This is a genomic window from Psychrobacter sp. DD43 (assembly GCF_904846555.1).
GTDB classification, from domain to species: Bacteria; Pseudomonadota; Gammaproteobacteria; order Pseudomonadales; family Moraxellaceae; genus Psychrobacter; species Psychrobacter cryohalolentis.
The window spans coordinates 115343-206102 of record NZ_CAJHBE010000004.1; the positions used below are offsets into that span (position 1 = coordinate 115343).

A 90760-nucleotide genomic window follows, 5' to 3' on the forward strand; every position below is an offset into this window, starting at 1 on the left:
TTTCTAAAAATGAGTATGGTTGTCTTAGCTACATTTACCTAATTATAGGGAGAAGCTGATTGTCACCAACGATTGATTCTACAAATCCAGTAATGCCAGATCTATGCCAGCTTGTATATCTGAGCCATATTACGTCTACTGGTCTATCCAACTCTAGTACGCTTAACGATATCGCAGAAGTTGCAAATAAGCTGAATAAAATTGATGATATTACGGGTATTCTTTGCTACGGCAACGGTTACTTTTTTCAATATGTCGAAGGTACTGAGCAAGCACTGACCAACCTTAAAAATCGCTTGTTAATAGACGATCGCCACAAAGATTTAAAAATATTAGATTTTTCAGCGATTGATGAACGCCGCTTTGAAGGATGGTCATTACGCTCTATTACGCTTGAGCGCTGGATGGTTAATGAGCCTAAGCTAAAAGCCTTTATGCCTTTTAGACCTGATAGCTGGAAGTCAAACGAATGGCAGCAGTTTTTAGATATTCTGCAAGGCTATTATGAAGCGCAAGAAGTGACCGGTGATACTGATTCTCAGCCGATAAAATACAGCACGCTAGGTTTAACGTTAGGCAAAGTAGTAGGGCAGCACCAAGCATTTTTCTTGATCCAAACCATATTGGGTGGATTGATTGTGTTAGCGCTACTGTGGCTGATTTTATCCGATAAGATTTTCTAAATATCTATATATGTAATATGTATTCATGAAGTCAGCATAAATTGCTGGCTTTTTTTGTTTTTACAATCAGGTGTTAAGTGGTTGTTAGGATGCACGGACAAGGCGTAATAGATATATTTTATGCTGAAAAGCAGAAACTAATACACATAAAAAAACCCTATCACAGTATGTTGTGATAGGGTTTTAGTGGTACGCTTAATTAGTCTTATCTAACGCTTAACAAGCGTATTTGCTAATAAGTGACGCCAAATAGTGGCGTCCCCAGGGGGATTCGAACCCCCGTTACCGCCGTGAAAGGGCGGTGTCCTAGGCCTCTAGACGATGGGGACTAGTACAACGCTTCAGCTGCTTTCACCTTTATGCTGAAGTGGTGCGTATTTTAATGGGGTCTGCGCTTGCTGTCAAGCCTTTTTCTACGTCTTTTTAAAATTAAATATCTTTTTTTAAGCGCGCGACGTGGATGCAGGTCATTACGCTTCAAATGATATCGAATCCACAACGAAGTACAAGTACTAATCGTTAATGCAAGCAGCATATAGCCGATGATCGTCGCCCATAATTTAAACTGTGGTTCCATCATAAAGTCCCTCATAATAAGCTTTGATCGTCTATAACAGACGCTAAAAGCACAATAGGTAACTTAAACCATCTATAGATCTAATCATCGCTTGAGCAAGATGTACGAAAATGATTAAATCGTCCTGTTAAATTGCAAGGTTAAAGTTAGCAGACCTTACAAATAGCACTATTATGGGTAGCGAGCAACAAGTACTCTGTAATAACTGATTTATTTGCTATTATCAGTCGCAGTTTCTGTGATTTCAGGCTCGCTGTGCATGGCATTAGCGAGCATAGGATAATTATTTAAGATATAACAAAATAGCTCAGCGGTTTTTTGCGTGTCATAGAGTGCAGAATGAGCGTCATTACCATCAAAATCAAGTCCTGCGGCTTTACAGGCGCGTGCTAGCACCGTTTGACCAAAGGCAAGTGCTGATAAAGTCACCGTATCAAAGACTGAGAAGTTATGGAAAGGATTGTGGCTCTTATTATTGGTACGTAATACCGCGGCATTTAAAAATGCCAAATCAAAATGTGCATTATGTCCGATTAACACACATTGACGGCAGTCTTCAGTACGGCGTACTTCTTTTAACCCTTTAAAAATACGACGTAGCGCCGTTTTTTCGTCTTCAGCAATGGCTTTACGCAGCGGATTGTTAGGGTCAATGCCGGTAAAGGCGAGGGCACTTGGCTCAAGATTTGCCCCTTCAAAAGGTTCGATATGAGCATTAAATGCCTCACCAGGATAAAAAACACCCTGCTCATTCAGTAGTACAGGAATACAGGCAATCTCTAACAAGGCATCAGTTTGCGCGTTAAATCCTGCCGTTTCAACATCCACTACTACTGGTAGGAATTTCCGAAAACGCTCTTTTAGTTTCATGGGTGCTAGCGTTTCTGTGGTCGAATCTATAGGAACGGCTACATCTATTTTGGGTAAAGCGGTATCTTTTTTAATGGTCATATCAGGTTAAATCGCTTTTATCAGTCGGGCTATTGTGTTTAATAAAAAATAAACATCCTATGACACTCATACTATTTTTCAATGAAAAGATAGCATTGCTATCATAGGATAAAATACAGATAATTTACTTTATAAAAAAGGGTTTTAATTAAAAAGTATCAAAATTATCCTTTGATCGACCAAGGTAATGTCTCGCCTGCCATCAGTGGAGTCAATGAGCTACCATCAAAGTAAGGATAATTTGCTGGTATTTGCATCGGCGTATTGATAATCGTAATAGTGCTCTCGTTAACGGGCAAACCGTAAAATTGTGCACCAAAACGACTGGTAAACCCTTCTAATCTGTCAATTTTACCAACACTATCAAACGCTGTGGCATATAAAGGTAGTGCAGTCGCCGCGCTATAGCAGCCAGCACAGCCACAAGCCGCTTCTTTTTTATCGGTTGCATGAGGCGCAGAATCAGTACCTAAAAAGAATTTTGGGTTGCCGCTGGTAGCGACATCAAGCAATACTTTTTGATGGCTTTCGCGCTTTAAGATAGGCAAGCAATAGAAGTGCGGCTTAATACCACCAAGCAATAGGTGATTGCGGTTAAACATCAAATGCTGCGGCGTAATAGTGGCAGCAATTTGATTACCTTGTGACAAGACAAAATCAGCCGCATCACTAGTGGTGATGTGCTCCATCACAATTTTCATGGTTGGAAACTTTGCGATGATTTGTACCATCACTTCATCCAAAAAGCGCTTTTCACGATCAAAAATATCAACATGGTCGTGAGTGACTTCTCCATGTAGCAGTAGGGGTAGATTATATTTTTCAAGCGCTTCAAATACATCAACACAGGCATTGATATTGGTAACGCCATCAGCAGAGTTAGTGGTAGCACCAGCAGGATAGAGCTTGACCGCTTGTACGATGCCAGACTTTGCCGCCAGTTCAATATCTTGTGCGGTAGTATGATCGGTGAGATACAAGGTCATGCGCGGGTCAAATGATGCTTTACGCTCAGCGCTCAGATTGCTGATTTCTAAATGTTGCATAATACGCGCGCGATATGCTTGCGCGTCGTCGACGTTTTTGACTGGTGGTACAAGGTTTGGCATACAGATAACGCGATTAAAGCTCTCTGCCGCATGAGGGACTGTGGTTGCTAGCGCCTTATCGTCACGCAAATGAATGTGCCAATCATCGGGTTGTAGGATGGTCAATTCTCTAATTGAATCAGTCATAGTATCGTCGCGCTCTATATCGTCATATCTGGGAGTAAAAGGGAGTCTTGCTGTGCGGCTATCATAACAGATTTGCTTACCTGACTAAATATGTGGCTGAATATCTATACATAATATCTCTACAGAAATGGTAGGTAATTTATTCATCTGTAGAAGTAAGATCCCATGTTCACTCTATTATTGGCGAGAAAATTATTGCTTTAGTGGCAACTAAACTTGGGCAAAAACCTCATGCCTAACGGCAGTGCCACTTTTGCCAATGGTAAATATGATGTACACTGAGCGAGCAATCTATCTTCCTCGTGATATAGTCGATTTACCTATCATTAAATTCCTCATACTAGGAGTGTTTCATGGCTCAGCTTGATCCAAAAACTATTAATAAAATCGTATTGGCATATTCAGGGGGTCTTGACACCTCAATCATCGCTCGATGGCTACAAGAAACCTATGATGCAGAAGTGATCACTTTCACTGCGGATATTGGTCAAGGTGAAGAAGTTGAGCCTGCGCGTGCCAAAGCTGAAGCCATGGGTATCAAACATATCCATATTGAAGACTTGCGCGAAGAATTTGCTCGTGATTACGTGTTCCCAATGTTCCGTGCCAATGCCATCTACGAAGGTGAGTATCTGCTTGGTACTTCTATCGCGCGTCCACTCATCGCTAAGCGTTTGGTTGAAATCGCTAAAGAACATAATGCTGATGCGATCAGCCATGGTGCAACCGGGAAAGGTAATGACCAAGTACGCTTTGAGCTTGGTGCTGTCGCTTTATCTCCAGACGTCGTGACTATCGCGCCTTGGCGTGAGTGGGATCTATCGAGCCGTGAAAGCTTGATGGAATATGCTAAAGAGCATAATATTGCCATCGACTATGCGGGCAATAAGAAAAAATCCCCATACTCAATGGACGCCAACTTATTACATATCTCTTATGAAGGCGGTATTTTAGAAGATCCGTATGCTGAAGCAGAAGATGATATGTGGCGCTGGTCAGTAAGCCCAGAAGAAGCACCAGATGAAGCCCAATATCTGGAATTAGAGTATGAAAAAGGCGACATCGTTGCCATCGATGGTGAAGTGCTTAAGCCATATGAAGTAATGATTAAGCTTAATGAGATTGGCGGCAAGCATGGTATCGGACGTTTGGATATCGTTGAAAATCGTTACGTCGGTATGAAGTCGCGCGGCTGCTACGAGACGCCAGCGGGTACCATTATGTTAAAAGCGCATCGCGGTATTGAGTCATTGACACTTGACCGTGAAGCGGCGCATCTAAAAGATGAGCTAATGCCACGTTATGCTAAGACTATCTACAACGGCTATTGGTTCAGCCCTGAGCGTATGATGCTACAGGCGCTGATTGATAAGTCACAAGAATATGTGAATGGTACGGTACGTGTCAAATTATACAAAGGTGCTGTGAGCGTGGTTGGTCGTAAATCAGATGATTCGTTATTTGATGAAAAAATTGCGACTTTTGAAGATGATGCAGGTGCGTATGATCAAAAAGATGCAGAAGGTTTTATTCGTCTGAATGGTCTACGTTTGGCAATTGAAGCCAGCCGTGGTCGTGATTTGTCAAAATAAGTATTTTTGACTAAAGGCTTTTTTTAAATCATTTTGTTAAATGACTGATCAAAAAAGAGGTGCTATATAAATAGCGCCTCTTTTTTTTGCTGATCGATTTCTACGATACTATTTTAAACATAGCTATGTTTTACTCAGCTTTTGATTTTTTATCATCAGCAGTGGTATCTTCGTTCACCATAACGATAGCCACATCTTGCTGCTGTCGCTCTTCTAACACTTCCTCTGTAGCAAGTATGACACCGTTAGATTTTTGCGTTTGATATTTGATGGTTGCCAATATTCCAAGCCCACCAATCACGAGAATAATCAGCAGAATGACGGGATTTTTCCATAGGGGGACTGATGCCTCGTATTCAATCGGCTTTTCGCTAAGGGTGCTTGGTGTATTATCATTGTTGCTATTACTGCTCAGCAATCCTGAGCTAACCAACGGTGGCTTTGGTGGGTTGATAGGTTCAGAAGTAATGCGTAATCGATTACGCTGCAAATATATCTCTGATATTTTAGCCAGTTGTACTAGCCAGCGTTGATGTGGCAAGCCAATAGCCGTCATCGGTGCAAACATCAATAAGTCATTGTGTTTACCTTGTTGAATGTTTTCAGCTGAGCGTCCAATGGCTTTTAAGTAGTTGCCAGTTGCCAGTTGCACGTCTTTTACTGGCTCAAATTGTTCGGGTATGAATGCTGTCAGCTCATACCAGTAAGGATCAAAAGCTGGCGGGTTATCTGTCAATTGCTCAGCGATTAATAAGTAACGCTCATCGCTAGCTACTGACTCTATTTTTACCGCTTCTACTGCCGACAATGTGGTTTGTGCCTCATCGCTATCATCAGCTGATTCGTTAACAGCTAAATTTGAGACAGGGGTAGCAAAACGCGCTTTGGACAAAAATTGTGGCTGTAAGGCGAACCATTTATTCACCTCATCATGATCAAGTTGACTATACTCAACCAAAATAGCAAGCTCACGTAGCACAATGACGCATAAGGTAGTAAGCAAGATTTGTACTTGTGGCGCCTTCGCGTCAATCTGTGCTGCAATATACTCACTGGCTTTGCTCACCCGTGCATTATCATGGAATATCGCATCGGCGGCATCATGGCGATGGTACAACGTCGTATTTAGAGTGGCAAAATTCATAGAATTGTACTGGCGCATTTCTTTGACGGCACTGCGACCAAATAGCTTTTTGCTTAGAGCTTGTCCTTGATGGCGCTGCTGATACGCGAGAAGGGCGCTGATAATCGCCTGCAAGCTGGCATCCATTGCCAAACGCGCTTGTGGCAATGACAGCGCTGCTGCATCTGCTAATAATGACACCAATGGCTTGGTATCTTGATATAGAAAATCATACATCGACACCCGTGTCGGTGAAATAGTCGTCATAATCTGCTAGCATCAAAAAGTGTGCCCCTATATTACGGTGTCAAATGTCTTGATACAATCCCTTGATAATAGAAAGACTCACTCATTTTTATGCTGCTATGGTGAGTTCAATATAAAAAAGTTACGTTCAGAATAGCATTATGCTGGGATAAATTTCTCTCGCTTGCTGTGCGCTTTGCACTCCAGAGGCTTCGCAAAATTTATCCCAGCAGTACTGTATTGTTTTTAAATTGAATCGACTATAACAACCATAATCGAAATAACTGCCGGAAAATTGCTATGACAGATAACGAAAATCTTACGACCCAGATAGTGATTAGCATTGCTCAGCAAACTTTGACCGTTTATAGGCGGCAAAAAGTTATTGCTGAATATCCTATATCAACAGCCAAAAATGGAATAGGCAGTCAACAAGACAGTGGTTGTACACCACTTGGTCAGCATATCATTGCAGAAAAAATAGGCGGCAATGCGCCAAGTCATACGGTATTTATTGGACGTATAGCGACGGGAGAAATATATAATGCTGAGCTTGGGGCATTGAACCCTAAACGCGATTGGATACTAAGCCGCATTCTTTGGCTAAGTGGTATTGAGGAAGGCTTTAATAAAGGCAGTAATAGTCAAGGTGGCTGCGATACTTATCAGCGTTATATCTATATTCATGGTACACCAGACAGTGAGCCGATGAGCGTGCCACTCTCACATGGCTGCGTACGTATGCGCAATCAAGATATTATCGAATTGTTTGAGCAGATTGAGGAAGGGACAGCAGTGAATATTATCGCCCAATAAAAGTAGTATTAAGTAGCTGTAGTAGTAATGTATGGATTATAAATTGAGTCGACGATATAAAAAAGACAACCCTTATTCAGTGGGCTGTCTTTTTCTCTAATATTGATAAACATAAAATGACAATATACTCAATTACCAAAATACAGAGCACTCATGAAATCTATCCAAATGTTTTTCTGTGGCTTTTTCTATTGGTATCGAAGCAGCATTTAACCAGCCTGCCGCATATAAAGCAGCAGAGTCAGAGCTGGCTTTACTTTGATAGTACTGCTGACAGTCAATCATATCGAGCTGTTGACCCAGTGCTTTCTGTGCTTTTACGGCACGTTTTAGCCAGCGCTTGGTTTTCTTTTTGCTATACAAAGGTGCTACTAATTCGCTGATAGAACATAGGTTTTTTAGATGAGCATGTAGGTTATGCAATGCTTTTATCATGGATTCTTTCTCTAACTCACTATCTGAATCATCATGGCTGTCCTCTAAATATTGCTCAGCTTCAAGTAATTTGTCATAGTATTTAATAAGTACTTTTTCAAGCTTATTGATAGCCAGCTTATCTGCTTGAGGCTCAAGGCTAGGGTCGCTCATAGTAAAGGCGATGAGCTCAAGCAACATGATCTGGAAGTCGTTAGCACTGATTGCAGTCATTGGTGTAATTTTGATAGCATCAATATCCGCTGTCCAATCAACGATAGGTGCACCGTGCTGTTGTAACATTGGTTCAATCTGAGTACTGAGATGAGCAAGCTTACGATAATCAGCGAGTAAAGTAGCAGTTTGTTGCAGTATGGCTGACCAATCCGGATGGATCTCATCTGAGAAGCTATCAAAGGCTTGTAGTACAGTGTGCAAGCGCTCTATACCGATAGATAGCTGTAAAAGGTGACTATCGTCTTTACTGCCTGCTACGATGGCGCTGCTATTTGGGAGTATTTGCAATAAGCAGTTATGCACGACAGCACGTAAAAAAGCAGGCATAGTGATTTTTTTATTGATACTAAGGGTGCTCAAGTCAGCAGCAGTGGCTGAGCTATAATTTTGTCCCTTAATAAGCAAGCCGCCACGCTCTGCTTTGGTCACGGTAGAAAGGCACAGTTTATGACGTTGACACCACGTTTTAGCCGTCGTAAATAAAAAATCTAACTCACCGGATGTGAGCTCAAATTCAACTTCTTGAATGGCGTCTCTTTGAGTGTCATCGGTGCCATGGATAATTTCTCCATAGTCGTAAGCCATCTCAATACTGTTAACGACTTCATCGCTCGTATCTTCTATCAATAAGCGGGTAGTACGCTCTACATCAGTCACATATAAACGGGTCAGTTTTTTAGCCAATTTTTTGAGCTTAAAATCTGTCAATGCTGGGGCAATAAGGCTATCTTTATAAATCGTTAAATCAGGCATCAGCGCGTTATTGTCGAGCATGGCTTGTACCTGCTCATTATCTAAGGTGGCATTGTGCTCTAGGCGCGCTGCGATACCATCGCCGCCCGCTTTGATAGTCTGCACCCAAGCATCACCCTCCTGACGAATACGCAGGCCAATACCAGCCTGTGCAAGCTGCTGGTCAGGGGTGTCATAATAATGCGCAGCCAATTGTGTTACTTGTGATGATTTGACTTTCGCTTGGCGCATAAGCGCTTTTAATCGCGACTCTGGTACCAAGAATTTCAGCTCTATTTCTTGCATGATGGCTCCTGATTGTTTTAATAAATTTATATTATTACCATCGTATGAAAGCTATCAGTGAATAACAAGTAAAACTTTCGTTTTGGTTGGCTAAATCGAGCCAAATAATTATTGAGTAAATGAACATCAGTTAATTAAAAAAGTGATTGAATAGCTCTGTTATTTTGGTAGATATCGTTACTTATAGCGCACAAAAAAGCCGCCCTACCATGTAGGACGGCTTTTCTTAAAACTTTTACTTATAAAATGTACTTATAAGTGGTCAGACATTAGAACTGGTTCATCGTGTTCTTGCCGCCACCAGCTTTAAGGGCGTTTTCACCAGAGAAGATCTCTTTATGATCATCGCCAAGGTCAGAACCCGCCATTGCTTGGTGTTTAACACAAGCGATGCCTTCACGGATTTCTTTACGTTGTACGCCAGCTGCATAAGCAAGCATACCATCTTCACCGAAGTAGCCTTTAGCAAGTTCATGAACGCTAAGAGCCGTGGTGTGATAAGTAGGTAGCGTGATTAAGTGATGGAATACACCTGCTTCACGTGCTGCATCGCGTTGGAAGTTTCTAGCCGCTTCGTCAGCTGCTGTATCAAGCTCAGTACCATCGTAATCAGCACTCATCAAGTCAGCTTTATTATAGGCAGATAGGTCTTTACCTTCTTCTTCCCACTGAGCGATGATTTGCTTACGGAAGTTCAGCGTCCAGTTGAATGATGGGCTGTTGTTGTATACAAGCTTGGCTTTTGGCTGTTGCTCTTTAATACGGTCAACCATCATTTTGATGTGTGCGACGTCTGGAGTCGGTGTTTCGATCCATAGTAGATCAGCGCCGTTTTCTAGAGCCGTTACACAGTCAAGGACAACGCGGTCGATGTTCGTGTCTTCACGGAACTGATAGAGACCATTAGGCAAACGAACTGGACGTACTAATTTGCCGTTATGCTTAAGTAAGCTGTCGTTCTCTTTGGCGTTTTCTAGCGTAACTTCTTCCATCTCGATAAAATCGATGTACTGAGAAGCAAGATCGCCTGGCTCATTTGATACTGGGATTTTTTGCGTTAATGACGCGCCTTCAGAGTCAGTACGAGCAACGATAACACCGTCTTCAACACCAAGCTCTAAGAATGCATAACGGATTGCATTGATTTTTGCGATATAGTCTTCATGCGGTACAGTTACTTTACCCGCTTGGTGACCACATTGCTTGGCATCAGATACTTGGTTTTCGATTTGCAGTGCACAAGCACCTGCTTCGATGATCTGTTTCGCTAGTAGGTAAGTCGCTTCTTCGTTACCGAAACCTGCATCGATATCTGCAATGATTGGCACAACATGTGAATCAAAGTTTTCGATTTTTTCTAAGATAGCTGAGGTATCTTGACCCGCTTCTTCAGCAGCGTTTAGCTCACGGAAATAGTCGTTCAATACTTTTGCATCTGCTTGACGCAAGAAAGTGTAGATCTCTGCAATCAGCTTAGGTACAGACGTTTTTTCGTGCATAGATTGGTCAGGCAGAGGACCAAACTCAGAACGTAGAGCTGCTACCATCCAACCAGATAGGTAGATGTAAGTTTTAGATGTTGTGCCAAAATATTTTTTCTTCGCATACATGGTTTGCTGTGCAACAAAACCATGCCATGCACCTAGAGACTGGGTGTATTGAGACGTGTCATTGTCATACTCTTCCATGTCTTGACGCATAATTTTTGCGGTGTACTTAGCAATATCTAAACCTGTTTTGAAGCGGTTTTGTGCCATCATACGTGCCGCATCAGTTTCGCTGATGTTCTGCCAGTTACCGTGTTTCTGTTTTAGTTCACGTACTAAATCGATCGCTGATTTATATGCAGTTGACATCTATAGTCTCCTTGGTGGTGAATAAATAAGTAAATTAAAATAATTTTGGTCTATATAGAAAGATGCTGGCAGAAGTAAAAATTTGAAATATAAGCTTCTTCCGTGAGCAGTCTCTACTAAACTATAAGAAAATGGTGATAAAAGCAATTAAAACCTGTCTCTTTGGTCAGCTTTTATTTTTAAGTCTCTTTTTTGAACAATTATTTCAGAGTTAATTGGTTGTTTTATAAGTATATTTTGCTACTGAAGTAACTATTATCCTAAAGCGTATAAGATATTTTTCCAAGCCTGAAAAATAAACACAAAAAACTAAGTTTCTATAAGATGCTGTTATAAATTTTATGTCCGTATTTCAGCATGAAAATACGATAAAATGCACTTAGTAACTCATTCATTGATATATGTATTAACAGTCTAATGTTGAATAGTCCCTAATGAGCGCTTGCTAGCCACTATAGCTAGGTTACCTTGATTTATCTAGTTTATGATTGTTATCTTGGGTATTTCGTTTAATTATAGTATATATAAAACAATGGCTTGTGGTGGGTAGATTCAGTTATAATAAGCATATTCCAAAATAATTAACATAAAAATATCCTTATATCATGCTGTTAGGGATGAATTGCAATAAATGATAGGATAGGAAATATCACGTTTATGATGGTATTTATTCTAAGATAAAGAGACACATATATGAATTTGCAGCGGGTTGATTTAAATTTATTGGTACATTTGGATGTGTTGTTGCGAGAAAAAAACGTAACGCGCGCCGCTGAGCAGCTAGGCATTACTCAACCGGCGATGAGTAATATTTTGCGCCGCTTGCGTAAGTTATTTAACGACCCTTTATTGGTGCGTTCATCAGAAGGGATGACACCGACCGAGCGCGCTCTTGAGTTACAGCCTCGTATCCGTGAGATACTTGCCGATTTGACACAAGTGTTAGAGCCACGTACCGAGTTTCGCCCTTATAGTACCTCACGCGTTTTTCGTATTATGACCTCAGATTATGCTGAGGCGACCTTGGTACCAAAATTGGTGAAAGCGCTACGCTCAGAGGCACCCAATGTCATTTTGGATTTCTTAACGCCATCGGATGTGTCTTATCGTGATATGGAGCAGGGGCGTGTAGATTTGGCAATCAACCGCTTTAACGAGATCCCGCAAAGCTTCCATCAAGTGTTGGTATGGCGTGATACCTTTAGCTGCCTATTATCTTCTGAAAGTCCTTATGCTCATCGCTTTAATCTTAAAAATTATCTTAAAGCGCAGCACGTTTGGGTATCAAAAACTGGTATGGGCGTGGGCTTCGGTGTCAATCCAGAAAAATCAGGTGGCTTAGGTTCTATCGATCAAGCATTGCAACGTTTAGGTCAAAAGCGCCAAATCAGCGTTTTTACCCGTCACTATCAAATGCCTGCTATGCTAGCAGCAAACAAAGATTTGATTGCAACCTTGCCGACTCGTGTCGCAAAAATGCAGGCTAATAACGACAGCATTATTATGGAAGAGCCACCGTTTTTTATACCAGAATTTGAGCTAACGATGGCGTGGTCGCCGTTATTGCAGCATCATCCGGCGCATCGCTGGTTACGTCAGCTGATTATGCATGTGGCACGTCAAATCGTTAATGATGAAGAAAATCCACCACAAGAAATCCCTGTGATCAATCACTTGTTTTAGGTTGTTTATTGTACAACTGTATATGGTCTTCTAAAGCTCAATTATGTATAGTTAAAATATCTCAAAAACGCTACAGTGCTGCTGGTATAAATTTTTTGCAGCCTCTGTCTGCATAGGCACAGCAAGCAAGAAAAATTAATATCAGCAGTACTTGATGTATCGATATTACTTTTCTCTGACAATATCAAACCAGCCATCGTGCTGGTTTTTTATTTGTCTAAAGTTGTCAAAACTCTCTGCATGAGAGGCTCTATACAAGATTTAGGTTTGCTTAATAACACCGTCACATTCTTAACATCTTACGCACAATTCTTTATAACTTGTAAACCTACTCACCAAGCACTTTGTTATGATAGTCGAACATTAAGAAAAATGATGAATAAAATATCTATTGTTAAGTTGTTCTATAAAGTTGAGCTGTTAGGAATAGGTTGTTTTATAGACTCAAGACATTCTAATAAATAAGGATAATAATCATGGCAGATATTACTACTGTAAACCCAGCAACAGGCGAAGACATTAAAGAATATAATTATATGAGTAATGATGAGGTCAACAACATTGTTGAAGCCTCGCACCAAGCGTTTCTAGAATGGCGTAAAACTAGCCATGAAGAGCGTGCGAAGGTTATTAACTCTATCGGCGAGACTTTGATGAAGTACAAAGAGGAGCTGTCCCGTATTATGACTGAGGAGCGCGGTAAACTATATAGTCAGAGTCTACAAGAAATTGATCTGTGTAAAGCGATTTGTGATTACACCGCAGAGAAGGGTGTGGCCGCGCTTGCTGATGATGAACGTGACATCGAAGGTCTCAAAAAAGGTATTGTCACTTATCAGCCCATTGGCGTTATCTACGGTATGCAGCCTTGGAACTTTCCAGCTTATCAAGTGTTCCGTTATACCATCGCCAATTTGATGGCAGGTAACAGTATTTTGCTTAAGCACGCAGCAAATGTGACTGGTTCTGGCTTATTAATTGAAAAAATCTTCCATGAGTCTGACTTACCGAACGATTTGTTCCGTACGATTCTCATTGATCATGATCAGTCAGAAGAGTTAATTGGTAATGATAAAGTACGCGGTGTCACGCTTACTGGTAGTGATGGTGCAGGTAGCATCGTCGGTCAGCAAGCAGCAAAAGCAATCAAAAAAGCAGTCTTAGAGTTGGGTTCAAATGATGCATTTATCGTTTTAGAGGATGCTGACCTAGAGCTTGCAGTACAAACTTGTACTTTAGCGCGTCTTATCAATAATGGCGAAACTTGTGTTGCTGCAAAACGCTTTATCGTTGTCGACAGTTTATATGACGAGTTCCGTAAGCGCATCGTTGAAGAGTTTGCAAGTAAAAAAGCCGGCGATCCTATGGATGACAGCTCTGATCTTGGTCCACTAGCGCGTAAAGATCTACAAGAAAAATTGCATGCGCAAGTAGAGGAGAGCGTAAGCAAAGGCGCTACTATCTCTGTTGGTGGTAAATTACCAGAAGGTAAAGGTAGCTTCTATCCAGCGACTATCTTGGAAAATGTTGAAAAAGGTCAACCAGCTTATGATGATGAGCTATTTGGTCCAGTAGCATCACTAATACGTGCTAAAGATCAAGACGATGCTTTACGTATTGCTAACGACAGCCGTTATGGCTTAGGGGGTGCTATCTTCTCTAAAGACGAAGACAAAGCTATTCGTCTAGCTAATGAAGAGTTTGATACGGGTATGGTCTATATCAATGGTTATGGCCTTGCAAATCCAGCATTACCCTTTGGTGGCGTGAAAAACTCGGGTCATGGTCGCGAGCATGGTGGTTTCGGTATTAAAGAATTTGTAAACATCAAAGGTGTACATGTTCATAACAGTTAAGAACACGTACAAATGCTGAAGTTAAAACGCTCTAAATGTTAGATATTGAAAAGCCCAGTCATTCATAAATTGAGTGACTGGGCTTTTTTGTGGTCGATAGTTTGAAATGAGTGCTATCTTTCTGTGCTTGTTGCCATTGTTTTAACTGTTTAAATATAGCTTAAAAGGTAGCATCGGCATACAGGTGCGTTGCTGATTTAATAATTGCTCGTTGTTCAACGATAATACACCTTTGGCTAGTAGCAAAATTGTCCAAGGTAACAGCTGATGCTCAAGCTTTTGCACGCGCGTTTGCAAACTGCCAGCAGTATCTTTTTGATGCACTGCTAGCCATGCTTGGGTTAGTACAGCACCTGCGTCGAGCTCAGCGGTAACGACATGAATGCTACAGCCGTGCTGACGCTCACCTGCTTGAATAACACGCTGATGAGTATCCAAACCTTTATAAGCAGGCAAGAGCGCAGGATGCAGATTAATCATTGGTGCTGGCGTGTTATCAATAAAACCAGCACTTAAAACACGCATAAAACCAGCTAACACAATTAGGTCAGGTTGCCATGTGGTTAGTTGGGCGCTGGCATGACTCTCAAAAGTTTTGATTCCCATGCGTTTGCCACTAGCAACGTGAGATAAGACCGCCACTGGAATGTCAGCATCTTTAGCGCGTGCGATGGCATAAGCGTCTTCACGGTTACTAATAACGCCGACAATCTCAATTGGTAGCGCACCAGCTTGCATAGCATCAATCAATACTTGTAAGTTGCTACCACTACCAGATACCAAAACGGCAATGCGTAACGGCTTGTTATGAATTTTTGTATGGCTGTCTGACATTAACGGTACACCACAGCATCCGCTTCGCGACTAACCATTTCACCTAATTTCCATGCTTTTTCGCCAGCATCATTCAAGGTTTGGATAGCAGCTTCTGCTTTATCTTTTGGTACGACGATAACAAACCCAACGCCGCAGTTAAAGGTACGATACATCTCGCTTTGCTCGATATTACCTTGGGTTTGTAACCAAGTGAACAGCTCTGAGAACTGCCAGCTATTCGTATCGATGCTAGCGGCTAGCGTTTCAGGTAATACACGTGGCAGGTTATCGGTTAAGCCGCCGCCAGTGATATGTGACATCGCATGTAGGGATGAGCTACCAAGTGTATCTTGCAATGCTTTGATCGCTTTAACATAAATACGTGTCGGTGCCATTAAGGCATCTTGGATAGACTGACCATCTAGCTGCTCATTGCTACTAGTCACATCCACACCGCTGACTTCAATGACTTTACGTACCAATGAGTAGCCATTAGAATGCGCGCCACTTGAAGCAAGGGCAATCAGTACATCGCCTTCAGCCACATTTTCGCCAGTGATAACTTCCGCTTCTTCAACCACACCGACGCAGAATCCCGCTAGGTCATAATCGTCGTCCTGATACATGCCTGGCATCTCAGCCGTTTCGCCGCCGATAAGCGCGCAATTTGATAATTTACAGCCTTCACCTATACCCGTAACAACAGTAGCTGCAACATCGACGTCAAGCTTACCAGTTGCATAGTAGTCTAAGAAAAACAAAGGCTCAGCACCGCAAACCAATAAGTCGTTGACGCACATGGCGACCAAGTCGATACCAATGGTGTCATGTCGGTTCAATTGTAATGCCAGTTTAAGCTTAGTGCCCACACCGTCAGTACCCGAAACTAGTAAAGGTGAGGTATAACCAGTCGGGATGCGACAAAGCGCCCCAAAGCCGCCAAGTCCGCCCACCACTTCAGGACGTGAGGTGGCTTTTGCCACGGATTTAATACGTTGCACCAACGCATCGCCAGCATCAATATCAACGCCAGCATCTTTGTAGCTTAAAGAAGGCTTGTTACTCATGGTCATCTCACAAATTTTATAGGGAATGAAGGTCAGTCAGTAAAAACGCGTGTCGGTCATATGAATTTTGCAGATTGTGCGCGCATTATACCCAAAAATCACCCTTACTCGCAAAACAACTTGCTTTTATTTGACCTAAATTTGATTGATATCTATCTAATATTTCAGAAAGACGGCAATAAAGATGACATGAAAATTAAGAAACAAAAAATGACGGCTTTTTTATAGGACTCTGCGATAATAGAAGGCTAAAATTATGGTCAATAACTGTTTGCTATTGGAATGTTGTCGTTCAATAAGATCTATCATCAACTTTAAATCAAATCACTCTTTTAAATAAGCCCATTCGTAGGACTAGCCTTCATGACAAACCAATCAATAGATCCCTTTTTTCGACGCCTATTTATCGTCGTTGCTATTGTTGTGGCTATGGTTTTATTGTATTTAATGATGCCGGTCATTGTGCCGTTTGTCTTTGCTTTTGTATTGGCTTATTTGTTTAATCCGTTGGTCAAACGCTTATCAAAATATATCAAACGTTGGATTGCCATTATTATTGTGTATTCGACGATTACGTTGAGTATGGTGCTACTACTGTGGTGGTTGATACCGACATTGTGGCATCAGCTGCAAGCAGCATGGGATTATCTGCCACAGCTTTTAACTTGGTATAACGAAGTCGTCCGTGAATGGTTTGCTAGTAATAGCCGTATTCGTCTACCAGAACTTGAGTCTAAGGGCTTCTCTGAGACCTTGGTTGAATACATGCAAACCAATTATAAGTTTGAAGATGCCGGTACCATGATGAGCCAAATACTGGCGTCTAGCATGAACTTTATCAATAATGCTGGGCTGATTGTACTGGTGCCGATTTTGACCTTTTATTTCTTATTTAATTGGGATCAACGCTTACATACATGGAAAATGGCGATACCTGCGCCATACTGTAAAAAAGTGATTCAAATTGCGCAAGAGTGTGACCGTGCGTTGATGGCTTTCATTAAAGGTCAGCTATTGGTGATGGTCTTACTAGGTGCTATTTATGCTGTGCAATTGCAGCTTATTGGGCTTGAGCTTGGGCTGATTATTGGTATGGTTGCAGGTATTGCTAGCTTTGTACCGTATTTGGGCTTTGGGATTGGCTTCGTTGCCGCGATTATCGCCTGTCTGTTCCAGTTTGGCCTAGATTGGACGTATTTATCCTTGATTGCTGGCGCATTCTTGATTGGACAAGCTGCTGAAGGCTATATCTTGCAACCGCTACTATTGGGCGACAAAATTGGTCTATCGCCATTATGGGTAATATTTTCGGTACTGGCAGGTGCAAGTTTGCTCGGTTTCGTTGGTATGCTGATTGCGCTGCCAGTGTCTGCTGTCTTGAACGTGTTATTCCGTCATTTTTATACTCATTATCAAACGACTGACTTTTATAAAGGTCGTAAGCAGTTGGCATTGTTTGAAAAAAAATAATGTTGTTGTATGTATAGCTGCCATGAAGTCCTTCAGGTGACAGGGCATATTATAGTCATTTGCCGGCGTGATAAAACAGGATTGATTGGGTGTTATGGGTAAAAGACTTGTCAGTCATTTTGCAAATATGTTATATATAGGCGCAGTAGTAACGGTATTGACCTTTACTAGGTTGGCTTTGGCTAAAATGAATTTTACCAAAGTCAGTTTATAAGCATACTAGTCGTTTAGCCTTTTTATTGATTGTGCTACGCAAACCGAGTTGATGATTCATGGCAGAAGCACAGCTAAGTCTCAATCTGGACATAAAGCATGATGCAAGTCTCAGCGACTTCGCCGGTCCGGGTTGGATGTCTATTATCGATGCAGTACGGCAGCTCCATGTCGGCCTGATAGGTCAGCTGTACCTATTTGGCAGTCCTGCTACTGGCAAATCGCACTTATTATCCGCTATTTGTGAGTCTTTTATTGAGATGGACAAGTCAGCGATTTGTCTGTCGTTAAACGAGCTGATTCATACCGATGTCAATGTATTATCATCGCTAGAAAATTTTTCTTTGATTGCGATCGATGATTTGGAAGTCATTGAACAAAACAGCCAATGGCAAGAAGCTTTATTTCATCTGATCAATCGTAGCCGCGAAGGGCAGCGCCAACTTTTATTTGCCGCTAATAAGCCTGCATCCGAGCTGCCGTTTCAATTGAGAGATTTGCTCACCCGTTTGGCACAAGCGCCCTCATTCAAAGTACCGACAGGACATGATTTTGCAGACCGCGAAGCATTATTACAGTCGATATTGCGCAGACGTGGTTGGCAGTTTGATGAACGTATTACCAATTATCTGCTCACTGAAGGACCGCATCGTATTGGCGCAATGATGGAGGTGCTCAATTACATTCAACCCATGTTCTCCAACTTGGGTCGTAGTAATATATCAAAAGCGGTCATTGCTGACGCGCTGCGTACGATTGATGAGCAGACGCTTGCTGCTGAGCTTGCTGATATCGCACAGGAGTCGCAAGTAGACAATGATGCCGCTGATCAAGACCAGCATACTCAGCATACGATGCCACTTGATTTTTAGCAGTCAGAACACAAATTTTCTATCCGAAATGCTTTTTACTACTATTGGAAAACTTATGAAATCAAATGCGTCTTTGCTAAAAAAACTGTCTATCAGCGCTGTGTTTGTTGGGGCAGCTTCTGTCTCTATGCTGTCGCAAGCGGCAGTGACTTTAGTGGTCGATGATCATATCAAAGTGACGGCAATTAATGGTCAAGAGCTGACACAGAGTGTTCTTCAGCCACTGACCAAGTCATTTACCTTGCAGCCAGGTAAGCATGTGATTACCGCTAAATATGATCGTCTTTATGATCTGCGCCGTGATGAGCATGATTATTTGCGTTCAGGTAACGTCAGTGTTGCCGCTGAATTGGCAGACAATCAGACCTATCGCTTAACCATGCCAAATCAGCCAGAAGACTATGCGGCTGCCAAGAAGTATGCTGAACGTCCAACGCTTGCGATACAAAGTAATAACACCATCATTGCCAGTCAAGAAAGTGTCGGTGGTAATAGCAATAGCTTATTCTCAGGTCTTGGTAAAGCATTAGGTGGCGTATTCGGTGGTAGCGGTGATGCTGAGCTACAAAACCAACGTGCGATAGCTGCACTCGATCAGCCATCCGTAAGTACTAACAAGTCAGTAACTACAGGTGCTACCGTGACGCAAACGACAAGTGTCAACGCATCTACCAATTCACTTGATCAGTTTATGCAAATTTGGCTACAAGCCACACCTGCTGAGCGTGAAAAAATGCGTCAATGGATGCAAAAGTAAGCTTTGAGATAAAAAAGTAAAAAGATTGCACATAAAAAAAGCACCTATTTAGGTGCTTTTTTCTACTTTTGATTTCATGGCTATATAGCCTAATATACTAAATATGCATGAAGCGGTTAACCCAAAAAGGCATTATACATCCATATTAATTTTTCTTGCTCTTGTACATAAGCATCAACAAGATCCGCTGAACCCTGATCTTCTGCTTCTGCTGCTAGAGTCGATACTTGACGTTGTTCTTCAATTAGCTCTTGTAAACCTGTCACAACGCCTTTAACACAAGTAGTGCCGTCTTTAACGTTCTTATCTTCTTGAATGCTGGTATGCTGAGCAAAATCGCTATAAGCATGTAACGGTGTGCCGCCTAGGGTCAAAATACGTTCAGCGATTTCATCGATTTGGATTTGCAGCGCGGTATATAGCTCTTCAAACTTTGGATGTAAAGTGAAGAAATGCTCACCTTTGACGTTCCAATGATAACCACGAACATTGATATAAAACATATGATAGCTAGATAGCAGACCATTTAACTTGCTGATGACTTCGCTCATATCTGCTTTTTCTAGACCGATCTGGTTAGTGTCGTTATTATTGTTACTCATTATATTATCCTTTTCATTGAGTGTAGGGTTCAAACATCAAGTTGTTAAACCTTTAAACTTAAGCAATTTATAGCGAGCGATTATTAGACTAAAGCCTAAATAACCGCTTACTATGCGTTACTCAACCTTTGATGCTTACTATTGTAGCAAGCATGCAAAAATAAGTTAAATTAATCAAATTAAAATTTGTAATATATTTTATAAAACAACTAAATCCTTGATCTAACAGAAAGCGCTAAGCCTATTTAGCAGGTATCTGTAAGCTTTCAGAGTTTAGACCTTTTACTGCGACTACTTCTAATAAATGCTGGCGTACCGTATCGATAGGGAATTTTTGCGCTTGCAAGCGTTTAGGAATAATCTGACTGCCTTGCTGACCTTTCATCTCAAACATCATAAAGATATAGTCGTCGGTCTCATCCCAGCTCTTCACAGCGCTCCAAGGAATCACCGCTTGTTGGGTGCTACCTGCACGCATCTGCATACCGCGCATCTGATTGCTACTAAACATATCTGACTGATTAACAGGCACTGCCATTACCAGACCATGCTTCTGTACACCCAGTTTCATTTGGCGCATCTCATCAGGCATCTCTTGCTCAGCGACTTGCTTTTCAAACTCTCTTTTCACATACCATTTAAAACCAAGCGTACGAACCAGTAGGTAAATAACAACGGCTGCTAGCATCAGCCAGAAAATAATGGTCGAATAACCGGTCAAAAAAACCAGTCCAGCAACGGCTAAAACCACAGCGACTGCCATGATAATCCATTCTTTAAGCTTGATACTCGACAGACCAAATGACGGGCTGGCACTAGAAAATAGCTCATACTGTGCTTGATGGAATTCTGCCTCGGTTAGGTTTAAGGCAACAGGTTGCAGCGTGTAGGGGTACAGAGCCATAAAGGTTTCTCAAAGACTTATAGTGAAAACGTTAAATTAAAAGCGCCAAACGTCGACAGCAAGGTAATATTTGGCTGGAAATAGAATAAAGATATGCGCTTATCTTACCGAAAATCGCCCTTAAATGAAACATATAAGCCACTCTGTTCGCTAATAGACACCATATTTAGGCCATTAGTAAAGGTAAGTCACATTTATAGAGAGCTTGCGACCTTAAATTATATTATTAGCACGTTAATATGAATAACTATTTCCTATTTAAAGATTAAGAGAATAGAAGCTCAAAACTCAGTCAAGAGATGGGTAAAAAACTGCCAAAACATGGTCAAAACAGCCGCAGCTTGGTATTATAGCGGCTACCACCTAATTTTAAGCAAAATCAGGCTATAGAGCCCAGATTTTCATTATTTTCACATCTTTTATCCACTTTTAGCGCGACAGGCACCTATTATGATAGACCCAAAACTCTTACGCGGCGATTTGACAGATTTACAGCAGCAATTGGCCACCCGTGGTTATACGCTTGATATAGCGTTCTGGCAAAATATTGAGAACGAACGTAAATCGCTACAAGTAAAGACCGAAGAGTTGCAGGCGCGTCGTAATGCTGGCGCACATGGAATAGGTGTTTTGAAAAAGTCGGGCGAAGATGCCAGTGAATTGATGGCTGATATGCAAAGTCTGAACGGAGAGCTGAAAAAAGCCGAAGATGCGCTGCGTACTTTGCAAGAGCGTATCACTCAAGCGGCTTTGCAGATTCCTAATATTCCTGCTGCAGATGTGCCAGTCGGTACGTCAGAAGACGATAACGTAGAAGTGCGCAAGTGGGGCACGCCGCGTGAGTTTGATTTTGAGATTAAAGATCATACGCATATTGGTGAGACACTCGGTATGCTCGATTTTGAAGCAGCGACCAAATTGACTGGCAGCCGTTTTAACGTCTTAAAAGGACAATTGGCGCAGATGCATCGCGCATTGATTCAATTCATGCTCAATACCCATACAATGAAGTATGGCTATACTGAAACTTATGTGCCGTATATCGTCAATTCTGAAAGCTTAAAGGGCACGGGTCAGCTGCCAAAGTTTGAAGATGATTTATTTAAATTGACCAATCATACGAATAATGATGACATGGATTTTTATCTGATTCCAACCGCAGAAGTACCGATGACCAACTTGGTACGGGGTGAGCGCTTGGATATCAAAGAGCTGCCATTAAAGTTCACCGCTCATACGCCGTGTTTCCGTAGTGAAGCTGGCTCGCATGGTCGTGATACCCGTGGTCTGATTCGTCAGCATCAGTTTGAAAAAGTCGAGATGGTTAATATTGCCACAGCTGAACAATCAGATGAGTTGCTTGAAGCGATGACTGGACAAGCAGAATTTATCTTACAGCAGCTTAATTTGCCATACCGCACCGTCAAATTGTGCACCGGCGATATGGGTTTTGCCGCCCAAAAAACTTATGATATCGAAGTCTGGTTGCCAAGCCAAGAGACCTATCGTGAAATCTCAAGCTGCTCAAACTGTGGCGATTTCCAAGCACGCCGTATGGGTACACGTGTTAAAGACGGTAAACAAACCAGTCTTGTACATACTTTAAACGGTTCGGGTTTGGCAGTCGGTCGTACATTATTGGCAGTGATGGAAAACCATCAAAACGCTGATGGCAGCATCACGATTCCAGAAGTATTGCGTCCGTTTATGGGCGGTGCTGACACCATTTTATTATAGTTTTTTGATATGCGGGTTTTTGACATATAGTTATTTGATGAGTGATGCAATTAGTGAGTTGGTATTCAGGCTCGCCGATTGTGTTTTATTGCAGTAAGTATCGGTCAAATTGATAAAACTGATACAAATTATTATTAAATACGAACGGTTCTGTCAGCGCATTTTTGCGCTAGATAGAGTGCAAATATGTTAATATTACCCCTGTATTTACAGATTATTCGTTAAGGGCGCCCATTGCGTCCTTATTTTATGACCCTCTGAGTAAACTCTCCTCTTATCCTCCATACTTCTATCCGAATATTAGGACACTCTATGCCAGCTCCAATTAGCGAACGTAAATTAGCCAATGCCATCCGTGTACTGTCGTTCGATGCGGTTCAAAAAGCCAATTCTGGGCACCCGGGTGCACCAATGGGCATGGCTGATATTGCCGAAGTTTTGTGGCGCAAGTTTTTGAAGCATAATCCTGCTGACCCAAGCTGGCACAACCGTGACCGTTTTGTCTTATCAAACGGTCATGGCTCGATGCTGATCTACTCATTGCTACATTTATCAGGCTATGACGTTAGCGTTGATGACCTAAAAGGTTTCCGTCAATTACATTCGAAAACACCAGGTCATCCAGAGCTTGGCTATACGCCAGGTGTTGAAACCACCACTGGTCCATTAGGTCAGGGTATTGCCAATGCGGTTGGTTTTGCAATTGCAGAAAAAACGTTGGCAGCGCAATTTAATCGTGATGGTCATAATATTGTCGATCATCATACCTATGCGTTTTTAGGCGATGGCTGCTTGATGGAAGGTATTAGCCATGAAGTCTGCTCATTGGCTGGCACGTTAGAGCTTGGCAAATTGGTATTTTTCTATGATGACAATGGCATCTCAATTGATGGTGACGTCGACGGCTGGTTCACTGATGATACGCAAGCGCGCTTTGAATCTTATGGCTGGCAAGTTATCAAGGTCAATGGTCATGATACCGATGACATTACGCAAGCGACTGAGCAAGCGATTAAAGAGACGACTAAGCCAAGCTTAATCATTTGCAAAACGACTATTGGCGCTGGTAGCCCAAACAAACAAGGCTTAGCAGCCAGTCATGGCGCGCCACTTGGCGATGATGAAATCGTTTTAACCCGTGATGCATTATCTTGGACGCATGCACCTTTCGAGCTAGATGATGAAATCTATCAAGCATGGGATGGTAAAGCCAAAGGCGACGTCTTACAGAAAAACTGGAACGCGAACTTTGACGCTTATAAGAAGGCTTATCCAGAGTTAGCAACTGAGTTACTTCGTCGTTTAGAGGGTGACTTACCAGCTGATTTTGAGCAAAAAGCGCAAGAGTATATCCAGCAAACTCAAGAGCAGGGCGGTGATGTTGCCAGTCGTAAGGCCAGCCAAAATGCCATCAATACCTTACAGCCATTATTGCCAGAATTACTTGGTGGCTCGGCGGATTTAGCAGGCTCAAACCTCACACTATTTAAAGATGCCAAAGGTATCCAAGACGATGACGCTGGCAACTATATCTATTATGGCGTGCGTGAATTTGGTATGACGGCGATTGCTAATGGTATCGCACTACATGGCGGATTTATCCCTTACGTAGCGACGTTCCTCATGTTTATGGAATACGCGCGTAACGCGGTACGCATGGGCGCACTAATGAAGCAGCGCGTCATCCATGTGTATACGCATGACTCAATCGGTCTGGGTGAAGATGGTCCAACGCATCAGCCAGTTGAGCAGTTAACTAGCCTACGTACCACGCCAAATCTACGTACATGGCGTCCTTGTGATGCGACCGAATCTGCAAGTGCTTGGGTAGAAGCAATCAAATCAGAACACAATCCATCAGCATTGATCTTTAGCCGTCAAAGCTTGCCACACCAAGCGCGTGACAGCGAACAAGTAGCGAACATCACTAAAGGTGGTTATGTACTTGCGAAAGAGCAAGGCGAGCTACAAGCGATTATTATCGCGACTGGTTCAGAAGTCGGTCTTGCCATGCAAGCTTACGCGACCTTGAGCGAAAATGGCGTCGGTGTACGTGTGGTCTCTATGCCGTGTGCTGAGATTTTCGTCGAGCAAGATGCTAGCTATCGTGAAGCGGTATTGCCTGCCAATACTCGCGCCCGCGTCGCAGTAGAAGCAGCACACGTCGATTACTGGTATAAGTTCGTTGGTCTAGATGGCAAAGTCATCGGTATGACTACTTATGGCGAATCTGCACCTGCAGATCAGTTATACAAAGAGTTTGGTATCACGACTGAAGCCGTGGTTGATGCGGTGAATAGCTTGGTGTAAGTATTTAAAACTGCTCAAACAAAAAAGAGTTGCTAGGATTTCTAGCAACTCTTTTTTTTATGTTCTTTTAAGTCTTTCAGAGCTTAATTAGCAGCAATCAGTTTCCCTGATATCTCAAGTGGGATGATATTGCTAATCACTTTTGGAAAAGCGGTAACCCCATAGTTGTAACGATCTACCAAACCCGTCGCGCGAAATTTTAAGGTAGGTCTAGAGGTGACAGGATCATTCTCTACATCTGATAACGTTACTCTCACCGTCAAAGGTTTAGTTTGACCTAATACCGTAAAATCACCGGTCACATTGGCTTCTTTAGCATTTATCATGCTGACTTTTTTAGAAACAAAAGTCATCGTCGGATATTGTTTCGTATTCAAAAGCTCCTTTCGGCGCAAAAATGAATCTCTCAAGCTGCGATCAGTATCGATACTATTGGTAAAAACGGTAAAATTAATGGTCGTGCTTGCAGGTTTATTGACGTCATAATTGATGGCGCCATTGACCTTATTGAACCTGCCGTCAGTCGTGGCTTTACCCAAATAATTGACTTCAAATTCTACATTGGTCTTTGGGACGTCCAGTTTCCATTTTTGCGGAACGGTCGCCGCCAATCCCATGACTGGTAATGATAATAGTAGGCAGCTGCTGAGTGTGATTTTCAGCAAAGAGGTGACAGGTGTGGTCATATGTCTGATCCAAAGAGAGATAGGAGGTATATCAGTAGTTAAAATAATTTAATTCAAGTGGTTCTATAGTAATTAATCCGTGCTCTATTCTTTTCAAAATCAATCGACTATAGTAAGGCGATATCCTACTACAATTAAGCGATTTCAATGTACTATTAAAGTTATAAGCGCTTGAGGCGTGTTAGGTAAATGGTTTAAGACAGACAGCATACTATTTTAATTATAAGTGTTTTTATCTTTTTTATTGGAAGACGATTATGTCCCTCATGTCCAGCTTCAAAGGTGTTTTAGGTGAAACAGTCATTAATGTTGCCATGTGGTTAAAGCTAGAAAAAGACCTCTATCATCGTTTAAATAATATCACTTTGCCATTAGCCAATGGTGGTAGTACCCAAATCGACCATGTCATTGTCTCTAAATACGGCATCTTTGTCATCGAAACCAAAAACTATAAAGGCTGGATATTTGGTAATGAGGCGCAAAGACAGTGGACGCAAGTCATTATGGGTCGTAAGTATAAATTCCAAAACCCATTACGCCAGAATTATTTGCATATTAAAACGCTCGCGGATTTATTAGCATTAGAGATAAGCTACTTTCATTCGATGATTGCGTTCATCGGTGAATGTGAGCTAAAAACTCGCGATGAGTTGCCGGAGCACGTATTGACGAGTGGAATGGTGTCGTATATCAAAAGAAAGCAGGATGAGATATTAAGCGAAGATGAGGTTCAATTTATCGTTGCTCAGATTGAAAGCAATAGATTTAGTAAGTCGTGGCGCACCAATCAAGCCCATAAAGCGTACTTAAAGAATAGGCATAGCAATCCAAGCAAGTCGTCTAGCAATGACCCTAATGGTAATTCAGTTGCTACAACTACTGATAAGTCTACATCTGAGCCGATAGTAAAAGAAACCGCTAAACGAGCCAGGCTGAAAAGCAGAGAAGTGCATCGATGGTCTGGTCAAACTGAGATTGAATCTAGCGATTTACCAATTGATAGTTTGAGTACTCAGCAGATAAGTTCGCCGCATGATATTACTGATAAGGTTTTTCTCACACCCTTTGAGGTTATAGAGACTGAGCCACAAGTGCATTACCCTGCGACACTTGTGGCGATAGACAATATAGCTAATTTCATCCAAGCACCAACTTGCCCGAGATGTAATAGTGAGATGGTCAAACGCGTTGCAAAAAAAGGCGCACATCTTGGGCAGACCTTTTTTGGTTGTAGCCAATTTCCAAAATGTCGCGGAGTAGTCAATACAAATTGAGCCCAAATGAAACTTGATTTTGGGCTCGATTAATCATCTTAAACTATGTTAAGCAGGGACTGACTCAGCATGCACGTGATTCGCCTTGATAAGGTCTGCTATTTTTTCAGCAATCATAATCGTCGGTGCATTGGTATTGGCACTGATTAAGGTTGGCATCACTGAAGCATCGATGACCCTTAGTCCACTCACGCCGCGTACTTTTACTTCTAAATCAACGACTGAATCGCTGTCTGAGCCCATACGGCAAGTGCCTACAGGGTGGTAGATAGTGTCTGATTTATTACGGATATAGCCAAGCATACCATCTTTTTCGATATAGGGAGCAGGATAGTCCTCAGTGATGTATTCAGCCATTGGCGACTCTTGCATAATGGCGCGCGTACGCTCTGCACCAGCGACCATATACTCTACATCTTTCGGATGCGAAAGATAGTTTGGATCAATTAATACGGCATCAGAGGGATTGGCAGAATCGAGTCTGACCGTACCACGGCTTTCAGGGCGTAAATAGCAGGTATGACAAGAAACGGCAAAACCCCGTCTAAGATCACGTCCGTGTTCAATCACGCGAGATATCACAAAATGCAGCTGGGTATTTGGCCATTCTTGTGGGTCGTCACCGACACTAAAGAACGCGCCTGCTTCTGCATAATTGGTAGATAACAGACCTGTGCCATCTTTTCGCCATTGCCGAATACTTTTGGTCAAGGTTGAAATAGTTGCTATACCAAGACCGATGACATCGGTAGTATTGACCTCGTAATCAAAGACGACATCTAAATGATCTTGTAAGTTACCGCCAACGTCGGGTGCATCTACCAATACATCGATGCCATGAGACTGCAAATGTTCAGCAGGACCAATGCCTGATAGCATCAACACTTTAGGCGAGCCGAAAGCGCCGCCTGATAGGATGACTTCACGATGTGCCATGACAGTATGTTTGACACCATCCTTTTCATAAACCACACCAGTCGCTTGTTTGTCTTCAATGATGACTTGGTTGGCTTGTGCATGGGTAATAACGGTCAGATTTGAGCGGCTTTGGACAGGATGTAGATAGGCTGCAGCGGCAGAGCAACGTTGACCTTGCTTTTCACCATGAAAATGGGTGACTTGATATAATCCTGCACCGTCTTGTTTTTTGCCGTTAAAGTCATCATTTTGATCTAAACCATTGGCAATGGCAGCTTCTACAAAGGCTTTTGAGATATCACGTGGACTTAGTAAATCACTGACATGCAGTGGTCCACTATCACCATGCAGCTCGTCCGCGCCGTGGATATTGTTTTCTGATTTGATAAAGTAGGGCAGTACATCATCAAAACCCCAGCCTTCGCAACCTTGCTCCACCCAGCGCTCATAATCTAGCGCACTGCCGCGGGTATAAATCATGGCGTTGATAGCGGATGATCCACCTAAGCATTGCCCACGTGGTTGGAAGCCGCGTCGATTATTGAGATGAGTTTGAGGGGTAGTGTGAAAGCACCAGTTATTTAACTTTAATGGCTTACCTGGTACCATCAAAATCAGCCCAGCAGGCACACGAACTGCGAGGTCCTTGCCTTCACCACCATATTCTAATAAACAGACACTGATGTCTGGATTTTCTGTCAGCCGACTGGCAAGCACACAGCCTGCAGAGCCACCGCCCACGATGACGTAATCAAACGTTTTATCAAGTTCCATTTTATCTTCCTTATAGCATCCATGCCAATCAAAACGAGCTTTTCAAAGTAAGCTATGCTTTACAGTATCTATTATTTTGCCAGAATAATAAAATAAAAATGACTAGAGCGTGTAGATAGAGAAAATAGACTATCACTAGGAGCCTATTGATAAGTTCTGTGATGTTACCTAGGGCGTGTTATCGATTAGCATATTTATATTGAGCAAACTTTTGAACGTACGATAAAGCGCTTACCTTCTGGTATTTCTAACGAAAAACTGGCGCCACGCCCGTCCACCACGTCAATGGTCAAATCCGTATTTTGCCATAATTTGTGCTGCGCTTTGCCCATATAAAATGGACAACCAGCAATCTCACCGACCAATACATCTTGGCCGCCTACCTTAAACTCACCTAGCGGGTAACACATAGGCGAGCTACCATCGCAGCAGCCACCAGACTGATGAAACATCAGTTCACCGTGCTTGGATTTAAGTAGCTCAATCAAGTCTACGCAGGATTCTGTCGCTGTAACGTTCATAATGATTTCCTTATCATTAAAATATGATTGTAGAAGACGTCTCATTAAGTACGAGTGTCTTATTAAGTATAGGAGTCTTATTAAGCATAAACCTCATACCCATATTGGGCGAGAATATAAAAAGCCGTATCGTTTTCACTCACATCACTTATAGCATGTGAATGAAAACGATACGACTGATGGTTTGTGATTAAATGTGTGAAGCATTAAGACAATATCAAAATCTCACAAGCAATATAGTCAATCCTCTATAAAAGAGTTACAGCGTTAACCTCACTTGAGGTATCACATATACATCTGCGCTCGGTTGCCTTGTCTCTCTTTTAAACTGAATAAACTATAACTACATACTGTAGTCAATCACAATGCGACCTTCGATTTTGCCGTTACGCATACGCTCAAAGATATCGTTGATGTTCTCTAACGGCTCCGCGGTAACGGTGGCTTTTACCTTGCCTGCTGCTGCCATGTCCAGCGACTCTTGTAAGTCGAGTCGCGTACCAACGATGGAGCCACGAATGGTAATACCGTTGAGCACCGTATCAAAAATAGAGACAGGGAAGTCACCGGTTGGTAAGCCGTTAAAGACCACCGTGCCACCACGTCGAACCATGCTTAACGCTTGATCGAACGCGATAGCAGATACGGCTGTTACTAGCACACCATGGGCACCGCCAATTTCTTCTTTTAGATACTCGCCAGGATCGGTATTTTTTGCATTAACGGTAATGGTCGCGCCTAGTTTTTTGGCAAATGCGAGCTTTTCGTCATCGATATCGACTGCCGCAACGTTGAGTCCCATGGCAATGGCGTATTGTACTGCCATATGACCAAGACCACCGATACCAGAAATAACGACCCAATCACCAGGCTTGGTATCGGTCATTTTTAGACCTTTGTACACGGTGACGCCTGCGCATAAAACGGGTGCAATTTCTATCGAGTCAACACTTTCAGGGATGATACCGACGTAGTTGGCATTGGCCAGTACGTATTCTGAAAAGCTACCATTGACTGAATAGCCTGCGTTTTGTTGACGCTCGCATAAGGTTTCCCAGCCGCCTAAACAATGGGTACAGTGACCACAAGCAGAGTAGAGCCAAGGCACACCAACGCGGTCGCCTTCTTTTACATGGGTCACACCTGCGCCAACGGCAGTAATCAGGCCAACGCCTTCATGTCCAGGGATAAATGGCGGACTTGGTTTGACGGGCCAATCGCCTTCAATGGCATGCAAGTCGGTATGACAGACACCGGAGGCTTGCATCTTGACAACGATTTCACCCGCGCCTGGCGTTGGAATATCAACTTCTTCGATCTGTAATGGTTGATTAAACTCATGTAATACGGCGGCTTTCATCTTATTGCTCATATAGTTCTTCCTTGTTAGATTTTCTGCATAAAAATAATCTGTGAATGTACCTAACACACTTTGCAACCTCGATTGCAAAGTGCTTCGAACTGGGGCTTAAAAGAACCCCATTTTTTTAGGATCGTAAGACACCAGCATGTTCTTGGTTTGTTGATAATGATCAAGCATCATCAAATGGTTTTCACGGCCGATACCAGACTGTTTATAACCACCGAATGCAGAATGCGACGGATAGATGTGATAGCAGTTCGTCCATACGCGACCCGCCTGAATACCACGTCCGAAGCGATATGCCTTATGTACACTACGCGTCCAAATACCAGCACCCAGACCATATAACGTATCGTTGGCAATTCTCATCGCATCTTCGTCATCTTTAAAAGTCGTTACCGCAAGCACCGGTCCAAAGATTTCCTCTTGGAACACGCGCATGTCATTAGTGCCCTCAAAGATAGTCGGCTGCACGTAATAGCCATCACCCAGATCACCGTCGTGTGTGGCTCTCTCGCCACCGACCAATACTTTAGCGCCTTCTTGTTTACCGATATCTAGATAAGATAGGATCTTCTCTAATTGATCTGAGCTTGCTTGTGCCCCAATCATCGTCTCCGTATCTAATGGATTGCCCATTTTGATGGCTTCAACACGGGCGATACAGCGTTTGATAAATTCATCATAGATACTCTCATGTACCAGTGCACGTGATGGGCAGGTACAGACTTCACCTTGGTTCAGCGCAAACATCACTAGGCCTTCAACCGCTTTGTCCAAGAAGTCATCGTCTTCATCCATGATATCAGCGAAGAAGATGTTTGGACTCTTACCGCCCAGCTCCAAGGTCACAGGAATGATGTTTTCACTGGCATACTGCATGATGAGGCGACCGGTTGTGGTCTCACCCGTAAAGGCCACTTTATTGATACGAGGGTTAGAAGCTAACGGCTTACCAGCTTCGACACCAAAGCCATTGACGACGTTTAATACGCCTTTAGGTAACAGGTCAGCCGCACCGATAATCTCTAACATATAGAGAATAGAGGCAGGGGTTTGCTCAGCAGGTTTGAGAACCACACAGTTACCCGCAGCAAGCGCAGGAGCCAGTTTCCACACGGCCATTAGGATAGGGAAGTTCCAAGGGATAATCTGACCAACAACGCCTAGTGGCTCATGGAAATGATAGGCAACGGTATCGTCATCGATTTGGCTGATGCCGCCTTCTTGAGCGCGAATGGCACTGGCGAAATAACGGAAATGGTCAACGGCTAGCGGGATGTCTGCTGCGAGTGTCTCACGCACCGGTTTGCCGTTTTCATAACATTCAGCAATGGCGATAGACTCAAGATTGGCTTCCATTTTGTCAGCGATTTTGAGGAGGATATTGGCGCGTTCTGTCACGCTGGTTTTGCCCCACGCATCTTTGGCAGCGTGAGCCGCATCTAGGGCTTTTTCGATGTCAGCTTCTTTTGAGCGGGCAACTTGGCAAATGACTTTGCCATCTATGGGACTGGTGTTGTCAAAGTATTCCCCATCAACAGGTGCAACCCATTCACCATTGATAAAGTTGTCATATTTTTCGCGGAATTGGACTTGGCTTTTTTCTGTGTTTGGATAGGGATATAACATTAACTGCTCCTTGTTGTTTTATGTATGAGGCAAGTCATATATAAGCAATTATTTATTACATCATCGTGTAAAATAAATGCTTATCTCATCGCCACCGAATCTTCCTGATCAAGTTCTCACTTCATACTACTCAAATTTTGAGCAGATTTATACTCACATTTAATAATAGCTAATGAATTAACTCATAAAATTTAGTTATGGAAAATGTGTCAGTTAAAAGGGTTCGTAAAGTGGATGTAGCTGTTATAATTATTGCCAATATTTTAGGCTACGGCATTTATAAAATTGCTGATGGCTGCTCTCTTTTCTTTTTCTTCTAAGTTATTGGTTGGTTTGGATATATGCGTCAATCTTCTGCTCTTGATATTTTAAAAACAGGTCAAAACGTCTTTTTGACGGGCTCAGCAGGTTCAGGTAAGACTTATACACTTAACCAATATATCGATTATCTACGCGCGCGCCGTGTACCTGTTGCTGTGACTGCGAGTACAGGCATTGCCGCCACTCATATGAATGGCACGACCATTCATAGTTGGTCGGGCATTGGTATTAAGGATGAACTGTCTGACCGCGACTTGACCAATTTATCACGTAAGCAGTTTTTGGCAGATAGATTAAAAGACACCGCGGTACTTATCATCGATGAGATATCCATGCTGCATGCCAAGCAGATTAATTTGGTCAGCCAAGTGCTTAAGCATGTACGCAAAAATGACAAAGCTTTCGGTGGTATCCAAGTCGTTGTTGCAGGAGACTTTTTTCAGTTACCACCGATTGGCAGTAAGGGTGAGAGTAATCGTGAAAAATTTGCCTTTATGTCGGAAGCTTGGCTCGATGCCAAGTTTCACATCTGCTACTTATCTGAGCAACATCGACAGGTCAGTGAAGCGGCGAATGGTGGGCTTGATTTGGACGATATTCTCAATCAAATCCGTCGTCAAGAAGTGACTTTTGAGGCGATTGCTGCCTTAGAAGCTACCTTTGATCAAAATGTCGATATTAAGCGTACGCGTCTTTATACGCACAATCTCAACGTCAATAAAATCAATGACAAAGAGTTGGCTGATTTATCTGGCGAGATGATGCGCTTTGAAGCCACGTCTGTTGGCGATAGTAAACTGGTTGAGACTCTAAAGAAGACGGTTCGTACTCAAGATGACTTGGTATTAAAAGTTGGCTCAAAAGTGATGTTTATCAAAAACAATACCGAGCTTGGCGTGTCTAACGGTACGATGGGTGAGCTGATTGGCTTTGCTGCTGTGAAAATTGATGATAGCAAAGACGATAATGACGATTTAATCGAAGACGATGATATTGGTAGCGATAAAGACAGTAATGTTGGTAATGAGAAAAAGACTGCAAAAAGCGCAAAAGAAAAAGCCAAAAAAGATAAAGCAAAAGTTAAGAAGCCGACGACACAAAAAATGCCAGTGGTTAGGTTAAATACTGGGCGTGAGGTTATCGCTGAGCCAGAAGAATGGATTATCGAGGACGAGACGGGCGATGTGCTGGCAAGCTATGAGCAAGTGCCATTATGTCTAGCTTGGGCGATTACCATTCATAAGTCGCAAGGTATGACGCTTGAAGCTGCTGAGATTGACTTGTCACGTACCTTTGAGCTTGGGCAAGGATATGTGGCATTATCACGGTTAAAATCGCTGGCAGGTCTTCAGTTGCTCGGTATGAATGAAATGAGCTTGCAGCTTGACCCACTGGCACGCGGTGCAGATAAGCGCTTTTTAGTGCTGTCTGATGAAGCGGATGCCAATTATGCAATGCTTGATGAAGAAAGTATGACACAGGCACATGAGAAGTTTATTCTTAAATCAGGCGGTACATTAAGCAAGTCAGTGATTGATGCCTATGCCACTCTACAAACAAAGCGCCGTGAACAGCAGCAAGCGCAAATAGGAAAAAAACAGAAACTTGGCAATCAAGTGTCTGATAAGTCAGACAGTACCTTACTCGCCACACGAATACTTCTTGAAGAAAGTTTATCTATCGCGGAAATATCGCAAGCACGTCAGCTGTCACAGTCTACCATTATGCGCCATATTGCTGAGCTGAAATCTCAAGACCCTAGCCTCGCTTGTGATCATTTGCGTCCAGAAGATGAGGTTATGACGGCAGTGGGCAATGCCTATGTGGCGATTAAAGTTGCTAATAACCCAAATGATTTTAATGATGATGGTAGTATTAAGCTGCGTCCGATATTTGAGCATTTAAAACAAAGCGCTGATTACAATACCATTCGTTTGGCATTGATATTTATTACTCCGTAGTCATTCTTAAGTCATAAGTACATTTTTTAAAAGATAACTCTTTTGTCTGCAACTGTTTTATTCGCGACTGCCTATATAGTTAATTCACTTTTAAAAGGGTGCAGAGCTACTGGGGTTAATTATTCGCAGCCTCTGTCTGCGTAGGCACAGCAAGCAAGAAAAGTTAACCCCAGTAGTACCTTATAACATTTGTATTTCTTTTATTCGCGAACGACTATAGTCAGATGAAAATAAAAATGTTATGAAAATTTGAACGCGCTATTGGTATAAATTTTACTGGCGTGCTGCGTTCCCAGAGGCTGCGTAAAATTCATACCAATAGCGCTATAACACTTTTGTAGTAAACTCACTATATATTCTGCGTGGCGCTTTTTTGATCAGCCGATGGCATTCAATTTTAGCCTTCATTTTTTATTTCTATTACAGCGATAACTTGTTATGCCTGATTTTTCTAGTGCTACCTACCGTTTGACGTCTAATCCTGCTACAGCAGGGTTTCATACGACCAGTGACCAGACTCAGCCTTTGAGAGTGGCTATCAATGGTTTTGGTCGTATTGGTCGCAATGTATTGCGTGCGTTATTAGAGCGCTTTGAGGTGCTAGGACGTGCTATTCATGTGGTCGCGATTAATGATTTGGCCCCTGCCGAAACCTTATTACATTTACTGAGGTTCGATAGCACACATGGGCGTTTGAGCCAGCTTGGCGTGACAGCGGATATCGTACAAGATGGCTTCACTGATCATCAGCAAAAGCCCTGTGCGACAGCAAAAAATGATATTCAGCTGTGCTTGACCAAAAATAATCTTACTTACTGCATTCGTTTATTATCAAGAGAAAACCCAGAGACACTGCCATGGAAAGAGTTGCAGGTCGATGTGGTGCTTGAGTGCACCGGACACTATCGCTCATATGAGCAGGCAAGCTTGCACATAGAGGCGGGTGCCAAACAAGTGATTATCGGTGCCGCACCCTTTGACCATGTCGATGCTTGTATCGTGATGGGCGTCAATAGCGATGCTTTGACGCGTGATCTGCCTATTATCTCTAGCGTCTCTTGTACCACTCAGGCGCTCGTACCGCTTATTGATACCCTTGATAAGGCGTTTGGCGTTGAGTCGGCGATGATGACTGAGATTCATGCAGTGACGGCTGATCAAACCGTACTTGACCAAGCGCACCGTGACCTAAGGCGTGCGCGCGCCTCTGGTTATAATATCATTCCGACGACTTCCAGCAGTATCGCTGCTACGGAACGCGTGTTACCAAATATGGTGGGCAAGATAAATGGTCATTCAATAAGAGTGCCAACTATTGATGTCGCCGCTATTGATGTGACGTTTGTATTTGAGACGCCAAATGTCAGTATTGAAGCAATACGTGACGTTTTAAAATCAGCGAGTCAGGCGCATTTAGCGACGATCATGGACTATACGGACGAACCGCTAGTCTCAAGTGACTTTATCCATCAGACTGAATCATTGATTATAGATGGGCAACAACTGATGCAAGTCGGCAATCAATACAAGGTTTTTGCTTGGTACGACAATGAATGGGGCTATGCCAATCGCATGCTTGATATGTGCTTGCATCTTGCTTCAAACAAGCTTTAGACTCATGATTATAAGCCGTTTAAAAAATAATTTAATTTTTTTGACATAACTGCTTGCATTCTCATTTCAGATCGCTATAATGATGCACAAATGGAGACGTGGCAGAGCGGTTGAATGCACCGGTCTTGAAAACCGACAAGGGTTAATAGCCCTTCGAGAGTTCGAATCTCTCCGTCTCCGCCAAATTCGAAAATCCCCAATCATTGCTGATTGGGGATTTTTTTATGTTGCTGTTTTATATTGCTATAGATTTTAAAACCTTTGTTTTATTTGGCTAGTAACTCGTCAAATTTGATTTCCTGCCCATCCGCTAATATCATTTTACCTTCAGTGATTTCAATGCTCACTCCTGTGTTATTTTTAATAGCACGCATAACATTGATGTCTTCAATACTGCTCTCAATGATTATCTTGCCAGATTGTTCTGGAGCGATAGGCGGCTCAAACTGGGTTAATGGCACGTTGAAGCGTTTATTTTTGGTCAAACGTTTCTCTTTCATCGTGAGAGTACCTTGAAAACTTTCGATAGCTACTTTGCCATGATTTGACAGCATAAACTGTAGCTTGACTTGGTTTAAGCTATCACTATCGCTGGTTTTGACTGGTAATAGGGCAACAGGATAGTTGAGGTGATTGGCAGTTTCGAGCTTTTGACTGGTTACAATGGGACTTTTCTTACCCGTTGGGTTGTTTGGATGTAGGCGCTCATATTCGCGCTGCTGGATCAAAGCTTGTTTAATAGTAATACGCGGCATCGCGCCTGATTCATAGGCGCTACTAAGCTTCATACGTAGCATATAACGGCTGAGAAGCTTTCTATCTGCTTCAGGTAGACGCTCAAAGGTATCGCCCAGTGTCTTTTGCCACTGATCAGAGTTGGTCGGTATTGTTTGCTGGCTAGGATCTACTTGCGGCTGCGAGCAACCGTACAGGGCAGGAAACAGCCCCAAGCTCACAGTCAATAACACAACTTTGTTTAAACGTTTGTATAAACCCATTATCTGATACCTCCATATGAGCCGTGATAGTTGTTATCTTAATGTATTGTATCTCACAGTTGTGTATGTTTATTTATCGCTAAATAAAGGTGAGTACAGTATTATCAATCGCAAAAAAAGACCAAGCACCGTTAGGGTAACTTAGTCTTTATTAAGGCTTCGAATATTAGCTACTCAAGCGGTTAAATACTCAAATGCTACTGCTATTTATTTTCTTGCAGATCAGACAATGAATGGGTGATATTGTTATTGTGAGTCACCACAATCGCCTCATCAATAATACGCTGGCTCACGCCTTTTTTGCGTAATGTCTCAATAAAAACTTCATCATGGGCAAGCGTATAGTCTTGATGGTCACGATCAAGACCTTGACGGATATATAGGCGAATCAAGCCTTGAATACGCTTAAATCCAAGCTCTGATGCGGTCGCCGTTAAAAGCTCAATCATCTCTTCAGAGAGGCGAATACTGATAGGGCGCATGATTTTTTGCGGATGATCAGAAAACTTATTTTTTATACGTGCAGGTATCATAATAAACCATTACTATTAGTGAGTAGGAATAAAGCACTCAGGCAAAACTGACTTAGTCATATGTACTCTTACCATACAACAAAAGTCCCCAAAAGAACACCGAAGCTGCATTAATAGCCATATTAATAAAGCACTAATAAATACAAGCCAAAAAAAACCTCCATCAAATAAGTGATGAAGGTCTTTTCGTATATGGCTCTCCAACCTGGGCTCGAACCAGGGACACACGGATTAACAGTCCGTTGCTCTACCAACTGAGCTATTGGAGAATAATTGGTAATAACATCAAGTTTTACAAAGGCTTTAATATGCCCAATTGCTTGTCTTGTTTGCGTTATGTGGGGCACATTTTAGCCAAGTAGTCATGAGCTGTCAACCTTATTATGAGATTAATTATAAATCTAATCATAATTGTCTAAATATCGACCATAACACTATTATTTTATCTACTTTAATAACATGTTGATGACTCAATAATAGAACAACCACTATCTATTTGAGCAAACTATAGTGAATTCAGTATTAAAACGATACAGTAAGACTGAGATGAATTTTACGCAGCCTCTGTCAGCGTAGTCACAGCATGCCAGAAAAATTTATACCAGTACTGCGTTGGAATATAACGTATCTGTTTTATTTAGAATTGACTATATTAAAGCAAAAAAATATCCTTACCGTATAATTGATATAGATAAATATCGCGCATCAAGATAAAGGACAAAAGCAGTGACCACCTTAAAATATATTGCTCATTATTCTGAGAACATCCAAAATCAAGCTGCCATGTTAATTAGTAGTGGCAAATTGGGCGATTATTTGGATAAAAACTATCCCGAGAGACACCAAATCCAAAACGACAAGGCGTTATATCACTATATTAATGACATAAAAAATCAGTATATGCGCAAAAGCAATCCATTGTCTCAAGTGACTTATAACAGTAAGCTCACCGTACTCAAACATGCGCTGGGTATTCATACTTACCAGTCTCGCGTGCAAGGCAGCAAGCTTAAAGCGCATAATAGCATTACGGTCGCAAGCTTATTCAAAGAGGCGCCGCCTGAGTTTTTGCGGATGATTGTCGTCCATGAATTGGCGCACTTTAAGGAGCAGGAGCATAACAAAGCGTTCTATCAGCTTTGCTGTCATATGGAGCCTGATTATCATCAGTTGGAGCTGGATACGCGTTTGTGGTTGCAATGGCGTGAATGCTAATCTATCGTGGTTGGCATAATAAGGTGGATGAATAGGATAAGCTATGGTGTCGTCAGCGCAACAAGGGACTTTAGGCCATAAGCAAACATGGCTCCTTCCTCTGCTTTGTCTGCTCGCTGGCGGCGCTTTAATCGGTATTTCTACCAATTTGGCAAAATATGCAGGCGAGATTGGTCTGACGTCACTGGCATTTCTGTTTTGGTCCATTACAGGTGCTGCGGTTATTTTATTTGTTTATGCACTGTGGCGTCGTGAGCTACCGCCTTTAAACAAACCTATCCTCAGCTATTATTTTGTTGCAGCATTGGTCAGTGTTGCAGGTTCCAATTTAATATTTTTCTCAGCAATTCCCCATGTTGGCGCAAGTTTTGTCGCCTTGATTATCTCCTTGCCGCCGCTGCTTACTTACCTTGCTGCAATCGTGTTGCGTATAGAGCCATTTACTAAGCTTCGTGCACTTGGCGTGATCGCGGCACTTGCGGGCGCGGGCATATTGGCAGCACGTAAGTTTTCTGCGCCAGATGCCAGTGTATTTTGGATCGTCTTGACGCTTTGTGGTCCTGTTCTGCTCGCCATTGGTAATATTTATCGGACGCTATATTGGCCAGCCAATCTCTCTGCTAGTGCGCTTGCGCCTGGTATGCTGATTGCTGCATCAGGATTGCTAGCTCTGGTCAGTATTGTTCCTCATTACTCTTTAGCGGTTCCGATGACAGGGCTTTTACCGCTTGGTGTAATTGTGCTACAAGCATTTGTATTTGCTGCGCAGTTTTTACTGTTGTTTTTACTGCAAAAAACGGGCGGTCCTGTGCTGCTGAGCTTATTAGGGGCAGTAGGGGCGGTAGTCGGTGTGCCAATTGCTATTTTTTTACAAAATGAAAGCCCACCAGAAGGGCTAATCCTAGGCGCTTCATTAATCGCGCTGGGGGTAATATTGGTCACTTATGGTGGTGTAAAGATGATGAGAGCAGAGAAAGGGTCAGTAAGTGAATGATATGCCAACCTGCCAGCATTGTTATCTGAATGTCATGTTTTGTTAAAGTCACTGTGTTAAACGCCTGACTGTCTTGATTGAGCCTAAGGGTTATTTGGTATAATGCAAAAAATACATGAGATCGCATTATGAACGCCTTTATATCCGATTCTAGCCCTACCTTCAAACGTCATTCTTATAAACTCTTGCAAAGTACCGTGTGGTTAGTTGCTGCATCCGCCTTATTCGCCTGTAGCCAACCTGACAGTAGCGCGTCCAATTCAAGCTCCTTACAAAATGACAATGGCGCAGCAGTCACCGCAAATGTTGCTGAATCAAACGCTCAAACGGAATCGGCAATAACAACGCCAGCCAGCAATCCAGATTTATTAAAAAACGTCTCAGCAACGGTCTACAAAGATGCCAATTGCGGCTGCTGTAAAGACTGGATAAGTCATGCAGAAGATAATGGTCTGAGCGCCACTGCGCACGATGTTACGGATTTGGCAGTATTTAAAGAGCGCTACGGCGTACCAACTGAGATGCGCTCTTGCCATACTGCTGTCACAACCGATGGTTACGTCTTTGAAGGTCATGTACCAGCCAAATATGTGGCGCAGTTTTTAGAAAACCCACCAGTACAAGCCCTAGGTCTTGCGGTACCTGGTATGCCAGTTGGTAGTCCAGGTATGGAGTATCAAAATAAATTTGCGCCTTATCAGATTATGCAGCTTAATAAAGATGGTACCACTGAGGTCTATGCTGATATTGTCTCAACCGAGCAACAGCTATAAGCTAGCGCTTTTTTACTTTGTAATACCTAAATTAAATCGTTATTAGCCAAGGCGGTACCATGAATAATAAATTAAGCACCTTTGCTCTCGCTACTAGTGTCCTATTGGCAGTAAGTGCCTGTCAACCAGCCAATGATAAGGTTGACGTGACTGCCCCAGAGGATGCTGCATCGCAAGAAACCGTACAAGAAAATACTGCTGCAGCGGACCCGCATGCAGTTCATGACATGAGTGCAGGCGCTATGGTAGCAGACGGAACACCAATGACGGCTATGCTCAAAGAATACACTGACTCAATGACCAAAATGAATGAAGATATGATTGGTATGGATTATAACGATCCAGACGCGGCATTTGCTCAAGGCATGCTTGCTCATCATATTGGCGCGGTAGATATGGCAGAGATTGAACTAAAATACGGCACCGATGCAGAGATGCGTAAGCTTGCACAAGAAATCATCGACGCCCAGCAGTCTGAGATTGAGCAGATGAAAACATGGCTTGCCAACAATCCTGATGCCAAAATGCCAACAGCGGATACTAAAGCCATGCAGCAAGCTTATGCTAAGGGTATGGATGCGATGCATGGTGACATGATGAAAGGTATTGCTGACCCAGTACCAGATATGGCATTTGCTCGTGGCATGTTACTTCATCATACTGGGGCAGTCGATATGGCAGAAACGCAGCTTAAATATGGTAAAAATCCTGAGATGCGTAAGCTGGCGCAAGAAATAATCGATGCACAACAGCCTGAAATTGAGCAGATGCAAAGCTGGATTGCAGCAAATAAAAGTTAAATTTAACACCTAAACTTTAATACTTAAACCTTACTATAATGAAATGTAGACCCTTTATTTACTAAGTATTTTGCAATTTGAAGTATAAAAAAGCAGCCTCTAAAGGCTGCTTTTTCGATGTCAGTAGCTCAAAAGGCTATGGTAAGAATAACTACTTTTCACCACACTCACAGCATTTCGAACAGCGATCACATTTATCACAAGTTGATGCCGCGCTACAGCCGCACTTTGGGCAGGTACAGCCAGTATTATAGTGGATGGTCGGTATCAATGAGTGTACGTTATCTTTAGAAGTCATTTTCATAACAAATCCTCTTCCTTGATCGTTTATTCAGTCTGGCAATAATCGCTACCGCAATCAGTGGTTTTATTGTTAATACATTATAATAAATAGTGCTCGTTAACATAAGTTCTCTGCTGATAAAACGGTGGAGATAATTTTGTTAAAGTAACCACTAGATAAGTAACTATGACGAATATTGTAGTGGCTGATGTTAGAGCACATAACTGGTTACGATTATCTAAAACCACGCTTAGTATATGACAGAAAAAAGGAGTATAAGTATTCTGGTTATTCCTTTTCTGGACCTAAGCTATGTATGTGGGCATACCGTATCGGTTATTAAATAAATTTATCGTTGTAATAAGCCTTATTGGTGTCGGTGTTGCCTTAATTGACAGTGGTTTTACATTGTCCGCATGGTTACAACAAGTGTTTCACCTGTTTTATATGAGTATCATTTTACTCAGTTTTGTCACTACGCTAAGACGTTATATACGTCCAAAAACACGCCTGACGGTCAATAAAGTAGCTGTCTTTGATTTGCTGACCAGCATTGCCATTTTAATCTTGCTCGTCCTACATTTTACTGAATTGTTTCAATCTGGATTGTCTACGCCCGCTGATGGTTTTATTGCCATCAAGATTGCCGTACTAGTCACTTTCATTCGTGAAATATCAGATAATAATTTTAGTCTTAACCGAGCCTTTTTAAACCCCGGTCAATTTTTCATCTTAAGTTTTTTATCAGTGATACTGGTCGGATCATTATTGCTGATGATGCCAAATGCTACAAATCAACCCATCTCCTTTATAGATGCCTTATTTACCGCGACCAGTGCCGTCTGTGTAACTGGATTGATTGTCGTCGATACCGCAACCCATTTCACTACCTTTGGACAAGTGATTATCCTAGGTCTTATACAAATTGGTGGTCTTGGCATTCTAACTTTTGTGACTTATTTTAGTTACTTCTTTAAGGGTGGTATCAGTTACGAGACCCAGCTCAGTATCAGTGAGATGACATATTCGCCACGTATGGGCGATATGGTGACAACCTTAAAGTCTATTTTATATGTCACCTTTGGTATTGAGGCACTGGCAGCAATACTGATTTATATAAGTGTTTATGATTTGGCAGGCATGAGCATATTTGAGCGTTTATTCTTCTCTGTATTCCATGCCGTTTCGGCATTCTGTAATGCTGGATTCTCTACTTTTAGTGCGGGGTTATACGATGAATCACTGCGCTTTAATTATCCTTTACAGCTGATTATCAGTATTACCTTTTTATTTGGCGGTATGGGCTTTTTGATTGTCGTTAACTTGCTCCGTTATCTGCGTCACCGTATGCAAAGAGCGCTGTGTCGTGATGGACAGCGCTATGCCTACCAGCCGTGGCTGTTGAGTATCAATAGTCGGATCACTTTAATCACCTCTGGCGCTTTGCTGTTAGTAGGGCTGATTGGGGTGATGATGTTTGAATATCATGGTGTGTTGGCTGAGCACAGCAGTTGGTATGGCAAGCTGGTAGCGGGGCTTTTTACTGCTGCGACACCGCGAACCGCAGGCTTTAACAATATCGATATGAATGCCTTGGCTTTTCCAACCATCATGCTGACCATTTTTTTGATGTGGATTGGGGCATCTCCAAACTCTACTGGTGGTGGTATTAAAACCAGCACCTTTGCCATTGCTTTCCTAAATACCTTGAGTTTGGCGCGTGGACAGACCAAAGTCGAAGTGTTCAAACGCGAAATTGCAGATAACTCAATTCGCCGTGCGTTTTCTGTTATGTGGTTGTCCTTATTGGTCATTGGGCTGGGCGTGACTTTGATCAGTTATGATCAGCCTGAGCTTGATTTGATTAAAGTGATATTTGAGTGTTTTTCAGCCTATAGCACGGTGGGATTAAGCTTAAATCTGACGACGGAGCTGTCTACTTTTAGCAAGCTTGTGGTGTCATTCATTATGTTTGTTGGGCGTGTCAGTATGCTGACGATTTTTATTGCCTTACTCAAAAATAGACATGAGCGTAACTACCGTTATCCAACGGAAGAGATTACTATTAACTAACCCGTCCCATCACTACCACTATAGTATAGAAGTGAGTGACAAGGAGTATTATGAAATTCATTATCGCAGGTTTGGGCAGTTTTGGGTCTTCGCTTGGTATGGCGCTGACCAGTCAAGGTCATGAGGTCATTGCTATCGATAGCAGTATGCAAAAGGTTGAAACCTATAAAGAAGTGATTACTCATACCATCTGTATGGATGCGACCGATGAATATACGGTCAATGGTCTACCGATTAAAGATACTGATATTGTCGTGGTAGCTATTGGTGAAGACCAAGGTGCCAATGTCATGGCGACAGCGCTATTTAAAACGCTAAAAGCGCGGCGTTTGATCAGTCGTAGTATCAATCCACTACACGAAAAAGTCCTACAAGCGATTGGGGTTGATGATATTTTTCATCCTGAGAAAGAGGCGGCAATGCGCTGGGCAAAACGGCTGTCCTTGCGTTATTTTGTAGACTCGTTCGAGTTAAGTGACAACTTTAGTATTGTCGAGATTAGCATTCCTACTGATTTGATTGGTAGAACCATCGGCGAGCTACAGCTTGAACACCGATTTAGTATCAAATTGCTCAGCACCATGCGTTATGAACACTATGAAGACAGCTTCGGTCGTATGCAAACCAAACCAAATATACAAGGCTTGGCAGCACCTGAACAAGTACTACAAGATAATGATGTACTGGTCATTTATGGTGCTAATGAACATATTAATAAGTTTTTACGTAGTGTTGGGGTTAAAGCCCGTTAAATAAGGAAAGAGGCCATGAGAAAATATCGAGTATCTATGCTATGTCTGACTGCCCTGATATTGTTTTCAGGCTGTGATCGGTCTATACAAGATCCAAATGTGATGTTTTCAGAGAAGCATAAGGACCCAATTCAAGAGTTGGAAAAAACGTCAAAAGAAACGGATCACAGCCAGTTTGGCTACAAACAAACGTTTTATGTGCCCATATATTCAGACATTTATACTGATAGAGACAATCGCAAAGTATTGCTTTCTGCAACACTCAGCGTGCGTAATACCACGTTAAAAAAATCATTGTATATCAATAAAATTGATTATTATGATACTGATGGTGCCTTAGTAAAGTCCTACTTAAGAGCTCCTATTGAGCTACCAGCGATGGCAACTCTAAATTATATTGTCGAAAAAGAAGAGGATAAAGGGGGTTCTGGTGCCAACTTTATCATTGAAGTAGAAGGGGTGGACGACACCGTTACGCCTGTCATTGAGGCAGTCATGATTGGTAATTTTAGCAATAAAGGTTTTGCTTTTAGTACAGAGGGTACGCCTGTTGTGCATTGATAAATGTATGCCTCAGTGTGAATAATCATCAAGAGTTTCATATCTATTAAGATTTGAGTGTCGAGAATCTACTGATGAACGTATTAGATCTAAGTAAAGGTAGATCAGTTTTGTGAAAAGACTTATCTTCAGTCTTGCTGTTTTATTTTATAAGGTTATTAATAATACACGGTCACAGTCACCCTATCAGAATAGCTATCAGGGGTGACATCAGTGTTCGGTACAGTAACGTACACTGTATGGGCTTTCGCCGCACCATCTCCTGTACCTGTTACACCATTGGTGAGGGCGGCATAAGTATTTCCGTTATTGCCCCATTCTGTACCGCTTGCATCAGATTGCAGCTGATAAGGTAAGGTAGACTTGCCATTGGTTCCTGCCATAATGCCCTTACCAGTCGTATTGTCATTAGAAGGCGTTAAGCCAATCTTATAGGAAGTAGCATTGGTGCAGGTGACAGCGATGTTATTGTTACTAGTAATATTAGTTGCGCCTGCTGAATGTATGCCTAAATTAATATCGGATGTCGCATTGATAAGACAGCTGGAAAGGACCGTTGCTTGGACAGTGAAAGTGAATTGAGTGCTACCCTGATCTACTGTTGCACAATCGGGCACCTGTAAGTCTGTTCCTATATCTACCGTCAGAGTTGTATGAATACCATCAAAATTATTAGCATGAACACCTTGTAGCGCGTTGACATTACCTTTTCCTGAAAGTAGAGAGGTATTAATAACTTCGCTACCTTGAATCTTGGAGTTTCCAGCGATAGTAAGGACGCTTGATTTATATTCTTTACCGAAGTTCCGATCGCCCCAAATTTCGCCATCTGACAATGTCATATTGAATGCTAATCTGGAGCTATTGGGTCCAGTCATATACCGTGCAGGAACAATTTGGCTCTCATTACTTCCGCTACCTGCAGCAAGACAAACTGATACTTTTGCGACCGTGTCGCTTGTATTCTCACATTCGTAGCTCAAGAGAGCAGTAATGTTGGCAGTGTCAGCATTAACAGGCGTGATAGAGCCGAGGTTAATAGAGCCACTATTCACGTTTGCTGTGCAGGTGACGTTGAGAGGTGTCTGAGCGTTATTAGGCGTCGACCAAACTGCAACGCAGAGAATAAAGAGTAAAGATAATAGGCGATAGCCGTAGTGAAGTATAGTAAATAGCTTTATCATTTCTGTGCCTTTTTACAGATAAAAGGTCCGAGGAGCGGAATCTCATCGCCTTGCTTGGTGTACTCAAAGCGCACGGTACAAATGCCATCAGCAGGGGTAGTGACCTCAAGTGTATTGTGGGCATCCAATGTATCCAAATATACCTCACCATCAAAACCCACTACAGTGGTTGGCGTATCTTCGTTGGAGATCAAGGTGACTTGACTGCCAAGGGCAATCGGTTGCTCATCGCTATCGATTAATACAATGGTTGCTGAGCGCACAGGGGTAATATCAAAAGCAACCATCACCCCTGCACGGTCGGTTGGGGTTGCGTCCAGACTGACTTTATTAATACGTAAGTCAGCAGGCAACTGCATGGGGTCGATACCAATCTTATTCTCTTGATAGGCATTGAGCGGTGTCACCAAAAGTAGCCCGCGGCGGTTGGTCGTGCCAATAGGATTGTTTTGCAATAGGACGGGCACATCAGCGATACCGCCGGTCGATACCACCGCAAATCCGCTATTAATTTGGCGCGCAGGAAACATGCCGCCGCCCATCATCACAAGTGACCCTGTGCCACTGGCGTAAGTGGCATAGCTGTCATCATTACTACTGATACCAGCCTGAACCCGTCCGTAGCGCCCAAGATAGCTTAGCTCAGCCAACGCGCCTGTACTGTCTTTAGCATTACTATTTAAGCTGTCGTCTGATTGGCTAGCCGCGCTGTGGCGTACCTGCGCGCGCCAATCAATGCCACCTGCGCTTGGCGCTGATTTTGAGATATCTGCTGTGATGATGTCTTGCGCTGCGGTGTGTTGCAAGCTACTTCGCATTGACATATTGCGATCTAGTGATAGCGATGCGCCTATCGACAGGCTACTTTTTGCTGATTGGTCAAAGTCATGGTTATAATTGAGGTTCATACTTACTCGTCTGCCAAAGGATTTGGACCAAGAGACACGGGCAAATCGCGTGTCCTCTTTTTCAGCTTGCGCAACCTGATGGTAACTTAGCCCAAAATTACCGAGCGTAGGTATGCTGTAACCCGTAGATATTTGCTCACTTCGATGTACAGGGGCATTGCCATATTGCGAGCCTACATCGCGATATACACCAGAAGTTCCCAGCGCATTAAAACCTATGTTAAAGCGGCGATTGTTCCATGAATAATTGGTGCTGTACTGCATGCCGCTTTGTCCCTCACTATGGCTTGCGGCTAGCGAGGCAAACAAAATACCACCAGCGCCCCCCAATAGCCAAGTCCCACCAACCCCTGCATTGGAGAGACCGTGCGTCACTTCGGCATGGGTTTCAGCGGTAAAACGGTTGGACACCCCATGGCGCCAAGTAGCACTGGCGGCAAGCGCATCTCCATAATCAAAAGATTCTGTACCATAATTTTCACGCACTGCGCCAAGCTCAACTGACCAATCAGACAGTCCGGGTTGGAGCAAACGATGGGTGTCATATAACGAAAAAGTTAGCGTCTTGCTTTGACCTAAGGCATCGGTGACTACCAGCTGCGCCGTTCCTGCACCACTAATGCTGGGCGCGGTGTCCAGCTCAAAGGGACCGGCGGGCACCTCACCGCTATAGTGTTTAAGACCATCAACAAACAGCTCTACCTTTGAGGGTAGGGTTGCTGAGCCAAAAAACGATGGCAACGGTGTGGTCGAGCGATAAGGCTGCAGATTAAAATTAGTACCGATTTGTAGACCGCCCAATCGTGTCGACCGCGTCCATGATAATGCACCGGTCAGAATATCGCCTGCCCGAACCGTCAGCAGTTTATCAGGGAAGGACTGACTCCAGCTGGTATCAAGGCGCACAGTTTGTCCATCCCATTGACTGTGACGACTGTCATTAGTAGCTGGTTTTGCAGTCGTTAAAGCGGTAGAGCTGACCACGCCAAGCGCATTAAAGGCGCGCAGCTCCGTATAGGCGCTCAGACTTTTAGTGCTATTCTGGTTTTGACTGCCATACAGGTTGTAGTTTAATAACAGACCGGGCGAAGCGCTCGCTTTTGGGCGCTTATTGGTACGCGTACTATGGGTAGTCGTATCTAGCTTAAGCATACTTAGGGGTGCGATAAGGGTCAATGTTTGCTGGCGCGCATCGTAGTCGATTTTTAGCTCAGACAGGCTGTCAAGGGCGATAGGGTCACGGCTTGCCTGTAGCGATGGAGGCAACACAAAGCTCAGCTGTTGCAAGATAGCTGCTGTTGCCCAAAGGCGCTCATCACGGTAGTCGAAGTGTACTAGACCCTTACTGGCACCATTCAGCGTGACGTCCAGATATAAATCCAGCCCTGCATCGTCATCATCACTATAACGGTCCAAATCAAGCTGAGCCAAATCCGCATCTATATTAGCCTGAGCAATGGTATCCGTTTGAGCCTGAATGGTAGGCGCTACCGCTGTCGCAGCAGGCAAAAAAGCAGCGCTGGTATCAACGCTGCTCGTAGAGATATCTTTATTCGGTACCGCAGCGTGGCTAATAGAGACGGCCACACCTTGTAAAAAAGCGGCATTAGCGAGTGTTTGTGTCCAGCGTGACGTCAGGTGTCGTCTGTGTACCATTTAGCATAACCTTGAATTTACCCCCAGAAGTTAAAACAGAAGGCAGTATTTTCAGTGTCCAGTTCATAGTCGCACCGGGTAACACATAACCAAGTAAACCTTGATGAATATCCGTACTCGTACCGGCCGCATCAGTAAAGCTCAGCCCTACTAATTTGGCATGACCATTACCAGTGTTCTTGACACGGAGTTTCACCTCTTTACCATCCGGTTGCAGATGAGTACTCCACTGCAATTGTGGACTGGTCTTAGCCACGTCAACCGGCTGAACAAAAACCGGTAGCGAGTAGCTCATCGCAAACTGTAGCCCGCTGGTGTTTTCAGGCAGCTTAACTGGCACCTCATTGACCAACAGTCGGTACGCGTCCTCAACTGCGCCTGCGCCTTGCGGCGGCGCTTTGGCGCGGATGATACGTACCAGCTGCCGCTCACCCGGCTGTAGCTCAATCATCGGCGGACTGGCAAGCAGTCCGCGCGACGGGGCAAGCGTGTCACCTGAATCATCCTGCGTCCACTGCTGCACCCGCACCTGCGCCTGCACCACAGTATTACTGGTATTACTGAGTGTCAGACCACTCGCCGTCTCGCGAGCTTGTAAGCTTAGCGAGATAGGTGATACCTGTAGGCCGGCTGCCACTGCCAAACTAGAGGACAGTAGCAAGCTAGAGATCAGCACAGGTCTAGCAATACGGCGTAACCAGAGACTTAACATGGCGATTAGTAGTTTACACCGATCGTAACAGTGTCGCTATAAACGTCCGGTAGAACGAGGTTCTTGTCGCCTGTCACTTTTGCATATACTGTAAAGGATTTGTTTTTCGCTTCCGTTGTACCTGTACCTGTACCACCTGTTGTTGCGTTACCTGTAGCTCCAGCAGCCCAAGGAGTAGCACCAGCTGCATCGGTAGCCAGCTGATAATCTAATGTAGCTAGATTACCAGAAGTTCCTTTTAAGGTGCCCTTACTTTCACCCGTATTGGTGGAGCCAGTTGTTGGTGTCATTGAAACACTGTAAGGGGTATCTAGAGAACAGGCTACCTTGACAATACTGCTTCCAATTGGAGCAGTCGCGTCAGTCTTAGCGGTTAGGGCAATGTTGTCGCCTGCTGTTACGACGCAGCTTTTTGCAACTGTCATTGCGACAGTAAAAGATCCTGAATCAGCAGCATTCGCAGACATAACAGCAAAACTACCAACGGCAAATACGGCCGCGGTCATAACCGATTTTTTAAATAACATGGTAAATCTCCAAAGGATTAGGTTTTTTTAGCAATTTCAATAATATAAAATTTGGGACTTAGCTGAAGACTAAAATTCACCGTACTAAGATCAGATATCTCAGTAATTTGGAACCTATCGGCACAGCGCAATTACCTGATAATAACAATATATATACAGTTTCTATATAAAATGAAACTATATGCAGATATTTGTATATACATTGTAACACAATATGTGTGCAACTGTACACTCAAATATTGCTTAAAACTCATATATAAGGCAATCATAGAGCTCGATATATTTTTAATATCCAGCTCTAAGTCGCTGATGTATAGCGGAAATTGGATAATTGGGGCGTTAGATAGGTTATATCTTTCTTGCAGTGAGGATGAGTGAAATATGCCCGTTGTTTTTGACAAGTTTTATGATTGGTGATAGCTATTCTTTAGCGAATAGAATGTAGTGTTATCTAAAAATTAAAGTTTAGATTTTATAGTGATGGAAAGCTTGTTAAAAAGGTCGGCTAGCCTTAATTAGCCGATCTTTTTGATAGTGCTAGACAGATTAACTATCGCTTTGAGATATCGCTAAATCACTAGCATAAGCAAATAAAGCGGGCGCGCCGCCAGTATGCCAAAACAACACACTGTCCGTTTTTTTGATTTTACCGGTACGAATCATATCAAGTAATCCGCCCATCGCACGCCCTGTATAAACAGGATCTAATAATATCCCTTCCATTTGCGCGGTCATAGCAATGGCTTCATTTTCTAGTGCACCAATCACTCCATAACCGTCTCCCACATAATCAGAATTAAGCACTAAATCTGACTCTGAAAAGGTGTAATCTGCCCCAATCAATGCAGCCGTGCTATTGGCGAGGGAGATAATATACTGATCAAACGGCACTTTATCGGTTTCACCTTTATCAATATTGATACCTACTATCTGATAGGGTGAATCAAAGATTTTATTACCCAGCATCAAGCCCGCTTGTGTGCCACCGGAGCTGGAGGCAAAGAAGATATGCGTGAATGAGATATCCCTCTCTTGACGTTGTAATTCAAGCTCTTTAAAGGCTTCAACAAAGGCAAAAGCACCAAGCTCGCTTGAGCCGCCATAAGGGACAATATAGGGTTTCTTACCTTGTTTTTTGAGCTGCTCTACAATCTCAGGAATGTCTTCCCCTTTACGGTTGCTGCCAGCCCAGTGGATATGGCAGCCAAAAATCTTATCTAACAATAGATTGCCCTGCAACTGTTCTGGCTCGTGTCCGCCCAAAACCAGATGACATTCAAGTCCCAAACTGGCTGCGGCAGCTGCGGTCTGGCGACAATGGTTTGACTGCGCGGCACCTGCTGTCACGATTGTATCCGCACCTTTAGCAAGGGCGTCTCCAATGATAAATTCAAGCTTTCTGGTTTTATTACCGCCTAATGCCAGTCCCGTATTGTCATCGCGTTTCATATAAATTTTAGGACCATTGAGTGCTTTGCTTAATCTGGTCAGCTCAATCAACGGCGTTGGGAAAAACCCTAAAGGTTGCCGATTCATACTCGGCAGGCTTGGTATAGATTTATTTTGCATCATTCATCCTCTTTGAGATAAGGCAAGCTACAGATACTTTTGAATAATATCCGACCATAATAACAATTTGAGTCATACGGACTTCTTACAATTATAAGCTATCAATGCGAATGACTCAGTCTTGGCGAGCTACTGCTATTTACTTTTATATTGGTATAAAACCTACTTCGGAAAATTTTGGGGTATTTCAGTAATACGACCTAAAAAAATGGTGGTCATACATAGAGTATAACCACCACCGGAGAAGTATTTCGAGAACAGAGTAACTAAAATTTAAATAGCAGGCTTAAATTTTCTACGGTAGATACTACGTATGACTGGCATGAATACCATCAAAATAGCCAACAACCATAGAACTACTGTGATAGGGCTGCTCCATAAGATACTAAGCTCGCCTTGAGAGATAGACAGGGCACGTCTTAAGTTAGACTCCATGAGCTCACCCAATACATAGCCCAAAATAAGCGCTGATAAGGGGAAGTTTAGTTTACGTAAGAAATATCCGAAGACACCAAGTGCCACCATAAATACCAAGTCAAAGGTCGTGCTATGGATAGAATATACGCCAACGAAACTGACCGCAGCAATGGCTGGTATCAAGATATAGTTCGGCACATCAAGCAGTTTGGCGAACAAACCCACCAAAGGGATGTTCATGATTAGCAAAATCACGTTACAGATAAATAATGAGGCAATCAGACCCCATACGATATCTGGCTGCTCAGTAAATAACTGCGGACCCGGTGTGATGTTATATAACGTCAATGCGCCCATCATGACTGCTGTCGTACCAGAACCCGGCACACCTAGCGTCAACATTGGCACAAATGAGCCACAAGCTGAGGCATTATTTGCCGCTTCTGGCGAAGCAACACCGCGAAGATCACCATCACCAAAAGTACCAGTATCACCAGCAATTTTGCGTTCACTAGCATAAGTCATGGCACTGGCAATCGTTGCGCCTGCACCTGGTAAGATACCAACGACAAAGCCCATGAGACCACTGCGTAGCATGGCTCCAAAAGCAAAAGTAAACTCTTTAAAGTTTAAGAGACTGCGTTTACCTTGTTCAATAACCTTGTGTCCAGTCGTGGTTTTTTCGAGCAAGATTAGAATTTCACTCACACTAAAGAAACCAATAACAATGGTAGTAAATTGAATACCATCAGATAGGTTGACGCATTGCGAAGAATCTAGAAGGCGATCCTATCGAATATAGAGAATCCTATGGGCTGGCAGAGAAGTTCAGCTATGAGATTAATATTATTTAGGCGTTTATTAAACCTATATCGATAATTAAGTGACCGTTTGAGATAAACAGATTAAAAGACAGTACCTTTAGGAAATACTAAAAGTACTGTCTTTTTTGCCTATATTTTTCTGTTTTATCAATTACCCTGTATTGCGTAGACCCGCTGCCAAAGCATTAATACTACGGATTAATGGATCTTCAACGTCGAGGTCACCAAGATTGGTATCGCTTGTAGCGTCTTTTTGTCTGGCACGCTTTAATAGCTCAATTTGGATATAGTTGGTTGGATCTAAATACGCATTCCGCCATTCAAGAGAAGCGGCAAGATTCTGCTGATGCTCTAATAACGACTCTTGGTTAAGCAAAGAGTTTAAACCTGAATAGGTCAGCTCGTGCTCATCCGTCACCGCTGTCATAATCTGTTCACGTAATATCTCATCGTTACATAATTGGCTATAAGCATGAGCAATACTCATATCAGACTTGGTAAACGCCATTTCAATATTGCTAATAAACACGTTAAAAAATGGCCAGCAGTCAATCATTTCTTTCATCAGTGCTTCATCATCGATGACGCTATGCAACGCACTGCCGACACCATACCAAGCGGGCAGTGTAAAGCGCGCTAATGACCAACCAAATACCCAAGGAATTGCGCGCAAAGTCGTCTTACTTGGTAGACCTTTATTACGATGTGCTGGGCGTGAGCCAATATTTAATAAGGAGATTTCTGCTACTGGCGTCGCTTGGGAGTAGAACTGATAAAACCCTTCGGTATGATCAGTTAGCTTGCGATAACGCTGCTCACCTGCATCTGCTAAACGCGCAAAGAGCGCTTCATAATGTGGCAGTTCAGGCGGTTGCACCACGAATCTTGAGGAGCAAGCTTTAAGCGTGCCAGTGATGCCCATGGTTAGCTCAAATACAGCGGTATCGGTGTTGGCATATTTGGCATAAAGGACTTCGCCTTGTTCGGTCACTTTGATTTGCCCATGCAGTGTACCTGCAGGTTGCGCGGCAATAGCTTTATGCGTTGAGCCGCCACCACGACTTACTGAGCCACCACGACCATGAAATAGGCGGGTTTTGATGCCATATTCTTCTGCGATACGGTTAATGGTCTGCTGCGCGCTATAAAGCTGCCATGCAGAAGTAATGATGCCTCCGTCTTTTGAAGAGTCCGAATAGCCCAGCATGATTTCTTGGGTATTATCTGAGTGTCGTAGCAACCCTCGATATAATGGATTGTCTAAAACTTCAGGTAGAATTTTATCGATGTTTTTAAGATCTTCTATCGTCTCAAATAAGGGGGCTACTGGCAAGTCGGCAGACAGTCGCGCTTCGTCATCCACTCTACATAAGCCTGCAAAGCGCATGAGTAGCAATACTTCTAATAATTGACTGGCGTTATTGGTCATTGAGATAACATAACTGCCAAAAGTATCTTGCCCAACCAGTTTGCGTAAAGTCGCTACTGAGTGCATCAAGGCCAATTGTTCACGGGTTTTATCCGTTAAATTATCGGTATAAATAAGCGGTGTGCCTGGTTTCTTAAGCAAGCGCGTCAACCACTCTTGGCGCTCGGTTTCATTGAGGCTTTGGTAGTCAGGCAAGTTAGAAGCATTGGCAAAAATATCAGCTATCACTTCGCTATGATAAGACGACTCTTGGCGAATATCGAGCGCTGCCAAATGGAAGCCACAGGTTTTGACCAAACGTATTATATCGAGTAATAAGCCTTCGCCATGTGCTGTGTCATGAGTATTCACACTTTGACGGATGATGCGTAAGTCTTCTAATAGTTCTTGTGGATTGGCGTAGGCATCTTTTTTAGCCTCAGTATCATTCCCTTTGCTTTGGATTAAAAGGTTGGTGGCTTTGACTTTATTTAGGATTAAGGAGAGGAATCTGCGATAAGGTTCATTGCCGTAATCATCAAGATTGTAATCAAAGACTCGTCTGTCGAGCTCACTATAACTTTCAATTTTTGCATATACTTCAGGTTCGATAGTAACAATCGTATCACTATGAATAAGCTGACGACGTAGTTTCTTAAGCAACACTTGATAGTGACGCAGCACGGTATCTGCATGCATCAATACGGCCATTTCTGTGGTGTCATGAGTGACAAAGGGATTGCCATCTCTATCGCCACCAATCCAAGAGCCAAAGCTTATGAAAGCAGGTAGAGGGTAGTCTGTTAGCTCAGGATAAATATCAATAATAGCGTTTTTAATATTACGGTAAACCTTAGGAATGGCGTTGAATAAACTGGCATTGAAATAATGCAGGCCATTATTTATTTCGTCATAGACTAAAGGCTTACGCGTCCGCACTTCATCAGACGACCATAGCAGATCAATCGATTGCGCCGTTTTTTCTCTGGCTTGCTCGTAGGCAAAACTGTTTTGTGCAACGTTATTTAAGGCATCGCTATGCGTAAATAAACCTTGTAATAAGTTCATCGTTGTACGTCGACGCGCTTCAGTAGGATGCGCGGTAAATACAGGCATGAATTTTAGTTGCTCAATGAGCTCTTGCATCTGTGCTGGCTCAATATTGCGCTCACGACACTCTAGTAAAGTACGGCGAAACGATCCTTCCCAGCTCTGCTCTGATTGCATACGTAATGCATGGCGCTCTTCACGTAGATAATTCTCTTCACTTAGATTGGCTAAGAAAAAATAGATAGAGAAGCTGCGGATGACATTTTTTAAGGATTGATTGTCCAAAGAGGCAATAAAATCGATGAGCTTCTGCTTATGAGCTTCATGAGGCTCACGGCGCTGTTGAATAAAACCTTTGCGCAGCGTTTCAATCGTATGCAGCGTTTGTTCGCCCGTCTGGCGAGAAATTGCATCCCCTAGGAAGGAACCTAATAAACTAATGCGTTCACGTAATATGTCATTATCTATTATCATCCTTGACCTTCTCCTTAAATTAATTAAAAAATAGTGAAGCAGTAAATCTGTAATTTTGTATAAAGAAAAATACTGCTTAATATAATGTTTAGTAATGAGCAGTGAATAGGACTAATATTCAATTTTATCAAAGACTTAGTATCTTTGATAAAAGCGAATCAGCACAATAATGAGACGATAAAGGCTGGTAAGCTATCTTCTAAAGTGTAGCATGGGTGACTTCGCATATTAAAGAAGTTAGCGGATTAAGTTAACGGCAATGCCGAGGCGGTTAAAAGCGTGTGAGATTGAAAGTTATAGGATAGGTCAGAAATATGGGCAAAATTATTGGAATACCTTTTATACGTGAATTGGTAGCGTTTGCTAAAAAAGATATATAATTATGATATCTAAAATATAGGCACTGAAAACATGAATATCGAAAGCGACACCGCCAATCAAATCGCCAATCAAGTAGAAATAATCTATGAAGATGAATTTCTGGTGGCGATTAATAAAGAGGCTGGGCTGTTGGTGCATCGCAGTTGGCTGGATAAAGGCGAGACACGCTTTGCCATGCAGCTCACCCGTGATGCGGTAGGTTGCCATGTATTTCCGGTGCATAGGTTAGACAAGCCTACGTCAGGCGTGTTGTTATTTGCCAAGAGCTCAGCCGTGGCGCGCAGCCTTACTGAGGCTTTTACTGAACACAAAATGACCAAGCAATATTTAGCTGTGGTGCGCGGCTATATGTCAGAACAAGGCACCGTTGATTATGCGTTGAGCTTTCAGCCCGATGCTATTGCCGATAAGTTCGCTAATTTGGATAAACCGGCTCAAGAGGCAGTGACCCATTGGCAAAGTTTGGCACAAATTGAGTTGCCATTTGCGGTGTCAAAAAAGCATGACACGAGCCGCTATAGTCTAATGCGCTTAACCCCCGAGACCGGACGTAAGCATCAACTGCGTCGGCATATGAGACATTTATTCCATCATATCGTGGGTGATACCAGCCACGGCGATATACGTCACACACGATTTTTTCGTAATCACTATGATTGTACTCGCATGCTGCTACATGCTCAGAGTTTAGCGCTCAGCCATCCGGTCACCGGTGAGCCGTTATTGCTAAAAGCGGGACTAGACGATCAATGGATGCGCATTTTGGAAGAGTTTGCTTGGGTAGAGAGCGCTAAAGTTTAAGCAGTGTAAAGTTTAGGGTTTATCTTCAAAAGTCATATCAAAGAAGTCGACATACAGGTCTTAGTGTAGTTAGCGGGTTTTAAAATAATAAAGACAGAACATACGGGTGCTGCAATCGAAGGTTCAGGTTCAGGTTCAGGTTCAGGTTCAGGTTCATAGTGAGGAATTGAACTGACATTTGCTGTCAAATTCGTAGGCAGTAACCTGGAAGATTACCATTTCAAAAAATACTCATTTGTAGTAATAACTTCACCAGTTTTTCAACCCCTTAACTCAAATCGCTATTTGGACTGTTTCCAAATAATCGTTTATATTCTCGGCTAAATTGGCTGGGGCTTTCATAGCCTACTTGCATGGCAATCTGTGATATTTGAGAGTCATTGGATATGATCAGACGCCTCGCTTCCATTAATCGTAATTTTTTTTGATACTGTAGCGGACTCAACTGTGTAATCTCTTTAAAGTGTTGGTGAAAACCTGAGATACTCATACCACATCGGCTCGCCAAGTCTCCAATCACCACAGGTTCGTCTAAATGCGTTTTTAGCCAATCGGTTGCTTGTGAAATACGGTGAGTATGACTGCCATTGATGACCAGTTGTCGCAACTTATTCCCTTGTTGTGCCGAGAGCATGCGATAATAAATTTCTTGCTGTATTAAAGAAGATAAAAAATCAGTATCATTTGGACAATCAAGTAAGTTTACCAATCGCTCAAACGCTTGCATTATAGCGTCATCTAATTGCCATTTTATTCCCAAATTACCTTCTTTTACTTGTTGTTGAGGCGGTATTCTAGCGAGTACTTCTTGAATCATCACAAGATTTAATTTCATTGATAAAACGATGACAGGATGGTCTGACGAAGCATGCTTAATGTGCATACTTAAAGGAATATCGACAGGGCAAAACATCAGGCTGCTATTGTCAAATTTTTGGCAATCTTTTCCTAAGTAAATCTCGCGCTCGCCTTGCAGGACGATACATATGCTAGGCTCTTGAATGTAGCTGACGGTTTTACTTGGCCTGTCAGCGCAATAGAAAAATAAGTTTGGAATAGTAGATTCGATCGTTTTATTTTTGGGTAATAGTCTAAGTAATTGTTCAATGGTTTTTGTCTGCATGATGTTTTTCTTATTTTTAGGTTTGCTTGATAATATAAATTTTTGGATAATTAGGCAAGAGTTTCGTAGGACTGTTCTAACGGATTGTTGGTTGCGCATCTATAATAATCCCATCACGACGCATCAAGTCTGATTTTAATCATATTCAATAAATCTAAATAAGGAACGCATAATGAAAATATTTTATAAAACTCGTGCTACAGCAACTGGTGGTCGTTCTGGACATACAGGTCTTGACGATGGTTCGCTCGGTTTTGACTTGGTATCCTTTCAAGAAAAAGATAAAGAGGGGGTGAATCCAGAGCAGCTGTTTGCGATGGGTTACGCTGCGTGTTTTGATAGTGCGCTAAATATGACTGCACAACAAATGAAACTACCGGTAACCGCTTCGAAAACATCTGCTCAAGTTGGTATTGGTATGAAAGCGGATAATAGCTATAACTTAGATATAGAGCTGTCTGTCGAAGTATCTGGTATTGATGAAGCCCAAGCACAAACTCTAATCGAGACCGCTCATCAAGTTTGCCCATACTCTAATGCCACTCGTGGCAATGTTGATGTGCGCTTGCATGTTACGGTTGTTTAAATAGCGTTTGTCATTAAAAGCCAATAACTATAAAAAATAATACAACAATAATAAAATGTAAAATTGCTTGGTTACTCTAGGTAGCCAAGCAATTTTTTATGGTACTAAGCAATATAAATACTGCAATATAAATACTAAAATTCTTACACAAGCTCCAGTTTATTGTCTTCCGCTGACTAAGTTACAATGGCTAGCAGCAAATGATAAATCGATTGTATAAGCACTGGGCACATAAGCTGCCAATTGCTTTTAGCTCAGATTAAACTGTTTATGGGCGTCTGTTAGATGCATTGTACTGACACTTAAAAGGCAGATAATGACTTTTGATGAAGTAGCGCAGACCAGTAAGGTTAGCAACTAAGGTAAGTAATGATATAATGCCCCGACAATCGATATTTTATGAAGGGTTTACCTTATGGCTCGTACAGCTAGCGCATTACACATTTTAGTAAAAGACAAAGAACAAGCTGAAGATATCCTTGCCAAGCTTAAAAAAGGCAACATGTTTGATGTGTTGGCTAAGAAATACTCAACCTGCCCATCAGCTAAAAAAGGCGGCAGCTTAGGTGAGTTTAAGCAAGGCGATATGGTACCGCCGTTTGATAAAATTTGCTTCAGCGGCGAACTCCTCACCCCACACTTAGTGAAAACCAAATTTGGCTGGCATGTGGTTAAAGTGCTTTACAGAACGGAAGGGTTAGATTCTGAGCTTTGATTGATATCAATCTAGGATTTTCCGGTACATTCCATATTTTACCGATAAAAAAAGCCTCAGTCGTTAGACTGGGGCTTTCTAAATATTTGGTAGGCATAAGCAGACTCGAACTGCTGACAACACCCTATATCGTTCAAGATAGATCAACCAAATATCATAATACGACAATATCTTATATGTATTGATTTTATTAGCTTACAGAATCGATTCTATAGGCTGTTTTTTATGTGTCATCGATATTGTACATGGCTATGCACTATAAGGTTTAAAAGTGATGGCGATATTTACTTTTCACCACACTCACAGCATTTCGACCACCTATCACATTTATCACAAATAGATGCCGCGCTGCAGCCACACTTCGGGCAGTTACAACTAGCGCTATAACGTATCGCTGGTATCAATGAGTTCACTCTATCTTTAGAAGTCACTTTCATGATAAATCTTCGTCTGTGATGACTCATTCAGTCTGTCACTACTCACTAATTAAGACAACAATCCCGCAATCAGTAGCTTTATTATTGGATGCATCACAATAGATAGTGCTCTTGAACATAGGTCACACATAGCTCATAAAAAGCTTGAGCGGGCGGGGAAATAGATTTGTCAGCCAGTTTAAAGATGCCGATTTGTCTGTTTAAAGAAGGGTCAAGTAAGTTTATCCAAACCAGCTCGGGTTCATTAGAAGGAAAGGCGAGTTTCGGTAAGGTAGTAATGCCAAGATCGTTTCTTAACAATGAGAACAGTGAGGTGATATTTTCTACCGTATAGCGAGCTTTGCGGTTGAGCACTTCTGCAGGTGTGTTCTCAAGTAGTCGACAGGTACCATTATAAATAAAAGGCTCTGCCATGAGTTGTTGCCATTTTAGCCCTTGAGAGTGACGTGATTCATGATTCAGCGTATTACTTTTAAGACAAACCACGCCGATAGGGTCTGATATAAGTGCGGTAAAATCAATATCTGTTTGATTGATACTCGTACAATTACCTAATGCCAAATCCACCTCGCCCGTGAGCAGCCGGTTTGCAACGCCAACCGCGTTATCATCTATCAAAACAATTTCAATATCAGGATATTTCTTTGAATAGGCGACCAATACGCTAGGTAGTAGCTTAGTCACCAGTGATGGTACGCTAGCAATTCTTATCTTCCCTTTATCGCCTGCTGCGGTCGCTCTTAAGCCCTCTTCAAACGCTTGGTAAACACTAATGAACTGCTGAATCTTTGGCAAGCAACTTTCCCCAAACGGCGTCAGTGTTGCTTTATTGCCACTTTCAAATAAACGCTGATCCAGTGTTTTTTCCAGCTCTTTTATAGAGGCGGATAATGCGGCCTGTGTTCTATTAGCGCGGTTAGCTGCCACACGAAAACCCCCTTCTTCTACCACAAACAAAAAATGTCGTAACTGTTGTAGTTTCATAATCGTTAGTGCCTTTGTGCTTGCTGCCGTTGATCAGATACTATCTATTATAGCGATAGATTAAATCTATCATATTTAATATTTAATTAGTTAGATTTGTCATTATTTATTGCGTAGGATAACCAATAACACAGAAATTGCCAAACCATTCATTCAAAGGATATGACGATATGACGACTCCCTCAACCAAACAAGCGGTTCAGACTTCACTTTATGCCTCAAAAGCACCTCTTGAATGGGCAGTCACGAGTAATGGCACATTATACACCGCGCAAATTCCTATTGATGAAAACGGTGATGTGGTCGCAGGTGGTATCGAAGCCCAAACCCGCCAAACCCTTGATAATTTAAAGCATACTTTAGAATGTGCCAATGTAGGCATGGACTCAGTCTTACAGGTACTCATTTATGTCACTGATCGTGAATATCTAAAAACGGTCAATCAAGTCTATGCTGAATATTTTACAGCACCCTATCCAAATCGCGCGGCTTTGGTCATATCTGGATTGGCACGAGAAGAGATGTTGGTTGAGCTAGTCGTTTATGCGACCGTACCATAGTTTTTCCACTATATTTATACGACTCTTTCAATCATTTGAATTTTAATAAACTGAGGACGCCACTATGTCAGCTCAAAACACACAAAAAGTATCACAGCAAGACCCGCAGCAATCCCTTTATATCAATGGTGAGTGGCAAGCGGGTAGCGATACCATTGCTAATATTAACCCATCTGATATCACCGAAACTATCGGCGAGTTCGCCCAAGCCAGTAGCGATCAAGTCAAGGATGCTATTGCTGCTGCCCGTCAAGCCCAACCAAAGTGGGAGGCAACGCCGTTAGAGAAGAAGCAATCTATTCTGCAGGCGATTGGCGATGAGATGATTGCCCGTTGCGATGAATTAGGTACTTTATTGTCACGTGAAGAAGGCAAGCCATTTCTTGAGGGTCGCGGCGAGATTTATCGTGCCGGTCAGTTCTTCCATTATTATGCCGCTGAGGTGTTGCGTCAAATGGGCGATACTGCGGATTCAGTACGTCCAGGGGTTAAAGTGGAAGTAACGCGTGAGGCAGTCGGTGTCGTCGCCATTATCTCTCCTTGGAACTTCCCAACCGCAACCGCTGTATGGAAAATCGCCCCAGCCTTAGCATTCGGCAATAGCGTCATTTGGAAGCCTGCCAATTTAACACCAGCCAGTGCGGTAGCTTTAGCTGAAATCATTCATCGTCAAGGGTTGCCTGAAGGTACGTTTAACTTGGTATTGGGGGGAGGCTCATCAGTTGGTGATGCACTCATTAATTCAAAAGATATCGATGCAGTTAGCTTCACAGGTTCTGTGCCAACCGGTCGTAAAGTGGCTGCGGCAACCGCGCCTAACTTTGTGCGCTGCCAGCTGGAGATGGGTAGTAAGAATGCTTTAGTTATCGCCGATGATGCTGATTTACAAGTCGCTATTGATGCAGCGGTTGCTGGTGCGTTTGGCGGTTCAGGACAAAAATGTACGGCATCTTCACGCTTGATCGTCATGGATGGCATTCATGATGCTTTCGTCGATGGTGTCATTGCAAAAATGAAAACCCTAAAAGTTGGTCATGCGCTTGATGACGGTATCTTTATGGGTCCTGTGGTTGATGATAAGCAACTTGCATCCAACCTACACTGGATTGAAAAGGCCAAGCAAGCCGGTGCCAATTTAGCCTTTGGTGGCGAGCGTTTAGATATGCCGCATGATGGCTATTATATGTCGCCTACCTTGTTTACTGAGACTGATAACAGCTGGGATATCAATCAAGAAGAAGTATTCGCGCCGCTCGCTTGTGTCATGCGCGTCAAAAATTTGGAAGAGGCGATTGCGATGACCAACGATACCCGCTTTGGTCTAACTGGCGGTATCATTACCCAAAGCTTGCGTAATAGCGCGATGTTTAAAGAGCAAGTCCAAGCAGGTTGCGTCATGGTCAATCTAGCCACTGCTGGTACGGACTATCATGTACCGTTTGGTGGTCGTAAAGAGTCTAGCTTTGGCCCGCGTGAACAAGGTCAGTATGCTAAAGAGTTTTATACTATTGTTAAAACGGCTTATCAAAAGGCTTATTAATAGTCAGTTAATGACAGGTGCTAATAGTGATGTGTGGCTGGTAAAGATTCTCCTGCCACAATGCATTCGTAAAAGTATAAAAGGAATTAACCATGTATCAAGACCATATCGTCATTGACGGCTTACAGTATAGCCATTGGGACCGTAACTATTTCAAAATGCTGCAAGCCAGCGGTATCAATGCGGTACATGCTACCTTGGTTTATCACGAGGATTCGCGGCAGACAATGACACGCTTTGCAGAATGGCATGCACGCTTTGAGCAAAACTCAGATCTTATCTTACCAGTGTATTCAGTTACTGATATTGAGATGGCAAAGCAGCAAGGTAAAGTCGGTATCCTTTTTGGCGCGCAAAATTGTTCACCGATTGATGATGAAATTGGGCTTATCAGCGTGATGCGCCGCTTAGGACTACTGATCATGCAGCTGACGTATAACAACCAAAGCCTACTAGCAACCGGTTGTTATGAGAAGAATGACAGTGGCATTACGCGCTTTGGTCAGCAGGCGATAGCAGAGATGAATCGAGTTGGGATGATTATCGATATGTCGCATAGCGCAGAGCGTTCAACGCTTGAAGCGATTGAGCATTCTACGCGCCCGATATGTATCAGTCATGCCAATCCAACGGCTGCACACGATGCGCTGCGTAATAAATCTGATACCGTTATTAGTGCGTTAACCAAAGCGGGCGGGCTGTTGGGTTTTAGCTTATATCCGTTTCATTTGCCGAATGGTAGTGATTGTACGCTCAATGATTTTTGTAGCATGGTTGCTGATTGTGCTGATAAATATGGGGTTGAGCATTTAGCAATTGGTAGTGATTTGTGCCTGAACCAACCACAAGCGGTACTTGAATGGATGCGCAATGGACGCTGGTCAAAGGCAATGGATTATGGCGAAGGTAATGCTAACAATTCAGGTTGGCCGGATACTTTGCCATGGTTTGCAGGCAAGGACGGAATGGAAAATATTTATAACGGTCTGCTCAAACATGGTTTTAATGATGCTGATGCTGGAAAAATCATCGGACAAAACTGGTTTAATTTTCTTGAGAGTGGCATTAAGCCTTTAGTATAAATGCTAGGCACAGATGTAGCTTTCTAAAATGCTGGCTAAACTCAAATTCACGAGCATGAAAGTCACAAGCATTAAAGTATAGATGGGTAAGACGGTTTAGATAAAACGCCAATTTAAATGACGCAACATTATCATATGGAATTACATCATGGCTGATTTAAAAGGATTTAACAGTAAGCAACATGAGCAAGGACGCTCTCACAAAACCGATAAGATAGCGGATAATTTAATGCATGTAGAGACTCCATCAGATACTTTAGGGCTAAAAAACCCAGCATTTTGGTACAGTGGCGGCTTTATCATTGTGTTTGTTCTTATGGCCATCTTTGCTGAAGAGCGCTTGGCAAAATTAATCAATATCGGATTTTCTTGGTCGGCAACGGTCTTTGGTCCTTTTTGGCAAATATTATTGTTAGCGACCTTTGTGATTGCACTAGCAGTCGGCGCAGGTCGCACAGGACGCGTCATTTTAGGTAATCTAGCGAAGCCTGAGATGGACGGTTTTAAATGGATGGCGATTTTATTCTGTACGCTGCTCGCTGGCGGCGGCGTCTTTTGGGCAGCCGCTGAACCTATCGCTCATTTCGTTAGCGCACCGCCTGTTTATGCTGAAACCGCTGATATCCAACAACGCGCTTTCAATGCGCTATCTCAATCCTTTATGCATTGGGGATTTCTAGCTTGGTCAATTGTCGGTAGCTTGACTGCTATTGTAGTGATGCATCTACATTATGATAAAGGCTTACCGCTTAAACCGCGTACACTTTTATATCCTATGTTTGGTGAACGCGTGCTGACAGGTCAAACGGGTGCAATTATCGACGCTTGCTGTATTGTCGCGGTTGCTGCCGGTACGATCGGTCCTATTGGATTTTTGGGATTACAAACCAGCTATGCGTTGAATACGCTGTTTGGTATTCCTGATACCTTTACTACCCAACTTATCATTATCATCTTTGCTATTGCACTTTATACGCTCTCAGCCATTAGTGGTCTTGCTCGAGGTATGCAGCTGCTCAGTCGCTTTAATGTCATATTGGCCTTTGGTCTGATGGTCTTTATTTTGATGTTTGGTCCTACCAAATTTATTGTTAATGGGTATATTCAAGGTGTTGGTACCATGGTGCAAAACTTTATCCCGATGGCAACCTATCGCGGTGATGAAGCTTGGCTTGGTGGTTGGACGGTTTTCTTTTGGGGTTGGTTTTTGGGTTATAGCCCGATGATGGCGATATTTATCGCTCGTATCTCACGCGGTCGCACGATTCGTGAATTGATTACGACCGTGTGCATTTTGGCGCCATTGGTTACCTGCTTTTGGTTCACAGTCATCGGCGGTTCAGGTCTTGCGTTTGAGATTGCCAATCCTGGTAGTGTGAGTACAGCATTTGAAGGCTTTAATCTTCCAGGTGCACTGCTTGCCATTACTCAGCAGCTGCCATTTCCTTTGATAACCTCCTTATTGTTTATCATTCTAACCATGGTTTTCATTGTTACTACTGGTGATTCGATGACCTATACCATCAGTGTCGTTATCAGTGGTGAGAGAGAGCCAAATGCTATCATTCGTACCTTTTGGGGCATCATGATGGGGGTCACGGCGATTGTTCTTATCTCACTTGGTGCAGGCGGGGTGACGGCGTTACAATCCTTTATTGTTATTACGGCGGTGCCTGTCTCCTTTGTTTTGCTGCCATCATTGTGGAATGGACCAAAAATTGCCAAGCAGATGGCAAGAGATCAAGATCTTTATCGCCCTAATAGGGTGGAGACTGCCCATCAGCTTATCGAAGAGCAACTTGTCGAAAAAAGTATTGGTAAAGAAGTTGATTAGGTAGCGCTTTGTTATCGCTGATAGTTTATTTGCTCATAAAAACCGCAAATCTACAGTATTAAAAGGTGGTTGGTTCAACACATTATTGAAGGTGATAGTTATATGGAACATACTTTGCCAAACAACGATAAGCTAGATGCAGTCAGCTTCCGTACACCCGAGGTGGTGATGCATTCTGAACGACTCGGCGCTATGCACCAAACGCGTATTAGCTTCGTCCGTACGTTATTGCGCAAAATCGACAAAGAGCATTGGACATTAAGCAAGCATCTGTGGGATTTAGATAACGACGGCTATGGACAGGTCATCTATCGTTTGCAAACCCCTGAGCACGTTTATCATCTGGTGGTGTTTTGCAATCAGATTGCTGATGAAGAACGTAATGATCGCGTCATTGCGCAAAAATGGGATGTTACATTTGCCCTGGTTTACGGGGAAATAGGGGACGAGCTGCTGGCAAACCTAAAAGCCAATGTGCCATTACAAGAAGCGGGTCGTAACTCTAACATGGTGATGGTGCTGGCACGTGCCAACAAAAGCGTACGGGTCTTTGATCATATTGTCAGCTCACTTGCTGAAGGTCAGCAGCCTGATTTGGACGTACTTGCGCAAGTAGGTTATATACTGCGTACCACGGCAGTTTATGGCAATGGCAAATTTGGTATTTATGACTTTAAACCACTAGATCACAGCGAGGATTTTAATCAATCTTTTCGCGCCCAGATGTGTGCCGTGTATCTCATTCGAGAGTTTAGCCTTGACTGGGTCGATTATTTGGCTCAGAAAAAGGGTGGTGCTAAAGCAGTCAGCTTGCATCCGGAGATTAAGCAGTATCTGGGCATAGGTAATGCGACTGGTCTTGGAATGGCACCTTATCTTATTAACCATCCTTGTGTCGTTGATCAATGGCTGAGTGCGCGTGAAGGCGCGCTACAAGCAGTGTTGGTCTGTGATATTGAAGATGACAATAACAACAACAACAATAACAATAACAATAACAATAACAATAACAATAACAATACCAATAGTAAAATCCAGCAGCTTTCACATTTAATGAAGCGCGCTATCCAGCATTTCTCTGAAGTGGTCACTATCAATGAGCCGCAAATTCTACTGAATAGTACCGTCGTTGATGAGCTGAATAAGCTACAAAATAACTTTATGAGCGAGATTGAAGGATGTGTTACGTGGGCTGATTTTTTACAGCGTCAGGCGTACCTTAGTTTTGAGAGCCAAGAGGTCATTACCTCTTGTCTGATGGAGCTGTATCCTGAGCTTGTTGATGCGTTTGCAGGGCAAGCCAATGCTGATGAAACCATGTCGCTGCCCGGTGGCAAAGTCGTACAAGATTTGATTGACGTATTAGAAGCGCGTTATCAATGGGCGATAAGTATTGATTTTGAGGCAGAAGATAATGTCTATTGGTTCTGGTATCGCTCAGAAGATAAAGAAGAGCCAAGAATGGGTGTGCGTGGACAAGAGCGTGGCGATGATAAGGAATTCCTGTTAGATATTGGTAGGCAGGCGAACACTTTATATCTGGCATTACAACAAGCGGATCCACAGCAATTGTTATCAGAATTTATCTTAAAGCAACCAAAGTATCGTTCTATTGCTCGACGCGTCTGGACAATGGGGCATAAAAAGATGGGCGATATTCAGATTAATGTGCTGCAAAAAACGGCATTACCAATGCATTTGTTACGCTGTAAATTGTCTATGTTTGGCGCGACTAAGTTCGATCCAAGATCAGATCGCTGGGTGCGTGTTACGCTATTCCAAGGTGCGCCTTTGTTTGCTGAAGTACACAGCAATGAGTGGCTATTTCCTTTGTTACCAAATTTATCTGTACCGAAAAGAGGGCTAACCCATGATCGTATCGCATAACGAAATAGTGACCATGGTGAATAAAGCTTTTTTGGGCATGCAACGTGAAGTAGGCGAAGCTGACCTTATTGCTTCCATGGTAGCTGAGCTACAGATGGCTGGTCTAAATGGTATTTTGCATTTCAATAATGCCAGTCCTTTTATTTTGTCTGAACGTGATGTTGCGATTGATATCATCTATCAAGGCGAGGGTGAAGTCAGATTAGACTTGCATGGGAGCAGTCTGGTCTGTCATTTACCGGCAGTGATGGATTATGTGATTGAAAAGATGGGCAGTCGAAATCATTTTAAAGTGTATTTGCAAAATTGTCATAACCGCTGGCTGGCTTATAGTGAGCTTGCAAAACTGGCGGCAAAAGGCATTGCTTGTTTGGCGAAGTGGGACAATGGTAGCGCACCCAAGCATACGATATTTACTTTAGATAAAAGATTTGTTTATCCTGATCTATATTTTTTTAATGAAGCGCAGGCAAATTATAATACCAATGACATGGTCATTGAGCTATCAACAACCAACTTTGATATTGAACAGGATATTCAGTACTTTGATCGTAAAGTATCAACAGATGAGTTGTATGCAACCCATCAAAGGGCATGGAAAGAAGGTATTTATGTTGATGATGGGCAGTGGGCAACTCTGAAAAAAAGCGCTGCAGCAATATTGGTCGAAAACAGTGAGGCATCAAGTAAAGGGGCAGGAGGTATATAGGTTATAGAGCAAGCACGCGTTGCTGCTCAAACGACCATAGATGAAATTACAACCTATAACACAATAAAAAATAGCTCCTAACTAGGAGCTATTTTTTCATCAAATAATACCATTAAATGTATGCTAATTAACGACGGTTCTGAACATATACGACTTTAGGTGCAGGTTTATGGTGTTGAGCCACAACTCTCTTATGTGCAACCTTCTTATGTGCAACTTTTTTAACCATTACTGTCTGAGGAGCTTTATGTTGCTTTGTATGGGTAACATGATGTTTTGCAACATGCGGCGCGGGTGCAGCACTTGCTTGACCAATCATAGCAAAACAAACGGTAGCAGCTACAATAGCGCTTATCATTGTGTTTTTCATTATCATTTCCTTCCAAATTCGTATTCAAACATGAATTATTGATTAAGAAGCAAGACTTACCATCAAACAAAATGTCTTGATGAAGCCTTACTCTGTCGACAAAGGAAATGATAAAGGATTATGACGTTGCGTAGCTTTATGAAACTTGACGAAAGGTTACGACTGTTACTAACTGCTCCAATCTTCTTTAGAGATACGACATTCTTGTATTTTGACTGGTACTGATAAAGCTAACTAGGTGATTGTAATGTTCTTGTTGACACTGGCAGTACGGTTATTATGGTTGAGCACGATATGCAGGTTGCCATAAGTAGCGAGTGGATTATTGATATCAGTCAGGGCGCTGGTGATGAAGGTGGAAAAATTGTAGCGCAAGGATCACCTGAACAAGTAGCGCAGTCGGAAATTAATCGAACTGCGCCCATTATGGGTTCGTAGTTCAAATTACCAAAATCTCATGGTCCCGAAAAACACAACAGCAATAACTGAATGTAGTTAACAGTTAACATTTAATCTATAGACTAGTTACAAGACCTAATCTAATATTTTATTATCCTTTGCCAGCGAGAAGCCAGCATGTCTAATTTAATGTTAACGATTAATCAGCAGGATTATGATTTTGATAATCTTGACCCGCGAACGACATTGCTGGATGTATGTCGTCACCATCTACATATCACAGGACCAAAAAAAGGCTGTGATCATGGGCAATGCGGCGCTTGTACTATGATTATTAATGGGCGACGAATCAATTCTTGTTTGACATTAGCGGTCATGCACGATGGTGATGAGATTACCACCATTGAAGGTATCGGACTACCTGAATCGCTATCAGAATTGCAACAGGCTTTTAAAGACCATGATGCCTTTCAATGTGGCTATTGCACGCCGGGACAAATTTGTTCTGCAACGGCATTGATAGAGGAAATCAAACAACAGTGGCCAAGTCATGTGACTACTGATCTGCAAAATCCTAATGGACTGCTAGTACAAGAAATTGCTGAGCGCATGAGTGGCAATATCTGTCGCTGTTCAGCCTATCCTAATATTATCAGAGCCATCTCACAGGTACTTGAAAAGCAAGTATCAAACTCTTCTTCAGTGACCGACGATGCGCCTAATAATAGCCCAGCTGATGTAGCTATTAGTGGTATTTGGTCGCCGCCGCCTAGCGAGGCACAAATTGGCGGTCATTCAATGGTAAAGCAAACTGCTAATGTTCCCAATGCTGCCAGTGCTAAGGGAGAACGTTCATGAAACGCTTTGAATATATCCGTGCCCTTGAACCGCAACAAGCCGTGATGTTTGCCACGCCTGAGGATGCATCTTTTATTGCCGGTGGCACCAATTTACTAGATTTAATGAAGATTGAGATTGAGACTCCTCAAAAATTGGTTGATATTACGCGCTTGGAGCTGCAACAAATAGAGACTACCGCTGATGGTGGATTACGCATCGGCACGCTGGTGACGAACAGTGATTTAGCGGCGTATCCCACTGTGATTGCAAACTATCCTGTACTCTCTCGAGCAATTTTAGCCGGAGCGACAGGTCAATTGCGCAACAGAGCCACTACAGGCGGCAACCTATTACAACGCACCCGTTGTTACTACTTTTATCAGCCCGATAGTCCTTGTAATAAACGCAATCCTGGTTCTGGTTGTCCCGCTATTAAAGGTGAAAATCGTCCGCTTGCTGTCTTAGGAACAAGTGATGATTGTATTGCTCAGCACCCATCAGATATGGCGGTAGCGATGCGCTTACTCGATGCCACTATTGAGACGCTCAAAGCAGACGGCACCTCGCGCCAGATTCCGATTAAAGACTTCTATTGCTTGCCAAAAGACACGCCAAATATCGAAACTGTCTTAGAGACAGGGGAGCTGATTACTCATATTGTTCTCCCAGCTCCAGTGAAAGGCATGCACACTTATGACAAAGTTCGTGATCGCGCCTCTTACGCCTTTGCTTTAGTGTCATGCGCGGCAGTAATCAATATTAATAATCAAAAAAAATTAGAAACGGTACGTTTGGCATTTGGTGGTATCGGCACTAAACCTTGGCGTAATGAAGCGGTTGAAGCATTACTCATAGGTACAGACGGTAATGTCGACATTATTTCGCAAGCGGCAGATTTACTATTAAAAGATGCCAAGGGTAATGGTCAGAACGACTTTAAGATACCGCTGACGCGTCGCTTGTTAAAGCAAGTTATTGAGCGCGCACTAACGGGTAAGGGAGCATAATCATGTCACTATTGGACGCAGTACTGCCATCAGAACCCACAAAAAAACTGACCATGGATAACCCAGTTGATACTCTTTTTGATAAAACTGCCAGTCAATTGGTTGGTAAACCTATCAACCGTGTAGACGGTTCCTTGAAAGTCAGTGGACAAGCGACTTATAGCGCAGAATTTTATATTGAAGGACAGGTTTACGGCGTCTTAGTTGGTGCGACCATTGCTAAAGGCAAGGTGAAGCACATCGATAGCCATGCAGTGGAGGCGATTCCAGGTATTATTAAAGTGGTTACTGATCCCGAGCATTTTTTGCGTAACGCTCAGCAAGGCGGGGAGAAAAAAGCACCCACTCAAGGCGTCGTTGAGATTTTTTACCATGGTCAGCCCATAGCTGCCGTAATCGCTGAAACCTTTGAAGCGGCTACTGAAGGCGCAAAAGCCCTCAAGGTGACTTATGAAGATGAAACAGCAAATGCTGTGATAGATTTCAGCTCAGCATTGGGAAATGCGCATTCGGTTGATGAAAAAAAAGGCTCGGACAAGAATTATAAGCAGGGCTACCCAGAGCAAGGACTTAAAGAGTCTGAGGTTTCGTTTGATCAGATTTATCATACGCCAAGCCAGAGTAGTTCGCCCATGGAGCCACATGCTACATTGGCTTATTGGGAGGATGAAAAGTTAGTCTTGTATACGGCCAATCAGATGTTGTCCTCTTGCAAACAACAAGTGGCGGATGCCTTAAATTTGGATCCAGATAATGTGCAACTGATTGCTCATTACGTTGGTGGCGGTTTTGGCAGTAAACTTGGTATTGCACCTGAATCGATTGCCGCGGCCATTTCTGCAAAAGAGCTTAAGCGTCCGGTATTGATTGTGATGACTCGCCCGCAAGTCATGGAAACCACCATAAGGCGCTCAGATACGCGTCAACGGATTGGCATCGGCTGTAATAAAAACGGTATTATTAATACTTTTATCCATAATACCATCACTAGTAACTTACCCGGTGAGAGCTTCTTTGAGCCTGCAGCGCTGTCTACTCACTATCTATACCGTGGTGAAAATCGTCAGGTCGACTATCAGATGGTTGATGTCAATAAAGTATTATCAGGTTCAATGCGCGCCCCTGGGGAAGCGGTGGGGTTAATTGCTGTTGAATGTGCAATGGACGAGTTGGCCATTCAATTAGATATGGATCCTATAGAGCTACGCCGCCGTAATGAGCCTCATCAGGATCCTAGTAAAGAAATACCTTTTTCAACTCGGCAGCTGATCGCCTGTATGGAAAAAGGGGCTGAGCAGTTTGGTTGGGAGAAACGCAATAAGATGCCCGCCAAGTGCTTAGAAGGAGACTGGTGGTTGGGTATCGGTATGGCTGCCGCTGCCCGTGGTAATCAGTTAAAGCTTTCTGAAGCAAGAGCAACCCTACAAATCGATGACTCAAAAATGCTTGGGATTAAAGCCATTATTGAAACAGATATGACCGATATTGGTACGGGCTCTTATACCGTATTTACCCAAATTGCTGCTGATCTACTTGGTCTACCGGTTGACCATATTGAGATGAAACTTGGCGATACTAGTATGCCGCCAGCCGTTGGTTCAGGCGGTAGCATGGGTGCGGCAAGCTCAGGTAGCAGTATTTATCTGGCGTGTCAGCAATTGCGTGAAATGCTGGCAGACAAAGTTGGACTATACTCCGACACTATCCAGCTAAATGACGGTCAGATCAGCGAAATAGGAGAGCATGAAGTTACAGTAACAGAGACTATCATTGAATCTGGTAAGGATGTCGCCACTGAACTTGTAGAGAAGTTAGCAGAAAAAACGAGCGTGCCTCTCCCTGAATCTGTATTGGAACGCTTGCCGGAGAAGCAGGAGGCTAAACAAAGTAGATATGATTTTAGTGGCCATAATAGTTATTCACTAGCCGATATTATCGCGCAATATGACGACCAAAAGTTAAGTGCTAAAGGCAAGATTAAACCGGGTAAAAATGAAAAAACCCATCGCCAATCTTCATTCGGTGCCAATTTTGCAGAAGTCGCTGTGCACCGAGTGACGGGTGAGATTCGAGTCAAGCGTATGACGGGCGTATTTGCCTCAGGGCGTATCCTCAATCAAAAAACCGCTACTTCACAGTGTTATGGTGGTATGGTTTTTGGTATAGGTTCAGCTTTGATGGAAGAGGTTATCCATGATAAACATGACGGGCGCTTGTGTAATCATGACCTCTCTGAATACCATATTCCTGTTAATGCTGACGTACCGCAACTGGATGTTATTTTGCTAGAAGAAGATGATCGTTATACCAACCCAATGCATATCAAAGGGATTGGCGAAACAGCAATTTCAGGCGCTGCAGCAGCGATTGCAAATGCTATCTATAATGCGGTCGGTATCCGGGTTCGAGACTTCCCCATTACTCTAGATAAGCTTATTGACCAACTGCCAGATTGATTCTTATCAAATACTGTTTTGCTTAAAAAAATCCGATTAAACAGCGGGTTTTTTTAGCTTATTCTCTAAGCTTATTGATAAGTCTATAAGGAACGTTATGAATCAAGCTGCTGATATCCTTGACCTTGCTGAGCAAGCAACACAACAAAACATCGATGCTGTATTAGCCACCGTGGTTCGTACAGAAGGCTCGGCGTACCGTCAGCCGGGTGCGATGATGCTTATCTGCGCCGATGGACGTTCGGTTGGGATGATTAGCGGCGGCTGCCTTGAGCCGCATATTATCAAACGTGCCTTTTGGCTGACTCGAAACGGTGCGAATATACAAGTTTACCAGACAGGTGATGATATTGGATATCATAAAAATGGTGACTCTGATTTGTCTATTGTAGACGATGATAGTGCTAGCATTAAAGATGCAGATATGTCTGAAGACGATTTTTTATACGGCGAGCTCAATTTTGGCTTGGGTTGTAATGGACGAATACATGTCTTATTTGAGCGTTTATCGACAGCGATATCATTACTTGATCTCATCCGTCAGGTTCGTCATACTCAACAGCCAGCAACCATTGCTACGCTTATTAGGTTGGATAGTGCAAAGATTAAAGGAATGGGGATGCAATTTGGTAGCCGCATTTATTTAGATACGTATTTAAAGACAGGAAGTCTGACCGATTTATATTTGAACCGCAACATGATAAGCGATTCGAATACGTTTATAGATGATATGTTGTTAAATGCCATTCAAAAACTATCAAAGCATAAGTTTCATAAAAAAAATGCTGAATACATTAAGTTAACGAGCGACCTAGAGCTACAAGCCACAGGTGATCGGCAACATGAGAGTGAGTGGTTATTGCAGCAGATTTACCCACAGACACGATTAGTGATTTGCGGGGCAGGTAACGATGTTCTACCGCTGGTGACAATGGCAAAGCTACAAGATTGGTATGTCACCGTCATAGACAGTCGACCCCAATATGCAACACGTCTGCGCTTTAGCCAAGCAGACTCAGTACTGTGCGTGGCTTTGGATGATAGTGAAACATTGCTCAATCTCAGTGCTGGCGCCGCCGTTGCTGTGATGTCTCATAGTCTGGCCCAAGACCGCGCCCGACTAGCCGTACTACTAGAGCATTCTGCTCAATATCGTTATCTTGGACAACTGGGACCTCGCTATCGTACTGAGCGTTTAATCAAAGAAATTAGTGAGACAAGTGCTAACCCACATATTTTAGCGGATGGTATTCGTAAACTGCATTATCCTATTGGTTATAAGTTGGGTGGGGATGGACCTGAAGCATTGGCACTCAGTATCATGGCACAAATGAGCGCGGTGATTCATGGACACGCGCCGCAAGCATTACTGCCAAATAGCCAATATACTATTCAAACCTCAGAGCAATCAGTCTTCAATAATTATAAAAATGATTACGCCCATGACTAGCGATGTTGATACTAATCATTCTATTTTACCAACCAAAAATCCATTGCCCAGCAGTACAGAAAATGATGAAAAAGACCACGCTGTTATTATCTTGGCAAGTGGTCTGAGCGAGCGTCTTGGTCAATCTAAGCAACTGCTCAGCAAGCATTGCGAACCTCTCATCTGTTATATGACTAAAATAGCATTAGCCACAAAGCCTCTTGCCGTTATTGTTATCATTCCTCAAGATCAACCAGCAATCACCAATGCGATTAATGGGTTGGTCCGTCAAAATCCAATAATCTATACCGTGATTAATTTAATACCTAAAACGGGTATGGCGCATAGCTTGTCTCTTGGTATTGAAGCTCTGACTAACTTGAAAGTCTCGTTGATTAATCGAGTGTTAATCATGGGGGTAGATCAAGTATTATTAGATAGTGAGCATTTGAAAAAATTATTAGCGTTCAAAAGCACAGTGGTCGCTAGTCGTTATCAATGTGTAGATAAAGCGTATTCTACTGATACAAGTAAAAATAATATCACCGGTCTTCCGATAGTCATTAATGTTGAGCGTCTCAAACAGTGGCAACCAGCACTGATAGGGGATAAAGGTTTGCGCTATTTGATTAGAGCCTTACCGCCCAATCAGTTAAGTACGGTCATAAACCATCAACTTAGCTATGATATCGATACGCCCAAACAGCTTTTTTATGCCAGACAACAGCATTGGCTTGATGTTTAGTCATTTATAAAAAATGGGTAGTTATAAGCACAGGAGCATATAGTTTGAGGGTTGCGATGAAAGAAAATGATAAGAGTAGCGTAGAATCAAGGGACGAACTGATTAAAAAATATGGGGCTGTAGTTTGGGATTATTCGAATTACGCTCAAAAATCAAGTTGCATGCTTTGGGTAAGTATGAGGATCTATCATTAAATAATCTCAAGTTAATTACAAATTGTTTAATGCTATTGGAAGATTTTACTTATCAAAACAGCTTAGAGGATAAAGAGAAAGTAGCCTATTACAAAAGCTGAAAGTTACAAATGAGCGCACTACGCGAAAAGCTAAGCGCCATTGAATTACATACAATGTATAGCGACCTGCTATAAATGGCAACCGTGTTTAATGAGTTACAGAACTCACGTCAAACAGCACACTCTGGTCACTAGATTTTTACTGGAGCTATGGCACACTTCTTATTAGATTTAGTTGCTTAATAGTGGCCTTCCTATAAATCCATATTTAAAACGCCAGTAACTTTTAGCAGCTAAATTATTTCAAACTTAGGTGGTGTTAGAGCGAAAAATGTTCTCATATTAAAAGGGAATAAACGTGACTTCAGGAAGAAATCCCAGCATAAATAGGCGACCTATCTATATTCTACCAAAAAACTTTGCTGACTATTTATGCCCTCAGCAAAATTATTATTTGTTTCTAGATATAGATGGTACGTTAGCTGATTTCACACTGAATCCAAAAGACAGCGTTATCCCAACATCAACCTTGATTCTTCTACAAAAAATACAAAGCCATGGTGTAAAACTTGCTGTCGTAACAGGACGCAGTTTGGCTGAAGCAAGGCAAATGCTGTCTCCTTTAACATTACCGATTGCCGCAACGCATGGACTAGAAATAGCGTTTGATGATATCAGTGATCATAATGAGACACATGTTGTATCTGTTGACATCATGGAACTTGCTGTAATAAGAAAGTCTATTATCCAATCTTGCATTCCCTTTGATGACTTCACCGTAGAAGATAAACCCTATTCTGTCGCCCTCCATTTCCGAAAGAACCCTGTTTTGGCTGATGCGGCTTATACCATCATGGTAAAAGCCTTAAAAACTCATGCTAACTGGACATTGAAATCCGGTAAATGTGTTTGGGAGGTAGTGCCAAAAGGAGTGGATAAAGGTAGCGCAATTCTGACTTTATTAAAAAGAATGCAGAGTAGTAATAGTATTTTACCTATTTTTATCGGTGATGATATTACGGATGAAGCAGGGTTTATCGCTGTACAAGGTGAAAATCAAATAATAGTCAGTCAACCACAGCCATTAAAAGGAATGGGGATTAAGGTTGGTAGTGAGGCTACGCATGCCAATTACTATGTACGTAATACTCATGAGGTCACCATGTTACTGAATAGCTTTTTAGGCTTTTGCCAAGAGCATTCAATGCTAGCAAAAGAAACAGTGAGGCACGTGATATGAGCCGCTTAATCGTCTTGTCTAATCGGGTTAAAATGCCTGATAAAAATCCAATGGCAGGCGGACTGGCGATAGCACTGCAAGACGTATTGATGGAAAAATCAGTCGTTTGGATGGGCTGGAATGGTGAAATCGTTAATAGATTTGATGATGATTTCTCTAATGAATTTAGTATTACCAAACAAGCCGTCTTATCAGGCATAGATATATCACAGGGTAAGACCTCTATTACTTATATGACCACTGCTTTTACGACTAAGCAATATCAGCAGTTTTACTGTGGATTTGCCAATAATGTATTGTGGCCATTATTGCACGAGCGACCTGATTTAATTCATGAAACACCAGAGGATTACGCAGGCTATCAAGAGGTAAACCGTCTTTTTGCTAAGCAATTAAAGAAGATTATTAAGCCTGATGATGTGATTTGGGTTCATGATTATCACTTTTTAAGTGTGGCATATCATTGTAGGCAGTTGGGTATTCACAATCGTATCGGATTTTTTTTACACATCCCATTTGTCTCATTGCCATTTTGGCAATCGCTTGATAAAAGCGATGAGCTCATTAGGCAGCTTGCTCATTATGACGTAATTGGTACACAAACTCATCAAGGTAGAGCCAACTGTCTTGCGGTTTGCAGATATTATTTAACAGATAAGATTTTAGCAGTATGTTCTTCAGAGCTCTCACCAATAAATGTTTTACACGACAAACATGCTGCTAGTCTATATAAATCATCTGATGTGCAGTTACTGCTCAATTTAGATTTAAAATCCCAGCATTCTTTAGTGGTTAAGGCTTATCCAATCGGTGTGAATGTGGAGAGAATCCAACAACAGGTCAGTCACTTGTCTTCGCATTGCTCAGTACAATACGTCAAAGCCCATCAGAACAAAAAAAGCATAAAGTCTAACGCCCAGCAGATTATTGCAGTAGATAGAATTGATTACTCAAAAGGTTTGTTAAGGCGTTTTTCGGCATATCACAATTTTTTACATCAAAATCCGTCTTATCAGAATCAACTGAAATTATTACAAATCGCCTGTCCTAGTCGCTTAGATGTGCCTGCTTATCAACAACTTCATCATGATGTTAAAACTGCTGTTAATGATATTAATCAGCAGTTTTTGCCTAGTAAATATACAAAAGATGCTTCTACAGATACTTGGCAAGCTATCAACTATGACGAAAGCGTAATAAGCCACGAGACACTAATGACGATGTTTTGGCAGAGTGATATCGGCTGGGTCAATTCGCTTAAAGATGGTATGAATCTGGTTGCCAAAGAGTATATTGCCGCTCAAAATCCTGATAATCCTGGCGTGCTATTGCTCTCACGTTACGCTGGGGCAGCGGCGCAAATGCAAGCCGCAGTCATTATCGACCCACATCAACCAAAAAGTATGACAGACGGTTTAGGGATTGCTTTGACAATGCCATTAGGTGAGCGGCAGTCACGCTATCAATCGCTACTGCAAGGACTGCAAAAAGATAACTTGCAAGCTTGGCAGCAGAGTTTTTTAGATGATCTGTATGATGTTAAAAGGCGACAAACAGATATTTTGAAACCTGCCACAGTCCAAATGTCTGACTCATAAGAACGATTAGGAGACCCTTATGCTACCGTTAGATGCAACAAATCCTTTATTGTCAGAGATTAAAGCCAGTATAGACAATATCATACGTACTGATAATCAAACCATTAGGACGCTTGGCTTAACTGATGCATTACGTCATGACATTCTAAAAGCCTTAATCACCTATAGCGAGAAAGTCCCGCATCCGGCAAGTGGTGCTACCAATGTAAATGGTGGAATATCAAGTACATTGATCCGTTGGCAAATTTTGGCTTATGTAGCAGGTGTTGATTTAACGATTGCAAAATGGTTTGAGTCGCACTTGGATGCGCTAAGTATTTTACATGAGGTGGGCTATGCTAAAGCTGATCAAGGGTTGTGGGCTGTTTGGGCAGCAGAGGGTCATTCCGATCCTATTCATTATCAGCAGGGTAAAATCAGCGGTACAAAAGAGTGGTGTTCTGGCGCTAACATTGTTGATCGCGCGCTAATGACCTATCGTGATAAGAACGGTCAATCGCAATTACTTATTGTAGATATGCAGCAAACTGGCATTGAGATTGATAACGAGGGATGGCGGGCGATAGGGATGCAAGGCACTGATACAGCAACTTTACAGTTTTGTAAGGTGACAGCCTGTCAAGTTGGGACAGCCAATGCTTATCTAGAACGTGTGGGATTTTGGCATGGAGCGGCAGGTGTTGCTGCTTGCTGGTACGGGGCAAGCGCTTACCTAGCAGACTACTTAATCAGTGCCTATGAGCAGAAACCAAACAATTATAAAGCCATGTATTTGGGTCAAATTAGTACGGCATTGGCAGTCACTCAGCAGTATTTTTATTATGTTGCTGATTTAATAGATAGCCAGCCACAGCTGAGTCATGAACTTGCCATACGCCAGCTAAGATTACAAGTTGAGAAAGTTGCTCGCCAAGTAATGGAGGTTGTCGGGCAGGCATTGGGAGCAGCACCATTTTGTCGCAATGCCCATTTTGCAAGATTGTCAACAGATTTGCCCGTGTTTACCCGCCAAAGTCATGGCGCTTTTGACTTACAGAAAATCGGCGAATTAACTGGTATTTTAGCCAATGACTTAACTGATGGGCAGGACAATATATGGCAACTGTAATATCTAATAAGGCTGTAGAACCTGCCACCAAAGATAATGCTGCTACCCATGTTGCTTTTCCTGAAGGCAACCATCCGATTGTAGGTGACCGTGTTATTGAAGGTGATGGCACCAGTCAAGATGCCTGGAAAAACTGGTCAGGCCTGCAAGACATGCCTCGATTTGATATTGCAAAAAGCTTTGCCCCGCATCAGCGTGTCTGTATCTTCGCCCCGCATCCTGATGATGAAGTGCTAGGCTGTGGCGGTCTGTTGCAACAACTGGCGGCGAATGGCAATCCTATCGTTCTTATTCACGTGACTAATGGCACACAAAGTCATCCAAACTCGCACGTTTATTCTCAAGAAAAGCTTAATATCATCCGTCCACAAGAAAGTATTAGAGCGCTAGAAGTATTGAGTGTGGCCCATCAAGTTATGACTATTGCTTTAGACTTAACAGATGGCAATGTCTTTGCCCAACAAGATCAGTTTCACCAGAAACTATCCACCATTATTCAACCTAACGATATTTTAATAACGCCTTTTATGCACGACGGGCATCCTGACCATGAAGCAACTGGACAAGTGGTGGTCTCATTTGCCAAGCAGCATCATTTAGTCTGTTATCAAGTGTTGATTTGGGCATGGCATTGGGCAAAACCTGCGGATAGCCGTATTCCTTGGCACTGTGCCATGAGAGTTGACTTAACCACTGAGCAGCTACAGCGTAAAATAGAGGCCATTGCCTGCTTTGAAAGTCAAATCACTGCTGATGACAGCACGGGCAATCCGCCTATTTTATCCGCGCAAACGATCGCTAGAATCAGCCAACCTTGGGAGGTTTATTTATATGAATCACACCTCTGAACCTAAGCCATTAATGAATGCCGATAACTTAGTCGACAGTTTAGATTATGCTAAAACTGTCTTAGACGATAATTCTGCTACTAAGTGCCAATCACCTGCTTATTCAGAATCGTATTTTGACGCATTATATAATGACAACACAGACCCATGGCAGTATCAAACTCGCTGGTATGAAAAACGAAAACGTGATATTTGTCTAGCGATACTACCCCAATCTCAATATAACAATGCCATTGAACTGGGCTGCGGAAACGGCGTGCTTAGTGAGTTATTATCTCAACGTTGTCGGGCATTAGTGAGTATCGATGGTAATGAACGGGCAGTGCAACTTGCCAAAGAGCGCTTGGCAGAATTGTCTCATGTTAAGGTCATTCAAGGTGTAGTTCCTAATAGATTATTAAATTTAAGAGAGGCAATTATAGAGGCTTCTCCTTTATCAAACGATACACCTACTATAGAGCCAGCCTTTGATTTAATTGTCATTAGTGAGATTTTATATTATTTATCACCCAATGATATTGACACGGTGATCGCTTGGACTCAGCAAAACCTTGCTATAGGCGGTACATTGCTATGCTGTCATTGGCGCTATGCTATTGATGGCTTTGCTATGACAGGTGAAACTGTACATCAGCGCCTGCACCATGCCTTTAATTTTGCAAATAATGAGAAGCATCAGGTTGCATTCAATCATCAAAGCCAAGTGATAGACAATGATTTCTTATTAGATATTTGGCAACGTTCTCCAAGCTCGGTAGCCATGCAAGAAAACTTGATATAACAGGGTATAAGTTTTAAAAAACTGAGTAGAGAGGTGAATAGGCTATGAAAATTGGCATTGTGATTCCCGCTCATAATGAGGCAATGACCATCGCTAAATGCTTGGCATCAGTACGGACCGCTATCGAGCAATTGCCCTCAACGATTAAAGCGTATCCGCTAGTGGTGTTGGATAGCTGTACTGATAATACGCAGTCCATCGTCAAAGCCGCTGGCATTGATTACTTATGCTGTGACTATCAATGTGTGGGAAGGGTGAGAGATATTGGTATTCGTCATGCGATCACAAATGGTGGCACATGGATTGCCTGTACAGACGCTGACTCTGTGGTAACTATGGATTGGTTGGCACAGCAGATTGAACATATTAGCCACCAGCCGACAGATATGATTTGCGGCGTAGTGCAAGTTGACAGTTGGTCACGGTTAACACCGCAAACTCGAAAGGATTATATCGCTCATTACCAAGATAAAATGGGACACCATCATATTCATGGAGCAAATTTAAGTTTTAGTAGTGAGGCTTATCTGGCTGTTGGCGGCTTTGCATCTATACCTTGTCATGAGGATGTGGACTTGGTTAGTAGATTTGAAGCTCAAAGCTATGGCATCACTTGGAGCAATCGTGTCCGTGTAATGACCAGTAGCCGACTACAGGCTCGAGCAACTGAAGGTTTTGCAGCATTTCTAACCCGTTTAGAACAAAACAATCTACATTAAGATATGCAATATGAGACTGTACTGTAGTGGTCAGGTGTCCTAAATTAGTTGACCACTACAGTTGATCTACCAATACCAAGTGAGTTTGCTACATCGGGTATTTTACGTTGGTGATCAACCACTAAGCTGATAGCTTCAAGTTTGAATTCTTGGATATATTGGTCGCGTTTATTGGTTATGCTATTTTCCTTCTTTGGGTTCATCTAACCTCTTAGAAGCGGTCCAGTTTTATTATGCCACTACATCAAACCATTGATACCCTTAGCCTATAGCCTAAGATTCAAGTCCTCACTAGGGAATTGAACATTAGGCTGCGCTGAACATATTTTTCTGAGTATAGTTATATTACAAACTCGAAAGCAGAACACTGGTTTCGCTATTAAGAATGCCATCAATCTCTCTGACTTGACGCAGCACTTCATCAAATTCTCTCAAGCTTGTGGTGTGTATTTCTGCTACCAAATCCCACGCTCCATTGGTCGTATGTAGCTTAATCAGTTGCGGTATACCTCGTAACTTCCTAATCACTTGTGACGTAGATTTTCCGGTCACTTCAATCATCATCATCGCTTTGACGGTTTCTTTATCTAGTGCCTCATGCACTCGAATCGTAAATCCTAAAATAGCGCCGTTATGCATCAGTCTATCCAATCTGTTTTGGATAGTGGCACGAGAGACTTTGAGTTTTTTGGCAAGGTTTGAGATGGTTGCTCGACCATCTTGTCGAAGTTCAGATATCAGTTCGCTATCTAAAGAATCATAAGTGTAATACGCCATAAAAATGCTTCCTTCATTGAATTTTGACATTATGCTAAGTAGTACTTAACAATATGTCAAAAATACGTCCATATTTAATAACTTATTGACATTTTAACTGACAATTATAGTTGGTAGGATATTAATTGTCGGTTCAACAAACAACATTCATGAAAAGGAACAGCATTAATGTCTAAATTTATCGTATCACCCAAGGAAGGCGTGCCATTCGTTAGTGTACAAGCGATGGCTAAAATGATTCATGATTATGGTGTTGAGCAATGTATTACAGATCTAGTAGATGCCTTAGAACAAGATTTTCTTCGTTGGGATCAATTTGAAAAATCTTCTCGCTTTGCTTCACATTCCAAAAACGGTGTCATCGAGTTGATGCCAGTCAGCGATGGAGAGATGTTTGCCTGCAAATATGTCAATGGTCATCCAATCAATACCAAACGAAACTTGCAGACCGTGGCGGCGATGGGTATCTTGTCTGACGTCGAAACTGGCTATCCTATTTTGCTGACAGAGATGTGTATCCTGACGGCATTACGTACGGCTGCCACATCAGCCATGCTGGCCAAACATTGCGCGCCAAAAGGCGTTACAAAACTGGCGTTAATAGGAAACGGCGCTCAGTCTGAATTTCAAGCCTTGGGTATGAAAGCCATCATGGGTATCTTAGAAGTTCGTTTGTATGATATTGATCCAGCAGCATCGCAGAAAACGGCTGATAATCTTGCAGACTCAGGTCTGAAGGTTATTGTTTGTCGTACGTTAGAGGAAGCTGTTTTAGGTGCAGAGATTATTACTACCTGTACGGCTGATAAAACCAATGCCACTATTTTACGAGACGATATAATCACAAAAGGTGTTTATATTAATGCGATAGGCGGTGATTGTCCTGGTAAGACAGAGCTGGATAAAAATATATTAATGCGAGCAGATCATGTGATTGTGGAGTTTGAGCCTCAGACACGCATTGAGGGGGAAATCCAAAATCTATCAAGCGACTTCCCTGTTACTGAGTTTCATCGCATCCTCAAAGGTGAAGTGCAAGCTCGAACGTCAGATGATGATCTAGTCGTGTTCGATGGCGTTGGGTTTGCATCAGAAGACTTTACAGCGTTAGTGTTTTTACGCGACTTGATCAGAGAGCAGGGAGGATATGAGATTTTAGATCTAATCCCGCAACAAGCTGATCCTAAAAATCTATATTCGGTAGTGAAAAATCATAGCAAAGATCTTAGCACAGAGACAAATGAAGCTGAATCTGTGGCTATGTCGTAAGTGATTAATACAATCGCTATTGATACAACGGTAATTAATACTACAAAACGATAAGTACTTTTTATCTTGTATAACGTTTAAAATCAACGTTTTTTTTGAATTTTATTTATATTTAGTATGGCTCTTGAATAGTTGTGGATGTGTTTTTTATTTAAATATACCTGCTAATTTTCAAGAGCTTTAATATATAAAAATAAATTTAATGTAAATGATATAAAAAATTATTTTATTTAATAGAGACAAAATCATGACTGATATGATGAAAAATATAAGAATAGTAGAAGTTTATTCAGATATTGCAGGATATAAAAAAGGCGCCTCTCTAGGCATTGATGCATTAAAAGCGTCATCAAAAGAGCTTAATGCAGATTATTTTGAAAAATTGCAATTCGACAGTATTGAAGATGATAGTAACAGTGAGGGGGAATCACAATTTGCGCATGCAAAATATGCTGATGTGATTGAACCGATTATCTCTAAGTTAGCACATAAAATAAAAGATATAAGAAATGAGAATAAATTCCCAATTGTCTTAGCCGGAGATCATTCTAGCTGCGCAGGAACGATGCATGGCCTAAAAATGGCGCATCCTGATGCTGAAATTGGTGTGGTCTATATAGACGCACACGCTGATTTTCATTCACCATATACCAGTGGATCAGGAAACATGCATGGCATGCCTTTAGCGATGGCGTGTGCCATTGACAATCTGGAATGTCAGCGTAACGAACTCTCTGAAAAAGAAACAGAGTATTGGGAAAAATTGAAATTTATGGCATCAAGCGAACCATCAATCAAGCCAGAAAATGTGGTTTTTTGTGCCGTTAGAGATTATCAAGAAGAAGAAATGGATTTAATTAGAAGGCATAAAATTCCTTTATATAGTGTTGCTGAAATCACTCAAAAAGGCATCAGTTCCACAGTAGAGGAAATCTTCAAAAAATTAGAATATTGTGATCACATTTATGTCTCATTTGATGTTGATAGCGTTGACCCTTTGTATGTGCCAGGAACCGGTACGCCTGCAATGAATGGTCTGTCGTATGAACAAGCCATGCAACTTAACATAGAGTTAATCAAGAATAAGAAAGTATGCTGTTGGGAAATGGCAGAAATAAATCCTTTGTATAACAATTCAAAAGATGACTCAACCAGAATATTTAAGATTTTAGAAAAAGTTACACAGTCTCTTTTAAAGAATTACTAATATTAAATATTTAAAATAAGTTAAAGCATCTAGCCTAAATATATTTATTTAAAATATTTTTTAGGCTAGTTAAAAAATGGACTGCGAGTAACAATAATATGGATATTATTAAATCTAGTTCTTCAAGTCAAGATGTTAGCAATATCAGTATCAGACAGTTTTTAAAATTCTTTATACCCTCTATAATAGGTCTGTTGCTCTTCGTATTTCCAATTCCCTATGTAGATGGTAAGTTTGTATCATATGCAGAAGGATTTACCATTCCTATCTCTGTGCTAAAGGATTATATACAAGGTTACATGGGTGACCTTTTGCCACTGTTTGTTGTAATCTCCATTATGATTACATTATGTTGTACTTTATACACTAAAATCATGAAGCCTTCATTTATTCTAAATAATGCATTTTTAAATAATTTACTGAACGTGACGACCCCTTGGCTTGTTATTAGAATGCTTGGTGCGTTTTTTGTTGTCGTTACTTATTTTAAATATGGTTACGAATTTATATATTCAGATAATATTGGTGGGTTAATATTATATGAATTAATGCCAATACTTTTCATCGTATTTTTCTTAGCTGGATTATTGCTACCATTATTACTTGATTTTGGCTTATTAGAGTTTTTTGGTGTCTTATTAAGTAAAGTAATGAGACCTCTATTTGGTTTACCCGGTAGGTCCTCTGTAGATTGTCTAACATCATGGTTGGGTGATGGCACTATTGGCGTATTATTAACTGATAAACAACTGGAAGGCGGATTTTATACTAAAAAAGAAGCGGCAGTTATTGCGACAAGCTTTTCAGCAGTCTCGATTACATTCTGTTTGGTCGTCATCTCTCAAGTTAAGCTAGAAAGCTACTTTCTCAATATGATTGGGGTGGTTGCCTTATGCGGTATTGTTTGTGCCTTAATCGTACCAAGGTTATTTCCCTTATCTAAAATTGACGATACGTATGTAGTAGAAAATAGTGATAGAGATCATGAAACCATTCCTGAAGGAAAAACGTTATTTACCCATAGTTTACATAAAGCCGTTCACAAAGCAGAAAAGAGTCCAAGCTTTTTTACTTTCTTGAACGATGGGTTAAAAAATATTTTGGATATGTGGATCGGCATATTACCTGTCGTTATGGCAATCGGGACGATGGGCTTAATCGTTGCAGAAGAGACACCCGTATTTGATTATTTAGGTATGCCGTTTATTCCATTCTTAGAATTAATGAACATACCCTTTGCAGCAGAAATGTCAAAAACCATTATGGTGGGTTTTGCAGATATGTTTTTGCCTGCTATTATCGGTTCTTCAATAGAATCAGAGTTAACTCGATTTGTCATCGCTTGTTTGTCAGTTTCTCAATTGATCTATATGTCGGAAGTAGGTGGGTTGATTTTAGGAACCAAAATTCCAGTAAGCTTTTTTCAGTTATTAATAATTTTTCTATTAAGAACCATTATTTCATTACCAATTATTGCATTATGTGCGCATATGATTTTTTAAATGGGATTTTCTGAAAACTGGATGCATTACGTCTGAACAAAAAAAATCAGCAGCAAAAACCACCTATCAAGGCGGTTTTTTGCTATTAACATCAAGCTACTCACAAGATTGTCGTTTTGTAAAGCCAGTTGACCAACTACAACTGCATAAGTTTGGTCGCTATTATCCGCGCCAAGACACCGATTTGACCCATAGAGCAGCCTGTAATGTATAAGACGCTATATGGCAAAATAACTTGGACAGCTTTAGCATTATCAGCACAAAAAGAATGGGCAACCATAGGCGCAAGGATGCGGGCGCTAAGAACATCAATATTACCTCACAGACGAGTATCAAGAAAAAACAGTTTAGGGAGGTTGGAGATATGAATGAGGATAAAACAGTTTTAGAAATTATGAGCCGAAATAAGAATACTATAGAGGCTAGCCTGGCTTTCCATAATAATGTTGAAAAAATGAAAAAAGAATTTGTCGGAAAGCTTAAATTAGATTTATACCTAAATGCTAAAAGCTATCCTCAAAAAATTATTCTAAGAAATATGAAAGTAGATAATAAGTATGAAAAATTTAGCTTCGGAAGTATAGAAAATATTGGAATTATTTGTTTTGAATTTCAAGATTATTATAATAAACCAAGCTTGGGCGTAAGATTTTTAGGAAAATTCAGACATTCTGAATTTGCAAGTGAACATAAAAGTAAAATAAACAGATTGCTAAACGAGAATATTAAAAATAAGCAGTTTGAAAGTTCTAGCTGGTGGCCAGCTAAGGACAAGTTTGAGCCTTTCGATTGGAGAAGCTCTAGTAAGCCGTGGCAAATGATGAAAGATGACACGATGGCTATAAAGATTCTAGATGAGGTTTTAGAAATCTATAAAGTATTAATTGGAAATGGTTATGAAATTACATAAGGGAATACCATGACATGGCTCGTGAACCGCACTTCTTGCCATAAGAAATGTTATGGCAAATAACTTTGAATAGAAGAAGTCGGTTTACACTGGTTTCATTGAGGTATACTTGTCTAAAATAAGACAAACGTACCTTTTCGAGATTATTACATGAAATCTGATCCAGCCTTTTTATTGATAGGGGCATTGGCAAAACAAGCCAATACGACTAAAGATACTATTCGCCATTACGATGAATTGGGATTGCTGAGATCTCGTAAGCGTCAGGCAGGGTCACGATTATATACAGAGTTTCATCCTGAATGTATTGAGCGTATTGAAATAATTAAAAATATAAAAGCTGTCGGTTTTAGTCTCAATGAAATTAAGAATGGTCTTAATGATTATTACGATGGCAATTTCAGTATCGATAAACGAATGCTTGCCGTTTCTGAAAAGCTTGCTCAAGCGAAAAGCGAACAAGCGGCTCTTACTAATGTCATTAATCAGCTTACTACTCGTTATAGGGTATTAGAAGAAATGAAATCAAATAATAATACGCTTCTTTCTAAGGAGGAATGGCAAAAACGAATAGCGGAGCTACTGCCAAATGATACGCCGTCTTAATTCAAGTTTGCCGAACTTCACAAACTTGAAGACTGACTGTTTTTTTCGTGAATACCTGCAGATGTATGTCAAACCTATAGAAACTAATTAAGTGAAGCAGTTGCTTAGCTAAAAGAGACAGCGACTGCGCTACATAAGTAATGTGTCACTTTCAACGTATAGCGCTTCCGTTATAGAATGCATGAAATATCATATTTTTAGTGGGCTATAAATATTGTCGAATAGTTATAGTGAGTTCAGTATTAAAGCGATACAGTAGGACTGGGATGAATTTTACGCAGCCTCTGTCAGCGTAGTCACAGCACGCCAGAAAAATTTATACCAGTACTGCGTTGGAACATAACGTATCTGTTTTATTTGGAATTGACTATACATTGATTATAAATAAGGAAATTAAGATGCAAGTAAAATTAGGTTTGTTAGTAGCTACCGTGTTGGCGTCAGGATCATGCTTTGCTGCTGATGCTTATAAAGTTTCTACCTCTGTATTTAAAGATGGTGAGTTAATTGCTTCACCTGTCATGCTTGTAAATGCTGAAGAGATGGCATCGATCGCTGTTGACACTGAGTTTCAGTATAACCTGACAGTAAAGCCCTATAATAAACATACGGCTAAAGTCGTTACAGCTCTTAAAGTTGGTGATGATGTTGCGGAACATGAAACGACCGTCGCCTATGATAAGGAAGCTACAGTTGATAATGGCAAAGACAAACTTACTTTATTGGTTCGTAAAATTACCAGTTGAAGATTATGGCATTCACAGCTATGAAGTCTATATATAAAAAGAGTAAAACCTCTGATCAGTATCCATTCAATTCACCAATTAATTGAATGGATACTCTTGGTTTATAGCGATTAGATTCAGACAATAGGCAAAATATCTACCCGACTATAATTTCTGCTGAACCGAGTCGATATCTGCGTAGACTTATGTGGTGCTATCCTTATTACGCTGCATAATCTGATACGGTTCAAACTTATCTTGATACTCCATACTGGGGCTACCGACAGGCATACCCGTTACAACAAGACTCATTGCTTGTACGGGTGGATTTTCTGAAAACTGTGCCATATATTATGTCACTACACTTTGTACTGAAAGATTTTTTAGTGCTTTTTGGTATCGCCGACAATCTTATCCATCAAAGCAAACAACAAGCCAGATAATACAAACGTCATATGGATAATCACTTTCCACATCAATACATCAGCATCAGCATCGCTCATCTCTTTGGGTATATCCATAAATGATTTGAGAAGATCAATGGCAGAAATGGCAACGATGGCACCGATTACTTTAAGTTTCAGACCAGAGAAATCAATTTTTCCCATCCATTCAGGACGATCTTCATGATCACCTGTATCAATTTTTGAGACAAAGATCTCATAGCCACTAAATATGATGATGAGTAATAAGCTTGCGACCAGTGACATGTCAATAAGAGCCAACGTGCCGACGATGACATCGGCTTCAGAAGCAGTAAACACATGGGTAATCATGTGCCATAGTTCTTGGAAAAACTTGATAAATAGTAAAACAATACCGATCACTAGCCCCAAATAAAATGGGGCTAGTAGCCAACGACTATTAAATATGGTTTTCTCTAATGTTTGTTCAGCTTTCTTTAGCATGTATATCTCTTGTTTTTGGGAATATGCGTTATAAAGTAAGATGCTTATCTTAGGCAATAGAAAGTGATCCGTGACAGAAGACAGGTCATACCAATCGCTTGATATAACCTGTCATGACTACGATTTTCTACCAAAGCGCTTTTTCTTAATTTGAACTTAGCGTTTAAACTTAAGACAAAATCAACACTAAGTAATCGCCTTTGCTTGTTGCTTGCGATGCTTAAGTGAAGCAAGCAATGCCCAACCAATAAAGGCAATGCCAATCAAACCAGTAATAATCTCTGGTACATGGAATTTCACTGATAGCAGCATAATAATTGCCAAAGCACCAATGGCATAATGCGCACCATGTTCTAGATAGATGAACTCATCAAGTGTGCCTTTGTCTACCAAGAAAATAGTCATCGAACGCACAAACATAGCACCAATCGCCAGACCTAACATAATCACAATAACGTCATTGGTGATTGCAAATGCGCCAATCACACCATCGAAACTGAATGAAGCATCAAGAACTTCTAAGTATAAGAAACCAATAATACCGCCCTTCATAATCGCGCTGGTCGCTGCGGCACCTGAACCCTTCTCTTCATTTTCTAAGTCTTCCTCAAG

At 42.1% G+C, this 90760-nt stretch carries 78 protein-coding genes, 3 tRNA genes and 3 pseudogenes; 51 read left to right on the plus strand and 33 right to left on the minus strand.

Annotation, left to right across the window (positions count from 1 at the left end):
• The first annotated feature begins 59 nt into the window (after positions 1-59).
• Positions 60-683 carry a BLUF domain-containing protein gene (locus JMX89_RS03370; RefSeq protein ID WP_041753194.1) on the plus strand — a complete coding sequence of 208 codons (624 nt, stop codon included), beginning with the start codon at positions 60-62 and terminating at the stop codon, positions 681-683.
• Between the two features lie 253 nt (positions 684-936).
• On the opposite strand, the gene JMX89_RS03375 is transcribed toward JMX89_RS03370, so the two are convergent.
• The 3 genes from JMX89_RS03375 to pyrC all read right to left on the minus strand — a co-directional run bounded on the left by JMX89_RS03375 (position 937) and on the right by pyrC (position 3446).
• A tRNA-Glu gene (locus JMX89_RS03375) sits at positions 937-1012 on the minus strand.
• Positions 1013-1470: 458 nt separating this feature from the next.
• Complete coding sequence (gene rnt / locus JMX89_RS03380; protein ID WP_020444050.1) at positions 1471-2211, minus strand: ribonuclease T; 741 nt, start codon at positions 2209-2211, stop codon at positions 1471-1473.
• Positions 2212-2375: 164 nt separating this feature from the next.
• On the minus strand, positions 2376-3446 hold the full coding sequence (gene pyrC / locus JMX89_RS03385; protein WP_201532201.1) for a dihydroorotase: 1071 nt from the start codon (positions 3444-3446) through the stop codon (positions 2376-2378).
• A 353-nt stretch (positions 3447-3799) separates the two neighbouring features.
• On the opposite strand from pyrC, the gene JMX89_RS03390 reads away from it, so the two are divergent.
• A complete protein-coding gene (locus tag JMX89_RS03390) occupies positions 3800-5038 on the plus strand; it encodes an argininosuccinate synthase (protein WP_133105055.1) in 1239 nt (412 codons plus the stop codon).
• 130 nt (positions 5039-5168) lie between these two features.
• Here JMX89_RS03390 and JMX89_RS03395 read toward each other — a convergent pair whose 3' ends face one another.
• A complete protein-coding gene (locus JMX89_RS03395) occupies positions 5169-6428 on the minus strand; it encodes a hypothetical protein (protein ID WP_201532202.1) in 1260 nt (419 codons plus the stop codon).
• Positions 6429-6707: 279 nt separating this feature from the next.
• On the opposite strand from JMX89_RS03395, the gene JMX89_RS03400 reads away from it, so the two are divergent.
• Positions 6708-7223 carry a L,D-transpeptidase gene (locus tag JMX89_RS03400; RefSeq protein ID WP_201532203.1) on the plus strand — a complete coding sequence of 172 codons (516 nt, stop codon included), beginning with the start codon at positions 6708-6710 and terminating at the stop codon, positions 7221-7223.
• Between the two features lie 132 nt (positions 7224-7355).
• Here JMX89_RS03400 and JMX89_RS03405 read toward each other — a convergent pair whose 3' ends face one another.
• Together JMX89_RS03405 and JMX89_RS03410 are read right to left on the minus strand one after the other, a co-directional pair.
• Positions 7356-8912: a CYTH and CHAD domain-containing protein gene (locus tag JMX89_RS03405; protein WP_201532204.1), complete on the minus strand. Its 1557-nt coding sequence runs from the start codon at positions 8910-8912 to the stop codon at positions 7356-7358.
• A 269-nt stretch (positions 8913-9181) separates the two neighbouring features.
• Positions 9182-10768: an isocitrate lyase gene (locus tag JMX89_RS03410; RefSeq protein WP_181209815.1), complete on the minus strand. Its 1587-nt coding sequence runs from the start codon at positions 10766-10768 to the stop codon at positions 9182-9184.
• A 693-nt stretch (positions 10769-11461) separates the two neighbouring features.
• On the opposite strand from JMX89_RS03410, the gene JMX89_RS03415 reads away from it, so the two are divergent.
• Together JMX89_RS03415 and JMX89_RS03420 are read left to right on the plus strand one after the other, a co-directional pair.
• Positions 11462-12451: a LysR family transcriptional regulator gene (locus tag JMX89_RS03415; RefSeq protein WP_011514179.1), complete on the plus strand. Its 990-nt coding sequence runs from the start codon at positions 11462-11464 to the stop codon at positions 12449-12451.
• Between the two features lie 476 nt (positions 12452-12927).
• A complete protein-coding gene (locus JMX89_RS03420) occupies positions 12928-14307 on the plus strand; it encodes an NAD-dependent succinate-semialdehyde dehydrogenase (protein WP_201532206.1) in 1380 nt (459 codons plus the stop codon).
• Between the two features lie 141 nt (positions 14308-14448).
• On the opposite strand, the gene purN is transcribed toward JMX89_RS03420, so the two are convergent.
• Both purN and purM read right to left on the minus strand, forming a co-directional pair.
• A complete protein-coding gene (gene purN / locus JMX89_RS03425) occupies positions 14449-15141 on the minus strand; it encodes a phosphoribosylglycinamide formyltransferase (protein ID WP_201532207.1) in 693 nt (230 codons plus the stop codon).
• Positions 15141-16190 carry a phosphoribosylformylglycinamidine cyclo-ligase gene (gene purM / locus JMX89_RS03430; protein WP_201532208.1) on the minus strand — a complete coding sequence of 350 codons (1050 nt, stop codon included), beginning with the start codon at positions 16188-16190 and terminating at the stop codon, positions 15141-15143. The genes purN and purM overlap by 1 nt, the downstream gene beginning before the upstream one ends.
• Before the next feature lie 363 nt (positions 16191-16553).
• On the opposite strand from purM, the gene JMX89_RS03435 reads away from it, so the two are divergent.
• The 3 genes from JMX89_RS03435 to JMX89_RS03445 all read left to right on the plus strand — a co-directional run bounded on the left by JMX89_RS03435 (position 16554) and on the right by JMX89_RS03445 (position 19502).
• Positions 16554-17660: an AI-2E family transporter gene (locus tag JMX89_RS03435; protein ID WP_020444042.1), complete on the plus strand. Its 1107-nt coding sequence runs from the start codon at positions 16554-16556 to the stop codon at positions 17658-17660.
• Between the two features lie 272 nt (positions 17661-17932).
• On the plus strand, positions 17933-18745 hold the full coding sequence (hda, locus tag JMX89_RS03440) for a DnaA regulatory inactivator Hda (RefSeq protein ID WP_201550852.1): 813 nt from the start codon (positions 17933-17935) through the stop codon (positions 18743-18745).
• A gap of 55 nt (positions 18746-18800) precedes the next feature.
• A complete protein-coding gene (locus JMX89_RS03445) occupies positions 18801-19502 on the plus strand; it encodes a DUF2057 family protein (RefSeq protein WP_201550853.1) in 702 nt (233 codons plus the stop codon).
• A gap of 116 nt (positions 19503-19618) precedes the next feature.
• Here the strand turns inward: JMX89_RS03445 and JMX89_RS03450 are convergent, their stop codons facing one another.
• Positions 19619-20104 carry a Dps family protein gene (locus tag JMX89_RS03450; RefSeq protein ID WP_011514172.1) on the minus strand — a complete coding sequence of 162 codons (486 nt, stop codon included), beginning with the start codon at positions 20102-20104 and terminating at the stop codon, positions 19619-19621.
• 241 nt (positions 20105-20345) lie between these two features.
• Positions 20346-21008: a YcxB family protein gene (locus tag JMX89_RS03455; RefSeq protein WP_011514171.1), complete on the minus strand. Its 663-nt coding sequence runs from the start codon at positions 21006-21008 to the stop codon at positions 20346-20348.
• Positions 21009-21458: 450 nt separating this feature from the next.
• Between JMX89_RS03455 and serS the strand changes: the two genes are divergently transcribed.
• On the plus strand, positions 21459-22745 hold the full coding sequence (serS, locus tag JMX89_RS03460; RefSeq protein WP_201550855.1) for a serine--tRNA ligase: 1287 nt from the start codon (positions 21459-21461) through the stop codon (positions 22743-22745).
• 312 nt (positions 22746-23057) lie between these two features.
• Positions 23058-25055, plus strand: a complete 1998-nt coding sequence (gene tkt / locus JMX89_RS03465; RefSeq protein WP_201550857.1) for a transketolase — start codon at positions 23058-23060, stop codon at positions 25053-25055.
• Between the two features lie 83 nt (positions 25056-25138).
• Here the strand turns inward: tkt and JMX89_RS03470 are convergent, their stop codons facing one another.
• A complete protein-coding gene (locus JMX89_RS03470) occupies positions 25139-25741 on the minus strand; it encodes a YceI family protein (RefSeq protein WP_149409200.1) in 603 nt (200 codons plus the stop codon).
• A gap of 257 nt (positions 25742-25998) precedes the next feature.
• Between JMX89_RS03470 and JMX89_RS03475 the strand changes: the two genes are divergently transcribed.
• On the plus strand, positions 25999-27015 hold the full coding sequence (locus tag JMX89_RS03475) for an NERD domain-containing protein (RefSeq protein WP_201550859.1): 1017 nt from the start codon (positions 25999-26001) through the stop codon (positions 27013-27015).
• 48 nt (positions 27016-27063) lie between these two features.
• Here the strand turns inward: JMX89_RS03475 and JMX89_RS03480 are convergent, their stop codons facing one another.
• The 4 genes from JMX89_RS03480 to JMX89_RS03495 form a co-directional block, all read right to left on the minus strand.
• Positions 27064-28707, minus strand: a complete 1644-nt coding sequence (locus tag JMX89_RS03480; protein WP_201550861.1) for a GMC family oxidoreductase — start codon at positions 28705-28707, stop codon at positions 27064-27066.
• A gap of 194 nt (positions 28708-28901) precedes the next feature.
• Positions 28902-29228: a DUF779 domain-containing protein gene (locus JMX89_RS03485; protein WP_025650612.1), complete on the minus strand. Its 327-nt coding sequence runs from the start codon at positions 29226-29228 to the stop codon at positions 28902-28904.
• A gap of 343 nt (positions 29229-29571) precedes the next feature.
• Positions 29572-30600: an alcohol dehydrogenase AdhP gene (gene adhP, locus JMX89_RS03490; RefSeq protein WP_025650611.1), complete on the minus strand. Its 1029-nt coding sequence runs from the start codon at positions 30598-30600 to the stop codon at positions 29572-29574.
• Between the two features lie 96 nt (positions 30601-30696).
• On the minus strand, positions 30697-32223 hold the full coding sequence (locus tag JMX89_RS03495; RefSeq protein WP_025650610.1) for an aldehyde dehydrogenase family protein: 1527 nt from the start codon (positions 32221-32223) through the stop codon (positions 30697-30699).
• A 341-nt stretch (positions 32224-32564) separates the two neighbouring features.
• Here JMX89_RS03495 and JMX89_RS03500 point away from each other — a divergent pair, with 341 nt between their 5' ends.
• The 3 genes from JMX89_RS03500 (at position 32565) to JMX89_RS03510 (ending at position 36302) form a co-directional block, all read left to right on the plus strand.
• Positions 32565-34505: an AAA family ATPase gene (locus JMX89_RS03500; protein ID WP_201550863.1), complete on the plus strand. Its 1941-nt coding sequence runs from the start codon at positions 32565-32567 to the stop codon at positions 34503-34505.
• Positions 34506-34943: 438 nt separating this feature from the next.
• Positions 34944-36119 (plus strand): type I glyceraldehyde-3-phosphate dehydrogenase, encoded by a 1176-nt coding sequence (locus JMX89_RS03505; RefSeq protein WP_227672992.1) that lies wholly within the window; start codon positions 34944-34946, stop codon positions 36117-36119.
• Between the two features lie 92 nt (positions 36120-36211).
• Positions 36212-36302: transfer RNA gene (locus JMX89_RS03510), tRNA-Ser, on the plus strand.
• A gap of 83 nt (positions 36303-36385) precedes the next feature.
• On the opposite strand, the gene JMX89_RS03515 is transcribed toward JMX89_RS03510, so the two are convergent.
• From JMX89_RS03515 to JMX89_RS03525, 3 genes are all read right to left on the minus strand, one after another.
• The gene (locus JMX89_RS03515) at positions 36386-37117 is read right to left on the minus strand and encodes a hypothetical protein (RefSeq protein WP_201532214.1); all 732 of its coding nucleotides are present in this window, start codon (positions 37115-37117) and stop codon (positions 36386-36388) included.
• A gap of 203 nt (positions 37118-37320) precedes the next feature.
• Entirely contained in the window at positions 37321-37650 is a 330-nt protein-coding gene (locus JMX89_RS03520; protein WP_011514160.1) for a hypothetical protein, read from the minus strand.
• 193 nt (positions 37651-37843) lie between these two features.
• A tRNA-Asn gene (locus tag JMX89_RS03525) sits at positions 37844-37919 on the minus strand.
• 457 nt (positions 37920-38376) lie between these two features.
• Between JMX89_RS03525 and JMX89_RS03530 the strand changes: the two genes are divergently transcribed.
• The 8 genes from JMX89_RS03530 (at position 38377) to JMX89_RS03565 (ending at position 45101) form a co-directional block, all read left to right on the plus strand.
• Positions 38377-38865: a M48 family metallopeptidase gene (locus tag JMX89_RS03530; RefSeq protein WP_201532215.1), complete on the plus strand. Its 489-nt coding sequence runs from the start codon at positions 38377-38379 to the stop codon at positions 38863-38865.
• A 43-nt stretch (positions 38866-38908) separates the two neighbouring features.
• Entirely contained in the window at positions 38909-39859 is a 951-nt protein-coding gene (locus JMX89_RS03535) for a DMT family transporter (RefSeq protein WP_201550865.1), read from the plus strand.
• 128 nt (positions 39860-39987) lie between these two features.
• Positions 39988-40632 carry a DUF411 domain-containing protein gene (locus JMX89_RS03540; RefSeq protein WP_201550867.1) on the plus strand — a complete coding sequence of 215 codons (645 nt, stop codon included), beginning with the start codon at positions 39988-39990 and terminating at the stop codon, positions 40630-40632.
• A gap of 59 nt (positions 40633-40691) precedes the next feature.
• Positions 40692-41432: a DUF305 domain-containing protein gene (locus tag JMX89_RS03545; protein WP_181209829.1), complete on the plus strand. Its 741-nt coding sequence runs from the start codon at positions 40692-40694 to the stop codon at positions 41430-41432.
• Between the two features lie 77 nt (positions 41433-41509).
• On the plus strand, positions 41510-41686 hold the full coding sequence (locus JMX89_RS03550) for a hypothetical protein (RefSeq protein WP_181209830.1): 177 nt from the start codon (positions 41510-41512) through the stop codon (positions 41684-41686).
• A gap of 341 nt (positions 41687-42027) precedes the next feature.
• The gene (locus JMX89_RS03555; RefSeq protein WP_201550869.1) at positions 42028-43788 is read left to right on the plus strand and encodes a TrkH family potassium uptake protein; all 1761 of its coding nucleotides are present in this window, start codon (positions 42028-42030) and stop codon (positions 43786-43788) included.
• Positions 43789-43838: 50 nt separating this feature from the next.
• Positions 43839-44540, plus strand: coding sequence for a potassium channel family protein (locus tag JMX89_RS03560; RefSeq protein WP_011514154.1), 702 nt, complete (start codon positions 43839-43841; stop codon positions 44538-44540).
• Between the two features lie 15 nt (positions 44541-44555).
• The gene (locus JMX89_RS03565) at positions 44556-45101 is read left to right on the plus strand and encodes a DUF3124 domain-containing protein (protein ID WP_149409190.1); all 546 of its coding nucleotides are present in this window, start codon (positions 44556-44558) and stop codon (positions 45099-45101) included.
• 158 nt (positions 45102-45259) lie between these two features.
• On the opposite strand, the gene JMX89_RS03570 is transcribed toward JMX89_RS03565, so the two are convergent.
• The 6 genes and pseudogenes from JMX89_RS03570 to JMX89_RS03595 form a co-directional block, all read right to left on the minus strand.
• A complete protein-coding gene (locus tag JMX89_RS03570) occupies positions 45260-46156 on the minus strand; it encodes a spore coat U domain-containing protein (RefSeq protein ID WP_201550871.1) in 897 nt (298 codons plus the stop codon).
• A 125-nt stretch (positions 46157-46281) separates the two neighbouring features.
• The gene (locus JMX89_RS03575; protein WP_201550873.1) at positions 46282-48849 is read right to left on the minus strand and encodes a fimbria/pilus outer membrane usher protein; all 2568 of its coding nucleotides are present in this window, start codon (positions 48847-48849) and stop codon (positions 46282-46284) included.
• Positions 48800-49561 carry a molecular chaperone gene (locus JMX89_RS03580; protein WP_201550875.1) on the minus strand — a complete coding sequence of 254 codons (762 nt, stop codon included), beginning with the start codon at positions 49559-49561 and terminating at the stop codon, positions 48800-48802. Before JMX89_RS03580 ends, JMX89_RS03575 begins: the two co-directional genes overlap by 50 nt.
• Before the next feature lie 5 nt (positions 49562-49566).
• Positions 49567-50088, minus strand: coding sequence for a spore coat protein U domain-containing protein (locus JMX89_RS03585; protein WP_201532222.1), 522 nt, complete (start codon positions 50086-50088; stop codon positions 49567-49569).
• Positions 50089-50634: 546 nt separating this feature from the next.
• Positions 50635-51660, minus strand: coding sequence for a D-cysteine desulfhydrase family protein (locus JMX89_RS03590; RefSeq protein ID WP_265088673.1), 1026 nt, complete (start codon positions 51658-51660; stop codon positions 50635-50637).
• 270 nt (positions 51661-51930) lie between these two features.
• Positions 51931-52836, minus strand: a pseudogene (locus JMX89_RS03595) (tripartite tricarboxylate transporter permease); the annotation flags it as partial.
• On the opposite strand from JMX89_RS03595, the pseudogene JMX89_RS03600 reads away from it, so the two are divergent.
• Positions 52836-52928, plus strand: a pseudogene (locus JMX89_RS03600) (GntR family transcriptional regulator); the annotation flags it as partial. The pseudogenes JMX89_RS03595 and JMX89_RS03600 overlap by 1 nt on opposite strands.
• A 121-nt stretch (positions 52929-53049) precedes the next feature.
• Here the strand turns inward: JMX89_RS03600 and ppc are convergent.
• On the minus strand, positions 53050-55830 hold the full coding sequence (gene ppc / locus JMX89_RS03605) for a phosphoenolpyruvate carboxylase (RefSeq protein WP_201532223.1): 2781 nt from the start codon (positions 55828-55830) through the stop codon (positions 53050-53052).
• Between the two features lie 411 nt (positions 55831-56241).
• On the opposite strand from ppc, the gene truC reads away from it, so the two are divergent.
• Positions 56242-57012 carry a tRNA pseudouridine(65) synthase TruC gene (gene truC / locus JMX89_RS03610; protein WP_133105023.1) on the plus strand — a complete coding sequence of 257 codons (771 nt, stop codon included), beginning with the start codon at positions 56242-56244 and terminating at the stop codon, positions 57010-57012.
• Between the two features lie 268 nt (positions 57013-57280).
• On the opposite strand, the gene JMX89_RS03615 is transcribed toward truC, so the two are convergent.
• Positions 57281-58234 carry an AraC family transcriptional regulator gene (locus JMX89_RS03615; RefSeq protein WP_259275399.1) on the minus strand — a complete coding sequence of 318 codons (954 nt, stop codon included), beginning with the start codon at positions 58232-58234 and terminating at the stop codon, positions 57281-57283.
• Positions 58235-58307: 73 nt separating this feature from the next.
• On the opposite strand from JMX89_RS03615, the gene JMX89_RS03620 reads away from it, so the two are divergent.
• Positions 58308-58721: an organic hydroperoxide resistance protein gene (locus JMX89_RS03620; protein WP_181209837.1), complete on the plus strand. Its 414-nt coding sequence runs from the start codon at positions 58308-58310 to the stop codon at positions 58719-58721.
• A 415-nt stretch (positions 58722-59136) separates the two neighbouring features.
• Positions 59137-59436, plus strand: a complete 300-nt coding sequence (locus JMX89_RS03625; RefSeq protein ID WP_201532224.1) for a peptidylprolyl isomerase — start codon at positions 59137-59139, stop codon at positions 59434-59436.
• Positions 59437-59966: 530 nt separating this feature from the next.
• Here JMX89_RS03625 and JMX89_RS03630 read toward each other — a convergent pair.
• Positions 59967-60857: a LysR family transcriptional regulator gene (locus tag JMX89_RS03630; RefSeq protein WP_201532225.1), complete on the minus strand. Its 891-nt coding sequence runs from the start codon at positions 60855-60857 to the stop codon at positions 59967-59969.
• A gap of 170 nt (positions 60858-61027) precedes the next feature.
• On the opposite strand from JMX89_RS03630, the gene JMX89_RS03635 reads away from it, so the two are divergent.
• From JMX89_RS03635 to JMX89_RS03660, 6 genes are all read left to right on the plus strand, one after another.
• Entirely contained in the window at positions 61028-61417 is a 390-nt protein-coding gene (locus JMX89_RS03635) for a RidA family protein (RefSeq protein ID WP_201532226.1), read from the plus strand.
• A gap of 64 nt (positions 61418-61481) precedes the next feature.
• Positions 61482-62957 carry an aldehyde dehydrogenase family protein gene (locus tag JMX89_RS03640; RefSeq protein ID WP_201532227.1) on the plus strand — a complete coding sequence of 492 codons (1476 nt, stop codon included), beginning with the start codon at positions 61482-61484 and terminating at the stop codon, positions 62955-62957.
• 92 nt (positions 62958-63049) lie between these two features.
• Positions 63050-64039, plus strand: coding sequence for a membrane dipeptidase (locus JMX89_RS03645; protein WP_201532228.1), 990 nt, complete (start codon positions 63050-63052; stop codon positions 64037-64039).
• A gap of 148 nt (positions 64040-64187) precedes the next feature.
• Positions 64188-65873, plus strand: a complete 1686-nt coding sequence (locus tag JMX89_RS03650; protein WP_201532229.1) for a BCCT family transporter — start codon at positions 64188-64190, stop codon at positions 65871-65873.
• Positions 65874-65975: 102 nt separating this feature from the next.
• Entirely contained in the window at positions 65976-67760 is a 1785-nt protein-coding gene (locus JMX89_RS03655; protein WP_201550877.1) for a hypothetical protein, read from the plus strand.
• Complete coding sequence (locus JMX89_RS03660) at positions 67744-68469, plus strand: DUF3726 domain-containing protein (protein ID WP_201532231.1); 726 nt, start codon at positions 67744-67746, stop codon at positions 68467-68469. Before JMX89_RS03655 ends, JMX89_RS03660 begins: the two co-directional genes overlap by 17 nt.
• 127 nt (positions 68470-68596) lie before the next feature.
• Here the strand turns inward: JMX89_RS03660 and JMX89_RS03665 are convergent, their stop codons facing one another.
• The gene (locus JMX89_RS03665) at positions 68597-68839 is read right to left on the minus strand and encodes a hypothetical protein (RefSeq protein WP_201532232.1); all 243 of its coding nucleotides are present in this window, start codon (positions 68837-68839) and stop codon (positions 68597-68599) included.
• Between the two features lie 294 nt (positions 68840-69133).
• On the opposite strand from JMX89_RS03665, the gene JMX89_RS03670 reads away from it, so the two are divergent.
• From JMX89_RS03670 to JMX89_RS03725, 12 genes are all read left to right on the plus strand, one after another.
• Positions 69134-69277 (plus strand): hypothetical protein, encoded by a 144-nt coding sequence (locus JMX89_RS03670; RefSeq protein ID WP_201532233.1) that lies wholly within the window; start codon positions 69134-69136, stop codon positions 69275-69277.
• 138 nt (positions 69278-69415) lie between these two features.
• Positions 69416-70096 carry a 2Fe-2S iron-sulfur cluster-binding protein gene (locus JMX89_RS03675; RefSeq protein ID WP_181209843.1) on the plus strand — a complete coding sequence of 227 codons (681 nt, stop codon included), beginning with the start codon at positions 69416-69418 and terminating at the stop codon, positions 70094-70096.
• Complete coding sequence (locus JMX89_RS03680) at positions 70093-71085, plus strand: FAD binding domain-containing protein (protein ID WP_181209844.1); 993 nt, start codon at positions 70093-70095, stop codon at positions 71083-71085. The genes JMX89_RS03675 and JMX89_RS03680 overlap by 4 nt, the downstream gene beginning before the upstream one ends.
• A gap of 2 nt (positions 71086-71087) precedes the next feature.
• Positions 71088-73541: a xanthine dehydrogenase family protein molybdopterin-binding subunit gene (locus JMX89_RS03685; protein ID WP_201532234.1), complete on the plus strand. Its 2454-nt coding sequence runs from the start codon at positions 71088-71090 to the stop codon at positions 73539-73541.
• Between the two features lie 97 nt (positions 73542-73638).
• Positions 73639-74991: an XdhC family protein gene (locus JMX89_RS03690; protein WP_201532235.1), complete on the plus strand. Its 1353-nt coding sequence runs from the start codon at positions 73639-73641 to the stop codon at positions 74989-74991.
• A complete protein-coding gene (locus JMX89_RS03695) occupies positions 74984-75715 on the plus strand; it encodes a nucleotidyltransferase family protein (RefSeq protein WP_201532236.1) in 732 nt (243 codons plus the stop codon). The genes JMX89_RS03690 and JMX89_RS03695 overlap by 8 nt, the downstream gene beginning before the upstream one ends.
• Positions 75716-76404: 689 nt before the next feature.
• On the plus strand, positions 76405-77190 hold the full coding sequence (gene otsB, locus JMX89_RS03700; protein WP_265088674.1) for a trehalose-phosphatase: 786 nt from the start codon (positions 76405-76407) through the stop codon (positions 77188-77190).
• A complete protein-coding gene (locus tag JMX89_RS03705) occupies positions 77187-78788 on the plus strand; it encodes a trehalose-6-phosphate synthase (protein WP_201532238.1) in 1602 nt (533 codons plus the stop codon). Before otsB ends, JMX89_RS03705 begins: the two co-directional genes overlap by 4 nt.
• Before the next feature lie 19 nt (positions 78789-78807).
• Positions 78808-79896 (plus strand): acyl-CoA dehydrogenase, encoded by a 1089-nt coding sequence (locus JMX89_RS03710; RefSeq protein WP_201532239.1) that lies wholly within the window; start codon positions 78808-78810, stop codon positions 79894-79896.
• On the plus strand, positions 79884-80744 hold the full coding sequence (locus JMX89_RS03715; RefSeq protein WP_227672993.1) for a PIG-L deacetylase family protein: 861 nt from the start codon (positions 79884-79886) through the stop codon (positions 80742-80744). The genes JMX89_RS03710 and JMX89_RS03715 overlap by 13 nt, the downstream gene beginning before the upstream one ends.
• The gene (locus JMX89_RS03720) at positions 80728-81525 is read left to right on the plus strand and encodes a class I SAM-dependent DNA methyltransferase (protein ID WP_201550879.1); all 798 of its coding nucleotides are present in this window, start codon (positions 80728-80730) and stop codon (positions 81523-81525) included. Before JMX89_RS03715 ends, JMX89_RS03720 begins: the two co-directional genes overlap by 17 nt.
• 44 nt (positions 81526-81569) lie before the next feature.
• Entirely contained in the window at positions 81570-82244 is a 675-nt protein-coding gene (locus tag JMX89_RS03725; protein ID WP_201550881.1) for a glycosyltransferase, read from the plus strand.
• 44 nt (positions 82245-82288) lie between these two features.
• Here the strand turns inward: JMX89_RS03725 and JMX89_RS03730 are convergent, their stop codons facing one another.
• Positions 82289-82447 (minus strand): hypothetical protein, encoded by a 159-nt coding sequence (locus JMX89_RS03730; protein WP_201532242.1) that lies wholly within the window; start codon positions 82445-82447, stop codon positions 82289-82291.
• 142 nt (positions 82448-82589) lie between these two features.
• On the minus strand, positions 82590-83021 hold the full coding sequence (locus JMX89_RS03735; RefSeq protein WP_020443938.1) for an Lrp/AsnC family transcriptional regulator: 432 nt from the start codon (positions 83019-83021) through the stop codon (positions 82590-82592).
• A 168-nt stretch (positions 83022-83189) separates the two neighbouring features.
• Between JMX89_RS03735 and JMX89_RS03740 the strand changes: the two genes are divergently transcribed.
• The 7 genes from JMX89_RS03740 (at position 83190) to JMX89_RS03765 (ending at position 89261) form a co-directional block, all read left to right on the plus strand.
• Positions 83190-84290: an ornithine cyclodeaminase gene (locus JMX89_RS03740; protein WP_201532243.1), complete on the plus strand. Its 1101-nt coding sequence runs from the start codon at positions 83190-83192 to the stop codon at positions 84288-84290.
• A gap of 247 nt (positions 84291-84537) precedes the next feature.
• Positions 84538-85497 carry an arginase gene (locus JMX89_RS03745; protein ID WP_201550883.1) on the plus strand — a complete coding sequence of 320 codons (960 nt, stop codon included), beginning with the start codon at positions 84538-84540 and terminating at the stop codon, positions 85495-85497.
• Positions 85498-85595: 98 nt separating this feature from the next.
• Positions 85596-86999, plus strand: coding sequence for a YjiH family protein (locus JMX89_RS03750; RefSeq protein WP_201550885.1), 1404 nt, complete (start codon positions 85596-85598; stop codon positions 86997-86999).
• A gap of 79 nt (positions 87000-87078) precedes the next feature.
• Positions 87079-87213: a hypothetical protein gene (locus JMX89_RS12885; RefSeq protein WP_265088675.1), complete on the plus strand. Its 135-nt coding sequence runs from the start codon at positions 87079-87081 to the stop codon at positions 87211-87213.
• Between the two features lie 150 nt (positions 87214-87363).
• Positions 87364-87909, plus strand: a complete 546-nt coding sequence (locus tag JMX89_RS03755; RefSeq protein WP_201532245.1) for a hypothetical protein — start codon at positions 87364-87366, stop codon at positions 87907-87909.
• 150 nt (positions 87910-88059) lie between these two features.
• A complete protein-coding gene (locus tag JMX89_RS03760) occupies positions 88060-88515 on the plus strand; it encodes a MerR family transcriptional regulator (RefSeq protein WP_201532246.1) in 456 nt (151 codons plus the stop codon).
• A gap of 398 nt (positions 88516-88913) precedes the next feature.
• Positions 88914-89261: a hypothetical protein gene (locus JMX89_RS03765; RefSeq protein ID WP_227672994.1), complete on the plus strand. Its 348-nt coding sequence runs from the start codon at positions 88914-88916 to the stop codon at positions 89259-89261.
• Between the two features lie 183 nt (positions 89262-89444).
• On the opposite strand, the pseudogene JMX89_RS03770 reads toward JMX89_RS03765, so the two are convergent.
• The 3 genes and pseudogenes from JMX89_RS03770 to JMX89_RS03780 form a co-directional block, all read right to left on the minus strand.
• Positions 89445-89591 (minus strand): annotated as a pseudogene (locus JMX89_RS03770) (DUF411 domain-containing protein); the annotation flags it as partial.
• Positions 89592-89623: 32 nt separating this feature from the next.
• Complete coding sequence (locus JMX89_RS03775; protein ID WP_133105000.1) at positions 89624-90148, minus strand: TIGR00645 family protein; 525 nt, start codon at positions 90146-90148, stop codon at positions 89624-89626.
• A gap of 186 nt (positions 90149-90334) precedes the next feature.
• Positions 90335-90760: DUF475 domain-containing protein (locus JMX89_RS03780; RefSeq protein WP_201550889.1), on the minus strand; the 426-nt coding region annotated here is incomplete at its 5' end.

Coding starts and splice junctions, on each gene's coding strand:
- JMX89_RS03670 (WP_201532233.1), top strand. CDS start 69,134: ATGCAGGTTGCCATAAGTAGCGAGTGGATTATTGATATCAGTCAGGGC.
- adhP (WP_025650611.1), bottom strand. CDS start 30,600: ATGAGCAATAAGATGAAAGCCGCCGTATTACATGAGTTTAATCAACCA.
- JMX89_RS03690 (WP_201532235.1), top strand. CDS start 73,639: ATGAATCAAGCTGCTGATATCCTTGACCTTGCTGAGCAAGCAACACAA.
- JMX89_RS03545 (WP_181209829.1), top strand. CDS start 40,692: ATGAATAATAAATTAAGCACCTTTGCTCTCGCTACTAGTGTCCTATTG.
- JMX89_RS03535 (WP_201550865.1), top strand. CDS start 38,909: ATGGTGTCGTCAGCGCAACAAGGGACTTTAGGCCATAAGCAAACATGG.
- JMX89_RS03630 (WP_201532225.1), bottom strand. CDS start 60,857: ATGAAACTACAACAGTTACGACATTTTTTGTTTGTGGTAGAAGAAGGG.
- JMX89_RS03540 (WP_201550867.1), top strand. CDS start 39,988: ATGAACGCCTTTATATCCGATTCTAGCCCTACCTTCAAACGTCATTCT.
- JMX89_RS03750 (WP_201550885.1), top strand. CDS start 85,596: ATGGATATTATTAAATCTAGTTCTTCAAGTCAAGATGTTAGCAATATC.
- JMX89_RS03575 (WP_201550873.1), bottom strand. CDS start 48,849: ATGGTACACAGACGACACCTGACGTCACGCTGGACACAAACACTCGCT.
- JMX89_RS03685 (WP_201532234.1), top strand. CDS start 71,088: ATGTCACTATTGGACGCAGTACTGCCATCAGAACCCACAAAAAAACTG.
- JMX89_RS03565 (WP_149409190.1), top strand. CDS start 44,556: ATGAGAAAATATCGAGTATCTATGCTATGTCTGACTGCCCTGATATTG.
- JMX89_RS03650 (WP_201532229.1), top strand. CDS start 64,188: ATGGCTGATTTAAAAGGATTTAACAGTAAGCAACATGAGCAAGGACGC.
- JMX89_RS03450 (WP_011514172.1), bottom strand. CDS start 20,104: ATGAGTAACAATAATAACGACACTAACCAGATCGGTCTAGAAAAAGCA.
- JMX89_RS03580 (WP_201550875.1), bottom strand. CDS start 49,561: ATGTTAAGTCTCTGGTTACGCCGTATTGCTAGACCTGTGCTGATCTCT.
- JMX89_RS03615 (WP_259275399.1), bottom strand. CDS start 58,234: ATGCGCAACCAACAATCCGTTAGAACAGTCCTACGAAACTCTTGCCTA.
- JMX89_RS03505 (WP_227672992.1), top strand. CDS start 34,944: ATGCCTGATTTTTCTAGTGCTACCTACCGTTTGACGTCTAATCCTGCT.
- JMX89_RS03585 (WP_201532222.1), bottom strand. CDS start 50,088: ATGTTATTTAAAAAATCGGTTATGACCGCGGCCGTATTTGCCGTTGGT.
- JMX89_RS03715 (WP_227672993.1), top strand. CDS start 79,884: ATGGCAACTGTAATATCTAATAAGGCTGTAGAACCTGCCACCAAAGAT.
- JMX89_RS03660 (WP_201532231.1), top strand. CDS start 67,744: ATGATCGTATCGCATAACGAAATAGTGACCATGGTGAATAAAGCTTTT.
- JMX89_RS03475 (WP_201550859.1), top strand. CDS start 25,999: ATGTCCCTCATGTCCAGCTTCAAAGGTGTTTTAGGTGAAACAGTCATT.
- tkt (WP_201550857.1), top strand. CDS start 23,058: ATGCCAGCTCCAATTAGCGAACGTAAATTAGCCAATGCCATCCGTGTA.
- JMX89_RS03765 (WP_227672994.1), top strand. CDS start 88,914: ATGCAAGTAAAATTAGGTTTGTTAGTAGCTACCGTGTTGGCGTCAGGA.
- JMX89_RS03675 (WP_181209843.1), top strand. CDS start 69,416: ATGTCTAATTTAATGTTAACGATTAATCAGCAGGATTATGATTTTGAT.
- purN (WP_201532207.1), bottom strand. CDS start 15,141: ATGTCAGACAGCCATACAAAAATTCATAACAAGCCGTTACGCATTGCC.
- JMX89_RS03735 (WP_020443938.1), bottom strand. CDS start 83,021: ATGGCGTATTACACTTATGATTCTTTAGATAGCGAACTGATATCTGAA.
- JMX89_RS03400 (WP_201532203.1), top strand. CDS start 6,708: ATGACAGATAACGAAAATCTTACGACCCAGATAGTGATTAGCATTGCT.
- JMX89_RS03590 (WP_265088673.1), bottom strand. CDS start 51,660: ATGATGCAAAATAAATCTATACCAAGCCTGCCGAGTATGAATCGGCAA.
- JMX89_RS03445 (WP_201550853.1), top strand. CDS start 18,801: ATGAAATCAAATGCGTCTTTGCTAAAAAAACTGTCTATCAGCGCTGTG.
- JMX89_RS03760 (WP_201532246.1), top strand. CDS start 88,060: ATGAAATCTGATCCAGCCTTTTTATTGATAGGGGCATTGGCAAAACAA.
- rnt (WP_020444050.1), bottom strand. CDS start 2,211: ATGACCATTAAAAAAGATACCGCTTTACCCAAAATAGATGTAGCCGTT.
- truC (WP_133105023.1), top strand. CDS start 56,242: ATGAATATCGAAAGCGACACCGCCAATCAAATCGCCAATCAAGTAGAA.
- JMX89_RS03620 (WP_181209837.1), top strand. CDS start 58,308: ATGAAAATATTTTATAAAACTCGTGCTACAGCAACTGGTGGTCGTTCT.
- hda (WP_201550852.1), top strand. CDS start 17,933: ATGGCAGAAGCACAGCTAAGTCTCAATCTGGACATAAAGCATGATGCA.
- JMX89_RS03485 (WP_025650612.1), bottom strand. CDS start 29,228: ATGAACGTTACAGCGACAGAATCCTGCGTAGACTTGATTGAGCTACTT.
- JMX89_RS03640 (WP_201532227.1), top strand. CDS start 61,482: ATGTCAGCTCAAAACACACAAAAAGTATCACAGCAAGACCCGCAGCAA.
- JMX89_RS03435 (WP_020444042.1), top strand. CDS start 16,554: ATGACAAACCAATCAATAGATCCCTTTTTTCGACGCCTATTTATCGTC.
- JMX89_RS03775 (WP_133105000.1), bottom strand. CDS start 90,148: ATGCTAAAGAAAGCTGAACAAACATTAGAGAAAACCATATTTAATAGT.
- JMX89_RS03665 (WP_201532232.1), bottom strand. CDS start 68,839: ATGAAAAACACAATGATAAGCGCTATTGTAGCTGCTACCGTTTGTTTT.
- JMX89_RS03500 (WP_201550863.1), top strand. CDS start 32,565: ATGCGTCAATCTTCTGCTCTTGATATTTTAAAAACAGGTCAAAACGTC.
- JMX89_RS03755 (WP_201532245.1), top strand. CDS start 87,364: ATGAATGAGGATAAAACAGTTTTAGAAATTATGAGCCGAAATAAGAAT.
- JMX89_RS03720 (WP_201550879.1), top strand. CDS start 80,728: ATGAATCACACCTCTGAACCTAAGCCATTAATGAATGCCGATAACTTA.
- JMX89_RS03705 (WP_201532238.1), top strand. CDS start 77,187: ATGAGCCGCTTAATCGTCTTGTCTAATCGGGTTAAAATGCCTGATAAA.
- JMX89_RS03710 (WP_201532239.1), top strand. CDS start 78,808: ATGCTACCGTTAGATGCAACAAATCCTTTATTGTCAGAGATTAAAGCC.
- JMX89_RS03455 (WP_011514171.1), bottom strand. CDS start 21,008: ATGGCTCTGTACCCCTACACGCTGCAACCTGTTGCCTTAAACCTAACC.
- JMX89_RS03480 (WP_201550861.1), bottom strand. CDS start 28,707: ATGGAACTTGATAAAACGTTTGATTACGTCATCGTGGGCGGTGGCTCT.
- JMX89_RS03395 (WP_201532202.1), bottom strand. CDS start 6,428: ATGACGACTATTTCACCGACACGGGTGTCGATGTATGATTTTCTATAT.
- JMX89_RS03420 (WP_201532206.1), top strand. CDS start 12,928: ATGGCAGATATTACTACTGTAAACCCAGCAACAGGCGAAGACATTAAA.
- JMX89_RS03415 (WP_011514179.1), top strand. CDS start 11,462: ATGAATTTGCAGCGGGTTGATTTAAATTTATTGGTACATTTGGATGTG.
- JMX89_RS03520 (WP_011514160.1), bottom strand. CDS start 37,650: ATGATACCTGCACGTATAAAAAATAAGTTTTCTGATCATCCGCAAAAA.
- JMX89_RS03740 (WP_201532243.1), top strand. CDS start 83,190: ATGTCTAAATTTATCGTATCACCCAAGGAAGGCGTGCCATTCGTTAGT.
- JMX89_RS03555 (WP_201550869.1), top strand. CDS start 42,028: ATGTATGTGGGCATACCGTATCGGTTATTAAATAAATTTATCGTTGTA.
- JMX89_RS03495 (WP_025650610.1), bottom strand. CDS start 32,223: ATGTTATATCCCTATCCAAACACAGAAAAAAGCCAAGTCCAATTCCGC.
- JMX89_RS03695 (WP_201532236.1), top strand. CDS start 74,984: ATGACTAGCGATGTTGATACTAATCATTCTATTTTACCAACCAAAAAT.
- JMX89_RS03635 (WP_201532226.1), top strand. CDS start 61,028: ATGACGACTCCCTCAACCAAACAAGCGGTTCAGACTTCACTTTATGCC.
- ppc (WP_201532223.1), bottom strand. CDS start 55,830: ATGATAATAGATAATGACATATTACGTGAACGCATTAGTTTATTAGGT.
- JMX89_RS03745 (WP_201550883.1), top strand. CDS start 84,538: ATGACTGATATGATGAAAAATATAAGAATAGTAGAAGTTTATTCAGAT.
- JMX89_RS03405 (WP_201532204.1), bottom strand. CDS start 8,912: ATGCAAGAAATAGAGCTGAAATTCTTGGTACCAGAGTCGCGATTAAAA.
- purM (WP_201532208.1), bottom strand. CDS start 16,190: ATGAGTAACAAGCCTTCTTTAAGCTACAAAGATGCTGGCGTTGATATT.
- JMX89_RS03730 (WP_201532242.1), bottom strand. CDS start 82,447: ATGAACCCAAAGAAGGAAAATAGCATAACCAATAAACGCGACCAATAT.
- JMX89_RS03560 (WP_011514154.1), top strand. CDS start 43,839: ATGAAATTCATTATCGCAGGTTTGGGCAGTTTTGGGTCTTCGCTTGGT.
- JMX89_RS03680 (WP_181209844.1), top strand. CDS start 70,093: ATGAAACGCTTTGAATATATCCGTGCCCTTGAACCGCAACAAGCCGTG.
- JMX89_RS03410 (WP_181209815.1), bottom strand. CDS start 10,768: ATGTCAACTGCATATAAATCAGCGATCGATTTAGTACGTGAACTAAAA.
- JMX89_RS03390 (WP_133105055.1), top strand. CDS start 3,800: ATGGCTCAGCTTGATCCAAAAACTATTAATAAAATCGTATTGGCATAT.
- JMX89_RS03655 (WP_201550877.1), top strand. CDS start 65,976: ATGGAACATACTTTGCCAAACAACGATAAGCTAGATGCAGTCAGCTTC.
- JMX89_RS03725 (WP_201550881.1), top strand. CDS start 81,570: ATGAAAATTGGCATTGTGATTCCCGCTCATAATGAGGCAATGACCATC.
- pyrC (WP_201532201.1), bottom strand. CDS start 3,446: ATGACTGATTCAATTAGAGAATTGACCATCCTACAACCCGATGATTGG.
- JMX89_RS03515 (WP_201532214.1), bottom strand. CDS start 37,117: ATGGGTTTATACAAACGTTTAAACAAAGTTGTGTTATTGACTGTGAGC.
- JMX89_RS03625 (WP_201532224.1), top strand. CDS start 59,137: ATGGCTCGTACAGCTAGCGCATTACACATTTTAGTAAAAGACAAAGAA.
- JMX89_RS03470 (WP_149409200.1), bottom strand. CDS start 25,741: ATGACCACACCTGTCACCTCTTTGCTGAAAATCACACTCAGCAGCTGC.
- serS (WP_201550855.1), top strand. CDS start 21,459: ATGATAGACCCAAAACTCTTACGCGGCGATTTGACAGATTTACAGCAG.
- JMX89_RS03645 (WP_201532228.1), top strand. CDS start 63,050: ATGTATCAAGACCATATCGTCATTGACGGCTTACAGTATAGCCATTGG.